General features: G+C 67.2%; 108 protein-coding genes and 5 tRNA genes (1 of these 113 only partly in view). 89 read left to right on the top strand and 24 right to left on the bottom strand.

The genetic code is table 11. The features are described 5' to 3' along the window. Both prfA and hemA read right to left on the bottom strand, forming a co-directional pair. On the bottom strand, nt 1-901 hold the 5' portion of the coding sequence (prfA, locus tag CURTO8I2_RS07355) for a peptide chain release factor 1 (RefSeq protein WP_159679941.1). 182 nt of this gene lie to the left of the window's left edge; only the first 901 of its 1,083 coding nucleotides appear in the window; the start codon lies at nt 899-901; its stop codon lies beyond the left edge, outside the window. Then, complete coding sequence (gene hemA, locus CURTO8I2_RS07350) at nt 879-2,177, bottom strand: glutamyl-tRNA reductase (RefSeq protein WP_159679939.1); 1,299 nt, start codon at nt 2,175-2,177, stop codon at nt 879-881. The genes prfA and hemA overlap by 23 nt, the downstream gene beginning before the upstream one ends. A gap of 92 nt (nt 2,178-2,269) precedes the next feature. On the opposite strand from hemA, the gene CURTO8I2_RS07345 reads away from it, so the two are divergent. The 54 genes from CURTO8I2_RS07345 (at nt 2,270) to CURTO8I2_RS07080 (ending at nt 45,497) form a co-directional block, all read left to right on the top strand. Continuing rightward, on the top strand, nt 2,270-3,967 hold the full coding sequence (locus CURTO8I2_RS07345) for a tetratricopeptide repeat protein (RefSeq protein WP_159679937.1): 1,698 nt from the start codon (nt 2,270-2,272) through the stop codon (nt 3,965-3,967). After that, complete coding sequence (gene lolB, locus CURTO8I2_RS07340; RefSeq protein WP_159679935.1) at nt 3,964-4,641, top strand: lipoprotein insertase outer membrane protein LolB; 678 nt, start codon at nt 3,964-3,966, stop codon at nt 4,639-4,641. The genes CURTO8I2_RS07345 and lolB overlap by 4 nt, the downstream gene beginning before the upstream one ends. After that, the gene (gene ispE / locus CURTO8I2_RS07335; RefSeq protein ID WP_159679933.1) at nt 4,638-5,510 is read left to right on the top strand and encodes a 4-(cytidine 5'-diphospho)-2-C-methyl-D-erythritol kinase; all 873 of its coding nucleotides are present in this window, start codon (nt 4,638-4,640) and stop codon (nt 5,508-5,510) included. The genes lolB and ispE overlap by 4 nt, the downstream gene beginning before the upstream one ends. Before the next feature lie 69 nt (nt 5,511-5,579). Continuing rightward, a tRNA-Gln gene (locus CURTO8I2_RS07330) sits at nt 5,580-5,652 on the top strand. 68 nt (nt 5,653-5,720) lie between these two features. Then, nucleotides 5,721-6,680 (top strand): ribose-phosphate diphosphokinase, encoded by a 960-nt coding sequence (locus CURTO8I2_RS07325; RefSeq protein ID WP_159679931.1) that lies wholly within the window; start codon nt 5,721-5,723, stop codon nt 6,678-6,680. An 83-nt stretch (nt 6,681-6,763) separates the two neighbouring features. Next, nucleotides 6,764-7,420 carry a 50S ribosomal protein L25/general stress protein Ctc gene (locus tag CURTO8I2_RS07320; RefSeq protein WP_159679929.1) on the top strand — a complete coding sequence of 219 codons (657 nt, stop codon included), beginning with the start codon at nt 6,764-6,766 and terminating at the stop codon, nt 7,418-7,420. 45 nt (nt 7,421-7,465) lie between these two features. Next, nucleotides 7,466-8,047, top strand: coding sequence for an aminoacyl-tRNA hydrolase (gene pth, locus CURTO8I2_RS07315; protein WP_159679927.1), 582 nt, complete (start codon nt 7,466-7,468; stop codon nt 8,045-8,047). Between the two features lie 88 nt (nt 8,048-8,135). Continuing rightward, nucleotides 8,136-9,227 (top strand): redox-regulated ATPase YchF, encoded by a 1,092-nt coding sequence (ychF, locus tag CURTO8I2_RS07310; protein WP_159679925.1) that lies wholly within the window; start codon nt 8,136-8,138, stop codon nt 9,225-9,227. 253 nt (nt 9,228-9,480) lie between these two features. Then, nucleotides 9,481-9,566, top strand: a tRNA-Tyr gene (locus CURTO8I2_RS07305). Nucleotides 9,567-9,629: 63 nt separating this feature from the next. Beyond that, nucleotides 9,630-9,703 (top strand) — tRNA-Gly (locus tag CURTO8I2_RS07300). A 37-nt stretch (nt 9,704-9,740) separates the two neighbouring features. Continuing rightward, nucleotides 9,741-9,816, top strand: a tRNA-Thr gene (locus CURTO8I2_RS07295). Between the two features lie 78 nt (nt 9,817-9,894). After that, nucleotides 9,895-11,085 (top strand): elongation factor Tu, encoded by a 1,191-nt coding sequence (gene tuf / locus CURTO8I2_RS07290; RefSeq protein ID WP_159679907.1) that lies wholly within the window; start codon nt 9,895-9,897, stop codon nt 11,083-11,085. A gap of 177 nt (nt 11,086-11,262) precedes the next feature. Further along, a tRNA-Trp gene (locus CURTO8I2_RS07285) sits at nt 11,263-11,338 on the top strand. A gap of 84 nt (nt 11,339-11,422) precedes the next feature. Next, on the top strand, nt 11,423-11,803 hold the full coding sequence (gene secE / locus CURTO8I2_RS07280; RefSeq protein ID WP_159681592.1) for a preprotein translocase subunit SecE: 381 nt from the start codon (nt 11,423-11,425) through the stop codon (nt 11,801-11,803). 16 nt (nt 11,804-11,819) lie between these two features. Beyond that, nucleotides 11,820-12,392 (top strand): transcription termination/antitermination protein NusG, encoded by a 573-nt coding sequence (gene nusG, locus CURTO8I2_RS07275; protein WP_159679923.1) that lies wholly within the window; start codon nt 11,820-11,822, stop codon nt 12,390-12,392. Between the two features lie 200 nt (nt 12,393-12,592). Next, the gene (gene rplK / locus CURTO8I2_RS07270; protein WP_055246815.1) at nt 12,593-13,021 is read left to right on the top strand and encodes a 50S ribosomal protein L11; all 429 of its coding nucleotides are present in this window, start codon (nt 12,593-12,595) and stop codon (nt 13,019-13,021) included. A 4-nt stretch (nt 13,022-13,025) separates the two neighbouring features. After that, entirely contained in the window at nt 13,026-13,727 is a 702-nt protein-coding gene (gene rplA, locus CURTO8I2_RS07265) for a 50S ribosomal protein L1 (RefSeq protein ID WP_159679921.1), read from the top strand. 371 nt (nt 13,728-14,098) lie between these two features. After that, nucleotides 14,099-14,638 (top strand): 50S ribosomal protein L10, encoded by a 540-nt coding sequence (gene rplJ / locus CURTO8I2_RS07260; RefSeq protein ID WP_159679919.1) that lies wholly within the window; start codon nt 14,099-14,101, stop codon nt 14,636-14,638. Nucleotides 14,639-14,695: 57 nt separating this feature from the next. Next, nucleotides 14,696-15,067, top strand: coding sequence for a 50S ribosomal protein L7/L12 (rplL, locus tag CURTO8I2_RS07255; protein ID WP_159679917.1), 372 nt, complete (start codon nt 14,696-14,698; stop codon nt 15,065-15,067). A gap of 244 nt (nt 15,068-15,311) precedes the next feature. Next, complete coding sequence (rpoB, locus tag CURTO8I2_RS07250; RefSeq protein WP_159679915.1) at nt 15,312-19,499, top strand: DNA-directed RNA polymerase subunit beta; 4,188 nt, start codon at nt 15,312-15,314, stop codon at nt 19,497-19,499. 88 nt (nt 19,500-19,587) lie between these two features. Next, nucleotides 19,588-23,862, top strand: a complete 4,275-nt coding sequence (gene rpoC / locus CURTO8I2_RS07245) for a DNA-directed RNA polymerase subunit beta' (protein ID WP_159679913.1) — start codon at nt 19,588-19,590, stop codon at nt 23,860-23,862. Between the two features lie 255 nt (nt 23,863-24,117). Next, nucleotides 24,118-24,492, top strand: a complete 375-nt coding sequence (rpsL, locus tag CURTO8I2_RS07240) for a 30S ribosomal protein S12 (protein ID WP_101924969.1) — start codon at nt 24,118-24,120, stop codon at nt 24,490-24,492. Nucleotides 24,493-24,502: 10 nt separating this feature from the next. Further along, nucleotides 24,503-24,970 carry a 30S ribosomal protein S7 gene (gene rpsG, locus CURTO8I2_RS07235; RefSeq protein WP_159679911.1) on the top strand — a complete coding sequence of 156 codons (468 nt, stop codon included), beginning with the start codon at nt 24,503-24,505 and terminating at the stop codon, nt 24,968-24,970. Nucleotides 24,971-25,152: 182 nt separating this feature from the next. Then, nucleotides 25,153-27,279: an elongation factor G gene (gene fusA / locus CURTO8I2_RS07230; RefSeq protein WP_159679909.1), complete on the top strand. Its 2,127-nt coding sequence runs from the start codon at nt 25,153-25,155 to the stop codon at nt 27,277-27,279. Between the two features lie 89 nt (nt 27,280-27,368). After that, nucleotides 27,369-28,559, top strand: a complete 1,191-nt coding sequence (gene tuf / locus CURTO8I2_RS07225) for an elongation factor Tu (protein WP_159679907.1) — start codon at nt 27,369-27,371, stop codon at nt 28,557-28,559. A gap of 542 nt (nt 28,560-29,101) precedes the next feature. Next, nucleotides 29,102-29,413 carry a 30S ribosomal protein S10 gene (gene rpsJ, locus CURTO8I2_RS07220; protein WP_047137645.1) on the top strand — a complete coding sequence of 104 codons (312 nt, stop codon included), beginning with the start codon at nt 29,102-29,104 and terminating at the stop codon, nt 29,411-29,413. A gap of 10 nt (nt 29,414-29,423) precedes the next feature. Continuing rightward, nucleotides 29,424-30,077 (top strand): 50S ribosomal protein L3, encoded by a 654-nt coding sequence (gene rplC, locus CURTO8I2_RS07215; RefSeq protein ID WP_159679905.1) that lies wholly within the window; start codon nt 29,424-29,426, stop codon nt 30,075-30,077. Between the two features lie 11 nt (nt 30,078-30,088). Next, nucleotides 30,089-30,694, top strand: a complete 606-nt coding sequence (rplD, locus tag CURTO8I2_RS07210; RefSeq protein WP_159679903.1) for a 50S ribosomal protein L4 — start codon at nt 30,089-30,091, stop codon at nt 30,692-30,694. Then, a complete protein-coding gene (gene rplW / locus CURTO8I2_RS07205; protein ID WP_096208160.1) occupies nt 30,691-30,990 on the top strand; it encodes a 50S ribosomal protein L23 in 300 nt (99 codons plus the stop codon). The genes rplD and rplW overlap by 4 nt, the downstream gene beginning before the upstream one ends. A 10-nt stretch (nt 30,991-31,000) precedes the next feature. Next, nucleotides 31,001-31,828: a 50S ribosomal protein L2 gene (gene rplB / locus CURTO8I2_RS07200; protein ID WP_159679901.1), complete on the top strand. Its 828-nt coding sequence runs from the start codon at nt 31,001-31,003 to the stop codon at nt 31,826-31,828. A 6-nt stretch (nt 31,829-31,834) separates the two neighbouring features. Beyond that, nucleotides 31,835-32,107, top strand: coding sequence for a 30S ribosomal protein S19 (gene rpsS, locus CURTO8I2_RS07195; RefSeq protein ID WP_055246837.1), 273 nt, complete (start codon nt 31,835-31,837; stop codon nt 32,105-32,107). A 10-nt stretch (nt 32,108-32,117) separates the two neighbouring features. Next, on the top strand, nt 32,118-32,510 hold the full coding sequence (gene rplV, locus CURTO8I2_RS07190; RefSeq protein ID WP_055246839.1) for a 50S ribosomal protein L22: 393 nt from the start codon (nt 32,118-32,120) through the stop codon (nt 32,508-32,510). A 1-nt stretch (nt 32,511) separates the two neighbouring features. Next, a complete protein-coding gene (rpsC, locus tag CURTO8I2_RS07185; protein ID WP_159679899.1) occupies nt 32,512-33,252 on the top strand; it encodes a 30S ribosomal protein S3 in 741 nt (246 codons plus the stop codon). 2 nt (nt 33,253-33,254) lie between these two features. After that, nucleotides 33,255-33,668 (top strand): 50S ribosomal protein L16, encoded by a 414-nt coding sequence (gene rplP, locus CURTO8I2_RS07180; protein ID WP_159679897.1) that lies wholly within the window; start codon nt 33,255-33,257, stop codon nt 33,666-33,668. Further along, on the top strand, nt 33,668-33,856 hold the full coding sequence (gene rpmC, locus CURTO8I2_RS07175) for a 50S ribosomal protein L29 (RefSeq protein WP_159679895.1): 189 nt from the start codon (nt 33,668-33,670) through the stop codon (nt 33,854-33,856). The genes rplP and rpmC overlap by 1 nt, the downstream gene beginning before the upstream one ends. Nucleotides 33,857-33,866: 10 nt before the next feature. Next, the gene (gene rpsQ, locus CURTO8I2_RS07170) at nt 33,867-34,127 is read left to right on the top strand and encodes a 30S ribosomal protein S17 (protein WP_150928979.1); all 261 of its coding nucleotides are present in this window, start codon (nt 33,867-33,869) and stop codon (nt 34,125-34,127) included. A 15-nt stretch (nt 34,128-34,142) separates the two neighbouring features. Beyond that, nucleotides 34,143-34,511, top strand: a complete 369-nt coding sequence (gene rplN, locus CURTO8I2_RS07165; protein WP_159679893.1) for a 50S ribosomal protein L14 — start codon at nt 34,143-34,145, stop codon at nt 34,509-34,511. 14 nt (nt 34,512-34,525) lie between these two features. Beyond that, nucleotides 34,526-34,843 (top strand): 50S ribosomal protein L24, encoded by a 318-nt coding sequence (gene rplX, locus CURTO8I2_RS07160; RefSeq protein ID WP_159679891.1) that lies wholly within the window; start codon nt 34,526-34,528, stop codon nt 34,841-34,843. Between the two features lie 10 nt (nt 34,844-34,853). Further along, a complete protein-coding gene (rplE, locus tag CURTO8I2_RS07155) occupies nt 34,854-35,396 on the top strand; it encodes a 50S ribosomal protein L5 (RefSeq protein WP_159679889.1) in 543 nt (180 codons plus the stop codon). Nucleotides 35,397-35,414: 18 nt separating this feature from the next. After that, a complete protein-coding gene (gene rpsN / locus CURTO8I2_RS07150) occupies nt 35,415-35,720 on the top strand; it encodes a 30S ribosomal protein S14 (RefSeq protein ID WP_159679887.1) in 306 nt (101 codons plus the stop codon). A 141-nt stretch (nt 35,721-35,861) separates the two neighbouring features. Further along, nucleotides 35,862-36,257, top strand: a complete 396-nt coding sequence (rpsH, locus tag CURTO8I2_RS07145; RefSeq protein ID WP_159679885.1) for a 30S ribosomal protein S8 — start codon at nt 35,862-35,864, stop codon at nt 36,255-36,257. A gap of 14 nt (nt 36,258-36,271) precedes the next feature. Further along, nucleotides 36,272-36,799, top strand: coding sequence for a 50S ribosomal protein L6 (gene rplF / locus CURTO8I2_RS07140; protein WP_159679883.1), 528 nt, complete (start codon nt 36,272-36,274; stop codon nt 36,797-36,799). Between the two features lie 29 nt (nt 36,800-36,828). Beyond that, a complete protein-coding gene (gene rplR, locus CURTO8I2_RS07135) occupies nt 36,829-37,185 on the top strand; it encodes a 50S ribosomal protein L18 (RefSeq protein WP_159679881.1) in 357 nt (118 codons plus the stop codon). 167 nt (nt 37,186-37,352) lie between these two features. Next, a complete protein-coding gene (gene rpsE / locus CURTO8I2_RS07130; RefSeq protein ID WP_159679879.1) occupies nt 37,353-37,886 on the top strand; it encodes a 30S ribosomal protein S5 in 534 nt (177 codons plus the stop codon). Further along, the gene (gene rpmD, locus CURTO8I2_RS07125; RefSeq protein ID WP_159679877.1) at nt 37,879-38,076 is read left to right on the top strand and encodes a 50S ribosomal protein L30; all 198 of its coding nucleotides are present in this window, start codon (nt 37,879-37,881) and stop codon (nt 38,074-38,076) included. The genes rpsE and rpmD overlap by 8 nt, the downstream gene beginning before the upstream one ends. Beyond that, entirely contained in the window at nt 38,076-38,516 is a 441-nt protein-coding gene (gene rplO, locus CURTO8I2_RS07120; protein WP_201295531.1) for a 50S ribosomal protein L15, read from the top strand. Before rpmD ends, rplO begins: the two co-directional genes overlap by 1 nt. A 5-nt stretch (nt 38,517-38,521) precedes the next feature. Then, nucleotides 38,522-39,898 carry a preprotein translocase subunit SecY gene (gene secY, locus CURTO8I2_RS07115; protein WP_159679874.1) on the top strand — a complete coding sequence of 459 codons (1,377 nt, stop codon included), beginning with the start codon at nt 38,522-38,524 and terminating at the stop codon, nt 39,896-39,898. Between the two features lie 383 nt (nt 39,899-40,281). Then, nucleotides 40,282-40,638, top strand: coding sequence for a 30S ribosomal protein S13 (gene rpsM / locus CURTO8I2_RS07110; protein WP_159679872.1), 357 nt, complete (start codon nt 40,282-40,284; stop codon nt 40,636-40,638). An 11-nt stretch (nt 40,639-40,649) separates the two neighbouring features. After that, nucleotides 40,650-41,042 (top strand): 30S ribosomal protein S11, encoded by a 393-nt coding sequence (gene rpsK, locus CURTO8I2_RS07105; RefSeq protein WP_159679870.1) that lies wholly within the window; start codon nt 40,650-40,652, stop codon nt 41,040-41,042. Nucleotides 41,043-41,056: 14 nt separating this feature from the next. Next, nucleotides 41,057-41,692, top strand: a complete 636-nt coding sequence (gene rpsD / locus CURTO8I2_RS07100) for a 30S ribosomal protein S4 (RefSeq protein ID WP_159679869.1) — start codon at nt 41,057-41,059, stop codon at nt 41,690-41,692. A gap of 55 nt (nt 41,693-41,747) precedes the next feature. Then, nucleotides 41,748-42,746: a DNA-directed RNA polymerase subunit alpha gene (rpoA, locus tag CURTO8I2_RS07095; RefSeq protein WP_159679867.1), complete on the top strand. Its 999-nt coding sequence runs from the start codon at nt 41,748-41,750 to the stop codon at nt 42,744-42,746. 269 nt (nt 42,747-43,015) lie between these two features. Beyond that, on the top strand, nt 43,016-43,396 hold the full coding sequence (gene rplQ / locus CURTO8I2_RS07090; protein WP_159679865.1) for a 50S ribosomal protein L17: 381 nt from the start codon (nt 43,016-43,018) through the stop codon (nt 43,394-43,396). A gap of 130 nt (nt 43,397-43,526) precedes the next feature. Continuing rightward, the gene (locus CURTO8I2_RS07085) at nt 43,527-44,027 is read left to right on the top strand and encodes a disulfide bond formation protein B (protein WP_159679863.1); all 501 of its coding nucleotides are present in this window, start codon (nt 43,527-43,529) and stop codon (nt 44,025-44,027) included. A 66-nt stretch (nt 44,028-44,093) separates the two neighbouring features. After that, complete coding sequence (locus CURTO8I2_RS07080) at nt 44,094-45,497, top strand: 3-deoxy-7-phosphoheptulonate synthase class II (protein ID WP_159679861.1); 1,404 nt, start codon at nt 44,094-44,096, stop codon at nt 45,495-45,497. On the opposite strand, the gene CURTO8I2_RS07075 is transcribed toward CURTO8I2_RS07080, so the two are convergent. The 4 genes from CURTO8I2_RS07075 to typA all read right to left on the bottom strand — a co-directional run bounded on the left by CURTO8I2_RS07075 (nt 45,498) and on the right by typA (nt 48,967). Further along, a complete protein-coding gene (locus CURTO8I2_RS07075; RefSeq protein WP_159679859.1) occupies nt 45,498-46,028 on the bottom strand; it encodes a hypothetical protein in 531 nt (176 codons plus the stop codon). Nucleotides 46,029-46,098: 70 nt separating this feature from the next. Further along, entirely contained in the window at nt 46,099-46,557 is a 459-nt protein-coding gene (locus CURTO8I2_RS07070; protein WP_159679858.1) for a DUF2127 domain-containing protein, read from the bottom strand. Then, nucleotides 46,557-47,141 carry a 2'-5' RNA ligase family protein gene (locus CURTO8I2_RS07065; protein WP_159679856.1) on the bottom strand — a complete coding sequence of 195 codons (585 nt, stop codon included), beginning with the start codon at nt 47,139-47,141 and terminating at the stop codon, nt 46,557-46,559. Before CURTO8I2_RS07065 ends, CURTO8I2_RS07070 begins: the two co-directional genes overlap by 1 nt. Then, nucleotides 47,138-48,967: a translational GTPase TypA gene (gene typA, locus CURTO8I2_RS07060; RefSeq protein WP_159679854.1), complete on the bottom strand. Its 1,830-nt coding sequence runs from the start codon at nt 48,965-48,967 to the stop codon at nt 47,138-47,140. The genes CURTO8I2_RS07065 and typA overlap by 4 nt, the downstream gene beginning before the upstream one ends. A gap of 184 nt (nt 48,968-49,151) precedes the next feature. Here typA and CURTO8I2_RS07055 point away from each other — a divergent pair, with 184 nt between their 5' ends. The 5 genes from CURTO8I2_RS07055 (at nt 49,152) to CURTO8I2_RS07035 (ending at nt 53,829) form a co-directional block, all read left to right on the top strand. Continuing rightward, nucleotides 49,152-49,646 carry a peptidylprolyl isomerase gene (locus tag CURTO8I2_RS07055; protein WP_159679853.1) on the top strand — a complete coding sequence of 165 codons (495 nt, stop codon included), beginning with the start codon at nt 49,152-49,154 and terminating at the stop codon, nt 49,644-49,646. Between the two features lie 154 nt (nt 49,647-49,800). Further along, nucleotides 49,801-50,481 carry a hypothetical protein gene (locus CURTO8I2_RS07050; protein WP_159679851.1) on the top strand — a complete coding sequence of 227 codons (681 nt, stop codon included), beginning with the start codon at nt 49,801-49,803 and terminating at the stop codon, nt 50,479-50,481. A 115-nt stretch (nt 50,482-50,596) separates the two neighbouring features. Continuing rightward, nucleotides 50,597-51,796: an aminotransferase class I/II-fold pyridoxal phosphate-dependent enzyme gene (locus CURTO8I2_RS07045; protein WP_159679850.1), complete on the top strand. Its 1,200-nt coding sequence runs from the start codon at nt 50,597-50,599 to the stop codon at nt 51,794-51,796. Nucleotides 51,797-51,864: 68 nt separating this feature from the next. Then, complete coding sequence (locus CURTO8I2_RS07040) at nt 51,865-52,851, top strand: malate dehydrogenase (RefSeq protein WP_159679848.1); 987 nt, start codon at nt 51,865-51,867, stop codon at nt 52,849-52,851. 12 nt (nt 52,852-52,863) lie between these two features. Further along, nucleotides 52,864-53,829, top strand: a complete 966-nt coding sequence (locus CURTO8I2_RS07035; protein WP_159679847.1) for a glycosyltransferase — start codon at nt 52,864-52,866, stop codon at nt 53,827-53,829. On the opposite strand, the gene CURTO8I2_RS07030 is transcribed toward CURTO8I2_RS07035, so the two are convergent. Continuing rightward, the gene (locus tag CURTO8I2_RS07030) at nt 53,759-55,201 is read right to left on the bottom strand and encodes a glycosyltransferase family 39 protein (protein WP_159679845.1); all 1,443 of its coding nucleotides are present in this window, start codon (nt 55,199-55,201) and stop codon (nt 53,759-53,761) included. The two genes, CURTO8I2_RS07035 and CURTO8I2_RS07030, sit on opposite strands and share 71 nt — an antisense overlap. Nucleotides 55,202-55,335: 134 nt before the next feature. Here CURTO8I2_RS07030 and prpE point away from each other — a divergent pair, with 134 nt between their 5' ends. Then, a complete protein-coding gene (gene prpE / locus CURTO8I2_RS07025; RefSeq protein ID WP_159679843.1) occupies nt 55,336-57,237 on the top strand; it encodes a propionate--CoA ligase in 1,902 nt (633 codons plus the stop codon). Between the two features lie 4 nt (nt 57,238-57,241). On the opposite strand, the gene CURTO8I2_RS07020 is transcribed toward prpE, so the two are convergent. Beyond that, nucleotides 57,242-58,459 (bottom strand): citrate synthase family protein, encoded by a 1,218-nt coding sequence (locus tag CURTO8I2_RS07020; RefSeq protein WP_236551028.1) that lies wholly within the window; start codon nt 58,457-58,459, stop codon nt 57,242-57,244. Between the two features lie 104 nt (nt 58,460-58,563). Here CURTO8I2_RS07020 and prpB point away from each other — a divergent pair, with 104 nt between their 5' ends. The 5 genes from prpB to prpF all read left to right on the top strand — a co-directional run bounded on the left by prpB (nt 58,564) and on the right by prpF (nt 65,147). Then, nucleotides 58,564-59,451 carry a methylisocitrate lyase gene (gene prpB, locus CURTO8I2_RS07015; protein WP_159679841.1) on the top strand — a complete coding sequence of 296 codons (888 nt, stop codon included), beginning with the start codon at nt 58,564-58,566 and terminating at the stop codon, nt 59,449-59,451. Between the two features lie 52 nt (nt 59,452-59,503). Further along, entirely contained in the window at nt 59,504-60,664 is a 1,161-nt protein-coding gene (gene prpC / locus CURTO8I2_RS07010; RefSeq protein ID WP_159679839.1) for a 2-methylcitrate synthase, read from the top strand. 73 nt (nt 60,665-60,737) lie between these two features. Continuing rightward, nucleotides 60,738-63,335, top strand: coding sequence for a Fe/S-dependent 2-methylisocitrate dehydratase AcnD (acnD, locus tag CURTO8I2_RS07005; protein ID WP_159679837.1), 2,598 nt, complete (start codon nt 60,738-60,740; stop codon nt 63,333-63,335). 10 nt (nt 63,336-63,345) lie between these two features. After that, nucleotides 63,346-63,927 (top strand): hypothetical protein, encoded by a 582-nt coding sequence (locus tag CURTO8I2_RS07000; RefSeq protein WP_159679835.1) that lies wholly within the window; start codon nt 63,346-63,348, stop codon nt 63,925-63,927. Between the two features lie 29 nt (nt 63,928-63,956). Further along, nucleotides 63,957-65,147: a 2-methylaconitate cis-trans isomerase PrpF gene (prpF, locus tag CURTO8I2_RS06995; protein WP_159679833.1), complete on the top strand. Its 1,191-nt coding sequence runs from the start codon at nt 63,957-63,959 to the stop codon at nt 65,145-65,147. 310 nt (nt 65,148-65,457) lie between these two features. On the opposite strand, the gene CURTO8I2_RS06990 is transcribed toward prpF, so the two are convergent. From CURTO8I2_RS06990 to CURTO8I2_RS06980, 3 genes are all read right to left on the bottom strand, one after another. Beyond that, nucleotides 65,458-66,072 (bottom strand): glutathione S-transferase N-terminal domain-containing protein, encoded by a 615-nt coding sequence (locus CURTO8I2_RS06990; RefSeq protein WP_159679831.1) that lies wholly within the window; start codon nt 66,070-66,072, stop codon nt 65,458-65,460. Nucleotides 66,073-66,147: 75 nt separating this feature from the next. Further along, nucleotides 66,148-66,627, bottom strand: coding sequence for a cell wall hydrolase (locus tag CURTO8I2_RS06985; protein ID WP_159679828.1), 480 nt, complete (start codon nt 66,625-66,627; stop codon nt 66,148-66,150). A gap of 372 nt (nt 66,628-66,999) precedes the next feature. Next, nucleotides 67,000-69,045 (bottom strand): NADPH-dependent 2,4-dienoyl-CoA reductase, encoded by a 2,046-nt coding sequence (locus tag CURTO8I2_RS06980; protein WP_159679826.1) that lies wholly within the window; start codon nt 69,043-69,045, stop codon nt 67,000-67,002. A gap of 126 nt (nt 69,046-69,171) precedes the next feature. Between CURTO8I2_RS06980 and CURTO8I2_RS06975 the strand changes: the two genes are divergently transcribed. Genes CURTO8I2_RS06975 through CURTO8I2_RS06965 form a run of 3 tightly spaced genes read left to right on the top strand, consistent with a single transcriptional unit; the run spans nt 69,172 to nt 74,151 of the window. After that, nucleotides 69,172-70,629 (top strand): hypothetical protein, encoded by a 1,458-nt coding sequence (locus CURTO8I2_RS06975; RefSeq protein WP_159679824.1) that lies wholly within the window; start codon nt 69,172-69,174, stop codon nt 70,627-70,629. Then, nucleotides 70,626-71,348 carry a hypothetical protein gene (locus CURTO8I2_RS06970; protein WP_159679822.1) on the top strand — a complete coding sequence of 241 codons (723 nt, stop codon included), beginning with the start codon at nt 70,626-70,628 and terminating at the stop codon, nt 71,346-71,348. Before CURTO8I2_RS06975 ends, CURTO8I2_RS06970 begins: the two co-directional genes overlap by 4 nt. After that, nucleotides 71,341-74,151: an AAA family ATPase gene (locus CURTO8I2_RS06965; protein ID WP_159679820.1), complete on the top strand. Its 2,811-nt coding sequence runs from the start codon at nt 71,341-71,343 to the stop codon at nt 74,149-74,151. The genes CURTO8I2_RS06970 and CURTO8I2_RS06965 overlap by 8 nt, the downstream gene beginning before the upstream one ends. A gap of 68 nt (nt 74,152-74,219) precedes the next feature. Here CURTO8I2_RS06965 and CURTO8I2_RS06960 read toward each other — a convergent pair whose 3' ends face one another. Further along, nucleotides 74,220-75,239 carry a zinc-binding alcohol dehydrogenase family protein gene (locus CURTO8I2_RS06960; protein ID WP_159679818.1) on the bottom strand — a complete coding sequence of 340 codons (1,020 nt, stop codon included), beginning with the start codon at nt 75,237-75,239 and terminating at the stop codon, nt 74,220-74,222. A gap of 105 nt (nt 75,240-75,344) precedes the next feature. On the opposite strand from CURTO8I2_RS06960, the gene CURTO8I2_RS06955 reads away from it, so the two are divergent. The 4 genes from CURTO8I2_RS06955 to CURTO8I2_RS06940 all read left to right on the top strand — a co-directional run bounded on the left by CURTO8I2_RS06955 (nt 75,345) and on the right by CURTO8I2_RS06940 (nt 79,213). Beyond that, nucleotides 75,345-76,271 carry a LysR family transcriptional regulator gene (locus CURTO8I2_RS06955; RefSeq protein ID WP_159679816.1) on the top strand — a complete coding sequence of 309 codons (927 nt, stop codon included), beginning with the start codon at nt 75,345-75,347 and terminating at the stop codon, nt 76,269-76,271. Nucleotides 76,272-76,573: 302 nt separating this feature from the next. Next, nucleotides 76,574-77,647 carry an OmpA family protein gene (locus CURTO8I2_RS06950; RefSeq protein WP_159679814.1) on the top strand — a complete coding sequence of 358 codons (1,074 nt, stop codon included), beginning with the start codon at nt 76,574-76,576 and terminating at the stop codon, nt 77,645-77,647. A gap of 236 nt (nt 77,648-77,883) precedes the next feature. After that, nucleotides 77,884-78,384, top strand: coding sequence for a hypothetical protein (locus CURTO8I2_RS06945; RefSeq protein ID WP_159679812.1), 501 nt, complete (start codon nt 77,884-77,886; stop codon nt 78,382-78,384). A gap of 76 nt (nt 78,385-78,460) precedes the next feature. Beyond that, nucleotides 78,461-79,213: a pseudouridine synthase gene (locus CURTO8I2_RS06940; protein WP_236551027.1), complete on the top strand. Its 753-nt coding sequence runs from the start codon at nt 78,461-78,463 to the stop codon at nt 79,211-79,213. Here CURTO8I2_RS06940 and CURTO8I2_RS06935 read toward each other — a convergent pair. From CURTO8I2_RS06935 to tdh, 4 genes are read right to left on the bottom strand one after another with little or no spacing between them, the layout of a single operon-like run. Continuing rightward, entirely contained in the window at nt 79,173-79,568 is a 396-nt protein-coding gene (locus CURTO8I2_RS06935; protein WP_159679808.1) for an HNH endonuclease, read from the bottom strand. The two genes, CURTO8I2_RS06940 and CURTO8I2_RS06935, sit on opposite strands and share 41 nt — an antisense overlap. Before the next feature lie 3 nt (nt 79,569-79,571). After that, nucleotides 79,572-80,765: a glycine C-acetyltransferase gene (gene kbl, locus CURTO8I2_RS06930; protein ID WP_159679806.1), complete on the bottom strand. Its 1,194-nt coding sequence runs from the start codon at nt 80,763-80,765 to the stop codon at nt 79,572-79,574. Between the two features lie 47 nt (nt 80,766-80,812). After that, entirely contained in the window at nt 80,813-81,808 is a 996-nt protein-coding gene (locus CURTO8I2_RS06925; protein WP_159679804.1) for a hypothetical protein, read from the bottom strand. A 38-nt stretch (nt 81,809-81,846) separates the two neighbouring features. Then, nucleotides 81,847-82,881 carry an L-threonine 3-dehydrogenase gene (gene tdh, locus CURTO8I2_RS06920; RefSeq protein ID WP_201295487.1) on the bottom strand — a complete coding sequence of 345 codons (1,035 nt, stop codon included), beginning with the start codon at nt 82,879-82,881 and terminating at the stop codon, nt 81,847-81,849. A 156-nt stretch (nt 82,882-83,037) separates the two neighbouring features. Here tdh and CURTO8I2_RS06915 point away from each other — a divergent pair, with 156 nt between their 5' ends. From CURTO8I2_RS06915 to CURTO8I2_RS06890, 6 genes are all read left to right on the top strand, one after another. Continuing rightward, entirely contained in the window at nt 83,038-85,206 is a 2,169-nt protein-coding gene (locus tag CURTO8I2_RS06915; RefSeq protein WP_159679802.1) for a S46 family peptidase, read from the top strand. Nucleotides 85,207-85,528: 322 nt separating this feature from the next. Continuing rightward, nucleotides 85,529-86,173 carry a histidine phosphatase family protein gene (locus CURTO8I2_RS06910; protein WP_159679801.1) on the top strand — a complete coding sequence of 215 codons (645 nt, stop codon included), beginning with the start codon at nt 85,529-85,531 and terminating at the stop codon, nt 86,171-86,173. Next, entirely contained in the window at nt 86,170-87,444 is a 1,275-nt protein-coding gene (folC, locus tag CURTO8I2_RS06905) for a bifunctional tetrahydrofolate synthase/dihydrofolate synthase (protein ID WP_159679799.1), read from the top strand. The genes CURTO8I2_RS06910 and folC overlap by 4 nt, the downstream gene beginning before the upstream one ends. A gap of 54 nt (nt 87,445-87,498) precedes the next feature. After that, nucleotides 87,499-88,521, top strand: coding sequence for an SPOR domain-containing protein (locus tag CURTO8I2_RS06900; RefSeq protein ID WP_159679797.1), 1,023 nt, complete (start codon nt 87,499-87,501; stop codon nt 88,519-88,521). 74 nt (nt 88,522-88,595) lie between these two features. Beyond that, complete coding sequence (gene purF / locus CURTO8I2_RS06895; protein ID WP_159679795.1) at nt 88,596-90,062, top strand: amidophosphoribosyltransferase; 1,467 nt, start codon at nt 88,596-88,598, stop codon at nt 90,060-90,062. Further along, nucleotides 90,059-90,889 (top strand): ferritin-like domain-containing protein, encoded by an 831-nt coding sequence (locus CURTO8I2_RS06890; RefSeq protein WP_159679793.1) that lies wholly within the window; start codon nt 90,059-90,061, stop codon nt 90,887-90,889. Before purF ends, CURTO8I2_RS06890 begins: the two co-directional genes overlap by 4 nt. 103 nt (nt 90,890-90,992) lie before the next feature. Here the strand turns inward: CURTO8I2_RS06890 and lpxH are convergent, their stop codons facing one another. Then, a complete protein-coding gene (gene lpxH / locus CURTO8I2_RS06885; RefSeq protein WP_159679791.1) occupies nt 90,993-91,739 on the bottom strand; it encodes a UDP-2,3-diacylglucosamine diphosphatase in 747 nt (248 codons plus the stop codon). 80 nt (nt 91,740-91,819) lie between these two features. On the opposite strand from lpxH, the gene gltX reads away from it, so the two are divergent. Together gltX and CURTO8I2_RS06875 are read left to right on the top strand one after the other, a co-directional pair. After that, the gene (gene gltX / locus CURTO8I2_RS06880; RefSeq protein ID WP_159679789.1) at nt 91,820-93,232 is read left to right on the top strand and encodes a glutamate--tRNA ligase; all 1,413 of its coding nucleotides are present in this window, start codon (nt 91,820-91,822) and stop codon (nt 93,230-93,232) included. 737 nt (nt 93,233-93,969) lie between these two features. Beyond that, complete coding sequence (locus CURTO8I2_RS06875) at nt 93,970-94,470, top strand: transcriptional repressor (protein WP_159679788.1); 501 nt, start codon at nt 93,970-93,972, stop codon at nt 94,468-94,470. A gap of 241 nt (nt 94,471-94,711) precedes the next feature. Here the strand turns inward: CURTO8I2_RS06875 and CURTO8I2_RS06870 are convergent, their stop codons facing one another. Next, on the bottom strand, nt 94,712-96,931 hold the full coding sequence (locus tag CURTO8I2_RS06870; RefSeq protein ID WP_159679786.1) for a TonB-dependent receptor: 2,220 nt from the start codon (nt 96,929-96,931) through the stop codon (nt 94,712-94,714). 74 nt (nt 96,932-97,005) lie between these two features. On the opposite strand from CURTO8I2_RS06870, the gene CURTO8I2_RS06865 reads away from it, so the two are divergent. Both CURTO8I2_RS06865 and CURTO8I2_RS06860 read left to right on the top strand, forming a co-directional pair. Continuing rightward, complete coding sequence (locus CURTO8I2_RS06865) at nt 97,006-97,401, top strand: MerC domain-containing protein (RefSeq protein WP_159679785.1); 396 nt, start codon at nt 97,006-97,008, stop codon at nt 97,399-97,401. Between the two features lie 106 nt (nt 97,402-97,507). Next, nucleotides 97,508-97,690 (top strand): 30S ribosomal protein THX, encoded by a 183-nt coding sequence (locus CURTO8I2_RS06860; protein ID WP_159679783.1) that lies wholly within the window; start codon nt 97,508-97,510, stop codon nt 97,688-97,690. Nucleotides 97,691-97,761: 71 nt separating this feature from the next. Here the strand turns inward: CURTO8I2_RS06860 and hutI are convergent, their stop codons facing one another. Both hutI and CURTO8I2_RS06850 read right to left on the bottom strand, forming a co-directional pair. Continuing rightward, on the bottom strand, nt 97,762-98,982 hold the full coding sequence (hutI, locus tag CURTO8I2_RS06855; protein ID WP_236551026.1) for an imidazolonepropionase: 1,221 nt from the start codon (nt 98,980-98,982) through the stop codon (nt 97,762-97,764). Beyond that, complete coding sequence (locus CURTO8I2_RS06850) at nt 98,972-99,190, bottom strand: hypothetical protein (RefSeq protein WP_159679782.1); 219 nt, start codon at nt 99,188-99,190, stop codon at nt 98,972-98,974. The genes hutI and CURTO8I2_RS06850 overlap by 11 nt, the downstream gene beginning before the upstream one ends. A gap of 61 nt (nt 99,191-99,251) precedes the next feature. On the opposite strand from CURTO8I2_RS06850, the gene CURTO8I2_RS06845 reads away from it, so the two are divergent. The 4 genes from CURTO8I2_RS06845 to CURTO8I2_RS06830 all read left to right on the top strand — a co-directional run bounded on the left by CURTO8I2_RS06845 (nt 99,252) and on the right by CURTO8I2_RS06830 (nt 104,295). Continuing rightward, nucleotides 99,252-100,499 (top strand): formimidoylglutamate deiminase, encoded by a 1,248-nt coding sequence (locus CURTO8I2_RS06845; protein ID WP_159679780.1) that lies wholly within the window; start codon nt 99,252-99,254, stop codon nt 100,497-100,499. Between the two features lie 148 nt (nt 100,500-100,647). Continuing rightward, nucleotides 100,648-102,291, top strand: coding sequence for a serine hydrolase (locus tag CURTO8I2_RS06840; protein WP_159679779.1), 1,644 nt, complete (start codon nt 100,648-100,650; stop codon nt 102,289-102,291). 4 nt (nt 102,292-102,295) lie between these two features. Further along, nucleotides 102,296-103,531, top strand: coding sequence for a histidine kinase (locus tag CURTO8I2_RS06835; RefSeq protein ID WP_159679777.1), 1,236 nt, complete (start codon nt 102,296-102,298; stop codon nt 103,529-103,531). Further along, the gene (locus tag CURTO8I2_RS06830) at nt 103,528-104,295 is read left to right on the top strand and encodes a LytTR family DNA-binding domain-containing protein (RefSeq protein WP_159679776.1); all 768 of its coding nucleotides are present in this window, start codon (nt 103,528-103,530) and stop codon (nt 104,293-104,295) included. The genes CURTO8I2_RS06835 and CURTO8I2_RS06830 overlap by 4 nt, the downstream gene beginning before the upstream one ends. 35 nt (nt 104,296-104,330) lie before the next feature. On the opposite strand, the gene CURTO8I2_RS06825 is transcribed toward CURTO8I2_RS06830, so the two are convergent. The 3 genes from CURTO8I2_RS06825 to CURTO8I2_RS06815 form a co-directional block, all read right to left on the bottom strand. Next, entirely contained in the window at nt 104,331-104,846 is a 516-nt protein-coding gene (locus tag CURTO8I2_RS06825; RefSeq protein ID WP_159679774.1) for a methylated-DNA--[protein]-cysteine S-methyltransferase, read from the bottom strand. Next, the gene (locus CURTO8I2_RS06820) at nt 104,843-106,384 is read right to left on the bottom strand and encodes a DNA-3-methyladenine glycosylase 2 (protein WP_159679773.1); all 1,542 of its coding nucleotides are present in this window, start codon (nt 106,382-106,384) and stop codon (nt 104,843-104,845) included. Before CURTO8I2_RS06820 ends, CURTO8I2_RS06825 begins: the two co-directional genes overlap by 4 nt. Before the next feature lie 314 nt (nt 106,385-106,698). Next, nucleotides 106,699-107,976 (bottom strand): ectonucleotide pyrophosphatase/phosphodiesterase, encoded by a 1,278-nt coding sequence (locus CURTO8I2_RS06815; protein ID WP_236551025.1) that lies wholly within the window; start codon nt 107,974-107,976, stop codon nt 106,699-106,701. 161 nt (nt 107,977-108,137) lie between these two features. Here CURTO8I2_RS06815 and CURTO8I2_RS06810 point away from each other — a divergent pair, with 161 nt between their 5' ends. After that, nucleotides 108,138-108,458: a hypothetical protein gene (locus CURTO8I2_RS06810; RefSeq protein WP_159679771.1), complete on the top strand. Its 321-nt coding sequence runs from the start codon at nt 108,138-108,140 to the stop codon at nt 108,456-108,458. A 72-nt stretch (nt 108,459-108,530) separates the two neighbouring features. Here the strand turns inward: CURTO8I2_RS06810 and CURTO8I2_RS06805 are convergent, their stop codons facing one another. Then, nucleotides 108,531-109,295, bottom strand: a complete 765-nt coding sequence (locus tag CURTO8I2_RS06805) for a ThuA domain-containing protein (RefSeq protein WP_159679769.1) — start codon at nt 109,293-109,295, stop codon at nt 108,531-108,533. Between the two features lie 109 nt (nt 109,296-109,404). On the opposite strand from CURTO8I2_RS06805, the gene hutU reads away from it, so the two are divergent. Together hutU and CURTO8I2_RS06795 are read left to right on the top strand one after the other, a co-directional pair. After that, the gene (hutU, locus tag CURTO8I2_RS06800) at nt 109,405-111,084 is read left to right on the top strand and encodes a urocanate hydratase (protein ID WP_159679768.1); all 1,680 of its coding nucleotides are present in this window, start codon (nt 109,405-109,407) and stop codon (nt 111,082-111,084) included. After that, a partial coding sequence (locus CURTO8I2_RS06795; RefSeq protein WP_159679766.1) for a DsbA family oxidoreductase occupies nt 111,081-111,738 on the top strand: 658 nt, incomplete at its 3' end. The genes hutU and CURTO8I2_RS06795, both read left to right, overlap by 4 nt.

Below are 111,738 nucleotides of genomic sequence, written 5' to 3'. Positions count from 1 at the left end.
CGCTGCCGACCTGCAGCTTGCGGACCTCGGCGGTCGCGGCCGCGCGGCGCTCGGCTTCGGCGTCGGCCAGCATCGCGCGCAGGCGCTTCATCGCCTTGTCGCGATTGGCGTGCTGGCTGCGCTCGGTCTGCGACTCGACGACGACGCCGGTCGGCATGTGGGTGATGCGGATCGCGGAGTCGGTCTTGTTGACGTGCTGGCCGCCGGCACCTGACGAGCGGAAGGTATCGACCTTGAGATCGGCGGGATTCAGCTCGATCGGTTCGCCCGCATCCTCGATCGGGATGATCGCGACGGTCGCGGCCGAGGTGTGGATGCGCCCCTGCGACTCGGTCTCCGGCACCCGCTGCACGCGATGCGTCCCGGATTCGAACTTGAGCCGCGCGTACGCGCCGCTGCCGTCGACCGCGGCGATGACCTCGCGGAAGCCGCCGTGCTCACCGGTGCTGGCCGATTCCACCTCGACACGCCAGCCCTGGCGTTCGGCGTAGCGCTGGTACATGCGGAACAGGTCGCCGGCGAAGATCGCCGCCTCGTCGCCACCGGTGCCGGCGCGGATCTCGAGATAGAAACCGCCGTCGTCGCGCGCGTCGCGCGGCACCAGCAGTGCGAGCAGGTCGGCCTCCAGTGCTTCGAGGCGCGCATCGGCGGCGGCGATCTCCTCCTCGGCCATCTCGCGCATGTCGGTGTCGTCGAGCAGGCTGCGCGCGGCGTCACGATCGTCGAGGGCGCGGCGCTCGTCGGCCAGCGCATTCGACAGCGGCTCGAGCTGGGCGAACTCGCGCGACAGGGCGCGGAAACGCGCCTGGTCGGCGACGGTCGTGGGATCGGACAGCAGGCGTTCGAGTTCTTCGCGGCGTTCGGCCAGCGCTTCGAGCTTACGGCGCAGGGTCGGCAGCATCGGGTGTCCGGGGCTCGGGTTCGGGCGGCAGCAGCGCATCCAGGCTGTCGGCCAGGGTGTCGTCGCCGCGCAGCGCGGCGTCGCGCAGGGCGGTGGTCGGCAGATGCAGCAGCCGGTTGGTCAGGGTGTGGGCCAGCAGTTCCAGTACCGCATCAGGGGATTGCCCGGCTGCGAGCTGCTGGCGGGCGCGGGCGAGCGCTTCGCCGCGCACCGCATCGCCGTGCGCGCGCAGACGCTTCACCGGCGCCAGGCGTCCGCGCGCGGCATTGGACTCGCTGAAACGGGTGACCTGCAGATCGATGATCGCATCGGCATCGGCCGCGGCCTCGCGGCGCCCGCGGCGGTTGTCGTCAAGCGTGCGTTCGAGATCGTCGACGGTGTAGAGGAAGACGTCGCGCAGGTCGGCTACGTCGGGCGCGATGTCGCGCGGCACGGCCAGGTCCATCAACAGCATCGGCCGGTGCTTGCGCGCGCTCAACGCCGCGGCGACCTGCGCGCGGCCGATGATCGGCGTGCGGCTGGCGGTCGCCGACAGCACGATGTCGGCCAGGAACAGATGCCGGTCGAGTTCGTCGAGCGGCAGCGCGATGCCGCCGTGGCGCGCGGCCAGTTCCTGCGCGTGCGCGTAGGTGCGGTTGGCGATCAGCAGGCGCTTGACGTTGGCCTGCGCGAGATGCCGCGCGGCCAGTTCGATGGTCTCGCCGGCGCCGATCAGCAGCACCGCCGAATCCGACGGTCGCGCGAAGGAGTCCTGCGCCAGGCGCACGGCCAGCGACGCGACCGATACCGGGCTGTTGCCGATGCGGGTCTCGCTGCGCGCCCGCTTGGCGGTGACGAACGCGTGCTGGAAGACGCGGTCCAGATCGCTGCCGAGCGTGCCGGCGGCGCGCGCGCTGGCCCAGGCCTGCTTCACCTGGCCGAGGATCTGGGGTTCACCCAGCACCAGCGAGTCGAGGCCGGTCGCCACGCGGAACAGATGCCGGGCCGCTTCGGCGTCGCGATGCTGGTACAGGTAGGCCTGCAGCGAGCCGCCGGCCAGGGATGCGTCATCGCCCGGGTGGGTCGCCAGCCAGTGCGCCAGCGCGCTGCCGTCGTCGTCGCAGATGGCGTAGAGCTCGGTCCGGTTGCAGGTCGACAGCAGCGCGACTTCGCGCACCGGGGACAACGCACGCAGCTGCGCCAGCGCCGCGTCGAGCGCGTCGCCGGCGAACGCCACCCGTTCGCGCAGGGCGACGGGCGCGGTCTGGTGGTTGATGCCGAGTGCGTAAAGGCTCATGGGCTGGCGGGCCTGTCGGAGGGGCGATTCCGTTCAGGCGCTTGCGATAAGCTGCGGACGAAGGCGCCCATTTTACGGCCCGGTTGCCCCAGATGCCCGTTTTCTCTCCGCTCCGGACCGCGCGGCTGCGCGCGGCCCTGCTGGTCCCCCTGCTCGGACTGGCCTGCACGGCCCACGCCCAACGCGGCGATCTCGATCGCGCCGACACCCTGCACCAGGATCTGCTGGGCGCGACCCTCGCCGGCGAGTTCGCGGTGCAGGCGGGCCGTCTGGACGAAGCCGCGAACTGGTATCTCGATGCCGCCCGCCAGTCCGGCGACGACGCGGGCCTGGCCGAACGGGCCACCCGCATCGCCCTGCTGGCCGGCGACGACCGCCGCGCCGCGCAGGCGCTGGATCTGTGGCGCCGCAATGCGCCGGATTCGCTGCCGATGCGCGCCGCGGAAGCCACGCTGTCCCTGCGTGCAGGGCGTGACCGCGTGGCCCGTCGCCAGCTGGAGGCGATGTTGCGCAGCGACGATCCGGCCGGCTGGCGGCATGCGTTCACCGTGCTGGGCGGCGGTGCCCGCGACCAGGCCCAGGCGGCGCGCCTGCTCGGCCAGCTCGTCGATAGCGGTGCGATTCCCGATGCGCTGCAGGCCTGGATGGCGTTCGGCGGCCTCGCCCAGCGGCTCGACCGCACGGATCTGACCGAACGCATCCTCGAGAACATCGTCGCGCGCTTCCCCGGCGAGCCGCGGGTCGCGCTGCTGCGCGCAAGCCAGTTGCGCGAATCCGGACGCCCCGACGAGGCGCGGCAGGCGCTGGCGGCCCTCGGGGACGCGGCCCTGATCGGCCCCGATCTGCGGCTGGGCATCGCCGGCGAGTACGAGGCCCTGGGCGACCTCGCCGACGCCGAGCGCACGCTCTCGATGGGGCCGCAGGACGGCCGCACCTACGTATTGCGTGCCTCGCTGATGGCCCGCGCCGAGAACAAGACCGCGCTTGCGGCGCTCTACGAAGAGGTCAAGGCCGTCGCGCTGACGCCCAACCCGGCGCAGCGCCTGCTGCTGGGGCAAATGGCCGAATACCTGGAGCAGTACGACGAGGCGCTGGAGTGGTACCAGACCGTTCCGGGCGGCCCCGAACGCGCCCAGGCGCGGCTGCGCGGCGCGCGCGTGCTGCACGAGCTGGGTCGCCTGGACGAGGCCTGGGCGCGATTGCGCGAGCTGCAGTCCGACGGCGCCGCCGACGAGGACATGCGCCGCAACGCCTATCTGCTGGAAGCCGAGCTGCGGCAGTCGGGCGACGATCCGGCCGAACTCGAGGTCTACAACCGTGGCCTGGCCGCGATGCCGGACGATCCGGCGGTGCTCTACGCGCGCGCCCTGATGTGGGAGCGCCGCGACGACATTCCGCGCGCGGAGGCCGACCTGCGTCGGGTGCTGGTGGCCGATCCCGAGAACATCGCCGCGCTCAACGCGCTCGGCTACACGCTGGCCGATCGCACCACGCGTTACACCGAGGCGCTGGAGCTCATCGACCGGGCGCGCGTGGCCGAGCCCAACAACGCCGCGATCATCGACAGCTATGGTTGGGTGCTCTACCGCCTGGGCCGCAACGAGGACGCGCTGGTCGAATTGCGGCGGGCGTTTTCGATGATGCGCGATGCCGAAGTCGCGGCGCATATCGGTGAGGTGCTGTGGGCGCTGGGGCGCCAGGACGAGGCGCGCAAGTATTTCGACGAAGCGCGCGACATCGATCCCGAGAACCGCTCGCTGATCCGCGCGCTGGAGAAAACGGGCGCATGACGCGCCGCATTGCATGGGCCGCGATCGCGGCGCTCGGGCTGGCGGCCTGTACCAGCGTGCCGGTACGGCCGCCGTTGCAGACGGTCGAGCTGGGGCCGGCGGCGCTGGCCGAGGCGCAGGCGCGCCTCGTCGCGCGCGAGACTGCAGTGCGCGCATTGCCGCAACTTGCATTCAGTGGCCGCGTCGCGATGTCCAATGGACGCGACGGCGGCAGCGGCCGGATCGAATGGCGGCAGACCGGCAGCGCGTACCAGGTGACCCTGAGTGCACCGGTGACCCGGCAGAGCTGGCAACTGCAGGGCGGCCCGTCAGGGGCGCGCATCGAGGGGCTCGAAGGCGGGCCGCGCGAAGGCGCCGATGTCGGCGAGCTGCTGCGAGAGGCCACGGGATTCGAGATTCCGGTCGCCGCGATGGCGGCCTGGTCCGCAGGCGCGCGGGCCGATGTCACCGTCTCCGGGCCGGCCGACGTGGCATTCGATGCCGGCGGCCGCCTGGCGCGCGTCCAGCAGGACGGCTGGACCATCGACTACCTCGAATGGCAGCCCGATCCGGACCCGGGCGCCGCGCCCGCGCTGCCGACCCGGATCAATGCCCAGCGCGGTGACGCGCGCGTGCGCCTCGTGGTCGACAGCTGGGCGCCGGGCGAGGCCGCGGAACTCGCTCCGGCACCATGACCCCCGCGGATACCGCCGACGGCTGGTCGAGCTGGCCGGCGCCGGCCAAGCTGAACCTGTTCCTGCGCATTACCGGCCGCCGCGCGGACGGCTACCACGCGCTGCAGACCGTGTTCCGGATGCTCGACTGGGGCGATACGGTGCGGCTGCGGCTGCGCGACGACGGCATGGTCCGGCGGGTGGGCGCATCGGTACCCGGTCTCGCCGAAGCCGACGACCTCGTGGTGCGGGCAGCAAAATTGCTCCAAATGGACGCGAAGGTCGCCCAAGGTGTCGACATCGCCGTGGAAAAATCGATTCCGACCGGCGCGGGTCTGGGCGGCGGATCGTCCGACGCGGCAACCGTTCTGCGCGCGCTGGATCGCCTCTGGCGGCTGGATCTGGGCGAAGACCGGCTCGCCACGCTCGGCCTCTCGCTGGGCGCGGATGTCCCCGTGTTCGTGCGCGGTCACAACGCCTGGGCCGAAGGGGTGGGCGAGTCGCTGGTGCCCATCCGGTTGCCTCCGGCCTGGTATCTCCTCGCCGACCCCGGCGTGCACGTGAATACCGCAGGGCTGTTCCAGGCCCCTGAATTGACGCGAAATGCTGCACCCGCGACAATGGCGGACTTCGTTTCAGGTGCATCGCTCGGCAACGCGTTCGAGCCGGTCCTGCGTCGCCGCGAACCCGCCGTCGAGGCCGTGTTCGAGGTGTTGTCAGCGGTCGGCACACCGCGGCTGACCGGGACGGGCAGTGGCTGCTTCGTCGAATTCGCCACGCGCGAATCCGCCGAGGCCGCGCAGTCGCAGGTCGCGTCGCGGGTCTCCGCCCGCGTGGTCGGCGGCGCGGCGCGCTCGCCGTTGCTGGATGCGCTCGAGGCGGGAGGCTGAGGGCGGTGACTGGTGGGTGTCGATTCGGAGCGAATGCCCCGAGTCGACACCCGCGAATCACCGCTTTCTAGGGGCGTCGCCAAGTGGTTAAGGCACCGGGTTTTGATCCCGGCATTCGCAGGTTCGAATCCTGCCGCCCCTGATATCCGTACCGGTCCCGGTACGGCCACTCCTCCATCCGCTCGGTCAGAGCGACGCGGAACCGCAGACATGAAAGAAGAACGCAATCTCCTGATCTTCTCGGGCAACTCGAACCGCCCGCTGACCAAGGCCGTCTGCCGCGAACTCGGCGTGCGCCAGGGCAAGGCGCTGGTGTCGACGTTCTCCGACGGCGAGGTCCAGGTGGAGATCGAAGAGAACGTCCGTCGCCAAGACGTGTTCGTGATCCAGCCGACATGTGCGCCGTCGGCGGAGAACCTGATGGAACTGCTGGTGCTGATCGACGCGCTCAAGCGCGCATCGGTGTCCAGCGTGACCGCGGTCATTCCGTACTTCGGGTACTCGCGCCAGGATCGGCGCATGCGTTCGGCCCGCGTGCCGATCACCGCGAAGGTCGCCGCGAAGATGGTCACCGCCGCCGGTGCCGACCGCGTGCTGACGATCGATCTGCATGCCGACCAGATCCAGGGCTTCTTCGACATTCCGGTCGACAACGTCTACGCCTCGCCGCTGCTGCTGGCCGACATCTGGCGCGCCCACGGCACCGACAACATGGTCGTCGTCTCGCCCGACGTCGGCGGCGTGGTGCGCGCCCGCGCGATCGCCAAGCGTCTCGACGACGCGGACCTGGCGATCATCGACAAGCGGCGTCCGCGCGCCAACGTCTCCACGGTGATGAACATCATCGGCGACGTGCGCGGCAAGACCTGCGTGCTGGTCGACGACATCGTCGACACCGCCGGCACGCTGTGCGCCGCGGCCGCCGCGCTCAAGGTGCAGGGCGCCACGAAGGTGGTGGCCTACTGCACGCACGCGGTGCTCTCGGGCGCGGCGATCGACAACCTCAACAAATCGCAGCTCGACGAGATGGTTGTCACCGACACCATCCCGCTGTCGGAGGCCGCCCGCAACTGCGCGCGCATCCGCCAGCTCAGCGTCGCCGAGCTGCTGGCCGAGACGATCCGCCGGATCGCGTTCGGAGAATCGGTCAGTTCGCTCTACGTCGACTGACCTGCTGCAACGTCTCGTCTGGTCGCGGACGAGACGCTTCACCGCCGCGAGGCGGTTTCAATCCTGAAAAGTGAAGACTGAAAATGGCTACCACGCATGAAATCAAGGTGCAGCGCCGCGAAGACGAGGGGAAGGGTGCGAGCCGCCGCCTCCGTCTTGCCGGCAACGTGCCTGCCGTCGTCTACGGCGGCGACCTCAAGCCCGTCAGCATCGAGCTGAGCCACAACGACGTCTGGCTCGCCAGCCAGCACGAGTGGTTCTACGCGTCGATCCTCGACCTGAGCCTCAACGGCGACGTCCAGAAGGTGCTGCTGCGTGACATGCAGCGTCATCCGTTCAAGCAGCAGATCATGCACCTGGACTTCCAGCGCGTGAACGCGAACGAGACGATCCGCACCGCGGTGCCGCTGCACTTCCTCAACGAGGACACCTCGCCGGCCGGCAAGGCCGCCGACGTCGTGATCACGCACGAGCTCAACGAAGTCAACGTGACCTGCCTGCCGGGCGACCTGCCGGAATTCATCGAGATCGATCTCGGTGCGATGGTCGTCGGCGACATCGTCCACCTCTCGCAGCTCAAGCTGCCGAAGGGCGTCGAGATCCCCGAGCTGGCGCTGGGCGCGGACCACGACGTGGCCGTCGTCGTCGCCAAGCACGGCCGCGTCGAAGCGGAGCCGGAAGAGACCGACGAAGCGTCGGCCGATGTGCCGGCCACCAAGGCCGCGAAGGACGACGAGTAATCGTCGCGCGGGCGTGCCTCCGGGCGCGCCCGCGTTGCCGTCTCCATGGCAGGACTGCGACTGATCGTCGGGCTGGGCAATCCCGGACCCGAATACGCACGGACCCGGCACAACGCCGGGTTCCGTTTTGTCGACGCACTCGCCGCCAAGGCCGGGGCGTCGTTCCGGCTCGACAGCAAGCTGTTCGGCGAGACCGCGAAGGTCGACATCGCCGGCCAACCGGTCTGGCTGCTGAAGCCCGCCACCTTCATGAATCTCAGCGGCAAGTCGGTCACCGCCGCGCTGCGGTTCTGGAAATTCGAACCCGAACAGGCGCTGCTGGCGCACGACGAACTGGATCTCCCGCCGGGCTCGGCGCGGCTCAAGTTCGACGGTGGTCATGGCGGCCAGAACGGCTTGCGCGACACGATGCAGTTGCTCGGCCACGGAAAGTTCCACCGCCTGCGCATCGGCATCGGTCATCCGGGCAGCAAGGACAAGGTCACGCCCTGGGTGCTGGGGCGGGCGAACGCCGACGACGACATCCTGATCGGGCGCGCCATCGACGACGCGATCGACGTGTTGCCGCTCGCGATGGACGGCAATTTCATGGATGCGATGACGCGGCTGCACACGGCGAAGCCGTAATTGGCGATTGGTGATTGGTGATTCGGCGGCGCGGCCTGCGCGCGAATCACCAATCACGAATCCCGAATCACGGATCACGGACACAGCAATGGGCATCAAATGCGGCATCGTCGGTCTGCCGAACGTCGGCAAGTCGACCCTCTTCAATGCGCTGACCAAGGCGGGCATCGCCGCGGCCAATTTCCCGTTCTGCACCATCGAGCCGAACGTCGGCATCGTGCCGGTGCCGGATCTGCGCCTCAATGCGCTGGCGGCGATCGTCAAGCCGCAGAAGGTGCTGCCGACGGCGGTCGAGTTCGTCGACATCGCCGGCCTCGTCGCGGGCGCGGCCAGCGGCGAGGGCCTGGGCAACAAGTTCCTGTCGCACATCCGCGAGGTGGACGCGATCACCCACGTGGTGCGCTGCTTCGAGAATCCCGACGTCATCCACGTCAACAACAAGGTCGACCCGATCGCCGACATCGAGACCATCGATACCGAGCTGGCGCTGGCCGACCTGGATTCCGTCGAGCGCGCGCTGCAGCGCGCCGAGCGGTCGGCCAAGACCGGCGACAAGGACGCGAAGGTCCGCGCCGAGGTGCTGGGCCGGGTGCACAAGGGCCTGGCCGACGGCCAGCCGGTGCGTGCGTTGAAGCTGTCGGACGACGACCAGGCGGCGATCCGCGACCTGTTCCTGCTGACCAACAAGCCCGTGCTGTACATCGCCAACGTGCTCGAGGACGGGTTCGAGAACAATCCGCACCTCGATGCGGTGCGCGCGCGCGCGGTGGGCGAGGGCGCCGAGGTCGTGCCGGTGTCGGCGGCGATCGAGGAAGAGCTCTCGCAGCTCGAAGATGCCGACCGCGATGCGTTTCTGACTGACCTGGGGCTCGACGAGCCCGGCCTGAACCGCGTGATCCGCGCGGCCTACGGCCTGCTGACGCTGCAGACCTACTTCACCGCAGGCGTGAAGGAAGTGCGGGCGTGGACGGTGAAGATCGGGGCGACCGCGCCGCAGGCGGCTGCGGTGATCCATACCGATTTCGAGAAGGGCTTCATCCGCGCCGAAGTCGTCGGTTACGACGATTTCATCCGCTACAGCGGCGAGTCCGGCGCCAAGGAAGCCGGCAAGTGGCGCTTGGAAGGCAAGGAATACATCGTCAAGGACGGCGACGTCATGCATTTCCGCTTCAACGTCTGATCCGCGTCATCGATGCGGAGCCCTGCGACGGGCGCCTTCCGGGCGCCTGTCGTGTCTCCGGTGCGCTCCGATGTCCGCGAATTTCGCACGCGGCGATGGCGCCGCGGCGCAGGGGCGGTTAAGATGCGCGCCCGTCTGCACCGGTCGTCGGCCAGGCAGCGGGTCCGGTGAAATCCGACGCCTTCCGGCGTTGACAGAACCGGGAACTGGCCCCAAAATCGCGGGCTGTTTTCACCGGCAAGACGAAAGCGCCGGAGGGATACCCAAGCGGCCAACGGGGGCAGACTGTAAATCTGCTGGCTTACGCCTTCGGTGGTTCGAATCCACCTCCCTCCACCATCTTTCGGTTCGGTGGAAGCAAGTGCAGTGCGACAGGTTGTAATGCGGCAAGCGGGTCCCGGTGCGGGAGTAGTTCAACGGTAGAACCTCAGCCTTCCAAGCTGATGGTGCGGGTTCGATTCCCGTCTCCCGCTCCATTGAACGTTCCACGCGGTTCCCCAGTTCCACATCGTTGCTCACGTAGCTCAGTCGGTAGAGCACCTCCTTGGTAAGGAGGAGGTCGAAGGTTCGATTCCTTTCGTGAGCACCATCCTCCGCGGGTCCGCTTCCACTGCGGATCCGACGCGGCACGCAGTCACCACCTCACCAGATTCGAGATTAGGCAGCCATGGCAAAGGGTAAGTTCGAGCGCACCAAGCCCCACGTGAACGTGGGCACGATTGGTCACGTTGACCACGGCAAGACGACGCTGACGGCGGCGCTGACGAAGATCGGTGCGGAGCGTTTCGGCGGCGAATTCAAGGCCTACGACGCGATCGACGCGGCGCCGGAAGAGAAGGCGCGCGGCATCACGATCTCGACCGCACACGTCGAGTACGAATCCGAGAAGCGCCACTACGCGCACGTCGATTGCCCGGGTCACGCCGACTACGTCAAGAACATGATCACCGGCGCTGCGCAGATGGACGGCGCGATCCTGGTGTGTTCGGCCGCTGACGGCCCGATGCCGCAGACCCGCGAGCACATCCTGCTCTCGCGTCAGGTCGGCGTGCCGCACATCGTCGTGTTCCTGAACAAGGCCGACATGGTCGACGACGCCGAGCTGCTCGAGCTGGTCGAGATGGAAGTGCGCGAGCTGCTGTCGAAGTACGACTTCCCGGGCGACGACACCCCGATCATCCACGGCTCGGCCCGTCTGGCGCTGGAAGGCGACCAGAGCGACATCGGCGTGCCGGCGATCCTGAAGCTGGTCGACGCGCTCGACACCTTCATCCCGGAGCCGGAGCGTGACGTCGACAAGGCGTTCCTGATGCCGGTCGAAGACGTGTTCTCGATCTCGGGCCGCGGCACGGTCGTGACCGGTCGTATCGAGCGCGGCGTGATCAAGGTCGGCGAAGAAATCGAAATCGTCGGTATCCGTCCGGTGCAGAAGACGACCGTCACGGGCGTCGAAATGTTCCGCAAGCTGCTCGACCAGGGCCAGGCGGGCGACAACGCCGGTCTGCTGCTGCGCGGCACCAAGCGTGACGACGTCGAGCGTGGCCAGGTGCTGGCCAAGCCGGGTTCGATCAAGCCGCACACCGATTTCGAAGCCGAAGTCTATGTCCTGTCGAAGGACGAAGGTGGCCGTCACACGCCGTTCTTCAAGGGCTATCGTCCGCAGTTCTACTTCCGCACCACCGACATCACCGGTGCGGTCGAGCTGCCGGAAGGTACCGAGATGGTGATGCCGGGCGACAACGTGAAGATGGTGGTCACGCTGATCAACCCGGTGGCGATGGACGAAGGTCTGCGCTTCGCGATCCGCGAAGGCGGCCGTACCGTCGGCGCCGGCGTGGTGGCCAAGATCATCAAGTGATTCGACGGCCCGGACGTGCAACCCGCACGCCCGGGCCGTCGACCATTCCGGTGCAAGCCGGGATGCAGTGGTTGCGGCAGGGTGCCAACCCCGTCGAAACTGCGACAAGGCGGGCCGGAACCCCGGTCCGCCTTCGCCGTCTAAGGGTGTCCGAAGCCGGTTGTTGTTCCAATCCGTACGCCAGTAGCTCAATTGGCAGAGCAGCGGTCTCCAAAACCGCAGGTTGGGGGTTCGAGTCCCTCCTGGCGTGCCATTCGCGGAATCGTCCGCGCGGGATCGCACGCAGTGCCGTCGGCCCCGTCAACCGAGCAGTCGCAAACCGATGAGTCGCCGGGAATTGAACAGCAGAGTTGAACAATCCAAAGGTGCGTCTTCGACGGACCTCGCCAAGTACGCTGCCGCGATCGTCCTGGTCGCCGCCGGCGTGTTTGCCTTTTACTGGTTCCAGGCGCAGCTGGCCACGCCGGTGCGCAGCATCATCGTCGCCCTGTGCGTCGTGGGCGCGGCCGCGGTCTTCCTGACGACGGACAAGGGTCACCGGACCCGTGACTTCTTCTCGGAGACCCGCTTCGAGATGCGCAAGGTCGTCTGGCCGACGCGCCAGGAGGCGATTCGCCTGACCTGGATCGTGATCATCGCCGTGGCGATCATCAGCCTGATCCTGGCCGGCTTCGACCAGATCATCCAATGGCTGATCCGCCTCATCCTGAGGCAGTGACGGAGTAACGATTCAGATGGAAACCGAAGGCGTCAAGCGCTGGTACGTCGTGCATGCCTATTCCGGCTTCGAGAAGTCGGTGGCCCAGGCGCTGCGCGATCGCATCGTGCGCACCGAGATGCAGGACAAGTTCGGCGACGTGCTGGTGCCGACCGAGGAAGTGATCGAGATGCGCTCCGGCCAGAAGCGCCGTTCCGAGCGCAAGTTCTTCCCGGGTTACGTCCTGGTGCAGATCCTGACCTCGGACGAGGGCGGCATTCCGCGCATGGACAACGAAAGCTGGCACCTGGTCAAGGAAACGCCGAAGGTGATGGGCTTCATCGGCGGGACCGCCGACCGTCCGCTGCCGATCCGCGACGACGAGGCGGCCGTGATCCTCGACCGTGTGCAGGAAGGCGTCGAGAAGCCGCGTCCGAAGGTGCTGTTCGAGCCGGGCCAGATGGTCCGCGTGACTGACGGTCCGTTCAACGATTTCAACGGCGTCGTCGAGGAAATCAACTACGAGAAGAGTCGCCTGCGTGTCGCGGTGCTGATCTTCGGACGTTCGACCCCGGTCGAGCTGGAGTTCGGGCAGGTCGAGAAGGCCTGAACCCCGTCGCGCCCGCCTGTGACGGGCGCGCGAAACCCTGCTATAGTGCGCGGCTCACTGTCTGGTGCGCCGGGCAACCGCACAGGCCGCCGTTCGGGCGGCCTTTCGCGCGAGATGGACAACGTGAATCCGGGACACGCGATTTCCCGGAACGATGGGGAGCCTGAGTCCAGGCGCTTGCACCCGGAGAGAAGAAGACAATGGCGAAGAAAGTCGTCGGTTACATCAAGCTGCAGGTCAAGGCCGGTCAGGCCAACCCCTCGCCGCCGGTCGGTCCTGCGCTGGGTCAGCGCGGCCTGAACATCATGGAGTTCTGCAAGGCGTTCAACGCAGCGACCTCCAAGCTCGAGCCGGGTCTGCCGACCCCGGTCATCATCACGGCCTACTCGGACCGTACCTTCACCTTCATCACCAAGAGCACGCCGGCATCGGTGCTGCTGAAGAAGGCGGCAGGTGTGGCCTCGGGCTCCAAGCGTCCCAACACCGAGAAGGTGGGCAAGGTGACGCGCGCGCAGCTCGAAGAGATCGCCAAGGCGAAGGAAGCCGATCTGACGGCGGCCGAGCTGGAAGCAGCAGTGCGCACCATCGCGGGCTCCGCCCGTTCGATGGGCCTGACGGTGGAGGGCTGAGACCATGGCACAGACCAAGCGACAGAAGAGCATCCAGGCTGCCGTGCAGCCGGGCAAGAACTACGCCATCGATGACGCCCTGAAGATCGTCAAGGACAACAGCAGCGCGAAGTTCGCCGAAGCCGTGGACGTCGCCGTCCGCCTCGGCGTCGACGCGCGCAAGTCCGACCAGCAGGTGCGCGGCTCGACCGTGCTGCCGCAGGGCACGGGCAAGAGCGTCCGCGTCGCGGTGTTCGCGCCGGCCGGTGCCAAGGCCGACGAAGCCCTGGCTGCCGGTGCCGACATCGTCGGCATGGACGACCTGGCCGAGAAGATGCAGGCCGGCGACATCAACTACGACGTCGTGATCGCGACGCCGGATGCGATGCGCGTCGTCGGCAAGCTCGGTACGGTGCTGGGCCCGCGCGGCCTGATGCCGAACCCGAAGGTCGGCACGGTCTCCCCGAACCCGGGCGAAGCCGTGAAGAACGCGAAGGGCGGCCAGGTCCGCTATCGCACCGACAAGGCCGGCATCATCCACTGCACGATCGGCAAGGCCGACTTCGATGCGGAAAAGCTGAAGGAAAACCTGCAGGCACTGCTGGCCGACCTGGTGAAGGCCAAGCCGGCCACCGCCAAGGGCCAGTACCTGCAGAAGATCTCGGTGAGCTCGACCATGGGTCCGGGCGTCGCCGTCGACCAGTCGTCGCTGACCATCGCGCGCTGATCGAAACGCAATCAACGCGCCGTCCCGTTCGCGGGGTGGCGCGATTTGGGGGCATCGCAACGGACTCGTCCGGTGCGGCGCCGTCAAAGACCGCAGGCGCGGTGGAGATCGAAGTGGCGACGGGCAGGGATGCTCGAACTGGCAGGGAATCGCCGCCACCGATGATCGAGACCGCTTAATCCCGAGGTGCTTGCACCGAAAGGCCTGCGTAGATGGTGATGCCTCTCTGAAGTTTTCTGGTGCGACGTCCGTCCAGCCAGGCAGAAGGCCACCACCGGGATGCGTCATGCATCCCCGGCCTCCAGGATGGAAGCCGCTCAGGACCGCAAGCGGCAGGAGCCGTGAGCGGAGTTCACAATGAGGAGTGATTAATGGCTCTCAATCTGTCCCAGAAGCAGGAAGTTGTCGCCGAGCTGGCAGAAGTCGCCGCGAACGCCCACTCCCTGATTGCTGTCGAGTATGTGGGCACCACGGTCAGCCAGATGACCGCGATGCGCAAGAAGGCTCGTGAGACCGGTGTGTACTTGCGCGTTGTCAAGAACACCCTGGCCGCACGCGCGGTGGAAGGTACCGAATACGAGTGCGCCAAGGACTCGCTGGTCGGCCCTCTGCTGTATGCATTCTCGACCGAGGAGCCCGGCGCAGCCGGTCGCCTGATCAAGGAATTCGCGAAGGACAACAGCAAGCTGGTGCCCAAGCTCGTCGTCGTGGAAGGCCAGCTGTACCCGGCCGGCCATGTCGATGTGCTGGCGTCGCTGCCCACGCTCGACCAGGCGCTGTCCATGCTGGCCCGCGTGCTGTCCGAACCCGCTGCAATGTTCGCGCGTGCCGTCAAGGCCGTCGGCGACAAGCAGGGCGGTGGCGAAGAAGCACCTGCGGAAGCAGCCGCCGAGACGGCCGAAACGGCTTAAGTCCGGCCTGTCGGTTCAACGAAACCTATCCCAGAAAATTTTTCAAAGGTAATCACAATGTCCCTTACCAACGAACAGATCGTCGACGCCATCGCCGAGAAGTCCCTGATGGAAGTGATGGAGCTGGTCAAGGCCATCGAAGAGAAGTTCGGCGTCTCCGCCGCTGCTCCGGTCGCCGCGGCCGCCGCCGCCGGCCCGGCCGCCGCTGCCGAAGAGCAGACCGAGTTCACCGTCGTCCTGAAGGCCGCCGGCGAGAAGAAGGTCGAGGCCATCAAGGTCGTCCGCGCCATCACCGGCCTGGGTCTGAAGGAAGCCAAGGACCTGGTCGAAGGCGCACCGAAGGACGTCAAGGAAGGCGCCACGAAGGAAGAAGCCGAGAAGATCAAGAAGGATCTCGAGGCCGCCGGCGCGACCGTCGAAATCAAGTAAGCGGCACCTTGGCATCGCAGCACATGCTTGCGATGCACCGGGGCCGGGGGCGAAAGCCCCCGGCCCTTGGTCGTTCCTGAAATCGGGCGACCTGCGACACATGCAACACGACAACTGACGCAGTTGTCAGTGGGTAGTAGCGGGAGATGGCGTGCTGGTGCCGGCAATACCAGCGACTACCCAGTGACAGCTCCATGTTCCGGATCGCGAGTCGATCCCATCAGATCCAACGAGGCGTACTTCCATGACGACGTCCCAGCTCCCGTCGAGCCAGCAGCAGACTTACTCGTTCACCGAGAAGAAGCGCATCCGCAAGAACTTCGGCAAGCGCCGCGAGATTCTCGAGGTGCCGTTCCTCCTGGCCATCCAGGTCGATTCCTACCGCGAATTCCTGCAGGCCGACCGCGATCCCGCCAAGCGTGAGGACCGTGGCCTCCACGCCGCGCTGAAGTCGGTGTTCCCGATCGTCAGCTACAACGGCTACGCCGCACTCGAATACGTCGGCTACAAGCTCGGCGAGCCCGTGTTCGACGAGCGCGAATGCCGCAACCGTGGCCTGAGCTACGGCGCGCCGCTGCGCGTCACCGTGCGCCTGGTGATCTACGACCGCGAGTCGTCGCAGAAGGCTATCAAGTACGTGAAGGAGCAGGAGGTCTACATGGGCGAGATTCCGCTCATGACCGAGAACGGCACCTTCATCATCAACGGCACCGAGCGCGTCATCGTCTCGCAGCTGCACCGCTCGCCGGGTGTGTTCTTCGACCACGACCGCGGCAAGACCCACAGCTCGGGCAAGCTGCTCTACAGCGCCCGCATCATTCCGTACCGCGGTTCCTGGCTGGACTTCGAGTTCGATCCGAAGGACGCGCTGTTCACGCGTATCGACCGCCGCCGCAAGCTGCCGGTGTCGGTGCTGCTGCGCGCGCTCGGCTACAACAACGAAGAGATGCTCAACGAGTTCTTCGACATCAACAGCTACCACATCCTGCCGGAAGGCGAGGGCGTGCAGCTGGAACTGGTGTCGGAGCGTCTGCGTGGCGAAACGCTGAACTTCGACCTGCTCGACGGCGAGAAGGTCATCGTCGAAGCCGGCAAGCGCATTACCGCGCGTCACGTCAAGCAGCTCGAGGCCGCCGGCATCACCGCGCTGGCCGTGCCGGACGACTACATGGTCGGCCAGATCCTGTCGCACGACGTGATCGACCCGGCCACGGGCGAACTGGTCGCGACCGCGAACGACGAGATCACGCTCGAGACCCTCGAGGCGCTGCGCAAGGCGTCGATCGAGACCATCGGCACGATCTGGGTCAACGACCTCGATCGCGGTCCGTACCTGTCGAACACCCTGCGCATCGACTCGACCAAGACGCAGCTCGATGCGCTGGTCGAGATCTACCGCATGATGCGTCCCGGCGAGCCGCCGACCAAGGATGCCGCGCAGAACCTGTTCCACAACCTGTTCTTCACGTTCGAGCGCTACGACGTCTCCGGCGTCGGCCGCATGAAGTTCAACCGTCGTCTGGGCCGCAAGGAAACCGAAGGCGCGTCGGTGCTGTACGACGCGAAGTACTTCGCCGAGCGCAAGGACGAGGATTCGGTGCGTCTGCGCGGCGAGTTCGGCCAGACGTCCGACATCCTCGACGTGATCCGCGTGCTGACCGAGATCCGCAACGGCCGCGGCGTCGTCGACGACATCGACCACCTCGGCAACCGCCGCGTGCGTTCGGTCGGTGAAATGGCCGAGAACGTGTTCCGCGTGGGCCTGGTCCGCGTCGAGCGCGCCGTGCGCGAGCGTCTGACGATGGCCGAGGCAGATGGCCTGACCCCGCAGGAACTCATCAACGCCAAGCCGGTCGCGGCTGCGGTCAAGGAATTCTTCGGCTCCTCGCAGCTGTCGCAGTTCATGGACCAGAACAACCCGCTGTCGGAAGTCACGCACAAGCGTCGCGTCTCGGCCCTCGGCCCGGGCGGTCTGACCCGCGAGCGCGCCGGCTTCGAAGTGCGCGACGTGCATCCCACGCATTACGGCCGCGTCTGCACCATCGAGACGCCGGAAGGCCCGAACATCGGCCTGATCAACTCGCTGGCGACCTTCGCGCGCACCAACCGTTACGGCTTCCTCGAGACGCCGTACCGCAAGGTCGTCGACAGCCGCGTCACCGACGAGATCGAATACCTGTCGGCGATCGAAGAGAACGACTACGTCATCGCGCAGGCCAACGCCGTCCAGGACGACAAGGGCACGATGACGCAGCAGTTCGTCGACTGCCGCTTCCAGGGCGAGTCGCTGCTCAAGCCGCCGGCGGAGATCCACTACATGGACGTCTCGCCGATGCAGACCGTGTCGGTCGCCGCGGCGCTGGTCCCGTTCCTCGAGCACGATGACGCGAACCGCGCACTCATGGGCGCCAACATGCAGCGCCAGGCCGTGCCGACGCTGCGTGCGCAGAAGCCGCTGGTCGGTACCGGCATCGAGCGCGCCGTGGCGCGCGACTCGGGCGTGACCGTGAACGCCCGCCGTGGCGGCGTGATCGAGCAGATCGACGCCGGCCGCGTCGTGGTCAAGGTGCATGAGGAAGAGATCTCCGGCGAGCACGATGCCGGCGTCGACATCTACAACCTGATCAAGTACACGCGCTCCAACCAGAACACCTGCATCAACCAGCGTCCGCTGGTGAACGTGGGTGACGTGGTCGCGCGCGGCGACGTGCTGGCCGACGGTCCCTCGACCGACATCGGCGAGCTGGCGCTGGGCCAGAACATGCTGGTCGCGTTCATGCCGTGGAACGGCTACAACTTCGAGGACTCGATCCTGCTGTCGGAGCGCGTCGTCAAGGAAGACCGCTACACGACGATCCACATCGAGGAAATGACCGCGGTCGCCCGCGACACGAAGCTGGGTCCGGAGGAAATCTCCGCCGACATCCCGAACGTGTCGGAGAACGCGCTCAACCGTCTCGACGAATCCGGCGTGGTGTACATCGGCGCCGAAGTGCGCGCCGGCGACATCCTGGTGGGCAAGGTCACGCCGAAGGGCGAGAGCCAGCTGACCCCGGAAGAGAAGCTGCTGCGCGCGATCTTCGGTGAGAAGGCGTCCGACGTGAAGGACAGCTCACTGCGCGTGCCGCCGGGCATGGACGGCACCGTCATCGACGTGCAGGTCTTCACCCGCGACGGCATCGAGAAGGACAAGCGCGCCAAGCAGATCGAAGAGTCCGAGATCAAGCGCGTCAAGAAGGACTTCGACGACCAGTTCCGCATCCTCGAAAGCGCGATCTATGCGCGTCTGCGCTCGCAGATCCAGGGCAAGGTCGCCAATGGCGGTCCCGGCCTGAAGAAGGGCGATACGGTCAGCTCGCTGGTGCTCGACGGCCTGAAGAAGTCCGACTGGTTCCAGATCCGCATGAAGGACGAGGACGCGGCCGACGCGATCGAACGTGCGCAGAAGCAGATCGACGCGCACCAGAAGGAGTTCGAGAAGCGCTTCGCCGACAAGCGCGGCAAGATCACCCAGGGCGACGACCTCGCACCGGGCGTGCTGAAGATGGTCAAGGTCTACCTGGCCGTGAAGCGCCGTATCCAGCCGGGCGACAAGATGGCCGGCCGTCACGGCAACAAGGGTGTCGTGTCGACCATCGTGCCGGTGCAGGACATGCCGCACATGGCCAACGGCAACACGGTCGACATCGTGTTGAACCCGCTGGGCGTGCCGTCGCGTATGAACATCGGCCAGATCCTCGAAGTGCACCTGGGTCTCGCGGCCAAGGGCCTCGGCGAGAAGATCCAGCGGATGCTCGACGCGCAGGCCAAGGTGGCCGAACTGCGCAGCTTCCTCGACCAGATCTACAACCACGACAAGGCGTCGTTCGCCCAGCGTGTCGACCTGTCGCAGTTCAGCGACGAGGAACTGCTGAAGCTGGCCGGCAACCTCACCGACGGCGTGCCGATGGCGACCCCGGTGTTCGACGGCGCGGCGGAGTCCGAGATCAAGGCGATGCTCGAGCTGGCGGACATGCCGACCAGTGGCCAGCACCGTCTGTTCGACGGCCGCACCGGCGAGGCGTTCGAGCGCGAGGTGACCGTGGGCTATATGCACATGCTCAAGCTCAACCACCTCGTGGACGACAAGATGCACGCGCGTTCGACCGGTCCGTACTCGCTCGTCACCCAGCAGCCGCTGGGCGGCAAGGCGCAGTTCGGCGGCCAGCGCTTCGGCGAAATGGAAGTCTGGGCGCTGGAAGCCTACGGCGCGGCCTACACCCTGCAGGAAATGCTGACGGTGAAGTCCGACGACGTGCAGGGCCGCAACCAGATGTACAAGAACATCGTCGACGGCGAACACGAGATGGTCGCGGGCATGCCCGAGTCCTTCAACGTGCTGGTCAAGGAAATCCGTTCGCTGGCGATCAACATGGAGCTGGAGGAGCACTGAGGCAGGACGTCCGACGCGCGGCGCGTGAGCGTGCCGCGCGCGACACCGATCCAACACTGCCCAGGTTCCCCTTTCCCGGAGTAAAGACATGAAAGACCTGCTCAATCTCTTCAACCAGCCGCGCCAGATTCCGGACTTCGATGCGATCAAGATCGCGCTCGCCAGCCCGGACCTGATCCGTTCGTGGTCGTTCGGCGAAGTGAAGAAGCCCGAGACCATCAACTACCGCACGTTCAAGCCCGAACGCGACGGCCTGTTCTGCGCCGCGATCTTCGGCCCGATCAAGGACTACGAGTGCCTGTGCGGCAAGTACAAGCGCATGAAGCACCGCGGCGTGGTCTGCGAGAAGTGCGGCACCGAAGTCACGCTGGCCAAGGTGCGCCGCGAGCGCATGGGTCACATCGACCTGGCGTCGCCGGTCGCGCACATCTGGTTCCTCAAGTCGCTGCCCTCGCGCATCGGCCTGATGCTGGACATGACCCTGCGTGATATCGAACGCATCCTGTACTTCGAAGCGTTCGTCGTGACCGAGCCGGGCCTGACCCCGCTCGAGCGCAGCCAGCTGCTCAACGAAGAGCAGTACATGCAGATGCGCCAGGAACACGGCGACGACTTCGACGCCGCGATGGGCGCCGAGGCGGTCTACGACCTGCTGCGCACGATCGACCTGCAGGCCGAGATGGTCCGCCTGAAGGAAGAGATCGCCGCCACGGGTTCGGAAACCAAGCTCAAGCGTCTGACCAAGCGCATCAAGCTGGTCGAGGCCTTCATCGAGTCGGGCAACCGTCCCGAGTGGATGATCATGACCGTGCTGCCGGTGCTGCCGCCGGATCTGCGTCCGCTGGTGCCGCTGGACGGTGGCCGCTTCGCGACTTCGGATCTCAACGATCTGTACCGCCGCGTCATCAACCGCAACAACCGCCTGCGTCGTCTGCTCGAACTCAATGCGCCCGACATCATCGTGCGCAACGAGAAGCGCATGCTGCAGGAATCGGTCGATGCGCTGATGGACAACGGCCGTCGCGGCCGTGCCATCACCGGCACCAACAAGCGCCCGCTCAAGTCGCTCGCCGACATGATCAAGGGCAAGCAGGGCCGCTTCCGCCAGAACCTGCTCGGCAAGCGCGTCGACTACTCGGGCCGTTCGGTCATCGTGGTCGGCCCGACGCTGCGCCTGCACGAGTGCGGTCTGCCGAAGAAGATGGCGCTCGAACTGTTCAAGCCCTTCATCTTCGCCAAGCTGCAGCGCCGTGGCCTCGCCACGACGATCAAGGCCGCCAAGAAGCTCGTCGAGCGCGAAGAGGCCGAGGTGTGGGACATCCTCGAAGAGGTGATCCGCGAGCACCCGGTGCTGCTCAACCGCGCGCCGACGCTGCACCGTCTGGGCATCCAGGCGTTCGAGCCCGTGCTCATCGAAGGCAAGGCGATCCAGCTGCATCCGCTGGTGTGTACCGCGTTCAACGCCGACTTCGACGGTGACCAGATGGCGGTCCACGTGCCGCTGTCGCTGGAAGCCCAGCTCGAAGCGCGTGCGCTGATGATGGCGTCGAACAACATCCTGTCGCCCGCCAACGGCGAGCCGATCATCGTGCCGTCGCAGGACGTCGTGCTCGGCCTGTACTACATGACCCGCGCACTGGAGAACATCCAGGGCGAGGGCATGGTGTTCGCGAACATCGCCGAAGTGCGTCGCGCGTTCGACAACAAGGCCGCCGGCCTGCACGCCAAGATCAAGGTCCGCATCCAGCAGACCGTGATCGGCGAGGACGGTTCGCGCGACAAGGTGACCTCGATCGTCGAGACGACCGTGGGTCGTGCGCTGCTGCTCGAGATCATGCCCGACGGCCTGCCGTTCGAGCTGGCCAACGTCGAGCTCAACAAGAAGAACATCTCCCGCCTGATCAACGCCTGCTACCGCCGTCTGGGTCTCAAGGACACGGTCGTGTTCGCCGACAAGCTGATGTACACCGGCTTCGGCAATGCGACGCGTGCGGGTGTGTCGATCGGCATCAACGACATGACCATCCCGACCGAGAAGGCCGGCATCCTGGTCGAGGCCGAGGCCGAAGTGCTGGAAATCCAGCAGCAGTACCAGTCGGGTCTGGTCACCGCCGGCGAGCGCTACAACAAGGTCGTCGACATCTGGTCGCGTACGAACGAGCGCATCGCCAAGGCGATGATGGACACCATCGGTACCGAGAAGGTCGTCAATGCCAAGGGCGAGACCATCGACCAGAAGTCGATGAACTCGCTCTACATCATGGCCGACTCCGGTGCGCGTGGTTCCCAGGCGCAGATCCGTCAGCTGGCCGGCATGCGCGGCCTGATGGCGAAGCCGGACGGCTCGATCATCGAGACGCCGATCATCGCGAACTTCCGCGAAGGCCTGAACGTCCAGGAATACTTCAACTCCACCCACGGTGCCCGTAAGGGTCTGGCCGATACCGCGCTCAAGACCGCGAACTCCGGTTACCTGACCCGTCGTCTCGTCGACGTGGCGCAGGACGTGGTGATCACCGAAGTCGACTGCGGCACGATGGACGGTCTCACCATGACCCCGATCGTCGAAGGCGGCGATGTCGTCGAGCCGTTGCGCGATCGCGTGCTGGGTCGCGTCGTGGCCGAGGACGTGTTCCTGCCGGGCAACGACGAGGATCCGATCGTTACCCGCAACACACTGCTCGACGAGCAGTGGGTGCAGCGCCTCGAGGAGGCCGGTGTGCAGTCGATCCAGGTCCGTTCGACGATCACCTGCGAAGCGGCGTTCGGCGTCTGCGCCAGCTGCTACGGCCGTGACCTCGGCCGCGGTCACCTGGTCAACCAGGGTGAAGCCGTCGGCGTCGTCGCCGCGCAGTCGATCGGTGAGCCCGGCACGCAGCTGACCATGCGTACGTTCCACATCGGTGGTGCGGCGTCGCGTGCGGCCGCCATCGACAACGTGACGGTCAAGACCACCGGCTCGATCAAGTTCAACAACCTCAAGCACGTCAAGCACGAGAGCGGCAATCTCGTCGCGGTCTCGCGTTCGGGCGAACTCTCGGTGCTCGACGGCCACGGCCGCGAGCGCGAGCGCTACAAGCTGCCCTACGGCGCGACCATTACCGTCGATGACGGCGATGCGATCAAGGCCGGCCAGACCGTGTCGAACTGGGATCCGCACAACCACCCGATCGTGTCGGAAGTGGCGGGTTTCATCCGTTTCGTGGACTTCGTCGACGGCATCACCGTCATCGAGAAGACCGACGAACTGACCGGCCTGGCGTCGCGCGAGATCACCGATCCCAAGCGCCGCGGCTCGATGGGCAAGGACCTGCGTCCGATCGTCCGCATCGTCGATGCCAAGGGCAACGACCTGTCGATTCCGGGCACCGACCTGCCGGCGCAGTACCTGCTGCCGCCGCGCTCGATCGTCAACCTGCAGGACGGCGATCCCGTCGGCGTGGGTGACGTGGTGACCAAGGTGCCGCAGGAAGCATCGAAGACCCGCGACATCACCGGTGGTCTGCCGCGCGTGGCCGACCTGTTCGAAGCGCGCAAGCCGAAGGACCAGGCGATCCTCGCCGAGATCTCCGGCATCGTCAGCTTCGGCAAGGACACCAAGGGCAAGCAGCGCCTGATCATCAAGGGCACCGATGGTGTCGATCACGAAGAACTGATCCCCAAGTACCGCCAGATCATCGTGTTCGAAGGCGAGCACGTGGAGAAGGGCGAGACCGTGGTGGACGGCGAGCCGGGTCCGCAGGACATCCTGCGTCTGAAGGGCGTCGAGGAGCTCGCGTCCTACCTGACCAAGGAAATCCAGGACGTCTATCGCCTGCAGGGCGTGAAGATCAACGACAAGCACATCGAAGTGATCGTCCGCCAGATGCTGCGCAAGGTCGAGATCACCGACGGTGGCGACAGCCGCTTCCTCAACGGTGAGCAGGTCGAGCGCCAGCGGGTGATCGAGGACAACGTCAAGCTGCTCGCCAAGAACGAGCTGCCGGCGAAGTTCGACCCCGTCCTGCTGGGTATCACGAAGGCATCGCTGGCCACCGAGTCGTTCATCTCGGCCGCGTCGTTCCAGGAGACCACCCGCGTGCTGACCGAGGCGGCCGTCCGCGGCACGCGCGACAGCCTGCGCGGTCTGAAGGAAAACGTGATCGTGGGTCGTCTGATTCCGGCCGGTACCGGTCTGGCGTATCACGCCCGTCGTCGTCGCGCCGCTTCCGGCCTGACCGACTCGGAAATTGACGCCCTGTCCGGCAGCAGCACGACCACGGCCGATGCCGAGGTCGCCGCGACGCCGGCAGCACCCGAGCAGGTCATGCTTGAAGATGCACCGGTGACGCCGACGGCTGACAACGACGGCGAAGCGCGCTAAGATTGCACCCCTTTGGTGGCCCCGCGTGGGCCACCCAGACTCCGAAAAGAGGCGCAGGACGCGGCTCGTATTCGGTCCAGGATGGACGGGAGACGTTGTATGCCGGGTGGCGCCCCTCGTGGGCGCGCCAGCGGCGGTATGACCCGCGTTGACGGTACTCGTCAGCGCGGGCTATACTTTTTCGTCTGACAGGCGGCCTATCCGTCTGTCTTCGTTTTCACCGGGCTCCGGCCCGAACCAAAGACCCGAGACCTGATGGCAACGATCAACCAGCTGGTGCGGAAGCCGCGCAGCCCCGAAACCTACAAGAGCACTTCGCCGGCACTGGCGAACTGCCCGCAGCGCCGTGGCGTCTGCACCCGCGTGTACACCACGACCCCGAAGAAGCCGAACTCGGCACTTCGCAAGGTCGCCAAGGTGCGCCTGACCAACGGTTACGAAGTGATTTCGTACATCGGTGGTGAAGGCCACAACCTGCAGGAGCACAGCGTGGTGCTGATCCGCGGCGGTCGCGTCAAGGACCTCCCGGGCGTGCGTTACCACACCGTGCGCGGTTCGCTCGACGCCTCCGGCGTTGCGAAGCGCAAGCAGAGCCGTTCGAAGTACGGCACCAAGCGTCCGAAGGGCTGAGGAATAGACAATGTCGCGTAAAGGAAACACCCCGCAGCGCTCCGTGCTGCCCGACCCGAAGCACAACAGCGACACGATCGCGCGCTTCATCAACATGGTCATGAAGAGCGGCAAGAAGTCGATCGCAGAAAAGATCGTCTACGGTGCCATGGACGTCATCAGCGAGAAGAACGGCAATCCGCTCGAACTCGTCGAGAAGGCGCTGGGCAACATCTCGCCGGCCGTCGAAGTGAAGTCGCGTCGCGTCGGTGGTGCCACCTACCAGGTGCCGGTCGAAGTGCGCGCCTCGCGTCGCATGGCCCTGGCGATGCGCTGGCTGATCGAGTCGGCGCGCAAGCGCGGCGAGAACACCATGCCGCGCAAGCTGGCCGCCGAGCTGATCGACGCGTCCGAAAACCGTGGTGGCGCGATCAAGAAGCGCGAAGAAACCCACCGCATGGCCGACGCCAACAAGGCGTTCGCGCACTACCGCTGGTAAGCGGCCCCGCGGGTCCCGGTTGATTCCGGGGCCCGTCGGCACCATCCAGGTGCCTTCAGGCGGTCACCGACCGCACGCAGGATCCGAAGGCCGCCGCAAGGCGGCATTCGTCCATTCAAGCGATTCCATCGCGAAGGGTCCGTGTTCCAGCGGGACTTCGCCATTCAATACGAGAAACCGACGTGGCTCGCACGACACCCATCGAACGCTACCGCAACTTCGGCATCATGGCCCACATCGATGCCGGCAAGACGACGACTTCCGAGCGCATCCTGTTCTACACCGGCGTCAGCCACAAGATCGGTGAAGTGCACGACGGCGCCGCCACCATGGACTGGATGGAGCAGGAGCAGGAACGCGGCATCACCATCACTTCGGCGGCCACCACGGCGTTCTGGAAGGGCATGGACAAGTCGCTGCCCGAGCACCGCTTCAACATCATCGACACCCCCGGCCACGTCGACTTCACGATCGAAGTGGAGCGCTCGCTGCGCGTGCTCGACGGCGCGGTGTTCGTGCTGTGCGCCGTCGGCGGTGTGCAGCCGCAGTCCGAGACCGTGTGGCGTCAGGCCAACAAGTACCAGGTGCCGCGCCTCGCGTTCGTCAACAAGATGGACCGCACCGGTGCCAACTTCAGCAAGGTCGTGGACCAGCTGAAGGCGCGCCTGGGCGCGTACGCCGTGCCGATGCAGGTGCCGATCGGTGCCGAAGACGGCTTCGAGGGCGTGGTCGACCTGCTCAAGATGAAGGCGATCCACTGGGATACCGCGTCCCAGGGCACCACGTTCGAGTACCGCGACATTCCGGCGAACCTGGTCGACACGTCGGCCGAGGCGCGCGCGTTCATGGTCGAGGCTGCGGCCGAGGCCAACGAAGCGCTGATGGACAAGTACCTCAACGAGGGTGAGCTGTCCGAGGAAGAGATCATCTCGGGTCTGCGCGAGCGCACCCTGAAGGTCGAGATCGTGCCGGTGTTCTGTGGCACCGCGTTCAAGAACAAGGGCGTCCAGGCGATGCTCGACGGCGTCATCCAGCTGCTGCCGTCGCCGTCCGACCGTCCGCCGGTGCAGGGCATCGACGACGACGAGAAGGAAGACACCCGCACCGCCGACGACAAGGCGCCGTTCTCCGCGCTGGCGTTCAAGATCATGACGGACCCGTTCGTGGGTTCGCTGACGTTCTTCCGCGTCTACTCGGGCGTGCTCAACGCCGGCGACCAGGTGTATAACCCGGTCAAGTCGAAGAAGGAGCGCGTGGGTCGCATCCTGCAGATGCACTCCAACAACCGCGAAGAGATCAAGGAAGTGCGCGCGGGCGACATCGCTGCGGCCGTCGGCCTGAAGGACGTGACCACCGGTGACACGCTGTGCGCGCAGGATCACATCATCACGCTCGAGCGCATGGTGTTCCCGGAGCCCGTCATCTCGATGGCGGTCGAGCCGAAGACCAAGTCGGACCAGGAGAAGATGGGCCTCGCGCTCGGTCGCCTGGCGCAGGAGGATCCGTCCTTCCGCGTGCGTACCGACGAAGAATCTGGCCAGACCATCATCGCCGGCATGGGCGAGCTGCATCTGGACATCATCGTCGACCGCATGAAGCGCGAGTTCAACGTCGAGGCGAACGTCGGCAAGCCGCAGGTCGCGTACCGCGAGACGATCCGCACCCCGGACGTCAAGTCGGACTACAAGCACGCCAAGCAGTCGGGCGGCAAGGGCCAGTACGGTCACGTCGTGATCGAGTTGTCGCCCCTGACCGAGGCCGACCGTGCCGATCCGAAGCTGTCGGGCGACATCAAGGACGACTTCCTCTTCATCAACGACATCACCGGTGGCGTGATTCCGAAGGAATTCATCCCGTCGGTCGAGAAGGGCATCCGCGAAACGATCACCAGTGGTCCGATCGCCGGCTTCCCGGTCGTGGGCGTCAAGGTCAAGCTGGTGTTCGGCTCGTACCACGACGTCGACTCGTCGGAAATGGCGTTCAAGCTCGCCTCGTCGATGGCGTTCAAGCAGGGCTTCGTCAAGGCGAGCCCGGTGCTGCTCGAGCCGATGATGAAGGTCGAGATCGTCAGCCCCGAGGATTACCTCGGTGACGTGATGGGCGACGTGAGCCGTCGTCGCGGCATCCTGCAGGGCCAGGACGACAGCCCGTCGGGCAAGATCATCAACGCGATGATTCCGCTGGGTGAAATGTTCGGCTATGCGACCACGCTGCGCTCGATGTCCCAGGGCCGCGCGACGTTCTCGATGGAGTTCGATCACTACGCGGAAGCGCCGACGAACATCGCCGAAACCGTCATCAAGAAGTAATCCTCGGGATTGGAATCCGGCGCTGCCAGGCGGCGTCGGATGTCCGGATCCCAGTTTCCAATCCCGAATCAATAGAAAGGTGAATCACCATGGCAAAGGGTAAGTTCGAGCGCACCAAGCCCCACGTGAACGTGGGCACGATTGGTCACGTTGACCACGGCAAGACGACGCTGACGGCGGCGCTGACGAAGATCGGTGCGGAGCGTTTCGGCGGCGAATTCAAGGCCTACGACGCGATCGACGCGGCGCCGGAAGAGAAGGCGCGCGGCATCACGATCTCGACCGCACACGTCGAGTACGAATCCGAGAAGCGCCACTACGCGCACGTCGATTGCCCGGGTCACGCCGACTACGTCAAGAACATGATCACCGGCGCTGCGCAGATGGACGGCGCGATCCTGGTGTGTTCGGCCGCTGACGGCCCGATGCCGCAGACCCGCGAGCACATCCTGCTCTCGCGTCAGGTCGGCGTGCCGCACATCGTCGTGTTCCTGAACAAGGCCGACATGGTCGACGACGCCGAGCTGCTCGAGCTGGTCGAGATGGAAGTGCGCGAGCTGCTGTCGAAGTACGACTTCCCGGGCGACGACACCCCGATCATCCACGGCTCGGCCCGTCTGGCGCTGGAAGGCGACCAGAGCGACATCGGCGTGCCGGCGATCCTGAAGCTGGTCGACGCGCTCGACACCTTCATCCCGGAGCCGGAGCGTGACGTCGACAAGGCGTTCCTGATGCCGGTCGAAGACGTGTTCTCGATCTCGGGCCGCGGCACGGTCGTGACCGGTCGTATCGAGCGCGGCGTGATCAAGGTCGGCGAAGAAATCGAAATCGTCGGTATCCGTCCGGTGCAGAAGACGACCGTCACGGGCGTCGAAATGTTCCGCAAGCTGCTCGACCAGGGCCAGGCGGGCGACAACGCCGGTCTGCTGCTGCGCGGCACCAAGCGTGACGACGTCGAGCGTGGCCAGGTGCTGGCCAAGCCGGGTTCGATCAAGCCGCACACCGATTTCGAAGCCGAAGTCTATGTCCTGTCGAAGGACGAAGGCGGCCGTCACACGCCGTTCTTCAAGGGCTACCGTCCGCAGTTCTACTTCCGCACCACCGACATCACCGGTGCGGTCGAGCTGCCGGAAGGCACCGAGATGGTGATGCCGGGCGACAACGTGAAGATGGTGGTCACGCTGATCAACCCGGTGGCGATGGACGAAGGCCTGCGCTTCGCGATCCGCGAAGGCGGCCGTACCGTCGGCGCCGGCGTGGTGGCCAAGATCATCAAGTGACGTATTGGCCCGAGCGCGCCTAGCGCGCTCGGCTGCCAGGACGTCGCCCTCGCGAAAGCGGGGATCCAGCGATTTTTGGGGTTCGCACGGAACTCGACAGCAGAAGTCTCTGGATCTCCGCTTTCCCGGGAATGACGATCGACAGACAGGTCTGCCCTGCAGGCCTGTCGGGTCTTCGAAGGACGGGGCTTGCGCCCACCCGGCCAGACCCGCTATGATGCAAGACCCTCGCGGACAGGCCTTCATCGGATGTCCGCGAAATCGCGAAATGAGGTGCAGGATGCCCTCGTCTTCGCCAGACACGGAAATGTCGCGAGGCTGTGCTCCACCCGTTCCGGAAATGTCCGGAGCACGAAGGGATGGAGCCGATCACCGCGTCTGAATTTCTGATGTCTGGGCGGATCGGGAAACCGGTCTGCCTTTTGTGTTTTGCATGGAACGGCCCCGGGGCGCGGGTGAATGCCTCGGACAGCCACGAATCAATGGGGTTCTGCGCACCCAGCCGCAGGCCCGTCGCTCTTTCAACCAAGGATATTTCCGTCATGACGGACCAAAAAATCCGGATCCGCCTCAAGGCATTCGATCACCGCCTGATCGATCGCTCGGCCAGCGAGATCGTCGAGACCGCGAAGCGTACCGGTGCACAGGTGCGCGGCCCGATCCCGCTGCCGACCAAGATCGAGCGTTACACCATCCTGACGTCGCCGCACGTCGACAAGGATGCGCGTGACCAGTACGAGACCCGCACCCACAAGCGTGTGCTGGATATCGTCGACCCGAACGACAAGACCGTTGACGCGCTGATGAAGCTTGAGCTTGCAGCCGGCGTCGACGTCCAGATCAAGCTGACCTGAGGACCGCACCATGACCGCGAAGATTCATTCGTTGGGCATCGTCGGCCGCAAGGCCGGCATGAGCCGAGTGTTCACCGAAGACGGCAAGTCCGTGCCGGTGACGCTGATCGAGGCGACCCCGAACCGCATCACCCAGATCAAGACCGTCGAGACCGACGGTTACAGCGCCGTGCAGATCACTGCAGGCGTCAAGCGCGCATCGCTGCTCAACAAGCCGGAAACCGGTCACCTCGCCAAGGCGAAGGTCGAAGCCGGTCGTGGCCTGTGGGAGCTCCGCGTGGCCGACGACAAGATCGCCGACTTCAGCGTCGGTGGCGAGATCAAGGCCGACATCTTCGAAGTGGGCCAGATCGTCGACGTCCAGGGCGTCACGAAGGGCAAGGGCTTCCAGGGCACGATCAAGCGCTGGAACTTCAAGATGGGCGACGCGACGCACGGTAACTCGCTGTCGCACCGCCAGCCGGGTTCGCTCGGTCAGCGCCAGACGCCGGGCCGCGTGTTTCCGGGCAAGAAGATGTCCGGCCACATGGGCGCCGACGTGCAGACCACGCAGCGCCTGCAGATCGTGCAGGTCGACGCCGAGCGCGGCCTGATCGCCGTCAAGGGTGCCGTTCCCGGCGCGCCGGGCGGTGACGTGATCGTGCGTCCGTCGAGCAAGGCATAAGGAGTAGCACGATGGAACTCGCAATCAACAACAGCAGCACGAAGCTGTCGGTCTCCGACGAAGTCTTCGGCCGTGATTTCAGCGAAGACCTGGTCCACCAGGTGGTCGTGGCCTACCGCAACGCCGGTCGCGCCGGTACCAAGGCGCAGAAGACCCGTTCGGAAGTCAACGGCACGACCAAGAAGTCGAAGAAGCAGAAGGGTGGCGGTGCACGTCACGGCGCCCTGACCGCTCCGATCTTCGTCGGTGGTGGCGTGACGTTCGCGGCCAAGCCGCGCAGCTTCGCGCAGAAGGTCAACCGCAAGATGTACCGCGCGGCGATGTCGGCGATCCTGTCCGAGCTCAACCGCCAGGGCCGTCTGACCGTCGTCGAGACGTTCGACCTGTCCGAGACGAAGACCAGCGGCATGGTCGCCAAGCTCAAGGAATTCGATCTGGGCAAGCGCCCGCTGATCGTGACCGAAGACGCTTCGGAGCACCTGTACCTGTCGGCACGCAATCTGCCCTACGTCGAGATCCGCGACGTGCAGGGCCTGGATCCGGTCGCGCTGGTCGGCGCCGATACCGTGCTGATCACCACCGATGCGGTGAAGAAGATCGAGGAGTGGCTGGCATGAACGACGCCAAGCTCTATGAAGTGATCCGTGCGCCGCGTGTGTCCGAGAAGACCGCGCGCCTGCAGGAAGTGTCCAACCAGTACGCGTTCGAAGTGTCGACGGTCGCCACCAAGGCCGACATCAAGGCCGCGATCGAGAAGCTGTTCGACGTCAAGGTCGAGGCGGTCAACGTGTTGAACGTGAAGGGCAAGAACAAGTCCTTCCGTCAGCGCCAGGGCAGCCGCGGTGACTGGCGCAAGGCCTACGTGAAGCTGGCCGACGGCCAGTCGATCGACGTCATGAACGCGAAGGTCTGAGGAAGCCCCGATGCCATTGATGAAGTTCAAGCCCACTTCGCCCGGCCGCCGCTCTGCGGTCCGCGTCGTGCACCCCGATCTGCACAAGGGTGCGCCGCACGCTGCGCTGGTCGAGAAGAAGACCAACACCGGTGGTCGCAACCACCACGGCCGCATCACCACCCGTCACATCGGTGGTGGCCACAAGCAGCACTACCGCATCGTCGATTTCAAGCGGGACAAGGAAGGCATTCCGGCGCGCGTCGAGCGCATCGAATATGACCCGAACCGCACCGCCCATATCGCGCTGCTGTGCTATGTCGACGGCGAGCGCCGTTACATCATCGCGCCGAAGGGCCTGAAGGCCGGTGACCAGGTGATCTCCGGTTCGGATGCCCCGATCAAGACGGGCAACACGCTGCCGCTGCGCAACATCCCGGTCGGTTCGACGATCCACTGCATCGAGATGAAGCCGGGCAAGGGTGCGCAGATCGCGCGTGCCGCCGGTGCCGGCGTGCAGTTGGTGTCGCGCGAAGGCGTCTACGCCACCGTGCGTCTGCGTTCGGGCGAAGTGCGTCGCGTGCCGTCCGAGTGCCGCGCCACGATCGGCGAGGTCAGCAACGACGAGCACAGCCTCGAGAAGCTGGGCAAGGCCGGTGCCAAGCGCTGGCGCGGCGTCAAGCCGACCGTCCGCGGCGCGGCCATGAACCCGGTCGACCATCCGCACGGCGGTGGTGAAGCCAAGGCCGGTCAGGGCAACCCGCACCCGGTTACTCCTTGGGGCGTTCCGACCAAGGGCTACAAGACCCGCCATAACAAGCGGACGCAGCAGTTCATCGTGCGCGATCGCAGGAGCTGATAGACCATGGCACGTTCACTCAAGAAGGGTCCGTTCGTCGACCACCACCTCGTCAAGAAGGTGGAAGCCGCGGGCACCAACACCAAGAAGCCGATCAAGACCTGGTCGCGTCGCTCGATGGTCCTGCCGGACATGATCGGTTTCACCATCGCCATCCACAACGGCAAGAACCACGTCCCGGTGCTGGTCAACGAGAACATGGTTGGCCACAAGCTCGGCGAATTCGCGTTGACGCGGACCTTCAAGGGTCACGGCGGCGACAAGAAGTCGGGCAGGTAAGGAGCGCACAATGGACAAGGCAACGAAAGCCCGCCTCGAAGAGCAGAAGCGCGCTCGCACCGAGGTCAACAAGCGCACCGCGATCCTTCGCACCGCGCGCATCTCGCCGCAGAAGGCACGTCTGGTCGCCGACCAGGTCCGTGGTCTGCCGGTCGAGCGCGCCGTCGGCCTGCTGAAGTTCTCGGACAAGAAAGCCGCGCACATGATCAAGAAGGTCGTCGAATCGGCCATCGCCAACGCCGAGAACAACGCTGGCGCGGACGTCGACGAACTCAAGATCGCCACCATCACGGTCGACGAAGGTCCGACGCTGAAGCGCTTCATGGCGCGCGCGAAGGGACGCGGTACCCGCATCCTCAAGCGCACCAGCCACATCACCGTCGTCGTGGGAGAGGGCAAGTAATATGGGTCACAAAGTTCATCCCATCGGCATCCGCCTCGGCATCGCCAAGGACTGGAATTCCAAGTGGTACGCCGGCAAGAAGGAATACGCCGAGTACCTGGCCGCTGACCTGAAGGTCCGCGAGATGCTGCGCAAGCGTCTCGCCTCCGCCGGCATCAGCAAGATCCTGATCGAGCGTCCGGCGAAGACGGCGCGCGTGACGATCCACACCGCCCGTCCGGGCGTGGTGATCGGCAAGCGTGGCGAGGACATCGAGAAGCTGCGCAAGGACGTGAGCGACATGATGGGCGTTCCCGCGCACATCAACGTCACCGAAGTCCGCAAGCCGGAGCTCGACGCGCAGCTGGTCGCCGAGTCGATCGCGCAGCAGCTCGAGCGCCGCATCATGTTCCGCCGCGCGATGAAGCGCGCTGTCGGCAATGCGATGCGCCTCGGCGCGCTGGGCATCAAGGTCAACGTCGCCGGCCGCCTCAACGGCGCCGAGATCGCGCGTTCGGAGTGGTACCGCGAAGGCCGCGTGCCGTTGCACACCCTCCGCGCCGACGTCGACTACGGCTTTGCCGAAGCCAAGACGACCTATGGGATCATCGGCATCAAGACCTGGATCTACAAGGGCGAGATCTTCGATTTCAGCCAGGTGGGCCAGGAGAAGCAGGACGACACGCCGCGTGGCGGAGATCGTGGTGATCGCAATGATCGCGATCGTCGGGGTCCGCGTCGCGAGCGCGAGGCGAGGGACTAATCATGTTGCAACCCAAGCGAACCAAATACCGCAAGATGCACAAGGGCCGTAACGAAGGCCTGGCATGGAGCGGCAACGCAGTCAGCTTCGGCGAGTTCGGCCTGCGGTCCACCGCGACCGGCCAGCTGACCGCGCGTCAGATCGAAGCCGGTCGTCGTTCCATCAGCCGTCACGTCAAGCGCGGCGGCAAGATGTGGATCCGCGTGTTCCCGGACAAGCCGATCACCAAGAAGCCGATCGAAGTCCGAATGGGCTCCGGCAAGGGCAGCGTCGAGTACTGGGTCGCACAGATCCAGCCCGGCCGCATGATCTTCGAGATCGAGGGTGTCGAGGAGGAGGTGGCGCGTGAAGCGTTCCGCCTGGCCGCCGCGAAGCTGTCGGTCACCACCCAATTCGTGACCCGGACGGTGCGCTGATGGCTACGACCAAGGAACTCCGCGAGAAGTCGGTCGAGGATTTGCAGTCGCATCTCCTCGAGCTGCACAAGGAGCGTTTCTCGCTCCGCATGCAGAAGGCCACTGGCCAGCTGACCAAGACGCACGACACCCGTCGGGTGCGCCGCGAGATTGCGCGCGTCAACACCCTGATCGGTCAGAAGAAGTAAGGACCCGACCATGAATACCGAAAAGAAGCAGCGTACGGTCCAGGGCCGCGTGGTCAGCAACAAGATGGACAAGACGGTCACCGTGCTGGTGGAGCGTCAGGTCAAGCACGCCCTGTACGGCAAGTACATCAAGCGTTCGACCAAGCTCCACGCCCACGATGCCGAGAACGCGTGCCAGGAAGGCGACCTCGTGAAGGTCGTCGAGATTGCACCGATGTCCAAGACCAAGAACTGGCGCGTGGCGGAAATCGTCACGCGCGCCGCCGAATAACGAGGAGGGCATACCATGATCCAGATGCAGAGCCACCTCGATGTGGCGGACAACAGCGGTGCCAAGGAAGTGATGTGCATCAAGGTGCTGGGCGGCTCGAAGCGCCGTTACGCCGGCATCGGCGACATCATCAAGGTGTCGATCAAGGAAGCGATTCCGCGTGGCAAGGTCAAGAAGGGCGAGGTCTATGACGCCGTCGTGGTGCGTACCCGCAAGGGTGTGCGCCGTCCGGACGGCTCGCTGATCCGCTTCGATGGCAACGCCGCCGTGTTGCTCAACAACAAGCAGGAGCCGATCGGCACCCGCATCTTCGGGCCCGTGACCCGTGAACTGCGTTCCGAGAAGTTCATGAAGATCGTCTCGCTCGCGCCCGAAGTGCTCTGAGCGGAGAAACGAAAATGGCTAATCGAATCAAGAAGGGCGACCACGTGATCGTGATCGCCGGCAAGGACAAGGGCAAGCGTGGTGACGTGGTGCGCGTGATCGGCGAGAAGGTCGTCGTCTCGAACATCAACATCGTCAAGCGCCACACCAAGCCGAACCCGCAAGCAGGTCAGGCTGGTGGCGTGGTCGAGCGCGAAGCGCCGATCCATGCTTCGAACGTGATGCCGTTCAACCCTGCCACCGGCAAGGGCGAGCGCATTGGAACCAAGACACTCGAGGATGGACGCACGCTGCGCGTGTTCCGCTCGAGCGGTGAGGCGCTCGACGCCTGAGGATGCAGAAATGACGACCCGTCTGGAACAGTTTTACAAGGATGAGGTGGTACCGAAGCTCATGGAGCAGTTCGGTTACGCCAACATCATGCAGGTCCCGCGCCTGAGCAAGATCACCATCAACATGGGCGTGGGTGAAGCTGCCGCGAACAAGAAGGTGCTCGAGAACGCGACTGCCGACATGGCCAAGATCAGCGGCCAGAAGCCGCTGGTGACCAAGTCGCGCGTGTCGGTCGCCTCGTTCAAGATCCGCGACGGCTGGCCGATCGGCTGCAAGGTCACGCTGCGTCGCAATGGCATGTACGAGTTCTTCGATCGCCTGGTCAACGTCGCGCTGCCGCGCGTCCGCGACTTCCGTGGTGTGTCCGGCCGGTCGTTCGACGGTCGCGGCAACTACAACATGGGCGTGAAGGAACAGATCATCTTCCCGGAAATCGACTTCGACGCCGTCGACGCGATCCGCGGCATGGACATCGCCATCACCACGACCGCCCGTACCAACGAAGAAGCCAAGGCCCTGCTGGAAGCCTTCCGCTTCCCGTTCCGCAACTGATCCGAAGGCAGAGCACTTATGGCAAAGACGTCCATGATCAATCGCGAGGCCAAGCGCAAGAAGCTGGCCAAGCAGCACGCCGAAAAGCGTGAGGCGCTGAAGAAGATCATCAGCAGCCCCACCGCTGGTTACGAAGAAAAGGCCGACGCGGTCAACAAGCTGCAGAAGCTGCCGCGCGACTCGTCGCCGGCGCGCCAGACCACCCGCTGCGCGCTTTCGGGCCGTCCGCGTGGTGTCTACAGCAAGTTTGGCCTGGGCCGCAACAAGCTGCGCGAAGCCACCATGCGCGGCGACGTGCCGGGCCTGCGCAAGGCCAGCTGGTAAGAGCGTCGTCCTGCAGGTCTGGCGTTCGCGCGCCGGACCTGTAGAATACCGGCCCTCACGTGGTACCCCGCACGACGTCCGTGTGGGTCAAAAACTAGTGTTCGCGCAAGCGGATATCGGTGCACTCAGAAGGTAATCATCATGAGCATGACTGATCCCATCGCTGACATGCTGGTCCGCATTCGAAATGCGGCCGCTGTTGGCAAGCAGACTGCGGCGATGCCGTCGTCCAAGATCAAGGTCGCAATCGCCACCGTTCTCAAGAACGAAGGCTACATCAGCGACTTCCGCGTGACCGAGAACGGCGCCAAGGCCGAACTCGAGATCGTCCTCAAGTATTACGAAGGCCGTCCGGTCATCGAGACCCTGAAGCGTTTCTCGCGCTCGGGTCTGCGTCAGTACCGCGGCAAGGACGCGCTGCCGAAGGTCCTCAACGGCCTGGGCGTGTCCATCATTTCCACTTCGAAGGGCATCATGACCGACGCGCAGGCACGCCAGCAGGGTGTCGGCGGTGAAGTCCTGTGCTTCGTGGCTTAAGGGAGTAACGCACAATGTCCCGAGTCGCCAAGAAGCCGATCGCCCTCCCGAAGGGCGTCGAACTCAACATCCAGCCCGAGCTGGTCAGCGTGAAGGGCCCGAAGGGCACCCTGACGCTCGTCAAGCCTTCGGATATCGAGATCACCATCGAAGACGGCAATGCGCTGCTTTCGGCCAATGATCCGTCGCAGATTCCGCTCACCGGAACCCTGCGCGCGATCGTCGCGAACATGGTGCACGGCGTGTCGCAGGGTTTCGAGCGCAAGCTCGATCTCGTCGGCGTCGGTTATCGCGCAGCGGTGCAGGGCAAGGACCTGAACCTCTCGCTCGGTTTCTCGCATCCCGTCGTGTTCCAGGCGCCGGAAGGCATCACGCTGACCACGCCGACCCAGACCGAGATCCTGGTCCAGGGTGCAGACAAGCAGCTCGTCGGTCAGGTCGCCGCCAAGATCCGCGGATTCCGTCCGCCGGAGCCGTACAAGGGCAAGGGCGTGAAGTACTCCGACGAAACCATCATTCGCAAGGAAGCCAAGAAGGCCTAAGGCCCATCCGCTTCCCGGGGATCAAGATCATGAGCATCAAGAACAATGCCCGCCTGCGCCGCGCCAAGAGCACGCGCTCGCACATCCGTGTCCTCGGCGTGCCGCGCCTGTCGGTGCTGCGCACCGGCCAGCACATCTACGCCCAGCTGTTCAATTCGGATGGCTCCAAGGTGCTGGCTGCCGCCAACACCACCCAGGCCGACGTCAAGGACGGTCTGAAGAACGGCAAGAACGCCGACGCCGCCACCGCGGTGGGTCGCGCAATCGCCGAGAAGGCCAAGGCCGCGGGCATCGAGAAGGTCGCATTCGACCGCTCGGGCTACCGCTACCACGGTCGTATCAAGGCGCTCGCCGACGCTGCCCGCGAGGGTGGTCTGCAGTTCTGATTCGAACGCTGTCGGTACCGGGCCTCGCGTCCGGTGTCGCCTGACCTGCCGGCACGGGGCGTGCCGGACGCCCGCGGCCTTCTGTGCCGCGTCCGCGTTTCACCGATGCACTTTCCAACTCCAAGCGGCACGAGCCGTACATCCTTCTATCAATACAGGCAATCCAGATGGCAAACGAAAGGGATAACCGCGGTCGCGGGCGCGATCGTGAAGAGCTCGACGACGGCATGATCGAGAAGCTGATCACGGTCAACCGCGTCAGCAAGACCGTCAAGGGCGGTCGCCAGTTCACGTTCACCGCGCTGACGGTCGTCGGCGACGGCAACGGCAAGGTCGGCTTCGGTTACGGCAAGGCGCGTGAAGTGCCGGTCGCGATCCAGAAGTCGATGGAGCAGGCCCGCAAGAACCAGAAGACCGTCGATCTCAACGGCAGCACGCTGTGGCACACGGTCAAGTCGCGCCACGGCGCTGCGAACGTGTTCATGCAGCCGGCGTCCGAGGGTACCGGCGTCATCGCCGGTGGCGCGATGCGCGCCGTGCTCGAGGCCGTCGGTGTCAAGGACGTGCTGGCCAAGGCCGTGGGTTCGCGCAATCCGATCAACCTCGTGCGCGCCACGATCCGCGGCCTCGACGAGATGCATTCGCCGGCGCAGATCGCGGCCAAGCGCGGCAAGAAGCTGGAGGATCTGATCAATGGCTAAGAAGGAAGCCGCCGGCGGTACCGTCAAGGTGCGTCTGGTCAAGGGTCTGCGTGGTTCGCAGGCCAAGCACCGCCTTTCGGTGAAAGCACTCGGTCTGGGCAAGCTCAACGACGTGCGTGAACTGAAGGACAGCCCGCAGGTCCGTGGCCTGATCAACAAGGTCCACTACCTGGTCCAGGTCGAGGAATAATCGAAATGAAGCTCAATTCTCTCAAGCCCGCACAGGGCGCCCGCACCGAGCGCACGCGCGTCGGTCGCGGTATCGGTTCGGGCCTGGGCAAGACCGCGGGCCGCGGCCACAAGGGTTCGTTCGCGCGTTCGGGCAAGGGCAAGATCAAGGCCGGCTTCGAAGGCGGCCAGATGCCGCTGCGCAAGCGCCTGCCGAAGGTCGGTTTCCGCTCCAAGCTGAAGCTCGACGTGGCCGAAGTGATGCTCTACCAGCTCGACAAGCTCGACGGTGACATCGACTTCGCCGCACTGCGTGCCGCCAAGCTGGTGCCCAGCACCGCCAAGCGCGCGAAGATCGTCCTCAAGGGTGAAGTCAGCAAGAAGCTCGTGCTCAAGGGCGTGCTCGCCACGGCCGGTGCCCGCGCAGCGATCGAAGCCGCTGGCGGCAAGGTCGAGGAGTAAGCCGGATGTCGCGAAGCGGCAGCGCAATGGGTGGGGTTGGTGCCGGGCTCGGTAAGTTCACCGAGCTCCGCCAGCGCCTGCTGTTCGTGCTCGGTGCGCTCGTCGTCTACCGCATCGGGTGTTTCATCCCGGTGCCGGGCGTCAATCCCGAGGCCATGCTGCAGCTGATGGAACAGCAGCAGGGCACCATCGTGGACATGTTCAACATGTTCTCCGGTGGTGCGCTGTCGCGTTTCAGCCTGTTCGCGCTGAACGTCATTCCCTACATCTCGGCCTCGATCGTGATGCAGTTGCTGGTGCAGGTCGTGCCCAGCCTGAAGGCCATCCAGAAGGAAGGCGAGTCGGGCCGGCGCAGGATCACCCAGTGGTCGCGCATCGGTGCGATCCCGCTGGCGATCTTCCAGTCCGCGGGTATCGCGGTCGCGCTGCAGAGCTCGGGCGCCAACAACGGCATTCCGGTCGTCTACGCGCCCGGCATGGGCTTCGTGCTGACCGCGATCGTCGCGCTCACCGCGGGCACCATGTTCCTGGTGTGGCTGGGCGAGCAGGTGACCGAGCGCGGTATCGGCAACGGTGTGTCGCTGATCATCTTCGCCGGCATCGTGGCGGGTCTGCCGGGCGCGGTACTGGGCACGTTCGATTCGCTGCGCAGCGGCGACATGAGCCCGATCGCCGCGATCCTGCTGGTGGTCGTGGTGCTGGCGGCGGTGTTCTTCGTGGTGTTCGTCGAGCGTGGCCAGCGTCGGATCACGGTCAACTACGCGCGCCGCCAGGGTGGTCGCAACGCGTACATGAACCAGAGCTCGTTCCTGCCGCTCAAGCTCAACATGGCAGGCGTGATCCCGGCGATCTTCGCGTCCTCGATCATCATGTTCCCGGCAACGGTGACCACGTGGTTCGGTGAGGCGACCTCGTCGAGCGGCTGGCAGCAAACGTTGCAGCGGATTGCCCAGGCGATTTCGCCCGGTGAGCCCTTGTACGTGCTGCTGTTCGCTGCATTGATCGCAGGCTTCGCGTTCTTCTACACCGCGCTGGTGTTCAACAGCCAAGAAACGGCCGACAACCTGAAGAAGTCGGGCGCGCTGATTCCGGGCATCCGTCCGGGCAAGGCGACCGCCGACTACATCGACGGTGTGCTGACCCGCCTCACGGCAGTCGGCGCGGCGTACCTGGTGCTGGTCTGCCTGTTGCCGGAGTTCATGCGGGCCGAGTTCGGCAGCTCCTTCCACTTCGGCGGCACGTCGCTGCTGATCGTGGTGGTGGTGATCATGGACTTCATCGCACAGGTCCAGTCGCATCTGATGTCGCACCAGTACGAAAGCCTGCTGAAGAAGGCGAACCTGAAGGGTTCGCGCAGCGGCGGCGGCCTGACCGGTCGTTGATGTTCCGCCGGACGGCCCTCGGGTCGTCCGTCACGGTTCTCGCGGCATGGGCACTCCCCATGCCGTATCGCGGCGCCCGATGGGCACCGCACGAAGTCCGGACATACGCGCCGGACTTCAGATGGGCGACTCGCGCGGCGGTCTCGTGTGCGAGTGGTCCAGGAAGATCCGCACGCCAGAGTAGCGAGCGGGGCAGGCAAGGGAGGATTCTCCCGAAAGCTGCCGGTCCTGGACTGTCGCCGGAGCATGGGCACGCTCCCCATGCCGGGTTCACTGGCGCCTTGGCGCCGTGGGCTTCCAGAAACCACGAGGCCCTGCTATTATTTCTTGTTCCCTTTTGCCGGGATTGAACCCCTGGCAGCAAACCAGTTGGAGATCCGCGCATGGCGCGTATTGCAGGTGTGAACCTGCCTGCCCAGAAGCATGTCTGGGTTGGGCTTCAAAGCATTTTCGGCATTGGCCGTACCCGTTCGAAGAAGGTCTGCGACGCCGCAGGCGTGACCTCGACCACGAAGATCCGCGACCTGTCCGAGCCGGAAGTCGAGCGCCTGCGCTCGGAAGTCGGCAAGTACGTGGTCGAGGGCGACCTGCGTCGCGAAGTCGGCATGGCCATCAAGCGTCTGATGGACCTGTCGTGCTACCGCGGCCTGCGTCACCGTCGTGGTCTCCCGCTGCGTGGCCAGCGCACCCGGACCAATGCACGCACCCGTAAGGGTCCGCGCAAGGCCATCAGGAAGTAAGGAGCACAGCCATGGCCAAGCCCGCAGCTACCAAGACCAAGAAGAAGATCAAGCGCGTCGTCACCGACGGCATCGCGCATGTCCACGCTTCGTTCAACAACACGATCATCACGATCACCGACCGCCAGGGCAATGCGCTTTCGTGGGCGACCTCGGGAGGCGCGGGTTTCCGCGGCTCGCGCAAGTCGACCCCGTTCGCTGCCCAGGTTGCCGCCGAAAAGGCCGGCAAGGTCGCCCTCGAGTACGGCGTGAAGTCGCTCGAAGTGCGCATCAAGGGCCCGGGTCCGGGACGTGAGTCGGCCGTGCGTTCGTTGAACAACGTCGGCTACAAGATCATCAACATCATCGACGTGACGCCCATCCCGCACAACGGATGCCGCCCGCCGAAGAAGCGTCGCGTCTAAAGGAGCGATAAGAAATGGCTCGTTACATCGGTCCTACCTGTAAGCTCGCGCGCCGTGAAGGCGCCGACCTGTCCCTCAAGAGCCCGACCCGCGCGCTCGACTCGAAGTGCAAGCTGGAGCAGAAGCCCGGCCAGCACGGTGCCGGTACCGGCGCGCGTCGCAGCAAGCTGTCCGACTACGCCACCCAGCTTCGCGAGAAGCAGAAGGTCAAGCGTATCTACGGTCTGCTCGAGCGTCAGTTCCGCAACTACTACAAGAAGGCGTCGAACAAGAAGGGCAACACGGGTGAAAACCTGCTGCAGCTCCTCGAGACGCGTCTCGACAACGTCATCTACCGCATGGGCTTCGCGGTGACCCGTCCGGCCGCGCGCCAGCTGGTGTCGCACCGTGGCGTCACGGTCAACGGCCAGTCGGTGAACCTGCCGTCGTACCAGGTCAAGGCAGGCGACGCGATCGCACTGTCGGAGAAGGCACAGAAGCAGCTTCGCGTGCAGGAAGCGCTCACCGTGTGGTCGACGATGGATCTGTCCCCGTCGTGGGTCGAAGTCGACTCCAAGGCGTTCAGTGGTGTGTTCAAGTCCGTCCCGGATCGCGCCGATCTGCCGGCAGACATCAACGAAGCGCTGATCGTCGAGCTGTACTCGAAGTAATTCAACCAGGTACCGCCGCGTCGTAAGCGCGGCGGTCCTCAGGAGACACACACACATGACGGCTACCGCCAACCAGGTCCTGCGTCCCCGCGGTCCTCAGATCGAACGTCTCGCGGGCAACCGCGCGAAGGTCGTGATCGAGCCGCTGGAGCGTGGGTATGGGCACACGCTGGGCAATGCCCTGCGTCGCGTGCTCCTGTCGTCGATTCCGGGCTTCGCGATCACCGAAGTCGAGATCGACGGCGTGCTGCACGAGTACAGCACCATCGAGGGCCTGCAGGAAGACGTGCTGGAAGTCCTGCTGAACCTCAAGGACGTCGCCATCCGCATGGGCACCGGCGAAAGCTCGACGCTGTCGCTGTCGAAGTCGGGCCCGGGCGTCGTGACCGCCGCCGACATCAAGACCGACCACAACGTCGAGATCCTCAATGGCGAGCACATCATCTGCCATCTGACGAAGGACGCGTCGATCAACATGCGTCTGAAGATCGAGCGTGGTTTCGGCTACCAGCCGGCATCCGCACGTCGTCGTCCGGACGAGGAGACCCGTGCCATCGGTCGCCTGATGCTGGATGCTTCGTTCTCGCCCGTCCGCCGCGTGGCGTATGAAGTCGAAGCGGCCCGCGTCGAACAGCGCACCGACCTCGACAAGCTGGTTCTGGACATCGAGACCAACGGCACGATCGATGCCGAGGAAGCCGTGCGCACCGCCGCCGACATCCTCACCGACCAGCTGTCGGTGTTCGGCGACTTCACGCACCGCGACCGCGGCGCGGCGAAGCCGCAGGCACCGGGCGTCGACCCGATCCTGCTGCGTCCGATCGACGATCTGGAGCTGACGGTGCGTTCGGCCAACTGCCTCAAGGCCGAGAGCATCTATTACATCGGCGACCTGATCCAGAAGACCGAAGTCGAACTGCTCAAGACCCCGAACCTCGGCAAGAAGTCGCTGACCGAGATCAAGGAAGTCCTGGCGCAGCGCGGCCTGGCACTGGGCATGAAGCTCGAGAACTGGCCGCCGACCGGCGTGTCCGCTCACGGCATGCTCGGGTAAGCATCCCGGGTGCAACCGATGCCGTCAGGCATCGGTTGCAGGATGCGAACGCCCGGCGTGCTTCGCCGGGCCGGGAGTGCAAACGCGGCGGGAGCCGCGGCTCCCGATCTGCACCGACGCTGTATGCAAGACCGCGCCGACGGGCAGAAGCCCGCGGCCTTGCCGGTGAAGGACGACCGGTTCCGGACCATCCGCAGTCCAAGTTCCAACGCCAGGACGGCGCCAAGGCATTACACAGACCCACCATTCCAGACTGAAGGATCCATCCCATGCGCCACCAGAAAGCCGGACGCAAGTTCAACCGCACCAGCGCCCATCGTGAAGCGATGTTCCGCAACATGGCCGCTTCGCTGATCAAGAGCGAACTCATCAAGACGACCCTGCCGAAGGCCAAGGAACTGCGCCGCGTCGCAGAGCCGCTGATCACCCTCGGCAAGGTCGACAGCGTCGCCAACCGTCGTCTCGCCTTCGCGCGTCTGCGCGACAAGGAAGCCGTCGGTACGCTGTTCACCACCGTCGGCCCGCGCTACAGCGCGCGTCCGGGCGGCTACCTGCGCATCCTCAAGTGCGGCTTCCGTGCCGGCGACAATGCGCCGATGGCGTACGTCGAGCTGGTCGATCGCCCGCAGGCGTCGGTCGAAGCCGAGTAATCCGCATCGTGACGACCTGCGCCACGTGCGCAGGTGCCCGTCACCGATGGAACGAAACCCCGGCACCTGCCGGGGTTTTTGTTTGTGCGGCTCCGGACGATAATCGCAGCCTTCCCTCGCCGGTCTGCCCATGAATCCTGTTCGCTGGTCGTTCCGCACGCTGATGTTCGCCGGTGCCGTCGCCTGCTTCGCGCTGATCGGTTTCGCGATCTACTCGCAGTTGCAGTGGGGGCTGGAACCCTGTCCGCTGTGCATCTTCCAGCGGCTCGCATTCGCGGCCCTCGGCATCGTGCTGCTGGTCGCCGGCGTCCATGCGCCTCGGGGGCGCGGTGGTCGCTCGGTCTACGGCCTGTTGGGCTTCGCCGCCGCGGCCGTCGGGATCGGTATCGCCGGACGGCATCTGTGGCTGCAGATGCATCCGCCTGGATTCGCCACCTGTGGCGCGCCGTTCGCCTTCATGCGCGAGACCATGGACACGCCGACGCTGATCCAGAAGGTGCTGACCGGCTCCGGCGACTGCGGCACGGTCGACTGGACCTTCCTCGGCCTGTCGATGCCGGCCTGGAGCCTGGTGTGGTTTCTGCTGCTGGCGGCGGTCGCCCTGTTCGCCGGTCTGCGCGCTCGCCGTTAGCGGTCGCCGGCGTTGTGACGCAGGGCAGCAAACTGCGATGATGGCCGGCCGTGAGAGGAACACCCCATGTCGTCGTCCATCGAGCGCACCCTGCAACCCGTGAGCCTGCCGGAAGACTGGCAGCCGGAGAGCTGGCGCTCGCGCCCGGCCAGGCAATTGCCGTCCTATCCCGACCAGGCTGCGCTGGCGGCCGTGCAGGACGAGCTGCGCGCACTGCCGCCACTGGTGACGTCGTGGGAGATCCTCAGCCTCAAGCAGCAGCTGGCCGAGGCACAGGAAGGCCGCCGGTTCCTGCTGCAGGGCGGCGACTGCGCGGAGAGCTTCAGCGATTGCACGTCCGACGTCATCTCCAACCGGCTCAAGGTGCTGCTGCAGATGAGCCTGGTGCTCGTGCACGGCATGCGGCTGCCGGTGGTGCGCGTCGGCCGCTTTGCCGGCCAGTACGCAAAGCCGCGTTCGGCCGATACCGAGACCCGTGATGGCGTGACCCTGCCGTGTTACCGCGGCGATGTGGTCAATGCGCCGGCGTTCACACCCGAGGCGCGGATGCCGGATCCGCGGCGCATGGTGCGCGCGCACGCCCGCTCGGCGATGACGATGAACTTCGTGCGCTCGTTGATCGACGGCGGTTTCGCCGATCTGCACCATCCCGAGTACTGGGGCCTGGAATGGGTGGGCGAATCACCGCTGGCCGAGGAATACCAGCGCATGGTCACCGGTCTCGGCGACGCCGTGCGTTTCATGGAGACGCTGGCCGGCACGCAGGTGCACAACCTCAATCGCGTCGATTTCTACACCTCGCACGAAGCGCTGCTGCTGCCCTACGAGGAAGCGAACACGCGCCAAGTGCCGCGCCAGTGGGGCTGGTTCAACCTCAGCACGCATTTTCCGTGGATCGGCGTACGCACGGCGGCGCTCGACGGCGCTCACGTGGAGTACTTCCGCGGATTGCGCAATCCGATCGGCGTCAAGGTCGGCCCGACGTCGACGGCCGACGAACTGCTGCGCCTGATCGACGTGCTCAACCCCGACGACGAGCCCGGGCGTCTGAGCCTGATCCACCGCATGGGCGCGACCCAGATCGCCGAACGCCTGCCGGCCTTGCTCGAGGCGGTGCGCCGTTCCGGCCGTCGCGTGCTGTGGATCTGCGATCCGATGCACGGCAATACCGAGTCGACCAGCAACGGCTACAAGACGCGCCGTTTCGACAACATCCGCAGCGAGATCGAGCAGGCGTTCGACCTGCACGCCGCGGCGGGCACGCGCCTGGGCGGTGTGCATCTGGAACTGACAGGCGAAGACGTCACCGAGTGCATGGGCGGCGCGCGCGCCTTGACCGAAACCGATCTCGAGCGCGCCTACAAGAGCCAGGTCGATCCGCGTCTGAACTACGAGCAGGCGCTGGAGACGGCGATGCTGATCGTGCGCAAGCAGGTGCAGGTGGGTCGCGCCTCGGGCGTGACGTCCTGATCAATCCGCGCGGCGCTGCACAAGTTCGGCGCCCATCTGACGGAAGGTCTCGGCGACGCGGGGATTGTGGGCGACATCGAACGTGCCCGCGTCCACCGCCTCGATGATGCGCGCGCAGTCGCTCTGCGTCACCTCGCCGTCCGCGAACAGTGCCTGCTGCATGCGCGCGACGGTATCGCCGAATTCGGCTTTGCGCTGATCGTGGAACTGCACGGCCGCGGCGTCGCCCATACGCGTGGTGACGGCGTTGCCCAGTGCGTGGATCCACAGGCTGCCGACGAGGAAGGGCTCGGCGTTGCGGCGTTCCCAGCCGGCCTGCGCCGCCCGCGCGCTCGGGCCGTCCGTCGCAGGCAATGCGCCGCACCAGTGCCCCAGCGTGACGTCGACGAACATGCCGTGCGTCATCACAAGACCGGCCGCGGCGTTGCGTGCCTCGATCGTGTCGGTGGCCTGCACCGCGCCGCCGACGGCGGCCAGCAGCAACGCAAGTGCGCCTCGCGCACTGCGGGAAACGGGAGGTGCGGTCGTCATCGTCGCGTCATGGCGTGCGGCGGAGTGCCGTCACACCAGTCTGGCGACGCCGTTGCCGGAGACGATGGGATCAGCCCGCGCCGCGCCGTCGGCGCAAGTCGCGCGCGAGCACCAGCACGATCATCAGGTTGAGCAGGAAAACACCCCAGGTCATCCAGTCCGGGTGCTGCCACAGCGCGTAGATCTCGAACGGTAGATACGCGGCCGCGCCGATCACGCCCAGCCACGAGGCCCACGCGCGATGACCCCACAGACCCCAGCCTTCGAACAGGCGCATGACCGCGTAGATCACTGCGACGCCGATGGCGATGTGCAGCCGTTCCGGGGTGATCGCATCGAGCATGGCGGTGCCGCTGCGCTCGGCATCGACACCGAAGCGTGCGAGTACGCGTTCGAGCTCGTGCTGCAGCGCGTCCGGGCCGATCGCCGCAAGGGCGCCGGCGACGAGCAGGGCGAAGACGCCCTTGGCGGCTTCGAACAGCGCGATCGCGCGCAGGCCTTTGTGGGTGTCGGTGCGATCGTCGGTCATCAGAACAGGGTGTCCTGTCGGGGTGGCGCGGGCAATGCCGCGCCGGTCAATGGCCACGCGCCGAGCGCGTCGTAGCGGCCACCGGGATTGAAGAGCAGCTCGAAAGTATCGACGACCAGTGCATCGCCGCTGCAGTCCACGGCATCGAGCCAGGGCTGCTGCGGCTGGTGTTTGTCGAGATAGGCCAGCGTGACATGCGGCTGATTCGTGACCTGTTCCGGTGCGATGCCGCAGCGGCGGATCGCGTCGCGCGTCGCATCGCAGAGCGCCTGCAATTCTGGGCAGCTGTGCGGCAGTGCGACCACGGCGCCCGACTGCGGCCAGTAGGCGAGACGATCGATCGTAAAGGCGTGCGCGGGTATACGAGCGGCGGCAGCGGCGAATGCAGCGTGCAAAGCCGGAGTGGCGAGGTGCGTGCCGTCACGGCCCACGAAACACAGCGTGACGTGCCACTGGTCGCTGCGCCGCACCTGCAAAGACGGCGCGCCCTCGGGGCGCGCCGTCTGCAGTCGTTGCGACACCGTCGCGAGCGCCGCCCGGCCGTCGGCACTGGGCCGCCACGCCGGGAACAGCGCCTGGCTCACGCGGCGCGGGACGCGCGCTTGCGATCGCTCTCGGTCAGGAACTTCTTGCGCAGGCGGATTTCCTTCGGCGTGACTTCGACCAGCTCGTCGTCGTCGATGAAATCCAGTGCCTGCTCCAGCGAGAACTTGATCGCCGGCGTCAGCGCGATGGCATCGTCCTTGCCCGAGGCGCGCATGTTGGTCAGCGGCTTGGTCTTGATCGCGTTGACGGTCAGGTCGTTGTCCTTGGAGTGGATACCGACCAGCTGACCCTCGTACACGTTGTCGCCCTCGGCGGCGAACAGCTTGCCGCGCTCCTGCAACGGACCGAGCGAATAGGCCGGCGTGGCGCCCGGCGCATTGGCGATCATCACGCCGTTGAGGCGCTTGGCGATCGCACCGGTCTCCTTCGGGCCGTAACGGTCGAACACGTGGAACAGCAGACCGCCGCCCTGGGTCAAGGTCTTGAACTCGTTCTGGAAGCCGATCAGGCCACGGGCCGGGATTTCATAGTCCAGGCGCACGCGCCCCTTGCCGTCCGATTCCATGTTCTTCAGCTGGCCCTTGCGGATGCCGAGCTTCTCCATCACGCCGCCCTGGTGCTGCTCTTCGACGTCGACCACCAGCTGTTCGATCGGCTCCATCATCTGGCCGTCGATTTCCTTGATGATCACTTCCGGGCGCGACACGGCGAGTTCGAAACCCTCGCGGCGCATGTTCTCGATCAGCACCGACAGGTGCAGTTCGCCGCGGCCCGAGACCAGGAACTTGTCCGCGTCCTCCAGCTGCTCGACCTTCAGCGCCACGTTGTGCACGGTCTCGCGCTCGAGGCGGTCCTTCAGCTGGCGGCTGGTCAGGAACTTGCCACCCGACAGATCCTTGTTGCCTGCGAACGGCGAGTTGTTGACCTGGAAGGTCATCGAGATCGTGGGCTCGTCGACGGTCAGTGCCGGCAGCGCTTCCGGGGTATCCAGCGCGCAGACCGTGTCGGAAATGGTCAGGTCCTGGATGCCGGAGATCGCGACGATGTCGCCGGCCTCGGCGGTGTCCTGCTCGATGCGTTCCAGGCCCAGGAAGCCCAGCACCTGCATCACCTTGCCCTGGCGCTTCTTGCCTTCGCGGCTGATGACCGAGACCGGCATGTTCTTCTTCAGGGTGCCGCGCTGGATGCGGCCGATGCCGATCACGCCGACGAAGTTGTTGTAGTCGAGCTGGCTGATGCGCATCTGGAAGGCGCCGTCCGGGTCGACTTCCGGCATCGGGGCGTGCTGCATGATCGCTTCGTACAGCGGGGTCATGTCGCCCGAACGCGCAGCGTCGTCGAGGCTCGCGTACCCGTGCAGCGCCGAGGCGTAGACGATCGGGAAGTCGAGCTGCTCGTTGGTCGCGCCGAGCTTGTCGAACAGGTCGAACACCTGGTCGATCACCCAGTCCGGACGCGCGCCCGGGCGGTCGATCTTGTTGACCACCACGATCGGCTTGAAGCCCATCGCGAACGCCTTCTGGGTCACGAAGCGCGTCTGCGGCATCGGGCCGTCCATCGCGTCGACGAGGATCAGCACGGTGTCCACCATCGACAGCACGCGCTCGACCTCACCGCCGAAGTCGGCGTGGCCCGGGGTATCGACGATGTTGATGCGGTTGCCGTTCCAGGTGATCGCCGTGTTCTTGGCGAGGATCGTGATGCCACGTTCCTTTTCCTGGTCGTTGCTGTCCATCACGCGCTCGGCGAGCACGGTGCGCTCGGAGAGCGTGCCCGACTGCTTCAGCAGGCAGTCGACGAGGGTGGTCTTGCCATGGTCGACGTGGGCGACGATGGCGATATTGCGCAGGCGTTCGATGGACATGGGCAAGGCTGCGCCAGAGTCGAAGACCGGGGCGCACAAGAGTCAGTGAAAGAGCCCCGCATTATAGCGTGTTGCGCTGCCGCATGGCGGACCGGCCCGGCGGCCGCTTGAAACCGGTCATCCGGGGCCGCATGTCGCGGGTTCGTCGGTACGCCGATGATTCTCCCTCCAACCAGGATTCCTCATGTCCCTGAACGCCGTATTCGATACCGACCGTGGCCAGATCACGGTCGAGCTGCATGCCGACAAGGCACCGCTGACCGTCGCCAACTTCGTCAATCTCGCCAAGCGTGGCTTCTACGATGGCCTCAGCTTCCATCGCGTGATCCCGGATTTCATGATCCAGGGCGGCTGCCCCGAGGGCTCCGGTCGCGGCGGTCCCGGCTACAAGTTCGAGGACGAGACCAACAATGGGGTCAAGCACGACCGGGGCGTGCTGTCGATGGCGAACGCGGGTCCGAACACCAACGGCAGCCAGTTCTTCATCACCCACATCAAGACCGACTGGCTCGACGGCAAGCACACCGTGTTCGGCAAGGTCACCGACGGTCTGGACGTGGTCGACGCCGTGAAGCAGGGCGATGCGATCAAGTCCATCAAGATCGAGGGCGACGTCGACGCCGCGCTGGCGGCCAAGGCCGACCGCGTCGCCGAGTGGAACAAGACACTCGCTGCGTAAGCGACACCGACAGGCCGGCCATTCGCCGGCCTGTTTTCTTTAGGGGAATGGAATGGCCTCGAACGGCACGCGGTGGTGCGGTCTGGTGTTGGCGGTGGGCGTCGGCGTGCTATCCGGTTGCGGGCCCGCTGGGCCCGATTCCAACGTCGACCGCGTGGGTCCTGATCTTGCGGATGCGTCGCAGGCGCAGGATCTCGAACGCAGCCTCGACGGCATCTGGAGCACCGACCGCTCGCAGAGCGACGATGCCGAAACGATCTACGCGATTCAATGGCAGGACGCGGACGGCCTGCGGATCCTGCGCGACGGCGTCCGGCTTGCAGGCGGGGTCGAGGATGTCGATGTCGCCAACCAGACGCTGGCCTACCGCGTCACCCGCGAGAACGGGCCCGACGAGACGGTGACCCTGCGCAAGGTGCAGGACGCGGCGTCCGGTGAGGGCTTTCGCCTGCGCGTCACCTGGGCGCAGGGCCAGGTCGAAACGCTGGGCTTCGTGCGCCGGTTGACCGAGCGTGATCACCAGGAACTCGTGCTGGCGATCCGCCAGGCCGACGTGCTGCCGGAGGCCGTGGCCTGCGGTGGCGACGCCCCGGCGGACAGCCTGCGGGCGACGCTGGCCTGCAGCGAGAGCGAGTTCGGCGAGCTCGATCGAAGCCTGCGGACGCAGCTGGTCGAACTGTCGGCGCGCTACCCCGATGGCGACCGCACCGCAGCCGCCGTGGTGAAGCAGCTCGATGCCTGCACGACGCCCGAATGTCTGCGCGACGCCTACGCGCAGTGGCAGACCTATTTCGACGACAACTACGACCTCGGCGACGTGCTCGATTACCTCTGAATCCGGCTCCGCGTGACCCCTGCGGCGGCAGTCGCCAGAGGGCTGCGTGGTACCATCTGCCGCCGAAAATCAGCGTTTCCGCCGCAGTCCCGACGCTTCTCGAAGAGAATTACCGATGCCCCAGCTCGCCGCGCGTACCGGTCGCGCCAAGCCCAGCGCCATCATGCAGGTCGCCGAACAGGCCAAGCGCCTGAAGGCCGAAGGCCGGGACATCATCAGCTTCTCGATCGGGGTGCCGAACTTCCTGCCCGGCCCGCACGTCTACGCGGCGGCGCGCGAGGCGCTCGACCACGACAGCGGCCAGTACGGCAGCAACCGCGGCAGCGACGCGCTGCTCGACGCCTTCATCGGCCATCTCGATCGCATCGGCCTGCCGGGCTACACCCGCGCGCACTGCGCCAGCGGCATCGGCGCCAAGCACATCCTCTACACGCTGGCCGAAGTGCTGCTCGACGAAGGCGACGGCTTCGCTTTCGCCACGCCGTACTGGACGACGTATCTGGACATCGCCGAGATCGTCGGCGCCGACATCCAGCTGCTGCCGTGCCCGCCCGAGCAGGACTACAAGCTCACCCCGGCGCAGCTCGATGCCGCGCTGGCACGTAAGCCCAAGGTCTTCCTGTTCAACAATCCGTCGAACCCGACCGGCATGGTCTACACGCGCGACGAGATCGCCGCGCTGGCCGACGTGCTGGTGCGCCATCCCGACACGTGGATCATCACCGACGACATCTACAACCGGATGGTCTTCGACGGCATCGGCTACCACAACGTGGTGCAGGCGCGGCCCGAACTGCGCGAGCGCACGATCTTCGTCGACTCGCTGTCCAAGACCTACGGCATGCCGGGCTGGCGCGTCGGCCTGCTGGCGGGTCCCGAAACCGTCGCAAAGGCCTTCGCGACGATGAACTCCAACCACATCACCAACGTGCCGGAAGTCGTGACCGCCGCCGCGGTCGCCGCGCTTTCCGGCCCGCAGGACGTGCCGACGGCCAAGTGCGCCGAGTTCCAGGCGCGCCGCGATGTGGTGATGGCGGCGCTGGTGGAGATTCCGGGCGTGGTCTGTCCGAAGCCGGCCGGCGCGTTCTATGTGTTTCCCGACATCAGCGTCGCGTTCGGCAAGTCGCACGGCGACCTGCGCATCGAAAGCGACGTCGACCTGTGCAACGCGCTGCTCGAAACCAAGGGCGTGGCCTGTGTGCCGGGTTCGGCGTTCGGCGAGCCGCGCGCCCTGCGCATCAGCTACACCTGTCCCGAAGCGCAGCTCGCGCCCGGGCTGGCCCGCATCCGCGAATTCTTCGCGGAGCTGACCTGACCGGCCGGCTTCCGCCGACCGGATGCTCCCCACCCACGTGACCGTTTGAACGAACGAGAGGATTGACGATGAAGAAGCCCGTCCGTGTTGCCGTGACCGGCGCTGCCGGCCAGATCGGCTATGCGCTGCTGTTCCGGATCGCCTCCGGCGAGATGCTGGGCAAGGACCAGCCGGTGATCCTGCAGCTGCTCGAACTGCCGATCGACAAGGCACAGGCCGCGCTGAAGGGCGTGATCATGGAGCTCGAGGATTGCGCGTTCCCGCTGCTGGCCGATGTCGTCGGCACCGACGATCCGGAAGTGGCGTTCAAGGACGCCGACATCGCCCTGCTGGTCGGCGCGCGTCCGCGCGGCCCGGGCATGGAGCGCAAGGATCTGCTGCTCGAGAACGCCAAGATCTTCACCGCGCAGGGCGCAGCGCTGAACAAGGTCGCCTCGCGTGACGTCAAGGTGCTGGTGGTCGGCAATCCGGCCAACACCAATGCCTACATCGCCATGAAATCGGCGCCGGATCTCAACCCGCGCAACTTCACCGCGATGCTGCGCCTCGACCACAACCGCGCGCTGAGCCAGCTGGCGACCAAGGCCGACGTGGCCGTGGGCGACATCGAGGGCCTGATCGTGTGGGGCAACCACAGCCCGACCATGTACCCGGACTACCGCTTCGCGACCGCGAAGGGCGTCAACCTCAAGGACAAGGTCAACGACGCGGACTGGAACGCCAACACCTTCATCCCGCAGGTCGGCAAGCGCGGCGCGGCGATCATCGAAGCCCGTGGCCTGTCCTCGGCCGCCTCGGCCGCCAACGCCGCGATCGACCACATCCACGACTGGGTGCTGGGCAGCAACGGCAAGTGGGTGACGATGGGCGTGCCGTCCGACGGCAGCTACGGCATTCCCGAAGGCGTGATCTTCGGCTTCGCGGTGACCACGCAGAACGGCGAGTACACGCTGGTCAAGGGCATCGAAGTCGACGACTTCAGCCAGAAGGCCATCGACAAGACCCTGGCCGAGCTCGAGGAAGAGCGCAGCGGCGTCGCGCATCTGCTCGGCTGATCGGCGCGTCTCTTGGAATCCCGCAGCGGAACGGCGCCAAGGATCGCCGTACTCGTGCCTTGTTACAACGAGGCATCGACGGTTGAGAAGGTGGTTGCCGATTTCACTGCGGCGATTCCGGGCGCGCGCGTCCATGTGTTCGATAACGGATCCTCGGATGACACGCGCGCGCTCGCGGAGCAAGCCGGTGCGCTGACCCGCTCCGTGACGCTTCGGGGCAAGGGCAATGTGGTACGCAGGATGTTCGCCGACGTCGAGGCGGACATCTATGTGCTGGTCGATGGCGACGACACGTACTCCGCCGCCGATGCAGCCAGACTGATCGACGGCGTGCATGCAGGGCACGACATGGTGGTAGCCCTGCGCGAGGCCACCGGCGATGCGGCCTACCGGGCTGGACATGTCCTCGGCAACCGCATGCTGACGGGATTTCTGTCGAGACTTTTCGGACGTCCCTGCCGCGACATTCTCTCCGGGTACCGGGCTTTTTCCCGCCGGTTCGTCAAAAGCTTTCCCGCCCATGCCGCGGGATTCGAGACGGAGACCGAGCTGACGGTTCACGCGCTTGAACTGCAGATGCAGGTGCTGGAAGTTCCGACGCCCTACAAGGAGCGTCCGGTTGGTTCGACCAGCAAGCTCAACACCTGGCGTGACGGGTTCCGCATTCTCCGCACGATGTTGACGCTGTTCGCGACGCAACGTCCCATCCCGTTCTACGGCGCAATCGGTGGCGGTCTGCTTCTGGCAGCTCTGGCCCTGGCAGGCCCGTTGCTGCTGACCTACCTCGAGACAGGGTTGGTCCCGCGACTGCCGACCGCGGTCCTCGTGGCGGCGCTGCTGGTGATCTCTGCCTTGTCGACGGTCATCGGCATTGTTCTAGATTCGGTTGCGCGCGCGCGTCTGGAACTCAAGCGGTTGGCGTATCTGCAGATTCCTGGCCCTTCATTGTCGGGCGGTCGGGCATCAGCAGACTGCTGAGCACGGCGAGGTTCGCGAATACGAACCACGAGAACGGGTGCAGATAACGGAACGACACGATGTGCGCGAACAGGACGTGGTTCGTGACCAGCCCGATCGACGCGAGTGCGAGCAACAGGTAGAACACGCGCTGGGGACGCCGCCAGCCGACAGCCGCAGTCAGCAGGCTCAGCGGCGCAAGCGCAAACAGGCAGAACGTGAGCCATGGCGTCGAGGCCGCGAAGAAACGACGCGCGGGCGTCTCACGTTTGTCGATGCCGGTGGGATCCCAGCCGGTCCAGGTCTTGATCAGCTCGATATCGTGCGCCGCGGGCGCGATCACGCCCTTGTCGTCGAGCATCCGCCAGTACACCCTGTCGTCATCGAAGTAACCTCCCATCGTGTCGAGATTCATTTCAAGAAGACCCAAGGGATCATCGAGCATTGCGCGCCGAGTGATGGTTCGGGCGACTGCCTCTGCGTTATCGCTATGTTTCTGCAACGCCGGCCACAGACCATCCGCCTCCCAGATGTGATGCCCTCGCTGCCAGTGATCCTGCAGTGGGCGTTTCACTTCCTTCAGGACTTCCCCGGACACGCCCGTCCCCTCGAAGTGTTCAGGGCGAATTAGCGGTGCCACGAGTCCGATGCGCATCATGCCGGTATAAGCCAAATAACCCGGTGGATAATGCGTTGCCCGACCATATGCGTGGACATAGGCCGTGTGTGTACTAATCAACAAAGCTGCAGCGACAAATACATGCCCGATCCTCTGCCTGCCCGATAGACGCGAGCTGTTCGCGGAAATCCACAAATAGAGCACGGGCATCACGACTGCGAGACCGATCGCGACCGGTAGAAAACTTGTTCGGAAGGCAGTGGCAGCAAGACCGCCGAGACAAGCCAGCAGGTACCAGCCGAGTCCCCCCGTGGCCAAGTAACGAGCAAACACGAGCACCGTTGTCACGAATGCGAGCAGGCCCAGCGTCTCCGCCATGACCATCCGTTCCATAAAGACCTGTGCGGGCTCAGTGGCAAGCAGCCACGCAGGCACGGCGGCCATCCAGTACCGCAAGCCAAGTACAGAGCGCAGAAACACATAGAGAACCACGCAGGTCAGGATCGACCAGACCGCTTGGACCGCGATGATCGACACGGGAGGGCCGAACGGCAGCGCGACGAAGTGCAGCACCCATCCGTACAGGAAAGAGCGGCCACCGGCTCCGGTCAGCAAGGCTGCAGATTGCAAATACACCATCGAGTCTCCCATGTAGACCCGCAGGGTGGAATCCGCGATCAGCCAGACTGCTTTGATCAGTATCGCAATGACGACGACAGCCACTAGCTGGCGGGGTGAAAAGGTGCTTACGCTGGGTCGGTACATGGCGCTCATGACGTGTTCGGCGATCAGGATCTTGCGATTGTAGGCGACGCTGGCGAGGCGACACCTACTCCGACCAAGGTCGACAGGGCAGCATGCGCGCCGCGCGGTATGCTCGAACGCTCCGTCAGGCCGGGAGTGTCGACATGGGCTACGAGGACTTCCACCGCCGCTCCATCGAAGATCCCGAGGGGTTCTGGGGCGAGCAGGCGCAGGCGATCCACTGGCACAAGGCGCCGGATCGGATCCTCGATTACTCGAATCCGCCGTTCCGCAAGTGGTTTGCCGGCGGCGAGACCAACCTCTGCTACAACGCCGTCGACCGGCACCTCGATGCGCGCGGCGACCAGCTCGCACTCGTCGCGATCTCCACGGAAACCAACGAGACGCGCGAGATCAGCTACGCGCAGCTGTATCGGGAGGTCAACGATTTCGCGGCCGTGCTGAAAGCGCTCGGCGTCGAGCGTGGCGACCGCGTGGTCATCTACATGCCGAACATGGCCGAGGCCGTGTTCGCGATGCTGGCCTGCGCGCGCATCGGCGCGGTGCACTCGGTGGTCTTCGGCGGATTTGCCGCGCACAACCTGGCGCTGCGCATCGACGACGCCACGCCGAAACTGCTGATCGCCGCCGATGCCGGCAGCCGCGGCGGCAAAACGATTCCATACAAGCCGCTGGTCGATGCCGCGTGTGCGGAGGCGCAGGCCCCGCCGCCGCACGTGCTGATCATTGACCGCGGACTCGACCCCGGCTATGCGCGCGTCGAACGGCGCGACGTCGATTACGCGACCCTCCGCGCGCAGCACGCCGGCACCGATGTGCCGGTGGAATGGCTGGAGTCCAACGAACCCAGCTATCTGCTCTACACCTCCGGTACCACCGGCAAGCCAAAGGGCGTGCAGCGCGATGTCGGCGGCTATGCGGTCGCGATGGCGCTTTCGATGTGGTCGATCTACGACATCCGCCCGGGGCAGGTGATGTTCACCACGTCCGACGTGGGCTGGGCGGTCGGGCATTCCTACAACGTCTACGGCCCGCTGATCGCCGGCGCGACGGTCATTCTCTACGAAGGTCTGCCGACCAGTCCCGATGGCGGCATCTGGTGGAAGATCTGCGCCGACTACGGCGTGCGTACGATGTTCTCGTCGCCGACGGCGATCCGCGTACTGAAGAAACAGGACGCGAAATTCCTGACCCAGTACGACCTGTCGAAACTCGACTACCTGTTCCTGGCCGGCGAACCGCTCGACGAACCCACCGCGAGCTGGATCAGCACCGGCCTCGGCGGCACGACCATCGTCGACAACTACTGGCAGACCGAAACCGGCTGGCCGGTGCTGGCGTTGATGCCGGGCGTCGAAATGAAACCCGTCAAGTTCGGCTCGCCCGGCCTGCCCACGCCGGGCTACGACCTGCGCGTGATCGATGAAGCCACCGGCGAGCGGGTGCCACCCGGCGCCAAGGGTGTGCTGGTGATCCAGCCGCCGCTGCCGCCCGGCTGCATGACCACCGTGTGGAACGACGACGCGCGTTTTCTGTCGAGCTACTTCTCGCACTTCAAGGAGTTGCTCTACAGCTCACTGGACTGGGCGATCCAGGATGAGGACGGCTACACCTTCATCCTCGGCCGCACCGACGATGTCATCAACGTCGCCGGCCATCGACTCGGCACACGCGAGATCGAGGAATCGGTGTCCAGCCATCCGGCCGTCGCCGAGGCCGCGGTGATCGGCGTCGCCGACGAACTGAAGGGCCAGGTGCCGATCGTGTTCGTGACACTCAAGCAGGCATCGGTGGATGCGGACGCGCAGCACGCGACCGCGGGCGAGATGATGCGCACCGTCGCGGATCAGCTCGGCGCCGTCGCGCGACCGGCGCGGGTCTACGTGGTCAACGCCTTGCCGAAGACGCGTTCGGGCAAGCTGCTGCGGCGCTCGCTGCAGGCGTTGGCGGAAGCGCGCGATCCGGGGGATCTGTCGACGCTCGACGATCCGAATGCGCTGGAAGAAGTACGCCGCGTCCTGGCGCGGGGCGCGGACGCGGGCTGAGCCGTCATTCCGCCGGCGCGACGCCCGTGTACTGCGCGCGCGGCCGGATCAGCGTGCCGAGTTCCTGCTGCTCCAGCGCATGTGCCAGCCAGCCGGCGAGCCGGCCGGCGGCGAACATGCACAGCGCCGGCGTTGCCGGCAGGCCGTGCACGAAGCAGATCGCCGCGAGCATGCCGTCGATATTGGGCTGACGGCCGCTGGTCTCGGCGGCGGAATGGAGCACCGCCTCGACCTGTTGCATGCGTGTGTCGCCGGCATGACGCGCACGCAGCATCGCCAGCACTTCGGCGGCGCGCGGATCGCCGTCGGGATACAGCACATGATGGAAGCCGGGCAGGTCGTCGCCGCGTTGCCAGCGCTCGGCGACGAATTGCGCGGGCGAGGGCGCGTCGCAGGCCTCGCGGATCAGCGCATGCGCACGCGCAGTGGCGCCGCCGTGGCGCGGCCCGGACAGCGCCGCGAGTCCCGCGCAGACCGTCGCGTGCAGATGCGCGCCGGTGGACGCGACCACGCGCGCGGCGAACGCCGACACGTTGAGCTCGTGGTCGGCGCACAGCACCAGTGCCGCGCGTACGAGCTCGGCAAAGGCCGCATCGCCCGGGCGCCAGGCATCGGCGAGCAGGCTGTGCACCGGACGCGCGTCCGGTGAGCCTGCGACCAGCAGCGCCGCGTTCTGGCGCAGCAGCGTCGCCGCGACGCCGCGCTTGGCTGCGGGCGCGGCGCTCAGCGAATGCCGCAGGTCCGGTGCGAGCAGCGGGATCGCGGCCATCGCGCGTTCGATCGGCGGCAAGCCGGCATCGCGCGCGATCGCGGTGACGCGCGCGGGCCAGTCGCCGGCCTCGTTGTCGAACGGATCGACATCACCGCAGTCCCACAGCAGCCGCGCGGTGTCCTCGAGCGTGGCGCCGCTGCGCACCATCGCGACCGCGGACCGCCCGCGGTAGTAGGGGCTGTCGGGCCGGATCAGCGAGATCCGGGTCTCCAGCACCGGCAGGCCACGATCGAGACTCTGCGCCGCGCCACGCGCCGCGCCGCGGCCCGCACGCTTGCGCTGGGTCAGGCGCTCGACGTCCTGGCGCAGGTACATGCGGCTGCGATGGTCGGTGCCGGGGCGTGACGCCAGCAGGCCGCGGCTGACATAGGCGTAGAGCGTCGCGGTGCTGATGCCGAGTGCGGCGCAGGCCTGCGCCGCGGACATCAGGTCGCCATCGTTCGCATTCACAGTGAATTCCGATGTATTGATTGATTCGATCAAGATTGATCAACCAGTCGGATGGTGCCAGATTGCACGGCATCGCGGTACACCGCAGTCCCGGAGTCGACCCCATGTCCACCGTTTCCGCAGGCGCACGGTTCCGCGCCGCCCTGGCCGCCGAATCGCCGCTGCAGGTGATCGGCGCGATCAACGCCAACCACGCGCTGCTGGCGCAGCGCGCCGGCTTCCAGGCGATCTATCTTTCGGGCGGCGGCGTGGCGGCGGGCTCGCTGGGGTTGCCGGACCTGGGCATCAACACGCTCGAGGACGTGCTGATCGACGTGCGCCGCATCACCGACGTCTGCGACCTGCCGCTGCTGGTCGACATCGACACCGGCTTCGGCGCGAGCGCGTTCAACATCGAGCGCACGGTGAAGTCGCTGATCAAGGCGGGCGCCGCGGCGTGCCACATCGAAGACCAGGTCGGCGCCAAGCGCTGCGGCCATCGCCCGGGCAAGGAGATCGTGTCGCAGGGCGAGATGGTCGACCGGGTCAAGGCAGCGGCCGATGCGAAGACCGATCCCGACTTCTTCCTGATCGCGCGCACCGATGCGATCCAGGTCGATGGCGTGGACGCCGCGATCGAACGCGCCATCGCCTGCGTCGAAGCCGGCGCCGACGGCATCTTCGCCGAGGCCGCCTACGACCTCGACACCTATCGCCGCTTCGTCGATGCGGTGAAGGTGCCGGTGCTGGCCAACATCACCGAGTTCGGTGCCACGCCGCTGTTCACCCGCGACGAACTGGCGTCTGCGGGCGTCGCGATCCAGCTGTTCCCGCTGTCCGCATTCCGCGCCGCGAACAAGGCCGCCGAAGCGGTGTACACCGCGGTGCGCCGTGATGGATCGCAGCAGGCCGTCGTCGAGACGATGCAGACCCGCGAGGAACTCTACGAGCGTATCGGCTACCACGCCTTCGAGCAGCGCCTCGACGCGCTGTTCGCATCCAACAAGAAGTAAGCGACTCCCGATCTTTCCATCCGTGCCTGCGGGCATCCAACGGAGATTACAGATGAGCGACACCGCCACCACCGCCCCCGGCTTCAAGCCGAAGAAGTCCGTCGCGCTGAGCGGCACGGCCGCCGGCAACACCGCGCTGTGTACCGTCGGCCGCAGCGGCAACGATCTGCACTACCGCGGCTACGACATCCTCGATCTCGCGCGCACCAGCGAATTCGAGGAGATCGCCTATCTGCTGGTCCACGGCAAGCTGCCGACCGAAGCGGAACTGCGCGGCTACAAGGCCAAGCTCAAGTCCCTGCGCGGCATTCCGGCGGCGGTCAAGGCCGCGCTGGAAGAGCTGCCGCCATCGGCGCACCCGATGGACGTCATGCGCACCGGCGTGTCGGTGCTCGGCTGCGTTGCGCCGGAGAAGGACGACCACAACCATCCGGGCGCGCGCGACATCGCCGACAAGCTGATGGCCTGCCTTGGTTCGATGCTGCTGTACTGGTACCACTGGAGCCACAACGGCCGCGCGATCGACGTCGAGACCGACGACGATTCGATCGGCGGGCACTTCCTGCATCTGCTGCACGGGCACGAGCCGCGCGAGTCCTGGGTCAAGGCGATGCACACCTCGCTGATCCTGTACGCGGAGCACGAGTTCAACGCCTCGACCTTCGCCTGCCGCGTCATCGCCGGCACCGGCAGCGACATGCACAGCGCGATCACCGGCGGCATCGGTGCGCTGCGCGGCCCCAAGCACGGCGGCGCGAACGAAGTCGCGTTCGAAGTGCAGAAGCGCTACGACACGCCCGACGAAGCGGAAGCCGACATCAAGGCGCGCGTGGAGAAGAAGGAAGTGATCATCGGCTTCGGCCACCCGGTCTACACCGTCAGCGATCCGCGCAACGAGGTCATCAAGCAGGTCGCCAAGGAACTGTCGGACGAAGTGGGCAGCCGCAAGATGTACGACATCGCCGAGCGCCTGGAAACGGTGATGTGGGACATCAAGAAGATGTTCCCGAACCTCGACTGGTTCAGCGCGGTGAGCTACCACATGATGGGCGTGCCGACGGCGATGTTCACGCCGCTCTTCGTGATCGCGCGCACCGCCGGCTGGAGCGCGCACGTCATCGAGCAGCGCATCGACGGCAAGATCATCCGCCCGAGCGCGCAGTACACCGGTCCCGAGGACCAGGCGTTCGTCCCGATCGCCGAGCGCACGTAATCCCGTCCTGCACAGGTCCCCGCACGCGCGGGGACCACGCGTTTCTGCTCCTTCCGGATCGTTGAAGCCAGCCATGAACAGCCAGCACCGCAAACCCCTTCCCGGCACCCAGCTCGACTGGTTCGACGCGCGCGCCGCCGTCGACGCGCTCGCGCCCGGCGCGTATGACCGCATGTCCTACACCGCGCGCGTGCACGCCGAAAACCTGGTGCGGCGCTGCGAACCGGCGCAGCTCGACGACGCGCTGCGCCAGCTGATCGAGCTGCGGCAGGACATCGACTTCCCGTGGTATCCGGCGCGCGTGGTCTGCCACGACATCCTCGGCCAGACCGCGCTCGTCGACCTCGCCGGTCTGCGCGATGCGATCGCCGACCAGGGCGGTGATCCCGCGAAGGTCAATCCGGTCGTGCCGGTACAGCTGATCGTCGACCACTCACTGGCAGTGGAATGCGGCGGTTACGACCCGGATGCGTTCATCCGCAACCGCGAGATCGAGGATCGCCGCAATGCCGACCGTTTCCACTTCATCGACTGGACCAAGCTCGCGTTCCACAACGTCGAGGTGATTCCGCCGGGCAACGGGATCATGCACCAGATCAACCTGGAGAAGATGTCGCCGGTGGTCTACGTCCAGGACGGCGTCGCGTTCCCGGATACCTGCGTCGGCACCGACAGCCACACGCCGCACGTCGATGCGCTGGGCGTGATCGCGATCGGCGTGGGCGGCCTCGAAGCCGAGAACGTCATGCTCGGCCGCGCCTCGTGGATGCGCACGCCGGAGATCGTCGGTGTCGAACTCGCAGGCCGTCCCGGACCGGGCATCACCGCGACCGACGTCGTGCTGGCGCTGACCGAATTCCTGCGCATTTCGAAGGTCGTCGGCGCATATCTGGAATTCCGCGGGCCGGGCGCGGCCGCGCTGTCGGTCGGCGATCGCGCGACGATCTCCAACATGGCGCCCGAGTACGGCGCGACCGCCGCGATGTTCTTCATCGATGACAACACGCTCGACTACCTGCGCCTGACCGGGCGCGAGGACACCCAGGTCGCGCTGGTCGAGACCTATGCGAAGGCCGCGGGCCTGTGGGCCGATTCGCTGGCCAGTGCCCAGTACGTACGCACGCTGCATTTCGACCTGTCGAGCGTGGTGCGCAACATGGCCGGGCCGTCGAATCCGCACAAGCGCGTGGCGACCCGCGATCTCGCCGCCAGCGGCATCGCCGGCGCGTGGGACATGCCGACCGACGGCACCATGCCCGACGGCGCGGTGATCATCGCCGCGATCACCAGCTGCACGAACACCTCGAACCCGCGCAACGTCATTGCCGCCGCGCTGCTGGCGCGCAACGCGAACGCGCGCGGCCTCACGCGCAAGCCCTGGGTCAAGAGCTCGCTCGCGCCGGGCTCCAAGGCCGTGCAGCTGTATCTGGAGGAAAGCGGCCTGCTGCCGGATCTCGAGCAGCTGGGCTTCGGCATCGTCGCGTTCGCCTGCACCACCTGCAACGGCATGAGCGGCGCGCTGGATCCCGCGATCCAGCAGGAGATCATCGACCGCGATCTGTATGCGACCGCCGTGCTCAGCGGCAACCGCAACTTCGACGGCCGCATCCATCCCTACGCCAAGCAGGCCTTCCTCGCGTCGCCGCCGCTGGTCATCGCGTATGCGATCGCCGGCACCGTGCGCTTCGACATCGAGAAGGACGTGCTCGGCATCGACCACGACGGCAACGCGGTCACGCTCAAGGATCTCTGGCCGTCGGATGAAGAGATCGATGCGGTGGTCAAGGCCAGCGTCAAGCCGGAACAGTTCCGCGCCGTCTACGGGCCGATGTTCAAGCTGCACGTCGACACCGGCGAGCGCGTCGCGCCGCTGTACGACTGGCGCGAGATGAGCACCTACATCCGCCGTCCGCCGTACTGGGAGGGTGCGCTGGCCGGCGCGCGCACGCTGACCGGCATGCGGCCGCTCGCGGTGCTCGGCGACAACATCACCACCGATCACCTGTCGCCGTCGAACGCGATCATGGCCGACAGCGCGGCCGGCGAGTACCTCGCCAAGATGGGCGTGCCGGAGGAGGACTTCAATTCCTACGCCACCCATCGCGGCGACCATCTGACCGCGCAGCGCGCCACGTTCGCCAACCCGAAACTCGTCAACGAGATGGCGATCGTCGACGGCACCGTGCGGCAAGGCTCGCTGTCGCGCATCGAGCCCGATGGGCAGGTCGTGCGCATGTGGGAAGCGATCGAGACCTACATGGAGCGCAAGCAGCCGCTGGTGATCATCGCCGGCGCCGACTACGGCCAGGGCAGCTCGCGCGACTGGGCGGCCAAGGGCGTGCGTCTGGCGGGCGTGGAGGCGATCGTCGCCGAAGGCTTCGAACGCATCCACCGCACCAACCTGATCGGCATGGGCGTGCTGCCGCTGGAATTCCAGCCCGGCGTGACCCGGCTGACGCTCGGCATCGACGGCACCGAAACCTTCGACGTCACCGGCGACCGTACCCCGCGCGCGATGCTGACCCTGGTGATCCATCGTCAGGACGGCACGCAGGCGTCGGTGCCGGTGATCTGCCGACTCGATACCGCGGAAGAAGTGTCGATCTACGAGGCGGGTGGGGTGCTGCAGCGGTTTGCGCAGGATTTTCTGGAGTCTTCGAAGGCGGTCTGAGGTAAGCGTAATGTCTTCGCCACCACGCGCGTTCTTTGCGGTCATGCCTTCCGAGCATTGGGTCGCAACAACGCTTCAGCGTCTGATCGAACTCGGCCTTGAGAAGGCGTTGGGTGGTGACATGTTCTCGCCTGAGAACTGGCACCAGTCGCTGTCGGAGAGGGTCTTCAATCCAACGGCGGAGCAATGCGAACGACTGCAACGTGTCGGCGCGAGCATCTCGGCGCACGCGTGCACGTTGCAGTTCAACCGAATCGAAGGGCCGGATCTCAAGAGTGATCGTCAGCACTGCACGCTGCGCGCGTTTGGCGTGCCCAAGGCATTCAAGATGCTGCGCGATGCGGTGAGAGCGGCGCTTGTCGAAGCTGATTTTGCAGAGATCGCGACCGGCGTGACACCGCACATCACCTTGAGCTACGAAGCCAAGAGGTCCTTCGCGAACATCACGATCGAGCCTCCCATTCCGTGGGCTCTCAGCGAGCTGTACCTCATCGTCGGCGGCGGAGATCCTTACCGTTACGAGGTAATTGGCCGCTGGCCATTGCTGCGCGAGCTGGACCCGCCAGTCGCGCAGGAAGAACTCTTCCAGTAACCCACCCGCCATTCAAGCCGGAATTCTTCATGGCATTTGCTCCCCAGCTCCGCATCCCCGCCACCTACATGCGCGGTGGCACCTCCAAAGGCGTGTTCTTCCGCCTCGAAGACCTGCCTGCCGCCGCGCAGGTGCCCAGCCCCGCGCGCGATGCGCTGCTGATGCGCGTGATCGGCTCGCCCGATCCCTACGCCAAGCACACCGACGGCATGGGCGGCGCGACGTCGTCGACGAGCAAGTGCGTGATCATCGGGCCGGCGTCGGTGCCGGATCACGACGTCGACTATCTCTACGGCCAGGTGTCGATCAACAGCGCGTTCGTCGACTGGAGCGGCAACTGCGGCAACCTCAGCACCGCGGTCGGCCCGTTCGCGATCGCCAACGGCTTCATCGATGCCTCGCGGATTCCGCGCGACGGCACCGTCGCGGTGCGCGTTTGGCAGGCGAACATCGGCAAGACCATCATCGTGCACGTGCCGGTCGCGGACGGGCAGGTGCAGGAGACCGGCGATTTCGAACTCGACGGCGTCACGTTCCCGGCGGCGGAGATCGTGCTGGAATTCGTCGATCCCGCAGACGAAGGCGAGGGCGGCGGCGCGATGTTTCCCACCGGCCAGCTCGTCGACGATCTCGACGTGCCGGGTGTCGGCACGCTGCGCGCGACGCTGATCAACGCGGGCATTCCAACGATCTTCATCGAGGCCGCGTCGATCGGTTATACCGGCGCCGAGCTGCAGGACGCGATCAACGGCGACGCGAAAGCGCTGGCGATGTTCGAGACGATCCGCGCGCACGGCGCGGTGCGCATGGGGCTGATCAGTGATGTCTCCGAGGCGTCGAAGCGCCAGCACACGCCCAAAGTCGCGTTCGTCGCGCCACCGCGCGATCACGTGGTGTCGAGTGGCAAGGCGATCGCGGCCGGCGACATCGATCTGCTGGTCCGCGCGCTGTCGATGGGCAAGCTGCACCACGCGATGATGGGCACGGCGGCGGTTGCGATCGGCACGGCCGCCGCGATTCCCGGCACGCTGGTGAACCTGGCGGCGGGCGGCGGCGCCCGCACGTCGGTGCGCTTCGGACATCCGTCGGGCACCTTGCGCGTCGGCGCGGAAGCGGTGCAGACCGACGGGCAATGGACCGTCGCCAGGGCGATCATGTCGCGCTCGGCGCGCGTGCTGATGGACGGCGCGGTGCGCGTGCCGGCCGACGTGTTCGAGTGAAGTCCCCAGCGCGAGGCGCATCCCTGCGCCGCGCGATGGCTTGACGCAGGACGCCTGGCGCGGCAGGGCGTCGCGTCGTCCACAGACGGTGTGGATGAAACGCTGGCAAGTCTGTGGATAAGCGGGGCGACGCCGCATCGGCAGCGCCCCGATTCGGGCTGGTGATTATTTCACCATCGAGCGGGCCGGCCCGCGAAGTTGCGCTTGACCCGCGCACGCAACCGTGCGGTCTCGGCGGCGCGCCGGTGGCTGGACTGCGGCGCGGGGACGAAGCCACGCGCCATGCCACCGCCGCAACGCGGGGCGGTCCTCAGATCAGGCCTTCGGCCGTCATCGCCTTGCGGACGCCATCGTCGGCGAGCATGCGTGCGTCGAATGCGTGCAGATTATCCAGCCCGCCCAGATCGAGCTTCAGGCGCTTGGCCCACTGCAGGGTCACGAACAGATACGGATCGGCGATCGAACGCGTGCCGACGAGGTAGTCGCGACCGTCCAGCTGTGCGTCGAGGCGCTCGTAATAGCCGCGGATCTTCTGCATCGCATGCCTGCGCGTGCGATCGACGGCGTCCGCGTCTTCCAGATATTTGGTGCTGCCGAACAGCGGGTGGAAGGCCGGGTGCAGATCGGCGTTGAGCAACGCCAGCCAGCGGTTGACCTCGGCGCGGCCCTGCAGCGAGCCGTCACCGCCGAGCTTCGCGTCGGAATGGCTGTCGGCCAGATACCCCAGGATCGCGGCGTTCTGGGTGAGCACCCAGTCGCCTTCGACCAGCACCGGCACCGCGCCGGCAGGATTGAGCGCGAGGAAGTCGGCTTCCTTCATCTGCGTCGCGTCGACGACGCGCGCTTCGAACGGCGCGCCGATCCACTGCAGCACGATGTGGTCGGCCAGCGAGCAGGCGCCGGGTTTGGTGTAGAGAATGCGCATGACGGTCCTGATGGCGAACGGGCCGTCATCATGCGCCGGGCGTCGCGGGCGGGGAAGCCGGCGAAGCGGCGCGACTCAGCCGCGCTCGCTGCCGGTCGTCGGACGCGCCGGGCGCAGGGACTGCACGCGCAGGAAGGTGTGGTCGCCGATCGTCGCCACCTGGTGCGCGGTGCGCCAGGACGGCGCCGCGATCGCATGGGCCATGAAGTGGCTCGCGCCGGGCACGACCTGACGGCGTTGCGCGGGCGGCAGCGACCAGTTGCGCTCCGACTCCAGCGCCACGCTGACCGCACGGGTCCAGGCATTGGTATTGGCGAGCTTGGTGTTCGGCGACAGGATCGTCGGCGCGAACTGCTTGCGCGCGGTGACCACCTCGCACATCGACTCGCCCCACAGCCCGCTCTCCTGGCGGCGCAGGGCCACCTCGGCGACGGCTTCCTGCCCGCGGACGGACTGGTCGCGGGCTTCCAGGTACACCGTCGTGCTCAGACAGAGCGAATCGGCGGCGGGGGGCGGCAGCACGGAGGCCAGCCACATCACCCATTCAAGTTTCATCAACGACTCCTTGCTGCGTTGCGCCGGGCCGCACGTCGTCGTCCTCCTTTCGAAAGACACGCAGACGACTGCGGAAACCGGCATGGCGTATTGGGGAGGGCGGCGGACTCTGTGGTGCGCTTGATCGCCCGGGCACCGAAGTCCGCAGAAGGCGGGTCGGGCCGGTGTTCCACCGAAGCGGGCGGAACGAAGAGACGGCACGGTAGCCGTGGTTTTTCGAATCAAACGTGAATGCGGGGCACTGGCGCCGCCGCCCTGCATGTGGCTGGTCGGGGCGTTCGACGACACCTATTCAGGTTTAGCGCGGTCGCAGGGCGACCCGCATCCCGCCCGGGCCGCCCGATCTGGAACCTGAACAGGGCCGAGGTTTCTTCAGAGGCGCGCCGCGAGGCGACTGGCCTGGTCGATCGCCCGCTTGGCATCCAGCTCCGCGGCGACATCGGCGCCGCCCACCAGGTGGACGACCGTGCCACGCGCCTGCAGTGCATCGAACAGCTCGCGACGCGGCTCCTGACCGGCGCAGATCACGACGTGGTCGACATCGAGCGTCTGCTCGGCGCCGTCGACGCGGATGCGCAGGCCGGCGTCATCGACACCGAGATACTCCACGCCGCCGAGCATCGTCACGCCCTTGGCCTTGAGCGTGCTGCGGTGGATCCAGCCGGTGGTCTTGCCGAGCCGCGCGCCGGGCCGGCCCGGGCTGCGCTGCAGCAGCCACAGCGTGCGCGCGGGCGGCGCGGGCGCGGCCGGTACCAGCCCGCCCGGCTGTTCGAAGGTCGGGTCGATGCCCCATTCGCGCATCCACGCAGCGGTATCGAGACTCGGCGACTGTCCGGTGTGCTCGACGAGGAATTCGCCGACATCGAAACCGATGCCGCCGGCGCCGATGATCGCCACGCGCTTGCCGGGGACCACGCGGCCTTCGACCACATCGACATAGCCGACCACCTTGGGATGGTCGCGGCCGGGGAAGTCGACTGCGCGCGGCACCACGCCGGTCGCCAGCACCACCGCATCGAATCCGCCGAGATCCGTGGCCGTGACCGGCGTCGAAAGGCGCACGTCGACACCGGTGTCTGCCAGGCGGTTGCGGAAGTAGCGCAGGGTCTCGTCGAACTCTTCCTTGCCGGGGATGCGCCGGGCGAGATTGAACTGGCCGCCGATGTCGGCGGCGGCATCGAACAGTGTCACCGCATGCCCGCGTTGCGCGGCAACCGTCGCGCAGGCGAGGCCCGCCGGGCCGGCGCCGACGACGGCCACGCGCAGCGGCGTCGCGGCCGGTAGATAGTTGAGTTCGGTCTCCGCACACGCGCGCGGATTCACCAGGCAGCTCGCGGTGCGGTTCTGGAACACGTGGTCGAGGCAGGCCTGGTTGCAGGCGATGCAGGTATTGATGCGCTCGGGCGTACCCGCGCGCGCCTTGGCCACCCACTGCGGATCGGCCAGCAGCGGCCGCGCCATCGACACCATGTCCGCCGCGCCGCTAGCGAGAATGCGTTCGGCGACGTCGGGCATGTTGATGCGGTTGGTCGCGATCAGCGGCAGCGACACGTGCGGCCGCAGCTTGGCGGTGACGCCGGCGAACGCGGCGCGCGGCACCGAGGTCGCGATCGTCGGCACACGCGCCTCGTGCCAGCCGATGCCGGTATTGATCAGCGTCGCGCCGGCGGCTTCGACCGCGCGAGCCTGCTGCACGACGTCGTCCCAGGCCGAGCCTTCGGGCACGAGTTCCAGCATCGACAGGCGGTAGACGATGATGAAATCGGCGCCGGCCGCCTCGCGCACGCGGCGCACGATCTCAGTGGCGAAGCGCATGCGCTGCGCGGTGTCCCCGCCCCAGGCATCGTCGCGTGCATTGGTGCGGCGGCTGAGGAACTGATTGATCAGATAGCCCTCGCTGCCCATGACCTCGACGCCGTCGTAGCCGGACTCCTGGGCGAGCTTCGCGGCATGCGCGTAGGCATCGATCGTGCGTTCGACACCACGCGCCGACAGCGCGCGCGGGGTGAAGGGGTTGATCGGCGCCTTGATCCGGCTCGGCGCGACCTGCAGCGGGTGGTAGCCGTAGCGGCCGGCATGCAGCAGCTGCAGGCAGATCTTCGCGTCGTGGCCGTGCACGGTCTCGGTGACCTGCCGGTGCCGGCGCGTCTCCCAGCGCCACGACAGCTTGCCGCCGAAGGGTTTGAGCCAGCCGGCGATGTCGGGCGAGAAGCCGCCGGTCACGATCAGGCCGACGCCGCCTTCGGCGCGCTCGGCGAAATAGCGCGCGAGCTTCGGGAAATCCGCGGCCCGGTCTTCGAGGCCGGTATGCATCGAGCCCATCAGCACGCGATTGCGCAGGGTGGCGAAGCCCAGATCGAGCGGCGCCAGCAGGTGCGGATAAGAGGCGGCGACGGGCTGGCCGGAGGCTGGCGTCATGGTCTGGATACGCGTGCGTATGGATCGCCCAGCGTGCCGGGAAAGCCGCGTGCCGGCAAGCACGGCCGACGAAGGTCGCCCCGCGCAGGCTGTCAAGAGTTGCCAGTGCCGGTCCGCGCCCTGAACATGGCGCGCCCCGCACCCGGGACGGCCGCCATCCAACCTTTCCAGGACTACCTGCGCGACGGCATCGTCGCCGCCGATCTGCCGGACCTGCATCCGCTGCTGGCGGCACGTGAACAGCTGCGCGCGTTCTCGACGTTGTTCCATGGCGGCGAGGAGATCGTGATGGTGCGGCTGCTGGTGCTGCGCGCGATCGGCGAGCGCGGCGATGCGCCGGACTGGTCGCCGCAGGAGCTGCGCGAACACTTCGCCTGGCTCGACCCGGTGAAGTTCGAGACCGTCATCGGCCGCCTGCGCGACAACGGCCTGCTGGCCTGGGACGCGCGCAGCCAGCGCTACCGCATCAGCCCGGTCGGCCGTCAGGCGCTGTCGGCGCTGGGGTTGCTGGTGCAGTTCAACGCCGAAGGCGACGAACTGGCGTACGTCACCGCGCAGCTCGCGGCGGGACAGGCGATGGGCAAGGTCGGCGCGGCGGACCTGCAGCATCTGCTGTCGCGGCTCAACGAATTGCGCGAGGACTTCGACCAAGCCGTGCTCAGCGGCTCGGAGCACCGCATCCGCCAGGCCGCCGACACGTTGCAGTCGGTGTGGCACTGGGTGGAGAAGGGCACCGAGCTGATCCGCGCGATCGCGGCCGACGACGATCTGGATGTCGCCACGCATCGCGTCGCGCAGCAGATCGGCCGCGCGCAGAGCGCGATGCTGCGCCAGGCCTCGGTGTTCCAGCGCGCCTTGAACCAGCTCGACCGGCATCGCGTGCACTTGGGCGCCAGCGGACTGTCGTCGTCGGACGTCAACCGCTTCCTGCGGGCCTGTGATCCGGGTGCGCTCGCCGACATGGCGACCGAGGCACTGACCATCGCGCCGCAGCCCGCGTTCGTACTCGGGCCGATCGCGCTCGACGTCGCCGAGTACGAACTCGTCGAACGCGAGCGCGAAGCCGCCGACGGGGCCGGCCTGCCGCCGCCGCGCGAGGCGCCCGAAGACCTGCAGGCGCCGGTCGCCGCCGATGATTACGCACGTGCCGCGCAATGGCTCGACCAGCTGCGCGCGCTCGACACGGCCGCGCCGCTCGGCGACTGGGTGCCGCAAGACAGCTTCGCGGTCAGCGCGTATCGCCTGTCGCTGCTGGGTCTGATCGGCGATGCCGGTGCGGAGAACCGCAGTGGCGTCAGTGCGCAGCTCGCGCAGCTGCCGATGCAATGGCGCGTCGACGCGGCATACGAACGCATCGACCGCGCCGGTGTCGCATTGATGAGCCGTGGTCGCCTGCTGCCCGCGGGCGTCGACGACGAGGCCCCGCCCGGAATCGAGATGCCCGACATGACCGCGCACGGCATCAACGACGACCTCGACACCGAGCCAGCCGCTGCGCCTGCGCCGCGCCGTCGACGGGCCGCCACACTTTCCGCGGAGCCCGGCACGCCGCCGACGCCCGCACGACGCAAGAAGACCGCATGACCGATTCCACCGCTACCCTGATCGCACGGCTGCTGGCCGAGCGCTGGCTGCCGCGCGAGGACCGCGCCGTACGCCAGATGCTGGTCGACGCCGAGCTGCGCGAGGACATCGACCGTCGCCTCGCCGCCGCCGGCCTTCGCCTGCTCGAACATCCCTACGCGGCGCATGTCGCGGTCGGCATCGCGCGGCAGCACGAGGCCGACGTGTTCGGCCATGGTGATGCCTGGGCGGCGAGCAACCTGCAGCTCAGCCGCGATGCGATGGCATTGCTGGTGGTGCTGTGGTCGCTGCTGGTGCTGCCCAAGCGCCAGCGGCAGATCGCGCGCCAGCAGACGGACCTGTCGCAGGACCAGGAGCAGATGTTCGCCGAGCTCAAGCCGGTACCCGTCGGCGCGGACGTGGTCGAGCCGATCAACGAACGCACGCTGCTCGCGGACTTCGGCGTGCAGCTCGGTGGCAAGGGGCGCATCCACATGAATCTCGGCACGCTGCAGCGGCAGGGCTTCATCGCCCGGCGCAGGGAGCGGATCCATGAAGGCCCGCTGCTCGATCTCGCGTTCGATTACGAGCGCATCGCCAGTCGGGTCATGGACGGCGCACTGGCACACGTGATCGCCGAGAGCCGCGCCGGCCCCGGTCTGGACCTGGAAGACACCGACGAACCGGACGACACCCTGCACGACGCCGCCATGACCGATGAGGCGCAGGCCGATGTTTGAGTTCCGCAGTCTCGAAGTCGTGCACTGGGATTACTGGCAGCGCTACGCCCTGCCGCTGGATGCCTCGATCATCACCGTCGTCGGCCCGAACGGCTCGGGCAAGACGACGCTGCTCGATGCGCTGCGCACGCTGCTGGCGATCGACGACCGCGACATGGCGCGCGACTACAAGACCTATCTGCGCCACAACGGCAAACCGTTCGCGTGGCTGCGCGCGGTGGTCAGCAATCCGGTCGACCGTCGCGGCCGCCGTGCGTTCTTCCCGTGCATGGACGAGCAGGTGACGATCGCCTGCCGCGTGCGCAAGCGTGGCGGCGACTGGACGCGCGACTACCAGATCGTCGCCGGCGACGTGCCGGTGGAAGCGCTCGATGCCGGTGGCGAATGGCTGGGCGTGCGCGACTACCGCGTGCGTCTCGCCGGCGCTGGCCTGAGTCGTGCGATCTGCCGCGTGTTGACGCTGGAGCAGGGCGCCACCGACAAGCTGTGCCAGTTGTCGCCGCGCGAACTGCTGCAACTCGTCTTCGACGTGTTCGAGGACAAGGCGGTGATGGACGACTACCAGCGCGCCCGCGCCGAACAGTTCGACATCGACAAGGAAATCGCCGAACTGCAGCAGGGTCTGGCCGAGCTGCACATGCGGCTCGAATCGTCGCGCGCCGATGTGCGGTCCTACGAGGACGGCATGGCGCTGCGCAACCAGCGGCAGATTCTGGAAGCGGAAATCGCGCCGAAAGTCGAACTGGCCGACCTGCGCGCGACCATCGACGGCGCGAAGCCGCGCTTGACCGGTTTGCGTCGTGGCCTGCGCGAGCGCCGCCAGGCGCACGATGCGTTGCAGGCCGAAGAGGCGGCGTCGATCGACGCGCGCGACGGCCTGCAACAGGCGATCGCCGATGCGCGCGCTGCACTGAGGACCGCGGAAGCGGGTTTCACCGGGGCGCGCGACCAGGCACGTGATGCCGAGCAGCTGGTGCGTCGCCACGACGAACTCGCGCGTCTGCAGGCCGAACGCGGCGGCGCCGATGTCGATGCGCTCAGCCGCGAGGTCGAACAGGGTCGGCGTCGCCAGGCGGAGCTGCGCCTGGAGGCCGAGCGCGATCGCGCGCGCGGTGGCGAGATCGCCGCGCAGGTCGCCGCGCTGCGTAGCGGCGGGCGTGTCGTCGAGCCCTTCGAACGCGAGTTCCGCGCCGCGCTCGATCGCGCCGACATCGGCCATGCGGTGCTCACCGAACTGGTCGAGATCGCCGATCCGCAGTGGGCGGTCGCGCTCGAGGCCGTGCTCGCCCCGTACCGGCATCTGCTGGTGCTCGACGCGGCGCAGGACGCGCGCCAGGCCTGGCAGCTCGGCGAGCGCCTGCAGTACCGGCACTTCGTCGTCGCCGAGCGCGCGCCTGCCGGTCCCGCGACACGCGGCTCGCTGCTCGAGGTGGTGCGTTTCAATGCCGATCCGCCCGCGTGGTTGCCGCGCCAGCTCGACCGCGTGCAGCGCGTCGCCGATGTCGAGGCCGGCCAGCGCCTGCCCAAGGGGCAGGACTGGATCACCGCGCAGGGGTATCTGCGCGAGCACCGCGGCGGTCGTCACATCGGCGGCGGCCAGCAGCACTTCGGCACCGGCGCGCGCGAGGCGCGGCTCGCGTCGCTGCATGCAGAAGCCATCGCCTTGCAGGAACGCGCGCAGGCGCGCGAAGACGCGCTGACCGCACTGGGCCGCGAGGTCGATGCGGCGCAGTCGCGCCTGCTCGGTCTCGATGCCGGCCAGGAACTGGTGACGCGCGCGGCCGAGTTCGCCGATGCGCAATCGCGCCTGCCGGCGCTGGCGCAGGCCGCGCAGGACGCCGCCGACGCGCTGACCGATGCGCGTGCGGCGCTCGATGCCTGCGAACGACTCGACAAGGACGGCAGCATTGCCGCCGCCACGCGCGCGGGCGAACTGCGCACGCTGGCGCAGGAACTGCGCGACCGCGGCAGCCAGATCGCGCAGGAGCGCGTGGCGCTGGTGCAGCGTCTGGTCGAGTTCCGCAAGCGCCGCGCGCGCATGCCGGTCGCATGGCGCACGCGCGAAGCCCTGCGCGCGGCGCGCGATGCCTACGAGAGTGCCGGTGCGGTACGACGCGAACTCGAACGCATCGACGAGCGGCTCGCGCGGGGCAGTTTCGTCGAGGACGCTGCCTGCGTGGCGATGCGCGACAAGTTCGCTGCCGACCACGACGCACTCGAAGCGGCGATCGCCAAGCGCGAGGCGCACCTGCATCGCGCGCGCCGGCTCACCGAGGACGCGCGTGGTGCCTACATCAACGTGCTGCGCGCGACCGTGCGCCGCTATCGCAAGAACCTCACCGCACTTGGCGAACTCGCCGGCATCGGTGTCGATGTCGGCATGCCGGAACTCGCGAACGAGGACGTGGCGCTGGCCCAGGCCGGTCTCACCGTGCGTTTCGATTTCGACCGCAAGGGCTGGATCGGCCTCGACGACGGCGAGGCGTCGGGTGGTCAGCAGGTCATGAAGTCGCTGCTGCTGCTGGTCGCATTGCTGCGCGACGAAGACCAGCCGGGCGGCTTCGTGTTCATCGACGAACCATTCGCGCATCTCGACGTGGCCAATATCGAGAAGGTCGGTCGCTTCCTGCGCAGCACGGATGCGCAGTACATCCTGACCACGCCGATCACCCACAACCTCAACGTATTCGAGCCGTCGGATCTGGTGCTCGCCACCAGCAAACGGCGCGCGGGCAGCGATTGGGCGGAGCCGGTCGCAGTGCTCAAGCGCGACCGCACGGAGGCAGTGCACGCCGCGGCGTGATCAGCGACCACGTCCGACCCTTGTCCGGTCGGACTTGGCGATGCCGCTTCATTGCACCAGGCTGTGGCTCACGCCCAGCCGGCGACCACCAGCTTGCCGATCGTGCTGCCGGACTCCAGACGGCGATGCGCTTCGCGCAGGGTTTCCGCGTCGATCGGCGAGAGCATGTCCGCCAGCGTGCCGCGCAATGTGCCGGTGTCGACCAGCTCGGCCACGCGCGCGAGGATCTTGCCCTGTTCGTCCATGTCGGGGGTGCGGAAGCGCGAGCGGGTGAACATCAGTTCCCAGTGGATGCCGATGCACTTGGCCTTGTAGGGATCGCCGATCTTCAGCGCGCCAGCGGGTTCGACGATCAGGCCGACATGGCCCTGCGGCGCCAGCAGCTCGCCCAGCACATCCCAGTAGCGGTCGGTGTCGGCGAGGTTGAGCGCGGCATCGACGGTCTCGAAACCGAGTGCCTGCAGCTGGGGCGCCAGGTCCTGCCGGTGGTCGATCACGTGATCGGCGCCCATGATCCGGCACCACGCGATGGTTTCCATGCGCGAGGCGGTCGCGATCACGATGAAGCCGGCCAGTTTCGCGAGCTGGATGGCGATCGATCCGACACCGCCGGCGCCGGCGATGACCAGCAGCGTCTTGCCGGCGCCGCCGCCGTCGATGTCGAACGGCATCCGCTGGAACAGCAGTTCCCACGCGGTGATCGCGGTCAACGGCAGTGCAGCGGCCTGGGCGAAGTCGAGCGAGTTCGGCTTCTTCGCAGCGATGCGGGCGTCGACGAGCTGGAACTCGGCATTGCTGCCGGGGCGGGTGATGTCGCCCGCGTAATAGACGGCGTCGCCGACCGCGAATCCGGTGACGTCGCTGCCGATGGCATCGATCACGCCGGCCGCGTCGTAGCCGAGGACTTTCGGATTCGCTTCGGTCTGCGGCTTCGGTGCGCGCACCTTGGTGTCGACCGGATTCACCGACACCGCCTTGATGCGCACGCGCAGGTCGTGCGGGCCGGGTTCCGGCAGGTCGAGTTCGACATCCTGCAGCGACTGCGGGTCGTCGATCGGCAGGTAGCGGGTCAGGGCAACGGCTTTCATGGCGGGTCCTTGGGACTCTGGGGCGACCTGCGTATTGTCGGCCCGTCGGGTTGCGGTCGATAGCGATAGGATCGCCAATCACCTTCAAGGGATTCTTTCGAATCGATGGACCGGATCGGCGACATCGCCCTGTTCCTGCGCGTGCTCGACACCGGCTCGATCAGCGCCGCCGCGCGCAGCCTCGACCTTTCGCCCGCGCTGGCCAGCCAGCGACTGAAGCGGCTCGAGGACGCGCTGGGCGTGCGCCTGCTGCACCGAACGACGCGGCGTCTGCATCCCACGCCCGAGGGCCTGCGGCTGGCGGGGGAGGGACGCGCGCTGGTGGAAGCGCTCGATGGTCTCGCCGGCAGCCTGCGCGAGAGCGGGGGGCAGGCAGTGGGTGGCACGCTCCGGGTGACGATGTCGGCGTCGTTCGGTCGCCAGCACGTCTCGCCGCGTTTGCCGCGCTTTCTCGCCGCGCACCCGGGCCTGCAGCTCAGCGTGCACATGAGCGACCAGCAGGTCGATATCGTCCGGGACGGGTTCGACCTCGCGATCCGGATCGGCGATCTCGACGACTCCCAGCTCGTCGGACGACAGATCGCGGCCAATCCGCGCGTGCTCGTGGCATCGCCTGCGTATCTGGCGAGGCGTGGTGCGCCGGCGGTACCTGCTGATCTGCGCACGCACGATTGCCTCGTGCTCGTCGGCAGCCGGGGGCGGCAGGATCACTGGCAGCTGCTCGACGCGGCGGGCGCCGAAACCACGGTGACGGTCGCGGGGCCGCTCGAAAGCAACCTGGGAGAGGTGCTGCGCGATGCCGCACTTGCCGACACCGGCATCGCCATGCACGCGCTATGGCACGTCGCCGACGATCTGCATGCAGGCCGCCTCGTACGCGTGCTGCCCGCGCATGCACCGCCCGTCACCGGGATCCACGCCGTCATGCCCGACCGCAGTTTCGTACCGCCGCGGACGCGCGCATTCGTGGCATTTCTCCAGGCCGAGTTCGACTCGATGCCGGAGTGGCGCGCAGGTGAGCGGCGGATCTGACGGCGCGCGTGTGGCAGCGGGAAAACCCAGGCAGACGGCGCACGGATCGGGCGTTGCGCACATGTGATGATCTTGACGCCACGCGCACATCCTCTTCACGACAATCCCGCCCCGTTGAGGTTCCTGACCAAACCAAAGGCTGGATGAATACCTGCTCGTGGCATCTAGGACGCTCTCAACCGTTATGTTAGTGTTAACAACGTCTTCACGCTGCTGACTTTAGGCTATGTGCAAGGCGTGTGCGTTTAACGCCTCAACCCGATGCCACGACGCATTCCCCCTTTTTAAGGAGCTGAAAAAACATGAACAAGAAACTCCTCTGCGCCGCGCTGCTCGGCGGTCTTGGTCTGGCGGGTCACGCCAGCGCCCAGGAGTTCGACGACCGCTGGTACCTCACCAGCTCGGCCGGCTTCAACTTCCAGGCAAATGATCGCCGCACGGACGACACCCCGTTCGTCACGCTGGGCATGGGTAAGTTCATCAGCCCCAACTGGTCGGTCGACGGTGAGCTGAACTACCAGAACCCGGGCTTCGACAGCTCGGTCGAAGGCGCCAACAACGACCTGAACTGGAGCCAGTACGGCATCTCGGTCGACTTCCGCTACCACTTCATCTCTGAAGGCCGTGGTTGGAACCCGTACCTGCTGGCCGGCGTCGGCTACCAGCGTTCGGAAGAAGAGTTCGATGCGTTCCCGAGCACGAATTCGCCGGGCCAGCGCGAGGAAGGCAACTTCGCTGCGAAGGTCGGTGCAGGTCTGCAGACCACGTTCGACAAGCGCGTTGCAGTGCGCGCCGAAATCGCCTACCGCGCTGATTTCGACGACAACAGCATCGCCGCGAACGGTTCGCGCGATTGGGAAGGCTACCCGCACAACTCCGAAGAGAGCTACTTCGGCGACGTGATGGCGTCGGTCGGCGTCGTGATCCCGCTCGGCCCGCCGCCGGCTCCCCCGGCTCCGCCGGCTCCGCCGCCGCCGCCGGCTCCGGCTCCGGCTCCGGCCCCGGCTCCGGCTCCGATCACCATCGATCTGAACGGCGTCAACTTCGACTTCGACCGTGCGACGCTGCGTCCTGACGCGGTGGCCATCCTCAACGAAGCCGTCGAGATCCTGAAGCGTTACCCGGAGCTGCGCGTTGAAGTCGCCGGTCACACCGACTCGGTCGGCACCGACGCCTACAACCAGCGTCTGTCCGAGCGTCGCGCCAAGGCGGTCTATGACCACCTCGCCAGCAACGGCATCATGGCTGACCGTCTGGTGGGTCCGACCGGTTACGGCGAGAGCCGTCCGATCGCGCCGAACACCAACGCCGATGGTTCGGACAACCCGGAAGGCCGTGCGCGCAACCGCCGCACCGAGCTGAACGTTCAGAACTAAGAACGTCCGGTTGTGACACCAGAAAGCCCGGCCTCGTGCCGGGCTTTCTGCTTGTGGGGGTAACCGTGATCTGATCGAAGGCGCCATGTCCGCGTCGAGGAATTGTCTCCCTTCGATGGCGACTGGCAGTCTTTCGGTCGGCAGTATCGTGAATACGCGGAAGCTCAGTTTTTCCTTGTGTGGCGTGTACTTGCCACCTACACTTCAGGCCAATTCGACCTGGGGGTGTTCTGCGCATGCGTGCTTTGTTCCTGTTGCCTCTGCTGGCCATTCCGCTTGCTGGCCATGCCGCTGATTGCAGCACCCTCGATACGCGTACCGCGCGCCCCTTGCAGGCCACCGTGCTCGAGCCCGTGTCTCCGGAACTCGCGGCGCCGACGTATCGTCTGGGCACCAGCGCCGTACTCGCGCGCGCCTACGACGAAGCGCAGTCCGCCGAGCAGGTCGTGCTGCGTCTCGAGATCGAGAAATGCCAGAACGTCGCGTTGGCCGCGCCGGCTGCGGGCGCGGTGAGCGCCAACGATCCGGCTGCCTACGTCAAGCAGACCGAGTTCGACAACACGCCCTACCGCTTCAACATGACCCAGGGCGGCAAACGCATGACCGCCGACGATTTCGATGCGTGGATCAAGGCCAACGGCTACACGGTCGGCAGCCGTCGCGCTGATCCGAACGCGCCGGCTGCACCGGCCGCTGCGGAAACCGCACCGCCCGGCGAGACTCCGCCCGTAGAATGAGTGCTGCGCGTCTCTGCATCGACGGCATGACGACGGCCCGCGCAAGCGGGCCGTTCGCATGTCGAGGTGCTGTGTCTTGAAGCCCGTCGTGCGTCCACCGCGGTATGGCCTCGCGCGCGTACTGTCGAAGCGCGGCCTGTGTTCGCGCAGCGAAGCCGAGCGGCGTGTACGCGACGGACGCGTGCGGGTTGCCGGCAAGATCGTGCGCGATCCGGAATTTCCGGTGGCATTGGACGCGTCGAACATCGTGCTCGATGGCGATGCGGCGCGCGCAACCGCGCATCAGTACCTCGTACTCAACAAGCCGCGCGGCCTGGTCACCACGGCGCGCGACGAGCACGGCCGCGACACGGTCTATCGTTGTTTCGATGGCGCAGATCTGGGCTGGATCGCGCCGGTCGGCCGGCTCGACAAGGCCAGCGAAGGCCTGCTGTTGTTCACCAGTGATCCCGCATGGGCCGCTCGTGTCACCGATCCGGAACAGGGGCCGCGGAAGACCTATCACGTGCAGGTCGATGGCCTGCCCGACGACGCCTTGCTTGAAGCGCTGGTGCTCGGCGTTGACGACGCGGGTGAGCGTCTGCAGGCCGGGTCCGCGCGCTTGCTGCGTCAGGGTGAGCGCAACGCCTGGCTGGAAATCGTGCTCGATGAGGGCCGCAACCGGCAGATCCGCCGACTGCTCGCTGCGCATGATCTGGGTGTGCTGCGACTGGTGCGCGTCGCAATCGGCGAACTGGCGCTGGGCGATCTGGCCAAGGGCGCGTGGCGTCCCTTGGCGGCCGGCGAAATCAACGCGCTGGCGCATCCGTCGGATCCCGCCACCGGCTGAGCCGCGTGGCGAGCAGGGCTTCGACGACTTCGTGTGCGCGGACGTCGCCCGGGCCGCGCGCGTCGTGCCCTTTGCCCTTGGCGTGATTGCAGCGAGCGCAGGCGAGCGCCAGGTTGCGCGGATCGTCCGCGTCATCGCCGACCTGCGCGGTCAACGCCGACGCCGCGCGTCGACCGAACCAGGCCTGCGGCACCACATGTTCGAGCGTGACGAGGCCGAGCGGCTCGCCGTCCTCGCGGACCTGCAGCGCGCTGCGGCAATGCAGGCAACGCGTCGACCAGATGCCGTCGTCGAGAACGGCGAGGGCATCGGTCTGCGCCGCGAGCAGCAGGCGCCGTCGCAGCGCGGCGCGCATGGCTCAGGCCTTCAGTACGCCCAGCTCATGCCCGATGCGGGTGAACGCATCGATCGCGCGGTCCAGGTGGTCGCGTGTGTGCGCGGCGCTGATCTGGGTGCGGATCCGCGCCTGCTCCTTGGCGACGACCGGGAAGAAGAAGCCGATCGCGTAGATGCCTTCCTCGAGCAGCCGCTGCGCGAAGCGCTGCGCGAGCTTGGCGTCGTAGAGCATCACCGGGCTGATCGGATGCACGCCAGGGCGCACGTCGAAACCGGCGGCCGTCATCTTCTCGCGGAAGTAGCGCGTGTTCTCCACCAGCTGCGTGCGCAGGTCGCCGGCGGCGTCGAGCATCTCGAAGGCCTTGATGCCGGCCGCGACCACGTGCGGCGGCAGCGAGTTCGAGAACAGATACGGGCGTGAACGCTGGCGCAGCAGTTCGATGACCTCGCGCTTCGCCGTCGTGAAACCACCGAGCGCGCCGCCCATCGCCTTGCCGAGCGTGCCGGTGACGATGTCGATCTTCTCCAGCACGCCCTTCACTTCGGCCGAGCCGCGGCCGGTCTCGCCGAGGAAGCCGGTCGCATGGCATTCGTCGATGTGTACCAGGGCGTCGTACTTCTGCGCCAGTGCGGTGATCTCGTCGAGCGGCGCGATGAAGCCGTCCATCGAGAACACGCCGTCGGTCGAGATCAGGATCGTGCGAGCGCCGTCGGCGCGTGCCTGCTGCAGCTGCTTTTCCAGATCCGCCATGTCGCAGTTCGCGTAGCGGTAGCGCTTGGCCTTGCACAGGCGGATGCCGTCGATGATCGAGGCGTGGTTCAGCGCGTCGGAAATGACCGCGTCCTCCTCGCCGAGCAGCGGCTCGTAGAGGCCGCCATTCGCATCGAAACACGCGGCGTAGAGGATCGTGTCCTGCTTGCCGAAGAAGTCGGCGATCGTCTTCTCGAGCTGCTTGTGCAGATCCTGCGTGCCGCAGATGAAGCGCACAGAGGCCATGCCGAAGCCGTGCGTGTCGAGCGCGTCCTTCGCGGCGGCGATGATGTCCGGGTGGTCGGCCAGACCGAGGTAATTGTTGGCGCAGAAGTTCAGCACCGTGCGGCCGTCTTCCAGCGTGATTTCGGCCGACTGCGGGCCGGTGATCACGCGCTCGGCCTTGAACAGTCCCGCGTCGCGGATCTCGTCGAGGGTGTCGGCGTAGCGCTGGGTGTTGGACATGAGGAAGACGCCTGGAGGAAACGGAGCTCGAATTCTACGGGGTCGCCCTATCGCGCGCTGTTGCGACCCGCGCGCAGCACCTGTTGTTGCAGCCATTCATTCCAACGCGGCTCGAGCGCTTCCACGGTCTCCGGCAGGTTGTAACGCGTGCCATCGCGCGCCAGCCACGCACTGAAGTCCAGCCCTTCGGCAACGGCGCTGCTGATCGGCGCCAGGATCTTCGGATCTCCACTCATCTCGGCCAGAAAAAGCCCTGTCAGCAGGGACTGCCCGTAGAACGTCTCCAGTCCTGCGAACCCACCGCTCGATGTCACCATCATCTGCACGCCCGAGTCCGACCTGGGGCCTCGGGACAGGGCGCTCGCGAGCGCAGCAGAGCGCACCGGATGCTCGGCGGCGAGAAAATCGGCAAACCCCGGAATCTCACGCCGACGCTGCTTCGCCACCCCGATGAATGCCGCGAGGTGGCGTGCCTGTGACTCCGGTGTTTCCATCGAGATCGCCACAGCCTCGTCCAGCCAGTCGGGCGCGGGGGTGCCGTAGCGCTCCTCGAGCGTGCGCACGGCGTCGGGCCAGAACATCGCCTCGTACATGGCGTGCCCAGCCTCGTGCCGAAGCGTGATTGCCTCCTGCGCATCGGCGCGGGCCAAGGCCTCGCGTATACGACTGCGGTCCACGCCTGCCTGGCGCATCGCGCGCTCGGTCATCGTGCGCATCGCCTTGGCCGGCACCCAGACCAGGGCGAACGCCAGATCGTTCGATTTCGCAAAAGCGGTGGCCTGGGTGGCATCGACCTGGGTGCTCAGGAGCAGCATGCCCACCGGGGCGCGTTCAAAGTAGCTCGCGTATCGCTGCGCCGCCTCGCCGATGGCGCGCGAGGCGACCTCGGCTTCTTCGGCCGTATCGGCATACGCGAGCCCGTACGGACTGGCAAAGCAGGACGCGGCAGGAGGTGCTTCCACCACCGGGCACCGGGGACCGCTTGCGGCAACGACCCCCGTGAGCAGCAGGCCGACGACAGGGATCAGACTGGAAATGCGCATGACCTTCCTTGGTGCGAATCGGACGTAAGCGGCCGGCATCAACGCCAGTCGAGCACCACCTTGCCCGACTTGCCCGATTCCATCAGGTCGAAGCCCTTCTGGAATTCGTCTGCCGGCAGCTGGTGGCTGAGCACCTTGCCAAGCGGGAAGCCCGACAGCACGAGCTGGGTCATCTTGTACCAGGTCTCGTACATCTTCCGGCCGTAGATGCCCTGGACGGTGAGGCCCTTGAAGATGATGCGGTCCCAGTCGATGCCGGCGCCCTTGGGCAGGATGCCCAGCAGCGCGACCTTGCCGCCGTGGTACATGCAGTCGAGCATGTCGTTGAACGCATGCGGGTTGCCGCTCATTTCCAGGCCCACGTCGAAGCCCTCCATGTGCAGGTCCTTCATGACGTCCTTGAGCGAGGTGTTCGACACGTTGACCACGCGCGTGGCGCCCATGTCGGCGGCGAGCTTGAGGCGGAAATCGTTGACGTCGGTCACCACCACGTTGCGCGCGCCGATGTGCTTGCAGATGCCCGCGGCCATCACGCCGATCGGGCCGGCGCCGGTGATCAGCACGTCTTCGCCGACCACGTCGAACTCCAGCGCGCAATGCGCGGCATTGCCGTAGGGATCGAAGAACGCGGCCAGCTCGCTTGGAATCTGGTCGGGGATCGGCCACAGGTTGGTCGCCGGCATCACCACGTATTCGGCGAACGCGCCGTTGCGGGTGACGCCGATGCCCACGGTGTTCGGACACAGGTGCGGCTTGCCGGCGCGGCAGTTGCGGCAGTGGCCGCAGACCAGGTGGCCTTCGGCCGAGACCCGCTGTCCGACGGTGTAACCGGTGACCGCCGAGCCCAGCTCGACGATGCGGCCGACGAACTCGTGGCCGATGACCAGGCCCGGCGTGATCGTGCGCTGGCTCCACTCGTCCCACAGGTAGATGTGCAGGTCGGTGCCGCAGATCGCGGCCTTCTCGACGCGGATCAGCACGTCGTTCGGGCCCGGCGCCGGCACCGGCACCTCCGCCATCCAGATGCCCTTGGTCGCGTCGCGCTTGACCAGCGCCTTCATTGTCTGGGCCATTGTGTCGTGTCTGCCGGTGGCGGAAAGAGCCCGCGATTATACGGGGCGCGCCTGCTGCGGCCGTGCTGCACCCGCACCTCGGCCAGCCGCCGTTGGCCTGCGCCGGGCCGGCGGGTTGGCTAGACTTGGCCCCCCGTCACGATCCACAGGACCACCATGCGCCATCCGTTACTGGCCGCGACGCTGCTGGGCGTCTTCTTCAGTTGCAGCGCGCCGGCGGCGATGGCGGGCGAGGGCATGTGGGTGCCGCAGCAGTTGCCGGACATCGCGCCGGCACTGCGCAAGGCCGGTCTGAAGCTCGATCCGAACCGGTTGGCGGATCTGACCGGCGATCCGCTGGGCGCCGTCGTGTCGCTGGGTGGCTGCACCGCGAGCTTCGTTTCGCCGCAGGGCCTGGTGCTGACCAACCATCATTGCGCCTATGGTGCGATCCAGCTGAATTCGACGCCCGAGAACAACCTGATGCGCGACGGCTTCAACGCCGCGGCGCTCGGTGACGAAATTTCCGCCGGGCCGAATGCGCGCATCTACGCGCTCGACAGCATCCAGGACGTGACTGCCGAAGTCCGCGCCGCGATCGACGCCGCGCCCGACGGTCTGGGCCGGACCACCGCGCTCGATACGATCGAGAAGACCCTCGTCGCGCGCTGCGAGGCCGATGCCGCGTACCGCTGCCGCCTGTACAGCTTCCTCGGCGGCAACAGCTACCGGCTGTTCCGCAACCTCGAAATCCGCGACGTGCGCCTGGTCTATGCGCCGGCGGGCGGCATCGGCAGCTTCGGCGGCGATGTCGACAACTGGATGTGGCCGCGCCACACCGGCGATTTCGCCTTCTACCGCGCCTACGTCGGCCGTGACGGCCGCCCGGCCGACTACGCCGAGGACAACATTCCCTATACGCCGCAGCGCTTCCTGCGCCTGGCCGACAAGCCCTTGCGCGAGAAGGATTTCGTCATGGTCGCCGGCTATCCCGGCCGCACCAGCCGTTACGCCTTCGCTGACGAATTCTCCGAAACCGTCGCCTGGCGCTACCCGCAGATCGGCCGCCATTACCGCGCGCTGATCGATCTGGTCGAGGCGCGCGGCAAGGCGGACCCCGAGATCGACGTGCGCTACGCCAGCGCCGTGCGCGGCTGGCAGAACACGCTGAAGAACTACGAAGGCCAGTTGCAGGGCTTCGAGCGCGTCGGCGCGCTGGCGCGCAAGCAGGCCGAGGAAGCCGCAGTGCTCGAGTGGCTGCGCAGCCGCGGCGACGACGGCGCAGCCGCGCTCGACGCGCACGCGAAGATCGTGGCGCTCGATGCACAGGCCAGGGCCACGCGCGAACGCGATCTGGTGCTGTCGCTGCTCGACAACAGCGGCCTGCTGTCGACCGCGAACCGCCTCTACCGCCTGTCGATGGAAAAGGAAAAGCCCGACGCGATGCGCGAGCAGGGCTACCAGCAGCGTGATCTGCCGGCGATCGAGGGCGGCCTGAAGCAGATGGACCGTCGCTTCGTGGCGGAAATGGACCGTGAGCTCACGCGCTATGCGCTGATGCAGTACATCCAGCTGCCGCCCGAGCAGCGCATCGCGGCGATCGACACCTGGCTGGGCGGCAACGATGCGGCGGCGATCGATCGCGCACTGGATCGTCTGCAGCGCAGCGTGCTCGCCAACAGCGACGAGCGCCTGAAGTGGTTCGCCGCCGATCGCCACGCATTCCTGCGCAGCCGCGATCCGGCGCTGATGTATGCCGCAGCGGTGACGCCGGAACTGCTGCAGATCGAACTCGCCTCGAAGGCCCGTGCCGGCGATCTGCTGCAGCTGCGCCCGACCTATCTGCAGGCCGTGGCCGATTACCGCGCCAGCCGCAAGGAGGCGGTGTACCCCGACGCGAATTCCTCGCTGCGCCTCACGTTCGGCAACGTGATGGGGTACACCAACCTCGCCGGCGCGCAGCAGACCCCGTTCACGCGTCTGGACGAGATCCCGCCCAAGGCCACCGGCGCCGAGCCGTTCGACGCGCCCAAGGCGCAACTCAACGCGATCGCCGCCGATCGCGATGGCGGCCTGGCCGATCGTCGCCTGCGCAGCGTGCCGGTCAACTTCCTGTCCGATCTCGACGTCACCGGCGGCAACTCCGGCTCGCCGGTGCTCGATGCGGACGGTCGCCTGACCGGCCTGCTGTTCGACATGACCTGGGAAGCGGTGGTGTCGAACTGGGTCTTCGATCCGGCCATGACCCGCACGATCTCGGTCGACCAGCGCTACATCCGCTGGGTCATGCAGGAAGTCGAGCCCGCGCCGCGCCTGCTGCAGGAAATGGGCGCGTCCGCACGCTGATGATTGTTCGCGCGCCCGGGCCATGTGCCCCGGCGCGCGCGATGCGTTCGTAGGATGGGTAGAGCGCAGCGAAGCCCATCGCTGCCATCCCGAGAATCCGCGAGATCCGCGTCGCGGCATCACCGGGCTGATCGATGCTGACATGTGCCCGTGCGACATCAGCGGCATCACCAATCTTTTTCACGAGCCGGCACAGAGCAATGACGGGTTTCGCTGCGCTCTACCCATCCTACGGTCGGCATTCCCGGACGCTTCGAGGATGCCCCTCCCGTAAACTGTCGCGCCGGCATCGCCGGACGCCCCCCATTCGAGGAACCGCGCGATGAGAATCCTGCTCGCCCGCCACGGCGAAACGCCGTGGAATGCCGAAGGCCGTTACCAGGGGCAGGAAGACATTCCGCTGTCGGAGGTCGGGGAGCGTCAGGCCACGCTGCTCGGCGCGCGCCTGGCCGATGTGCGCATCGATCGCGCGGTCGCATCGCCGCTCGCGCGCGCCGACCGCACCGCGCGCCTGGCGCTCGGCGAGACACGCGCCGCCACGCTGGCGACCGATCCCGGACTGGCCGAAATCGCCCACGGCACCTGGGAAGGGCTGCTGGCGAGCGAGATCCGCGCGCACGATCCCGAGCGCCTGACCGCATGGCGCGACGCGCCCGATACCGTGCAGATGCCCGGCGGTGAATCGCTGCAGCAGGTGTTCGACCGCGCCTGGCCCGCGTTCGCACGCGCCGTCGACGGTCTCGGTGCGGACGACACCGCGCTGATCGTCGCCCACGACGCCGTCAACCGCGTGATCCTGTGTCGCGTGCTCGGCATTCCGCTCTCGCGCCTGTGGACCTTCCGCCAGGCGCCGACCACCTTGAATCTGCTCGAAGGTCCGGACGTCGACAACCTCGACGTCGTGCGACTCAACGACTGCGCGCACCACACCGCGTTCTTCGGCGAGGCGGTCCACCGGGCGCTATGAGCAACCGTCGTTCGCTGGCCGACTGGCTGTCGGCGATCGAGGCGCGCCACCCGACCGAAATCGAGATGGGTCTCGACCGCGTCGGCGCGGTCTACGCGCGCATGGACTGTGGCCGTCCCGCGACGCAGGTGATCACGATCGCCGGCACCAACGGCAAGGGATCGACCGTCGCCTTCGTCGAAGCCATCGCGCGTTCGGCCGGCTGGCGCGTCGGTGCGTACACCTCGCCGCATCTGCTGGCCTACAACGAGCGCGTGCGCATCGATGGACACGATGTCGAGGACGCCGCGCTGGTGGAGGCGTTCGAGGCGGTCGAGGCGGCGCGTGGCGACACGCCGCTGACCTATTTCGAGACCGGCACGCTGGCGGCGCTGTGGCTGTTCGCGCGTGCGGACCTGGATCTCGCAGTGCTCGAGGTCGGCCTCGGCGGTCGGCTCGATGCGGTCAACATCGTCGATCCCGACGTCGCGGTGATCACCACGGTGGGTCTCGATCACCAGGACTGGCTCGGCGACGACGTCGAGACCATCGGACGTGAGAAAGCCGGCATCGCCCGCGCGTGGAAGCCGCTGGTGCTCGGCGACACCGACCCGCCGGCGAGCGTGCTGCAGCACGCCTACCGCATCGGCGCGGTGGCGATCCGCGGGGGCAGCGATTTCCTCTACGCGCCCACGGACCCGGGTACCTGGATCTGGCGCGAGGTCGGCTTCGAGGTGGCGCTGCCGATGCCGGCATTGTCGGCGCCCGTGCAGCTGCGCAACGCGGCGGTCGCGATCGCGGCGATCCGCGCGCTGGACCGTGACACTGGAGACGCCGCGCTCGCGGCTGGGATTGCCGGCGCGACCGTGGCCGGGCGCCTGCAGCGCTTCGAGCGCGGGGGGGTGGAGATCGTCGTCGACGTGGCCCACAACCCGCAAGCGGCGCAGGCGCTGGCCGAGTGGCTGGTCGCGTCGCCGGCCGCGGGCCGCACGGTGGCGGTCTACGCCGCGCTCGCGGACAAGGACGCAGCCGGTGTGGCGGGCGCGCTGGCGCCTTCGATCGCCCATTGGCATCTGGCGGGATCTACCGCCGCCGGCGCCCGCGGCCAGGATGCCGCCACGCTGCGCGCACGCCTGCCTGCCACGCTGGCCGGCGGGATCGCCGAGCACGCCGATGTCGATGCGGCACTGGCTGCGGCGCGGGCCGATGCCGCGTCCGGCGACCGCATCCTGGTGTTCGGCACGTTCCACGCCGCGGCGGCGGCCCTGCAGGCGCTGCAGGGCAGGCGTTAAGAAGCAGGGCGGGACGGCGCGTATAATTTGCGCGGCCCCGTGTCCGGATTCCGCATGTCGCCTGCATTGAAACAACGCCTGATCGGCGCCGCCGTGCTGATCGCGCTCGCGGTCATTTTCCTGCCGATGCTGATCAAGGGCCCTGCGCCCGCGAGCGGCCTGCCGGACATGTCGCTGGACGTGCCCGATGCGCCGGCGGGCGACTACAAGACCGTCGACCTGCCGTTGATCGCGCCGCCACCGGCGCGCGCGGGCGGTGCGCTCGCAGGCGCGCCGGTGTCCGAAGCGGCGCCCGCGGCGCCGGCGGCCACCCGGCCGGATGGCAGCGCGCTGCCGACCGTCGATACGGCCGACCAGGACACCGCCTTGCCCGTCACCGCGGCCGGCGGCGGGTACGCCGTGCATTACGCCGCGTTCGCCAACGAGGCCGATGCCGATGCGATCCTGCGCCAGCTGTCCCAGTCCGGCCTGACCGGCTACCGCGAAGGCTTCACGCTCAACGGCAAGCCGGCACAGCGTGTACGTCTCGGGCCGTATGCCAATCGCGCCGACGCCGAGATCGTCCGCGTGCGCGCCGCGCAGGTCCGCGACGACGTGACCCCGCGCGTGGTCACGCTCGATGCGGGCACCCGGCCCGACGTGGCGCGTCCGGACACGCCGGCGCCGGCCACGCCGGTAGCCTCGCGCCCGACCCCCGCGCCTGCGCCCGCGACGCCGACGACCGAGCCACTGCCGCAGGACGCGCCCGCGGCGCGACCAGTTGCGCGCACGCCGCCTGCACAGACACCCCCCGCCGCAGCGCCCGCAACGCCGCCGCCGGCCGCAGCTGCGCCGACGTCGGGCACCGGCTTCGTGGTCCAGGTGGGCGCCTTCAGCAACGCCGCCGATGCCAACGCGATGCGCGATCGTCTGCGCGGCGCCGGCATCACCGCGTTCACCGATTCGGTCGAGACCGACAAGGGGCGCCTGACCCGGGTCAAGGCCGGCCCGGTCGCGTCGCGCGGCGACGCCGATCAGCTCAAGACGCGCGTCCGCAGCGCGGTGGGCGTCGACGGTCTGGTCCGCTCGCATCCCTGAGCCCCGCCGGGACGCATCGCCCCACACTTCATACCGGCGCGTCCGCGCGCCCCAAGCCGAACTGGAAATCGAACATGTGCGGGATCGTCGGGATTGTCGGAACCTCTGAAGTCGCAGCCGCGTTGTACGACGGCCTGACTGTGCTGCAGCACCGCGGGCAGGACGCGGCCGGCATCGCCGTCTCCAACGGCACGGTGATGCGCGTGCACAAGGGCAACGGCCTGGTGCGCGACGTGTTCGACACCAGGGCGATGGATCTGCTGCAGGGGCGCGTGGGCATCGCCCACTGCCGCTATCCCACCGCCGGCAGCGAGGGCCATGACGAAGCGCAGCCGTTCTACGTCAACTCGCCCTACGGCATCGCGCTCGCCCACAACGGCAACCTGGTCAACACCGACCAGCTGCGCCAGCAGGTGTTCGAAACCGACCGCCGCAACGTCAACACCGAGTCGGATTCGGAAGTGCTGCTCAACGTGTTCGCGCACGAGCTCGACCGCGAGAAGGCGCTGACGCCCGAGGCCGCGTTCCGCGCGGTCGAAGGCGTGAACCGCCGCGCCAAGGGCGGATACGCGGTGGTCGCGACGGTGCTGGGTCTGGGCCTGGTCGCGTTCCGCGATCCGCACGGCATCCGTCCGCTGGTGCTGGGCAAGCGCGAAACCAGCGAGGGCACCGAGTACGCGGTGGCGTCGGAATCGGTCGCGCTCGACATCCTCGGGTTCGAGCATCTGCGCGACGTGGAGCCGGGTGAGGGCATCGTCATCACCGCACGCGGCGAGCTGCACCACCGCGAATGCGCGCCCCGGCAGCCGCATGCGCCGTGCATCTTCGAATACGTGTATTTCGCGCGTCCGGACTCGATGATCGAGAACATCTCGGTGCACAAGGCGCGCATGCGCATGGGCGTCACGCTGGGCGAGAAGATCCTGCGCCTGCGCCCCGACCACGACATCGACACGGTGATTCCGATTCCGGACACCTCGCGCGATGCGGCGCTGGAAATTTCCAACGTGCTGGGCGTGAAGTACCGCGAGGGTTTCATCAAGAACCGCTACGTCGGGCGCACCTTCATCATGCCGGGGCAGGGCGAGCGCGCGAAGTCGGTCAAGCGCAAGCTCAATCCGATTCCGCTGGAATTCCGCAACCGCGTGGTGCTGCTGGTCGACGACTCGATCGTGCGCGGCACCACGTCCAAGCAGATCGTGCAGATGGCGCGCGACGCGGGCGCCAAGAAGGTGTATCTCGCCTCGGCCGCGCCGCCGGTCCGGCATCCCAACATCTACGGCATCGACATGCCGTCGGTCGACGAACTGGTCGCGCACAACCGCACCGAAAAAGAGATCGAAGCCTTCCTCGGCTGCGACTGGCTGATCTACCAGGATCTCGCCGATCTCGAAACCGCCGTCGCCGGTCCGAAATTCCCCGAGCGCCGGTTCGACAGCTCCTGCTTCAGCGGCGAGTACGTCACCGGCATCGAAGGCGGCTATTTCGAGCGTCTGCAGCAGCTGCGCAGCGACGACGCGAAGAAGAAGCGCCGCGCGTGAGCGCGGTGGTGGTCGCGGACGCGGCGGATCTGTTCGCGGCCGCGCGCCACTGTCTCGATGCGCGCGATCCCGATGACAAGATCGCGCTGACCGCAGCCTACGCGCGCCGGTTCCGCGAGGGCGCGCTGCCGCTCGATACGAACGCGCCTGCGCCCGGGCCGATCGGCATGCCGGGCCGCCCCGAACGCCCGAAACTCGTGCATCCGCGCGAACTGCCGCGGCGCGGCTTCGGCAGCGACGAAGGCCGCGCGGCGTTCATCCACGCCATCGCGCACATCGAGCTCAATGCCATCGATCTGGGCTGGGACGCGGTCTACCGCTTCCGCGAACTGCCTGCCGATTACTACGCCGACTGGGTGTCGGTGGCCGATGACGAGGCGCGGCATTTCGTCATGCTGCGCGACCGTTTGCGCGCACTCGGGTTCGACTACGGCGATTTCGACGCGCACAACGGATTGTGGGAAATGTGCGAGAAGACCGCGCACGACGGCATGGCGCGCATGGCGCTGGTGCCGCGTGTGCTGGAGGCACGCGGCCTGGACGTGACGCCGGGGATGATCGTCAAGCTGCGTGGGCTCGGCGACCACGAGACCGTCGCCGTGCTGGAGGTGATTCTCCGCGAGGAAGTCGCGCACGTCGCCGCCGGCAGCCGCTGGTTCCGCTGGTTCTGCGAGCGCCGCGGCGTGCAGCCCGAACCGACGTTCCGCGACCTGCTGTCGGCGTACGCGCGCGCCGTGCTGCACGGCCCGTTCAATCTCGACGCCCGCGCCGCGGCGGGATTCAGCGACGAAGAGCTGGCCGCGCTGCAGGCCCTCGCCGAACGCTAGCGCTGCATGCAGGCAGGCGCACGCTTGCACGCGATCAGGCGCAGGGAGAGGCATCGCGCGCAAACGCGCTCCTGGCGGAGACGCACCTCCGATCGAGCCGCGATCAGATCGCGGTGGGCAGCGCCGACAGCGCCAGTCGCCCGTCCGCGGATGCACGCAGCACCGAACCCTGTTCGAACCAGTCGCCGAGCACGATGCGCCTGCAATCGCGGCCGGCGACCTGCAGGTCGTGGATCGCGGGGCGATGCGTATGCCCGTGGATCATCGTGTCGACGCCGTAGCGCCCGAACCAGTCCTCGACCGTGTCCGGCGCCACGTCGGTGACGGTTTCCATCGTGCCGTCGCCACGCAGGCTGGCGGCCCGCGCCTGGCTGGCGTCGCGTGCCTGCTGCGCGAATGCCACGCGTGCGGCGAGCGGCTGCGCCAGCATGTGCGACTGCCAGGCCGGATCACGCACCTGCGCGCGCACCGCCTGGTACTGGACGTCGCCGGTGCACAGCAGGTCGCCGTGGGTCAGCAGCACGGGCCGGCCGTAGAGATCGATCACCGCGGGATCGGGCAACAGGCGCATGCCGGCGCGCCGCGCGTAGTCATGGCCGACCAGGAAATCCCGGTTGCCGTGCATGAAGGCCACCGGCACACCCGTCTCCGACAGCGCGGCCAGGCGTCCGGCGACCTGGGCACCGGCGTCGGACGGATCGTCGTCACCGACCCAGGATTCGAACAGATCGCCGAGGACGTAGAGCGCATCCGCGCTGCGCGCTTCACCCTCAAGGAAGTCCAGGAACAGCGCGGTGATCTCCGGACGCGCCGGATCCAGATGCAGGTCGGAGATGAAAAGCGTCGTCATGGCGCCATTGTAATCCGGCCGCCGTGGCCGGCTGGGCGCGCCGGTTAGAATGCGCGCTGTCCCCACGCCGAGTTCCGCGCATGTCCTGCCGCACCCGATTCGCCCCCAGTCCCACCGGCTACCTGCACATCGGCGGCGCGCGCACGGCGCTGTACTGCTGGCTGGAGGCGCGCAGGCGCGGCGGCGAGTTCGTGCTGCGCATCGAGGACACCGACCGCGAACGCAGCACCCAGGCCGCGATCGACGCGATCCTCGAAGCGATGGAGTGGCTGGGCCTGGGTTACGACGAAGGCCCGATCTACCAGACGCATCGACTGGACCGCTACGCCGAAGTCGCCGAGCAACTGGTCGCCGACGGCAAGGCCTATTACGCCTACGAGTCGAAGGCGGAGCTCGATGCGATGCGCGAAGCGGCGATGGCCGCGGGCGAAAAGCCGCGCTACAACGGCGCGTATCGCGAGCGCAACGAACCGAAGCGTGACGATCCGAACCGCGTGATCCGCCTGAAGAATCCGCTCGACGGCAGCGTGGTCTGGGAGGACAAGGTCAAGGGCCGCATCGAGATCGCCAACAGCGAACTCGACGACCTGGTGATCTTCCGCCCCGACGGCTACGCGACCTACAACTTCGCCGTCGTCGTCGACGATCTGGACATGGGCATCACCGACGTCGTGCGCGGCGACGACCACGTCAACAACACGCCGCGGCAGATCAACATCTACCGCGCGCTCGGCGCGGAAGTGCCCGCATTCTCGCACCTGCCGATGATCCTCGACGAGCAGGGCGCCAAGCTGTCCAAGCGCACCGGCGCGGCGGACGTCATGCAGTACCGCGACGCCGGCTACCTGCCGCACGCGCTGCTGAACTACTTGGTGCGGTTGGGCTGGTCGCACGGCGACCAGGAGATCTTCTCGATCACCGAGATGCAGCAGCTGTTCGACCTCAAAGACGTCAACGCCAAGGCCGCGCGTCTCGACATGGCCAAGCTCGGCTGGCTCAACCAGCAGTATCTGAAGTCCGACGACCCGGCCGCGGTCGCCGCGCATCTGGAATGGCATCTGCGCAGCGACGGTTACGACCTGTCGGCAGGCCCCGCGCCGGCCGATGTCGTGGTCGCGCTGCGCGACCGCGTGCAGACGCTCAAGGAAATGTCCGAGCGTGCGGCGGTCTGGTACCGCCCGATCACGGCGTACGACGAGAAGGCGGTCGCCAAGCACCTGAAGGCCGAAGCCCGCGCGCCGCTGGCCGATGTCCGCGCGCGTTTCGCCGCGCTGCCGGAGTGGAACGTCGAGGCGATCGATGCGGCGTTCCGCGAGACCGTCGAGATCCTGGGTCTGGGCATGGGCAAGGTGGCGCAGCCGCTGCGGGTCGCGATCACCGGCACCCAGGTGAGTCCGGATATCGGGCATACGGTGTATCTGGCCGGGCGCGAGAATGCGCTGGCGCAGATCGATGTGGCGATCGGGATGATTCCGGAAGGGGATGCGGGCTGAGGCTGCGTTGTTCTGGATTTTGTTTCGCGCGTTGCTCTGCTTTTCAAGAGACTTGAAGTTGCGGCGCTGCTTAGAGACCCGTAGGGCGCCGACCATGGATGGGCGGCGTTTTCCGATCGAGGCAGGATGCCGATTCGGAAAATCCTGGTACGCGTGACGCCGCGGGCTGTGGACGAGTCGGGGAGGCCGTTTTCTTTGGTTCCGTTTCTTTGACTCGCATCTTCGATGCTCGCCCCTTCGGGGCCGGCTTCGCCGTTCGCACTGCGTGCGTTGGACCAGCAAAAGAAATGAACCCGCTCGCCGCAAGGCGAGTGGAAGCTCTGGACTTCGCTTCTCGCCGAAGGCGAATCGCCAACACGCGCGGGCGTAGATCAAACGCTTTCGTCCGCTGACGCGGCCGAGTTCATTTCTTTTGGTTGACGCCAAAAGAAACGGAACCAAAGAAAAACGTCTCCCCGACACGTCCGAAGCCCGCGGCTTGTAGTGCACCGGGATTTTCCGACTCGGCATCCTGCCTCAGTCGGAAAACGCCGCACATCCATGTGCGGCGCCCTCCGGGTTAGCAAATGCTGTGTGTCGTCGTCGAGCAGCAGCGGTCAGTGAGCGTACGGATCCCTGGCGGGTCTAAAGACCAATCGCATCGCGAGTCGGACACCGGCTTGAAGCGACCACGCCGAACCTCGCGTGAAAACACGGCCACGCTTGAGTCGGTGCGCCCTCGCACCCATCATGGGCGCATGGCCAAGCACGACCACACCTGCACGGATCCACACCACCACGTCGACGATGCCGCGGGCTTCATCCGTGCGGTGGAGCACGCCTGCAGCGAGCGCGGCCTGCGGCTCACGCCGATCCGCGCGCATGTGCTCGGGTTGATTGCACAGGCAGGCCGGCCGCTGAAGGCCTATGACCTGCTCGACCAGGTGCGCGAGGGCGACGGACCCGGCGCTGCGGCGCCGCCGACGGTGTATCGCGCGCTGGATTTCCTGCTGGCCAACGGTTTCATCCACAAGCTGCAGTCGGTCAACGCATTCGTGGCCTGCCACCATCCGAGTACGGCGCAGCATTCGGTGCCGTTCCTGATCTGCGATCGCTGCCACAGCGCCGTGGAGCTGGAGGACGAGGCGGTCGTCGCCTCGCTCGACGAACGCGCCCGTGCACTGGGGTTCGTGCCGCAGGCGCAGACGCTGGAAGTGCACGGCCTGTGCGCGCAGTGCGCGGACGCTCCGGCCGACTGAGCGGATTTCCGGCGCCGTCGACGCTTCGATCGCGCGTCGGGAGCATCGGTCACCGGCTCCGCAGACGCATCCGCTTCATCCCAGGCGTTCAAGGGTTGTGATCGGCTGACCCGGCGCGACCGTGGCCGACTATCCAGCCGCGTAAAAAAAAAGCCCCGCACCGGAAACCGGGGCGGGGCGGTGACGCAGGCGTCACTGGAGAGAGCGGGGACCGGTCAGTGCGTGCCGGCGGGGAGACGCATCAGAAATAGACGCGAATGCCGCCGGCGACGGTGCGGCCGGGCAGCGGCGCGAAATCGCGCAGCAGCGAGGTGTGCGGGCGGGCTTCCTGGTCGGTCAGGTTGCGACCGTCGAGGAACAGCTCCCACTGGGTGCCGTCGGCTTCACCGACGCGCCAGGCGACACCGGCATTGACCAGCGTGTAGCCCGGGCTCGGTGCTTCGAGCGCCGCCACGCGGTCCTGCTTCTGGTAGCGCACCGCGCCGATGTTGGCGCGCCAGCCACCAAGGCTCCAGTTGAGGTCCGCGCCGATGCGTGAGGGCGCGATACGCGGCAGATTGCCGCCCAGCGCGATCTCGGTTTCGTAGTTGTGCGCATGGTCGCCGTGCGGCACCGCGAACTGCACCGTGCGGGTGCCGCTGCCGTCGAGTTCCGCGCGCACGACATCGCCGAACACGCGCAGATCGAAATCACCGGCATCCGATTCGACCAGATGGAACTTCGCCTCGGCCTCCGCGCCGCGGAACGTCGCATCGCCCTGCGTCCACAGCCGCACGGGCAGATCGTCCTCGACCACGCCGGTGTCGGCGAGGTAGGTGAAGCGCTTGAACTGGGTCTGGTAGACGGCCGCCTTGAACTCGACGCGGTCGGTGTGCGCGTGCACGCCGACTTCCAGACGCTGGCCGCGTTCGGTGTCGAGGTCCGCGTCGCCGATTTCGATCGAGCGCGTCGCGATGTGCGGACCGGCGGCGAACAGTTCCTCGTTCGTCGGCGCGCGGCCGGAAATGTCGGCACCGAAGCGCAGGTCGAACACGTCCGTCAGGTGCCAGATCGCCGCCCCGGACAGGCTGCTGGCGTCAAACTTGCGCGACTCACCGTCCGCCGGATCGATCTCGACGCGCTCGTGGCGGCCGCCGAACTCGAGCTTCACCGGTCCGAATTCCTTCTCCTGCACGACGAACAGGCCGAGGGTGTCGGTCACGCTCGGCGGCACGAAGGCCTCTTCGCCGACCGCACTGAAATCGACGTGGCCGATCTGCAGGCCGAACGCGCCGTTCCAGCCGTTGAAGGGGTTCTGCACCGCCTCGATGCGGGCCTCGGTGCCCTTGTTGGTGAACCGGGTGCCGATCTCGTCGCCTTCGAGTTCGACGTGCTCGTAGTCGTTGTAGGCCGCACGCACGTTCAACGCGCTGAGGAACGGCAGCGGATCGTAGATGCCGCCTTTCAGGTCGAGCCGGTTCTGCACCAGATCGATGCGGACCGAGCCGTGCTCATGCGCGTCTTCGGCATGGTCGTGATCGTGGTCATGGTCGTCATCGTGATCGTGATCGTGGCCGCCTTCTTCTTCCTCGTGCGAATGCGCGCCGTCGGGCAGGCCGTAGTTGGTGCGGTAGGTGCTCAGCGCGACACCGAGATGGCCGCGTTCGCCGAAGTATGTGGCGCCGACGGCGCCGGCGCGGGTGCGGATCGAACTGTTGGGCAGCACGCCGAAGGCGTTCTCTTCGTCCGCATGTGCTTCGTCGTGGTCGTGGTCAGGGTTGTGGTCATGGTCTTCGGGCGCCAGGGCGAAGCCGGGAATGTCGAAGTCGCCGGTATTGCGGATCACGCCATCGACGTGCAGCACCAGGTTCTCGCCGCTGACGCCGTCGAGGCGGAACATGCCGCTGCGCTCGTCGTTGCCGCTGCCGGCGCGCAGTTCCGCGCGACCGCTGATCGGGCGGTCCGGCACTTCGCGCGCGATGCGGCCGTCGACCACGTTGACCGCGCCACCGATTGCGCCACTGCCGTAGAGCAGGTTGGCCGGACCCTTGAGCACCTCGATCTGGTCGGCGAGGAAGGGCTCGATGCTGACCGCGTGGTCGGCGCTGACCGTGGAGGCGTCCATGCTGCCGATGCCGCCCGAGAGCACCTGCACGCGGGGGCCTTCTTGGCCGCGGATGATCGGGCGGCCGACACCGGTGCCGAAGAACCCGCTCTGCACGCCCGGCAATGACGACACGGTGTCGCCGAGCGTGCCGGCCTTGCGGTCTTCCAGCGCGTCGCCATACAGCACCTCCACCGGGTGCGCGAGATCCTCGGCGTCGCCACCGAGCGGCGTCGCGGTGACCTGGACGCGGTCGAGCGTGGTCGGATGCGCATGGGTCTGGCTGGTCGACTGGGCGAACGCGGCGGTCGGCAGCAGCAGGGCGACGGCGATGGCGAGACGGGTCGGGGCGGGGGCGGAACGGCAGCTTCTGGTCATTGCGGATGCAGTACACTGGTGGGCGAAGAGGGAATGTTATAATGTTACGCAAATCCCCGCACCCCCCAAAAGACATGGCTGCACACGATTCCACCCTGCAACGCGCAGACCGCGTCGGTTTCGCCGCGTCGTTCCTGTGCGCGGTCCACTGCGCGCTGTTGCCGGTTGCGCTGGCGCTGCTGCCGGCGTTCGGGCTGAACATCGGCGGCTGGGTCGACATCGACCAGGCCTTCGTCGTGTTCGCCACCCTGTTGGGCGCGACCACGCTGACCCTGGGCTGGCGCCGCCATCGCGCGTTCCGCGCCTGGGCCCTGCTGGTGCCCGGTCTCGCGCTGGTCTGGGCCGGCTCGTTCACCCATCTGCACGATCACACCGTGACCCATGCCGTGGTGATGAGCATCGGCGGCCTGCTGCTGGCCGGCGCGCATCTGCTGAACCTGCGCCTGACCCACGCCAGCGCGGGGCGCTGAGCGCCTTCCGACTTCGGGCCGCGTGCTAGAATCCGCGGTCCTGTGCGCCCTGGCGGCGCACATCGCGCCAGACGAATTCAACACGCAGCACTCCAGGAGCACAGTAATGGGTAAGGGCGACCGCAAGACCCTCAAGGGCAAGCGTTACAACTCGAGCTACGGCAACAGCCGCTCGAAGGGCCTCGTCAAGGCCACCGGCACCGCGACCGCACCGGTCGTGAAGAAGGCCGCCGGCAGCAAGACCGTTGCCAAGGCACCGGCGAAGAAGGCCGTCGCGAAGAAGGCCTGAGTTCCAGGCCCCGCCGCGCGTCGAAAGCCCCGCCTGTGCGGGGCTTTCGCGTTTCGGGGCGTCCGCTGCGCTCAGGCCAGACGATTGCCGCCCGCGAACGACATCGCCAGCAGGGGACCGCCGAGCCAGTAGACGAGCTCGGCCGGCTGCGCGAGCTGCCAGCAGGCGAAATCAGCGCGCTGGCCCACCACCAAACGTCCGCGATCGGCCAGGCCGAGCGCACGCGCCGCGTGCACGGTCGCGCCGCGCAGCGCCTCTTCCGGCGTCAAGCGGAAATGTGTGCACGACAGCTGCATCGCCTGACGCAGCGACAGCAGCGGGGACGTGCCCGGATTGCAATCCGTCGCGACCGCCATCGGCACGCCGGCGCTGCGGAACGACTCGAGCGGCGGCAGTGTGGTTTCGCGCAGCACGTGGAATGCGCCCGGCAGCAGTACGGCGACGGTGCCGGCCGCGGCCATCGCGGCTACGCCGGCGGGCGAGGTGTGTTCGACGTGATCGGCCGACAGGCCACCGAACTCCGCCACCAGCGCGGCGCCTGCGCCATCGCTGAGCTGGTCGGCGTGCAGCTTCACCGGCAGGCCGAGCGCGTTGGCCACCTCGAACACGCGGCGCGTCTGGTCCACGCTGAAGGCGATGCGCTCGGCGAACGCATCGACGGCGTCCACCAGGCCTTCCGCGTGCAGGCGCGGCAGCCAGTCGCAGACGGCGTCGATGTAGGCATCGCTGCGGCCCGCGAACTCCGGCGGCAACGCGTGCGCGCCCAGAAAGGTCGTGCGCACGGTGATGCCCAGCACCGAGCCGATACGCCGCGCGACGCGCAGCATCTTGCGCTCGTTGTCGAAGTCGAGGCCGTAGCCGGATTTGATCTCCAGCGTCGTCACGCCATCGGCGACCAGTGCGCGCGCGCGCGGCAACGACTGCGCGAGCAACGTGTCCTCCTCGGCCTCGCGCACCGCGCGCACCGTCGAAACGATGCCGCCACCGGCACGCGCGATCTCCTCGTAACTCGCGCCCTGCAGGCGCTGCTCGAATTCGGCGGCGCGGTTGCCCGCGAATACCGCGTGCGTGTGGCAGTCGATCAAGCCGGGCGTGACCAGCCCATCGGTTTCGACGACGAGATCGGCGTTGGCTTCCGCGTCGGCCGGCAGTCCGGTGCGCGGACCGGCGTAGACGATCACGCCATCGCGCCAGGCGAGTGCACCGTCGTCGGTAAGGCCGTAGCCCGCGTCGTCGGCCAGCGTCGCGAGCGTCGCGCCCAGCAGCAGGCCGTCCCAGGATTCAATCGCCACCGCCGCCTCCATCACCGCCACCGTCCGAGCCCCAATCACCGGCGTCATGGCGTCCGTGTTTCGACCCGGCCTCGACCAGGACGCCATCGCCGCCGGACGACGCATCGGACTGCCGTTTGCGGCTCGAGGACACGCCGGCGAACACCGCCACCAGGCCGCCGGTAACGGCGACCAGTGCGCACAGCAGGGCGATCGAAGTTGGACGCATCGCATGTTCCCGGGCGGAAGACCAGCTAGCCTACCGCACACGTTTTCGAGGAGCCGGCCCGATGCACGATGTCCCCGCGATCCATGCCGAGCGCACGTCCGCAGGCTGGCGCCTGCCCGGTATCGCGAACCTGCACTCGCATGCGTTTCAGCGGGCGATGGCCGGCCTGGCCGAAGTGCAGACCGATCCGGCCGATTCGTTCTGGACCTGGCGCGAGACCATGTACCGCATGGCCGGTCGCTTCGATCCCGACACCCTGCGCGCGGTCGCCACGCAGCTCTACGTCGAGATGCTCGAAGCGGGCTACACGACGGTCTGCGAATTCCATTACGTCCACCACGCACCGGACGGTGCGCCCTACGCGCCCGCGAGCGCGATGGCCGATGCGCTGATCGACGCCGCGCGCATCACCGGCATCCGGCTGACGCTGCTGCCGGTGCTGTACATGACCGGCGGGTTCGACGGGCGGCCGCTCGGCGAACGCCAGCGCCGCTTCGGCCACGACGTGGACGGCTACCTGCGGCTGTTCGCCGATCTGCACGCGCGCCGGGACGACACGCTGCGCGTCGGCTGCGCGCTGCACAGCCTGCGCGCCGTGCCGGTCGATGCGATGCACGCAGTGCTGGACGGCCTGCCGGACGATGCACGGCTCCACATCCACATCGCCGAGCAGGTGCCCGAGGTCGACGAATGTCTCGCGGTGCGTGGTGGGCGCCCGGTCGCGTGGCTGCTCGACAACGCACCGGTCGACGCGCGCTGGACGCTGGTGCACGCGACCCATCTCGACGCGGCCGAAGTCGCCGGCATCGCGCGCAGCGGCGCGACCGTCGCGCTGTGTCCGACGACGGAAGCCAATCTCGGCGACGGCCTGTTCCCCTTGCGCGAGTACCTCGATGCCGGCGGCGCCTGGGGCATCGGGTCGGATTCGCACATTTCGGTCTCGCCGGTCGAGGAGCTGCGCTGGCTGGAATACGGCCAGCGCCTCGTCACGCAGCGCCGCAACATCGCGGTCGCAGCCGCGACGCCCAGCGTCGGCGCGACGCTGTTCGCCGGCGTGCAGGCCAGTGCCGCGGCGTCGACCGGCTTCGACGCAGCTGACGATGCAGTCGTACTCGACGCCGATGCACCGCTGCTCGCCGGCGCGACGAAAGACGACGTGCTCGACCGCTGGCTGTTCGCCGGCAACCGGCCCCTGGCGCGCGAGGTCCACGTGGCCGGGCGGACGGTCGTTACCGGGGGGCGTCATGCACTGCATGCAGACGCCGCGCGCGGCTACGCGCACGCAATGCGGGCGGTGCTGGCCGACTGATCGAATGGGCGCGACACGGCAGGTTCGCCGCGCCGCCGGCGCGCCAGCGCGGCGTTCATCCGCCGGATCGGGTGGTTCGTCGCACGCCCGTGCACAGGTCGCGTTGCCGTTGCAGCATCACGATCCTACTCATGGACAGGAGATCCGCATGTGGCCCAACGCTTTGACCCTCGCCGCGATGCTCGCCGTCAGTAGCGGCGCATCCGCGATGACCGATGGCGAACTCGCTGGCATCGTCGATCAGCGGCTCATGGAAGACCGCACCGGCGCGTGCCTCGCGGTCGCCGTCGTCGATGGCGACACCGTGGCGCGGACGTATCGCTGCGCCGACGGCACGGCCAACCCGCGTATCGGCGCCGACAGTGCATTCGAGATCGGCTCGGTCAGCAAGACGATGACCGCCGCGTTGCTTGCGCAGCTGATCACCGAGGGCCAGGCGTCTCTCGACGACCCGCTGTCGGCCTGGCTGCCTGCAGGGACCGCGGTGCCGACATTCGAAGGCCAGCCGATCCTGCTGCGCCACGTGGTCACCCACACGTCCGGCCTGCCCGCATTGCCGACGCGGATGCCGATTACCGATCCCGCCGATCCCTATGCGGCGCTGACGCCGGAGGCGCTGCTCGCCTCGCTGGCCGATGTCACCCTGACGCGCGCGCCGGGTGCGCAGTTCGAGTACTCCAATTTCGCGTCGATGCTGCTGTCGTATGCCGTCGCGCAGCGCGCCGGCCAGCCGTTCGAGTCGCTGATCGATGCGCAGCTGTTCGCGCCGCTCGGCATGGACCACGCCTATATCGCGCAGCGCCCCGATGGCGTGCGTGCGGCGGCGGGGCACCTGCCCAACGGCAACGAGACCCCGGCCTGGACGATTCCCGGGGACATGGCCGGCGTCGGCGGCGTGCGTGCCACGCTCGACGACATGGTCCGCTACGTCCAGGCGCAGCTCGGCCAGGCGGAGGGCGCGACGGCCGCGCCGGTACTCGCCGCGTTGCAGCGCACCCAGCAACCGGTGTCGCAACAGCCACCGATGGCGATGCACTGGATGATCGCGCCGCTGGCCGGTCGCGAGGTGCTGATGCACGAGGGCGGCACCGGCGGCTTCTCGTCGCTGGTCGGGTTCGATCCTGCGCACGAGCGCGGGGTCGTGATCCTCTCGGACACGGCGCTGACCGCGCTCGGCGGTCTCGGCAGTCTGGGCGCGCATCTGCTCGATCCATCAGTGCCGGTCGGCAAGCCGCGCAAGCTGGCGACACCGCCGTCGGCACTCGTCGACGGACTGGTGGGTACCTGGCGGCTCGGCGCCGGCATGCAGGTCGAGTTGGCGCGCAGGGGCGACGCGCTGACGATCCATCCCGCCGGCCAGCCGATCTTCGAACTGGGCTACGACGATGCAGGGGATTTCTTTCCGGTGCAGTTCGACGCCCTGCTGTCGCCGAAGCGCGCGGCGGATGGCAGCTACAGCTTCGTCTGGCACCAGGGCGGCGGCGCGATGGCGGCGACACGTGCGACCGATACCCGGCCAACGGCAGCGCAGGCGACCGACGTGCCGCTCGCCGACTACGCTGGCGACTACACGCTGATGCCGGACTTCGTGCTCAGGGTCGACAGCGCCGACGGCCGGCTCCGCGCGCAGGCGACCGGACAGGGCGCGCTTCCGCTCGACGCCACCGGCACCGACCGCTTCGCCGCGCCGGCCTTCGGCATCGAGCTGCACTTCCAGCGCGACGCGGACGACACGGTGACATCGCTCGAGCTGCATCAGGGCGGTCAGATCATGCGCGGCGAACGTGACTGAGGGCATGTCGATGCGCATTGACGCCGTGCCGCTTCGCCAGCCGCTGCCCGACGATGTCGCGATCGGCGGCGGTTTCCTGTGGACCCGCTACCGCCGCTATCCGGTCTTCAGCGCGCCCTGGCTCGTCGGCCGCACGCTGCTGTTCTGCAGCGTCATCTTGGGTTTCTCGCTGTTGACACTGCTGGGTGCGTTGATCGGCCCGGTGACTGCGGTCGGTGCATTGACCGCGTCGGCCTACATGTTCGCCGCGTTCGTGCTGATGACGACCGCCGGTCCGTTGCTGGCGACCTGCGTGCGGCATCTGCGTCTGCCGTTGCGGCGCGAACGGACCTTCGTGGTGCTTTCGCTGTGCGTCGGGATCGCGTTGTCCTACTTCGCCGACCGGTGGGCGAGTACGCGGATCGACGCGTTCATGGTGGCCGAGATGGGCAAGGCGCCTTATGACCTCGAGGCAGTCCGCGCGCAGTACGCGTCCGGCGCCGCGCGTTCCGGCGCGGTCGCGCTCCAGGTGTTGACCGTCGTCTGCATCTACGGTCTGGTGGGCGGTGGCGCGGCGCTGCGCGCCTACTTCAGCGAGCAACGGCGCCTGGCCGAGAGCCGGCACCGGATCGAACTCGCGACGATGCAGGCGCACAAGCGCGAATCCGATCTGCGGCTCGGTGCATTGCAGGCGCAGGTCGAGCCGCACTTCCTGTTCAACACGCTGGCCTCGGTCCGCGCGCTGGTACGGCAGGACGCGGCGCGCGCCGAGGCGACGCTCGACGCATTGGTCGATTACCTGCGCGCGACAATTCCGCGTCTGCGCGACGGCGAAGTGGCGCTGCGCTCCACGCTCGGCGAACAACTGGATCTGTGCACGCACTATCTCGAGCTGATGCGGCTGCGTACGGCAGACCGGCTGCGGTACACCGTCGAAGTCGACGACGGACTGCGCGCGGTGCCGTATCCGCCACTGCTGCTGATCACGCTGGTCGAGAACGCGGTCAAGCACGGAATCGAGCCCAAACCCGGCGCCGGCCACATCGCGATCCGCGCATGGCGCGCCGATGCGTCGCTGCATGTCCGCGTGAGCGACGATGGCGCCGGCCTGCAGCCGGGTGTCGGCGGCGGCATGGGGCTGGCGAACGTCCGCGATCAGCTGGCGACACGGTTCGGTCCGCGCGCGTCACTGCGCCTGACCGGCGCGGCAGGCGGTGGCGCCCAGGCCGAAATCCGCACGCCGCTGGATGAGTCCGCATGAGCGCTGCACCGGTCACCGCATTGATCGCCGAGGATGAGGCACCGCAGCGGGCGGCCCTGCTGGACATGCTCGAAACCGCATGGCCGGCGCTGGAGATCATCGCCGCCTGCGAGGATGGCATCACGGCGCTGCAGGCCGCAGCCGAACACCGCCCGCGCGTCGCGTTCCTCGACATCCGCATGCCCGGCGTCGGTGGACTCGATGTCGCGCGTGCCGTCATCGCCGGTGGCGGTCTGGTGGTGTTCACGACGGCTTATGACGAGTACGCGATCCGCGCGTTCGAGGCGGGCGCCGTCGACTACCTGCTCAAGCCGGTGACCGAAGCGCGGCTGCACGTTGCCATCGAGCGCCTGCAGGCACGCCTCGCGCAGCCGGTGGCGGAAGACCTGCAAGCGCTGGTCGACGGTCTCGAAGCGCGGCTGCGCCCGGCCGGCGAGCGCCAGATCCGCTGGATCAGTGCCAGCATCGGTGACCACGTGCGCATGATCGGCATCGACGAGGTGCTGTTCTTCCAGGCGCAGGACAAATACGTGCGTGTGGTCACCGCGGACGGCGAGGCGCTGATCCGCACGCCGGTGAAGGACCTGCTGGCGGGGCTCGATCCGGACGTGTTCTGGCAGGTGCATCGCGGCACCGTGGTGCGCGTCTCGACGATCGACCGCGTGCGCCGCGACGAGCTGGGCAAGGCGCGCATCGAACTGCGCGGACATCGGGAGTCGCTGCCGGTCAGCGCCGCGTTCGTGCACCGGTTCCGCGGAATGTAGAGGCGGATGCCGCGCGTGTATCCCGGCAGACTGCGTTACAGCAGGCGCGCACCACGCGGCCAGGCGCCTTCGAGCGTCAGCAGGAATTCCTTGGTCGGCAGGCCGCCCCCGAAGCCGGTGAGTGCGCCGCTGGCACCGATGACGCGGTGGCAGGGCACGACGATCGACAGCGGATTGCGGCCGTTCGCGGCGCCGACCGCGCGGCTCGCGCTGGGCTTGTCCACCATGCGCGCGAGTTCGACGTAGCTGGCGGTCGCGCCGTAGGGAATGCGCGTCAGCGCTGACCACACCTGCTGCTGGAACGGCGTGCCGCGGGCGGCGAACGGCAGGTCGAAAGCCCGTCGCGTGCCGGCGAAATAGTCATCCAGTTGCTGCGCGGTGGCATCGAGCACCGGATGTGCGCCCTCGCGCCAATCATCACCGCGGGGCACCGGATGCCGGTGCTCGGCGAACTCCACCGCGTGCAGGCCGGCGTCGGATGCGGCGAGAAACAGCGGGCCGACCGGGCTGTCGATGGTGCGGGTCAACACGTGGGCGGTGGTCGGGCTCATGGCGATGGACTCCGTGTGGAACGGGCGCGCGTGCGCGTCGGTGTGGCGGCGCGCGCCGGCGTGGCTGCAGATGCGTCGCGCCACAGATGGAAGACCGCGTAGCCGCGCCACGGGCGCCAGGCCTTCGCGTGCGCGCGCAGTGCGTTCGCCGTCATGCGCGTGCCGTCGGTCGGCAGCAGCTTCTGCAGCACCAGATCCTCGGCGGGAAACGCGTCGGGGTGGCCGAGCGCGCGCAGCGCGATGTACTGCGCGGTCCACGGGCCGATGCCCGGCAGGGCGACCCAGCGTTCGACGAAGTCGTCGAGCGTGCGGGCGCGATCGAAATCCACGCGGCCGTCGAGCACGGCGGCGGCGATGCCGCGGATCGTCGCGATGCGACTGCCGATCAGGCCGAGGCCGTCGAAGTCGGCATCGACGAGCACCTCCGGCGTGGGAAACAGATGCGCGAATCCCTGCGCGGTGAACGCCTCCGGCAGCGGCGCGCCGAAGCGTTGCGAGAGCCGCGCGGTCAGGGTGCGCGCGGCGGCGACGCTGACCTGCTGGCCGATGACCGCGCGCACCGCGATCTCGAACCCGTCCCAGCCGCTGGGCAGGCGCAGGCCCGGCCGCGCCCGCAGCAGGGGCGCCAGTCGCGCGTCGTGGCCGAGATGCGCGGCAATCGCGTGTGGATCCGCGTCGAGATCGAACATCCGTCGCACGCGCTGCACGGTGTCCTGCAGGTGCGACGGCGCGCACCCGTGCAGTTCCAGGCGCAGCGCATCCGGCGCGGGCTCGCCACGCCTGCCAGGCCACGCGCGCACCCGCAGCCAGCCGGGTGCTTCCGCAGTGCCGATCACGCGGGTGTAGGCGACCTCGTCGACGACCTCGATGCCCGGCAACGCGCGCCCGCGCAGGAAATCCAGCATCGCCGGCAGGTCGTAAGGCGGGCGATAGGCGAGGCGCAGTGTCAGTGCGTCGCCGGTGGATTCGGGCGGCGCCTTGCGCAGGTCGCGCGGCGGCGTGCGGTACGCATCCTGGAACACCGCATTGAAACGCCGCACGCTGTTGAAACCGGCGGCGAGCGCGACCTCGGTGATCGGCAGCGCGGTCTCGGTCAGCAGCTGCTTGGCGAACAGCAGACGCCGCGTGCCGTGCACCCCCACCGGCGCCGCGCCCAGGCGCTCGACGAACAACCGCCGCAGCTGGCGTTCTCCGATGTGCAGCCGCTCGGCGAGCGATGCCAGCGGCGCTTCGTTCAACGCGCCCTGGTCGATCAAGGCCAATGCACGCGCCACGAGATCGTCGCCGCGATGCCAGTGGCCATCCGATGGCGACAGCTCCGGCCGGCATCGCAGGCAGGGGCGAAAACCTGCGACTTCCGCTGTGGCGGCGTTCGGGTAGTAGACGACGTTGACGGCCTTCGGCGCGGGCGCCGGGCACACCGGCCGGCAGTAGATGCCGGTCGTGCGCACCGCGGTGAAGAACAGCCCGTCGAAACGCGCGTCGCGACTCAGGCGCGCCTGTTCGCAGATGTCGGAAGCGGGCAGGGGCGGGGACATGCGCTGCAGGCTAGCACCGGGCGCGGGTCGTGACTGGCCGGATTCGGACATGGATGCTGTGGGGTGTGGCGCGTGAGTCTGCCCTCACCCCAATCCCTCTCCCAAGCGGAGAGGGGCTTTAAGCGCGCCGCGATGGATCAATGATCTACGGGCAGCTGCGGATGCGTAGCGCCGCAGCCAACCGAGCCCCTCTCCCACTGGGAGAGGGGTTGGGGTGAGGGCAGACGCGCGCATCGAACCCGGAAGCCCCGATCACTCACGGCCCGACATGCAGCGGCACCCTCACCGACCCGAACCAGCGCACTCAATCCCGCTTACCGCACCCCATCCCGCAACGCCGGCACCAGCGTGTCCGCATTGCCGTCGTTCCGGGCCGGCGTCACCCCGATCAGCCGCGCGAGCATCGGATACAGATCGACATTGTCGAAGCCTTCCAGCGTGACGCCGCTGCGGAACGCCGGTCCGTTCGCGATGAACACCGCGCGCATCTCCGGCAGGGCGGGGTCGTAGCCGTGGGAGCCGCGGGCGTGCGCGGGGCGTCGGGCCAGCGCATCGCGTGGCACGGCGTCCCAGCCCAGGTGCATCTGGCAGACGATCGGCGGCACGCGCGGGTGGGTGCCGAACTTCCAGCGTGCCGGCAGTTCACCCTTGCGCCAGCAGTCGTATTGCGCGTGCGCGCCCAGCAGCTTGCGGGCCACCTGCGCCTCGAAGCCGGCGTTGGGCACGATGCCGATCACCTGGCCGGTCGAGGTCACGCGCGCTTCTTCCAGCGTCACCATGTCCTCGACCGCGATCGCCTGGCCCGGCGGCACCTCGGCCATGCCGTGGTCGGAGACGACGACTAGGTTCACCCGGTCCTGCAGCCCGTGCGTGCGCAGGCCCGCGACCAGACGCCCGACCGCCGCATCCACGGCCTGCAGCGCCGCATGCAGTTGCGGCGAGTCCGGACCGTAGTGATGGCCGGCCGAGTCGGTGTGTTCGAGATACAGCGTGGCGAACGCGGGGCGCGTGGCATCGGGTTCGGACAGCCAGCCGAGCACCGTGTCCACGCGCGTGTCGAGCGGGCGGGTCTCGTCGAAGGGATACCAGCGCGTCGGACGCACGCCGTGCACAGGCGCTTCGCTGCCCGGCCACGACAGCGTCGCCGTGCGCAGGCCTGCGTCTTCTGCCGTCACCCACAGCGGTTCGCCGTCGCCGTACCAGGCGGCGTTGCCTACCGCTTCGCGGTCCGACAGGCGGAAATCGCCGAGCGTCGCGTCCACCATCGAGTTGTGGATCAGGCCGTGGTGATCGGGGCGCAGGCCGGTGACCAGCGTGTAGTGGTTCGGGAACGTCAGCGAGGGATACGAGGGCCGCATCCAGGCCTGTACGCCGCCGCGTGCCAGCGCATCGAGGTGCGGGGTCTCGCCGCGACCCAGATAGTCGGGGCGCAGACCGTCCAGCGACACCAGCAGCAAGGTCGGACGTGCATCGGCCACCGGCGCAGAGGCCTGGACGGTGTCGGAAGAAGCAGCGGTTTCGACCGTGGTGCAGGCGGTCAACAGCAACAGCGGGAGCAGGGCGCAGGCGCGCGGATAGATCATTCGAGGCATGCGTACAGGATACTGGCGACACATGACGCCTCGCAGTCAGCCGCATGAAGCACGGCACAACGGCACGGGCACGCCGGCTGAACATTCATCACCCGCAGACCCCGCGGCGGTGCATCGCGCGTATCGTGGGCGCACTGTCGAACTGCACCGGGAGGTGCGACATGAAGCATGCATGGTGGACGGCGGCGATCTTCGCCGGCCTCGCGTTCGGTGCGGTCTCGCAGGTCGCGCACGCGCAGCAGCAGGAAGAAGAGGAAGAGGAATCCGTACGCGACCGAGGCCAGCGGGCCAGCGCCGCGGACCGCTTCTGCATCCGCGAAACCGGCTCGCGCATCACGGCCGCCCGCAACGCGCGCTCCAAGCGCGCCGAGCAGGAATGCACCACCGGGGGTGGCCGCGTCTACACGCGCGAGGACATCGACCGCACCGGCTCGGCCGACGTCAAGGATGCGCTGCGCAGGCTGGATCCTTCGATCAACTGAGATGCGCGCACGCGCGACGCAGAACGCCCGGCTCCGGCCGGGCGTTTTCGTATCTGCGGTGCCCGCTTGGACTCAGCAGGCGTCGCTGCGTCCGGTCGTCCACAGCAGGCCGCGCAACAGCTGCGCGCGGAACACCGGATCGGCATACAGCGCCGCGTCGTGGCCCAGCCCCGTGTACCAGGCGCGGCCACCGGCGTTCGTGTGGCACCAGGCGATCGGATGGTCGTCGCCCATGCCGCCATCGGGATGCGACGCCGGATCGATCGACGCGATCACGCGTACAAAAGGGCGCGGATTGCGCCGGTAGTCGTAGATCTCGTCGGTGACGTGCCAGTCCTGCAGCCCATCCGGCCCGGCGCCGTCTTCGAACACCACGCGCACCGACTGCAGCCCTTCGGGATGCCGCGCGAACCACGCGCCGACCAGATCGCCGTACCACGGCCAGGTGTAGCCGCTGTCGGCCGCGGCATGCACGCCCATGAAACCACCGCCACCCGCGACGTAGCGCTCGAACGCCGCCTGCTGCGCCGGGTCCAGCACCTCGCGCGTGGTGTGGGCGAAGACCACGGCGCGATAGCCGGCGAGCGTCGCATCGTCGAAGCGGGTCGGGTCCTCGGTGGTCTCAAGCGTCAGACCATGCGCGCTGCCGAGCGCGCGCAGCGTATCGACCGTCACCGGGATCGAATCGTGGCGGAAGCCGGCCGTGCGCGTGAACACCAGCACGCGCGCCGGCGCGTCGTCGGCAACGGACGTCGCCTGCGGCGGCGTTGATGTGGACGTGCATGCGCCGAGCGCGGCGGACAGGACGAGGGCGAGCAGGCAGGCGGTACGTTTCATGCGCGGCAGCTTAGCCGCCGGGACCGGTCCCGCTCACGCCGCGGCGCGTCAGGCTGCCGTGCGGCGCGGTGCGATAATCCCCGCATCGTCATTGCAGGAATGCGCCGCCATGTCCGACACCGCTTCGCGCCACGATCCCTCGCGCGTCATCCGCGCGCCGCGCGGCAATGCACTCAGCTGCCGCTCCTGGCTCACCGAAGCGCCGCTGCGCATGCTGATGAACAACCTCGACCCCGAGGTGGCCGAGCGCCCGGAAGACCTCGTCGTCTACGGCGGAATCGGCCGCGCCGCGCGCGACTGGGCATGCTTTGATGCCATCGTCGAATCGCTGAAGACCCTCGGCGACGACGAGACGCTGCTGGTGCAGTCCGGCAGGCCGGTGGGCGTGTTCCGCACGCACGCCGATGCGCCGCGCGTGCTGATCGCCAACTCCAACCTCGTGCCGCACTGGGCCACGTGGGAGCACTTCCACGAACTCGATCGCAAGGGCCTGATGATGTACGGCCAGATGACCGCCGGTTCGTGGATCTACATCGGCAGCCAGGGCATCGTGCAGGGCACGTTTGAAACCTTCGTCGAGATGGGCCGCCAGCACTACGGCGGCGATCTCACCGGCAAGTGGATTCTGACCGCCGGTCTCGGCGGCATGGGCGGCGCGCAGCCGCTGGCCGCGAGCCTCGCCGGGGCGTGCAGCCTGACCATCGAATGCCAGCAGAGCCGCATCGATTTCCGCATCAAGACCCGCTACGTCGACGAGCAGGCCACCGATCTCGACGACGCACTCGCGCGTATCGAGACATACACGCAGGCCGGCGAAGCGAAATCGATCGCGCTGCTGGGCAACGCGGCCGAGGTGCTGCCGGAGCTGGTGAAGCGCGGCGTGCGCCCGGATTGCGTGACCGACCAGACCAGCGCGCACGATCCCGTGCACGGCTATCTGCCGATCGGCTGGAGCGTCGAGCAATGGATCGCCGAGCAGACCGCCAATCCGGAGAAGGTGCGCGACGCCGCCAAACAGTCGATGCGCGTGCACGTCGAAGCGATGCTCGCCTTCCATGCCGCGGGCATTCCCACCGTGGACTACGGCAACAACATCCGGCAGATGGCGAAGGACGAGGGCTGCGCCAACGCCTTCGATTTCCCCGGGTTCGTGCCGGCCTACGTGCGCCCGCTGTTCTGCCGCGGCATCGGCCCGTTCCGCTGGGTCGCGCTGAGTGGCGATCCCGAGGACATCGCCAGGACCGACGCCAAGGTCAAGGAACTCATTCCGGATGATCCGCACCTGCACCGCTGGCTCGATATGGCCGGCGAGCGCATCGCCTTCCAGGGCCTGCCCGCGCGCATCTGCTGGGTGGGTCTGGGCCTGCGCGACAAGCTGGGCCTCGCCTTCAACGAGATGGTGCGCAATGGCGAACTCAAGGCGCCGATCGTCATCGGCCGCGACCATCTCGATTCCGGCTCCGTCGCCTCGCCGAATCGCGAAACCGAAGCCATGCAGGACGGCTCCGATGCCGTCAGCGACTGGCCGCTGCTCAACGCGATGCTCAACGTCGCCGGCGGCGCCACCTGGGTGAGCCTGCATCACGGTGGCGGCGTCGGCATGGGCTACTCGCAACACTCGGGCGTGGTCATCGTCTGCGACGGCACGGACGAGGCCGACAAGCGCATCGCCCGCGTGCTGTGGAACGACCCCGGCACCGGCGTCATGCGCCACGCCGATGCCGGTTACGACATCGCGAAGGACTGCGCGCACGGACAAGGCCTCAAGCTGCCGATGGTGCAGGCATGAACGCTGCCATCGACCGCGTGCCGCTGCGCATCGATTTCGTCTCCGACATCGTCTGCCCCTGGTGCGCCATCGGCCTGGCCGCACTCGAGCAGGCACTCGCGCGCCTGCCGGCGAACGTCGACGTCGAATTCCACGTGCGCCCCTTCGAACTCAACCCGCAGATGGTTCCCGAAGGCGAGGACATCGCCGAGCACCTGACCCGCAAGTACGGCATGTCGCCCGAACAACTGGCCGCCGCCCGCGCCAACATCAAAAGCCGCGGTGCCGACGTCGGATTCGCCTTCGGCGACCGCTTGCGCACCTGGAATACCTTCGACGCCCATCGCCTGCTGCACTGGGCCGGCATCGCAGGCCGGCAACGCGACCTCAAGCGCGCGCTGCTGCAGGCGTATCACGGTGACGGCGAGAACGTCAGCGACCACGCGACGCTGGTGCGCATCGCGGGCAGCGTGGGGCTGGACGTTGAGCGTGCCGCCGCGATCCTCGCGTCGGACGAGTACGCCGACGCCGTGCGCGCCGAAGAGCAGTTCTTCATCCGCAGCGGCATCAACAGCGTGCCGGCGGTGATCATCGACCAGCAGCATCTGATTTCGGGTGGGCAGCCGGTGGAGGTGTTCGAGCGGGCGTTGGGGGAGATTGTGGCGGGGAAGGTGG

Source organism: Luteimonas sp. 9C, assembly GCF_902506295.1.
GTDB lineage: Bacteria > Pseudomonadota > Gammaproteobacteria > Xanthomonadales > Xanthomonadaceae > Luteimonas.
This window is presented reverse-complemented; position numbering and strand designations above follow the sequence as displayed.

Excerpts from the sequence above, each read along its gene's own strand:
- hemA (WP_159679939.1), bottom strand. The coding sequence starts at position 2,177 with ATGAGCCTTTACGCACTCGGCATCAACCACCAGACCGCGCCCGTCGCC.
- CURTO8I2_RS07345 (WP_159679937.1), top strand. The coding sequence starts at position 2,270 with ATGCCCGTTTTCTCTCCGCTCCGGACCGCGCGGCTGCGCGCGGCCCTG.
- lolB (WP_159679935.1), top strand. The coding sequence starts at position 3,964 with ATGACGCGCCGCATTGCATGGGCCGCGATCGCGGCGCTCGGGCTGGCG.
- ispE (WP_159679933.1), top strand. The coding sequence starts at position 4,638 with ATGACCCCCGCGGATACCGCCGACGGCTGGTCGAGCTGGCCGGCGCCG.
- CURTO8I2_RS07325 (WP_159679931.1), top strand. The coding sequence starts at position 5,721 with ATGAAAGAAGAACGCAATCTCCTGATCTTCTCGGGCAACTCGAACCGC.
- CURTO8I2_RS07320 (WP_159679929.1), top strand. The coding sequence starts at position 6,764 with ATGGCTACCACGCATGAAATCAAGGTGCAGCGCCGCGAAGACGAGGGG.
- pth (WP_159679927.1), top strand. The coding sequence starts at position 7,466 with ATGGCAGGACTGCGACTGATCGTCGGGCTGGGCAATCCCGGACCCGAA.
- ychF (WP_159679925.1), top strand. The coding sequence starts at position 8,136 with ATGGGCATCAAATGCGGCATCGTCGGTCTGCCGAACGTCGGCAAGTCG.
- tuf (WP_159679907.1), top strand. The coding sequence starts at position 9,895 with ATGGCAAAGGGTAAGTTCGAGCGCACCAAGCCCCACGTGAACGTGGGC.
- nusG (WP_159679923.1), top strand. The coding sequence starts at position 11,820 with ATGGAAACCGAAGGCGTCAAGCGCTGGTACGTCGTGCATGCCTATTCC.
- rplK (WP_055246815.1), top strand. The coding sequence starts at position 12,593 with ATGGCGAAGAAAGTCGTCGGTTACATCAAGCTGCAGGTCAAGGCCGGT.
- rplA (WP_159679921.1), top strand. The coding sequence starts at position 13,026 with ATGGCACAGACCAAGCGACAGAAGAGCATCCAGGCTGCCGTGCAGCCG.
- rplJ (WP_159679919.1), top strand. The coding sequence starts at position 14,099 with ATGGCTCTCAATCTGTCCCAGAAGCAGGAAGTTGTCGCCGAGCTGGCA.
- rplL (WP_159679917.1), top strand. The coding sequence starts at position 14,696 with ATGTCCCTTACCAACGAACAGATCGTCGACGCCATCGCCGAGAAGTCC.
- rpoB (WP_159679915.1), top strand. The coding sequence starts at position 15,312 with ATGACGACGTCCCAGCTCCCGTCGAGCCAGCAGCAGACTTACTCGTTC.
- rpoC (WP_159679913.1), top strand. The coding sequence starts at position 19,588 with ATGAAAGACCTGCTCAATCTCTTCAACCAGCCGCGCCAGATTCCGGAC.
- rpsL (WP_101924969.1), top strand. The coding sequence starts at position 24,118 with ATGGCAACGATCAACCAGCTGGTGCGGAAGCCGCGCAGCCCCGAAACC.
- rpsG (WP_159679911.1), top strand. The coding sequence starts at position 24,503 with ATGTCGCGTAAAGGAAACACCCCGCAGCGCTCCGTGCTGCCCGACCCG.
- tuf (WP_159679907.1), top strand. The coding sequence starts at position 27,369 with ATGGCAAAGGGTAAGTTCGAGCGCACCAAGCCCCACGTGAACGTGGGC.
- rpsJ (WP_047137645.1), top strand. The coding sequence starts at position 29,102 with ATGACGGACCAAAAAATCCGGATCCGCCTCAAGGCATTCGATCACCGC.
- rplC (WP_159679905.1), top strand. The coding sequence starts at position 29,424 with ATGACCGCGAAGATTCATTCGTTGGGCATCGTCGGCCGCAAGGCCGGC.
- rplD (WP_159679903.1), top strand. The coding sequence starts at position 30,089 with ATGGAACTCGCAATCAACAACAGCAGCACGAAGCTGTCGGTCTCCGAC.
- rplW (WP_096208160.1), top strand. The coding sequence starts at position 30,691 with ATGAACGACGCCAAGCTCTATGAAGTGATCCGTGCGCCGCGTGTGTCC.
- rplB (WP_159679901.1), top strand. The coding sequence starts at position 31,001 with ATGCCATTGATGAAGTTCAAGCCCACTTCGCCCGGCCGCCGCTCTGCG.
- rpsS (WP_055246837.1), top strand. The coding sequence starts at position 31,835 with ATGGCACGTTCACTCAAGAAGGGTCCGTTCGTCGACCACCACCTCGTC.
- rplV (WP_055246839.1), top strand. The coding sequence starts at position 32,118 with ATGGACAAGGCAACGAAAGCCCGCCTCGAAGAGCAGAAGCGCGCTCGC.
- rpsC (WP_159679899.1), top strand. The coding sequence starts at position 32,512 with ATGGGTCACAAAGTTCATCCCATCGGCATCCGCCTCGGCATCGCCAAG.
- rplP (WP_159679897.1), top strand. The coding sequence starts at position 33,255 with ATGTTGCAACCCAAGCGAACCAAATACCGCAAGATGCACAAGGGCCGT.
- rpmC (WP_159679895.1), top strand. The coding sequence starts at position 33,668 with ATGGCTACGACCAAGGAACTCCGCGAGAAGTCGGTCGAGGATTTGCAG.
- rpsQ (WP_150928979.1), top strand. The coding sequence starts at position 33,867 with ATGAATACCGAAAAGAAGCAGCGTACGGTCCAGGGCCGCGTGGTCAGC.
- rplN (WP_159679893.1), top strand. The coding sequence starts at position 34,143 with ATGATCCAGATGCAGAGCCACCTCGATGTGGCGGACAACAGCGGTGCC.
- rplX (WP_159679891.1), top strand. The coding sequence starts at position 34,526 with ATGGCTAATCGAATCAAGAAGGGCGACCACGTGATCGTGATCGCCGGC.
- rplE (WP_159679889.1), top strand. The coding sequence starts at position 34,854 with ATGACGACCCGTCTGGAACAGTTTTACAAGGATGAGGTGGTACCGAAG.
- rpsN (WP_159679887.1), top strand. The coding sequence starts at position 35,415 with ATGGCAAAGACGTCCATGATCAATCGCGAGGCCAAGCGCAAGAAGCTG.
- rpsH (WP_159679885.1), top strand. The coding sequence starts at position 35,862 with ATGAGCATGACTGATCCCATCGCTGACATGCTGGTCCGCATTCGAAAT.
- rplF (WP_159679883.1), top strand. The coding sequence starts at position 36,272 with ATGTCCCGAGTCGCCAAGAAGCCGATCGCCCTCCCGAAGGGCGTCGAA.
- rplR (WP_159679881.1), top strand. The coding sequence starts at position 36,829 with ATGAGCATCAAGAACAATGCCCGCCTGCGCCGCGCCAAGAGCACGCGC.
- rpsE (WP_159679879.1), top strand. The coding sequence starts at position 37,353 with ATGGCAAACGAAAGGGATAACCGCGGTCGCGGGCGCGATCGTGAAGAG.
- rpmD (WP_159679877.1), top strand. The coding sequence starts at position 37,879 with ATGGCTAAGAAGGAAGCCGCCGGCGGTACCGTCAAGGTGCGTCTGGTC.
- secY (WP_159679874.1), top strand. The coding sequence starts at position 38,522 with ATGTCGCGAAGCGGCAGCGCAATGGGTGGGGTTGGTGCCGGGCTCGGT.
- rpsM (WP_159679872.1), top strand. The coding sequence starts at position 40,282 with ATGGCGCGTATTGCAGGTGTGAACCTGCCTGCCCAGAAGCATGTCTGG.
- rpsK (WP_159679870.1), top strand. The coding sequence starts at position 40,650 with ATGGCCAAGCCCGCAGCTACCAAGACCAAGAAGAAGATCAAGCGCGTC.
- rpsD (WP_159679869.1), top strand. The coding sequence starts at position 41,057 with ATGGCTCGTTACATCGGTCCTACCTGTAAGCTCGCGCGCCGTGAAGGC.
- rpoA (WP_159679867.1), top strand. The coding sequence starts at position 41,748 with ATGACGGCTACCGCCAACCAGGTCCTGCGTCCCCGCGGTCCTCAGATC.
- rplQ (WP_159679865.1), top strand. The coding sequence starts at position 43,016 with ATGCGCCACCAGAAAGCCGGACGCAAGTTCAACCGCACCAGCGCCCAT.
- CURTO8I2_RS07085 (WP_159679863.1), top strand. The coding sequence starts at position 43,527 with ATGAATCCTGTTCGCTGGTCGTTCCGCACGCTGATGTTCGCCGGTGCC.
- CURTO8I2_RS07080 (WP_159679861.1), top strand. The coding sequence starts at position 44,094 with ATGTCGTCGTCCATCGAGCGCACCCTGCAACCCGTGAGCCTGCCGGAA.
- CURTO8I2_RS07075 (WP_159679859.1), bottom strand. The coding sequence starts at position 46,028 with ATGACGACCGCACCTCCCGTTTCCCGCAGTGCGCGAGGCGCACTTGCG.
- CURTO8I2_RS07070 (WP_159679858.1), bottom strand. The coding sequence starts at position 46,557 with ATGACCGACGATCGCACCGACACCCACAAAGGCCTGCGCGCGATCGCG.
- typA (WP_159679854.1), bottom strand. The coding sequence starts at position 48,967 with ATGTCCATCGAACGCCTGCGCAATATCGCCATCGTCGCCCACGTCGAC.
- CURTO8I2_RS07055 (WP_159679853.1), top strand. The coding sequence starts at position 49,152 with ATGTCCCTGAACGCCGTATTCGATACCGACCGTGGCCAGATCACGGTC.
- CURTO8I2_RS07045 (WP_159679850.1), top strand. The coding sequence starts at position 50,597 with ATGCCCCAGCTCGCCGCGCGTACCGGTCGCGCCAAGCCCAGCGCCATC.
- CURTO8I2_RS07040 (WP_159679848.1), top strand. The coding sequence starts at position 51,865 with ATGAAGAAGCCCGTCCGTGTTGCCGTGACCGGCGCTGCCGGCCAGATC.
- CURTO8I2_RS07030 (WP_159679845.1), bottom strand. The coding sequence starts at position 55,201 with ATGAGCGCCATGTACCGACCCAGCGTAAGCACCTTTTCACCCCGCCAG.
- prpE (WP_159679843.1), top strand. The coding sequence starts at position 55,336 with ATGGGCTACGAGGACTTCCACCGCCGCTCCATCGAAGATCCCGAGGGG.
- prpB (WP_159679841.1), top strand. The coding sequence starts at position 58,564 with ATGTCCACCGTTTCCGCAGGCGCACGGTTCCGCGCCGCCCTGGCCGCC.
- prpC (WP_159679839.1), top strand. The coding sequence starts at position 59,504 with ATGAGCGACACCGCCACCACCGCCCCCGGCTTCAAGCCGAAGAAGTCC.
- acnD (WP_159679837.1), top strand. The coding sequence starts at position 60,738 with ATGAACAGCCAGCACCGCAAACCCCTTCCCGGCACCCAGCTCGACTGG.
- CURTO8I2_RS07000 (WP_159679835.1), top strand. The coding sequence starts at position 63,346 with ATGTCTTCGCCACCACGCGCGTTCTTTGCGGTCATGCCTTCCGAGCAT.
- prpF (WP_159679833.1), top strand. The coding sequence starts at position 63,957 with ATGGCATTTGCTCCCCAGCTCCGCATCCCCGCCACCTACATGCGCGGT.
- CURTO8I2_RS06990 (WP_159679831.1), bottom strand. The coding sequence starts at position 66,072 with ATGCGCATTCTCTACACCAAACCCGGCGCCTGCTCGCTGGCCGACCAC.
- CURTO8I2_RS06985 (WP_159679828.1), bottom strand. The coding sequence starts at position 66,627 with ATGAAACTTGAATGGGTGATGTGGCTGGCCTCCGTGCTGCCGCCCCCC.
- CURTO8I2_RS06980 (WP_159679826.1), bottom strand. The coding sequence starts at position 69,045 with ATGACGCCAGCCTCCGGCCAGCCCGTCGCCGCCTCTTATCCGCACCTG.
- CURTO8I2_RS06975 (WP_159679824.1), top strand. The coding sequence starts at position 69,172 with ATGGCGCGCCCCGCACCCGGGACGGCCGCCATCCAACCTTTCCAGGAC.
- CURTO8I2_RS06970 (WP_159679822.1), top strand. The coding sequence starts at position 70,626 with ATGACCGATTCCACCGCTACCCTGATCGCACGGCTGCTGGCCGAGCGC.
- CURTO8I2_RS06965 (WP_159679820.1), top strand. The coding sequence starts at position 71,341 with ATGTTTGAGTTCCGCAGTCTCGAAGTCGTGCACTGGGATTACTGGCAG.
- CURTO8I2_RS06960 (WP_159679818.1), bottom strand. The coding sequence starts at position 75,239 with ATGAAAGCCGTTGCCCTGACCCGCTACCTGCCGATCGACGACCCGCAG.
- CURTO8I2_RS06955 (WP_159679816.1), top strand. The coding sequence starts at position 75,345 with ATGGACCGGATCGGCGACATCGCCCTGTTCCTGCGCGTGCTCGACACC.
- CURTO8I2_RS06950 (WP_159679814.1), top strand. The coding sequence starts at position 76,574 with ATGAACAAGAAACTCCTCTGCGCCGCGCTGCTCGGCGGTCTTGGTCTG.
- CURTO8I2_RS06945 (WP_159679812.1), top strand. The coding sequence starts at position 77,884 with ATGCGTGCTTTGTTCCTGTTGCCTCTGCTGGCCATTCCGCTTGCTGGC.
- CURTO8I2_RS06935 (WP_159679808.1), bottom strand. The coding sequence starts at position 79,568 with ATGCGCGCCGCGCTGCGACGGCGCCTGCTGCTCGCGGCGCAGACCGAT.
- kbl (WP_159679806.1), bottom strand. The coding sequence starts at position 80,765 with ATGTCCAACACCCAGCGCTACGCCGACACCCTCGACGAGATCCGCGAC.
- CURTO8I2_RS06925 (WP_159679804.1), bottom strand. The coding sequence starts at position 81,808 with ATGCGCATTTCCAGTCTGATCCCTGTCGTCGGCCTGCTGCTCACGGGG.
- tdh (WP_201295487.1), bottom strand. The coding sequence starts at position 82,881 with ATGGCCCAGACAATGAAGGCGCTGGTCAAGCGCGACGCGACCAAGGGC.
- CURTO8I2_RS06915 (WP_159679802.1), top strand. The coding sequence starts at position 83,038 with ATGCGCCATCCGTTACTGGCCGCGACGCTGCTGGGCGTCTTCTTCAGT.
- CURTO8I2_RS06910 (WP_159679801.1), top strand. The coding sequence starts at position 85,529 with ATGAGAATCCTGCTCGCCCGCCACGGCGAAACGCCGTGGAATGCCGAA.
- folC (WP_159679799.1), top strand. The coding sequence starts at position 86,170 with ATGAGCAACCGTCGTTCGCTGGCCGACTGGCTGTCGGCGATCGAGGCG.
- CURTO8I2_RS06900 (WP_159679797.1), top strand. The coding sequence starts at position 87,499 with ATGTCGCCTGCATTGAAACAACGCCTGATCGGCGCCGCCGTGCTGATC.
- purF (WP_159679795.1), top strand. The coding sequence starts at position 88,596 with ATGTGCGGGATCGTCGGGATTGTCGGAACCTCTGAAGTCGCAGCCGCG.
- lpxH (WP_159679791.1), bottom strand. The coding sequence starts at position 91,739 with ATGACGACGCTTTTCATCTCCGACCTGCATCTGGATCCGGCGCGTCCG.
- gltX (WP_159679789.1), top strand. The coding sequence starts at position 91,820 with ATGTCCTGCCGCACCCGATTCGCCCCCAGTCCCACCGGCTACCTGCAC.
- CURTO8I2_RS06875 (WP_159679788.1), top strand. The coding sequence starts at position 93,970 with ATGGCCAAGCACGACCACACCTGCACGGATCCACACCACCACGTCGAC.
- CURTO8I2_RS06870 (WP_159679786.1), bottom strand. The coding sequence starts at position 96,931 with ATGACCAGAAGCTGCCGTTCCGCCCCCGCCCCGACCCGTCTCGCCATC.
- CURTO8I2_RS06865 (WP_159679785.1), top strand. The coding sequence starts at position 97,006 with ATGGCTGCACACGATTCCACCCTGCAACGCGCAGACCGCGTCGGTTTC.
- CURTO8I2_RS06860 (WP_159679783.1), top strand. The coding sequence starts at position 97,508 with ATGGGTAAGGGCGACCGCAAGACCCTCAAGGGCAAGCGTTACAACTCG.
- CURTO8I2_RS06850 (WP_159679782.1), bottom strand. The coding sequence starts at position 99,190 with ATGCGTCCAACTTCGATCGCCCTGCTGTGCGCACTGGTCGCCGTTACC.
- CURTO8I2_RS06845 (WP_159679780.1), top strand. The coding sequence starts at position 99,252 with ATGCACGATGTCCCCGCGATCCATGCCGAGCGCACGTCCGCAGGCTGG.
- CURTO8I2_RS06840 (WP_159679779.1), top strand. The coding sequence starts at position 100,648 with ATGTGGCCCAACGCTTTGACCCTCGCCGCGATGCTCGCCGTCAGTAGC.
- CURTO8I2_RS06835 (WP_159679777.1), top strand. The coding sequence starts at position 102,296 with ATGTCGATGCGCATTGACGCCGTGCCGCTTCGCCAGCCGCTGCCCGAC.
- CURTO8I2_RS06830 (WP_159679776.1), top strand. The coding sequence starts at position 103,528 with ATGAGCGCTGCACCGGTCACCGCATTGATCGCCGAGGATGAGGCACCG.
- CURTO8I2_RS06825 (WP_159679774.1), bottom strand. The coding sequence starts at position 104,846 with ATGAGCCCGACCACCGCCCACGTGTTGACCCGCACCATCGACAGCCCG.
- CURTO8I2_RS06820 (WP_159679773.1), bottom strand. The coding sequence starts at position 106,384 with ATGTCCCCGCCCCTGCCCGCTTCCGACATCTGCGAACAGGCGCGCCTG.
- CURTO8I2_RS06815 (WP_236551025.1), bottom strand. The coding sequence starts at position 107,976 with ATGCCTCGAATGATCTATCCGCGCGCCTGCGCCCTGCTCCCGCTGTTG.
- CURTO8I2_RS06810 (WP_159679771.1), top strand. The coding sequence starts at position 108,138 with ATGAAGCATGCATGGTGGACGGCGGCGATCTTCGCCGGCCTCGCGTTC.
- CURTO8I2_RS06805 (WP_159679769.1), bottom strand. The coding sequence starts at position 109,295 with ATGAAACGTACCGCCTGCCTGCTCGCCCTCGTCCTGTCCGCCGCGCTC.
- hutU (WP_159679768.1), top strand. The coding sequence starts at position 109,405 with ATGTCCGACACCGCTTCGCGCCACGATCCCTCGCGCGTCATCCGCGCG.